Origin of the sequence: Ramlibacter monticola, from assembly GCF_016722785.1 — a bacterium.
GTDB lineage: Bacteria > Pseudomonadota > Gammaproteobacteria > Burkholderiales > Burkholderiaceae_C > Ramlibacter > Ramlibacter monticola.
Genome location: NZ_JAEQNE010000006.1, coordinates 1 through 112919 on the forward strand (window position 1 = coordinate 1; position 112919 = coordinate 112919).

Here is a 112919-nt window from a genome sequence, read left to right on the forward strand (position 1 = left end):
CTTCACCTCGGCATACACGCTAAGTGTCACGTTGGAGAACCTCACCTACGTCGGCACGGGCGACTTCACCGGCACCGGCAACGCAGCGGCCAACGTCATCACCGGCGGCGCCGGGAACGACACGTTGCGCGGCGGCACCGGCAACGACACGATCCACGGCGGCGACGGTGACGACACGATCGCCTATGCGTTTGGCGACGGCACGGATGTCCTCGACGGCGGGCTGGGACTCGATACCCTCGACATCCTCGGCACCGCTGCGGCCAACACCGTCAATGCCGTGGTCTCGGGGACGGCTCTCACCAGTGTCATGGGGCTCACGCCCGGGGGCATCGAGCGCATCACGCTCGACCTGCTCGCCGGCGTCGACTCCCTGAGCTATGGCAGCACCACGAGCGCCGTGACGGTGGACCTGGGCGCGGGCACCGCCTCGGGCTTCACGTCGATCGCCAACATCGAGAACGTGGTCGGCGGCTCCGGCAACGACACGCTGGCGGACAAGGCGGGCGTCACCAACATGCTGACCGGGGGCGGCGGCAACGACACCTACTTCGTGCACGACACAGCCGACGTGGTGATCGAAGCCGCGGGCGGTGGCACCGACGAAGTGCGCTCGTTCGCCAACACCTACGCGCTCGCCAATGCCAATGTAGAGAACCTGACCTTCGTGGGCGCCGGGAACTTCACGGGGACCGGCAACGCCTCGGCCAACACGATCACCGGCGGCGCAGGCAGCGACACGCTCTCGGGTGGCGGCGGCAACGACGTGCTGCGCGGCGGGGCCGGCAACGACGCCCTGACCGGCGGTGCCGGATTCGACGTGTTCGTCTTCGCGCCTTCCTTCGGCGCGGACACGGTCGCCGACTTCGACGCCAATCCGGCCTCCGGTGGCCAGGACGAGATCGACCTCGTGGCGCTGGGCATCACGAATTTCGCCGCCCAGGTGCACATCGACGTCGGCAGCTTCGGTGGCGATGCAGTTCTCGACACGCGGGTGACCATCGGCGCCGAGATCATCACGCTGTTCAGCGTCACCGGCGTGGGCGCCAACGTCGTGACCCAAGACGACTTCATCCTGAGTTGAGGGACGGAGGCCCCGGGCCGGCAGGCGTCGGCCCGGGGTCGGGCAGGAGCATTCAATCCGAAGGAGCAATCATGGCCGACGAACAGCAGAAGACTCCCGAGCCTTCCTCCGCCCGCGCGCAGGTGGGCAGCCAGCCTGGCAACCGCCAGCCCGAAAGGCGTTCAGTCGCCGACCCGCGCGCGGTGGCGGCCACGGTGGCCCGATGAAACCGCTGTGGAGTGAACTGCGGCCGCTGCTCGCCTGCATCGCGGCGTTCTCGCTGGTCATCAACGTGCTGTTCCTGGTGCCGGCGTTCTTCACGCTGCAGGTGTTCGACCGGGTGATCTCGGCGCACAGCCCGGAAACGCTGGTGGTGCTGCTCGCCGGCACCGGCGTGGCGCTGCTGATCCTGCTGCTGCTCGACTACGTGCGCACGCGGTTGCAGAACGTGATCGGCAACCTGGTCGACGAGCAGCTGTCGCCGCCCGTGGTCCAGGCCGTCGTGGCGCGCGCGGCCCGGGCGCCCGGCGCCACCCGCATCGACGGCGTGCGCGACGTGGCGGCGCTGCGTGCCATGTTCGCCGCCAACGGCCTGATCGCCCTCTTCGACACCCCCTGGGTGTTCGTCTACGTGGCCGTCATCTGGATGTTCCATCCGGCGCTGGGCATCGGCGCGGCGCTGGCGGCGCTCCTGATGCTCACGCTGGCCTGGCTCAACGACCGCCTCAGCCGAAGCGCGCTGGAGAACCTGCAGAAGGAAGGCCGCCGCGCCTCCCACTACGTGGAGAGTTCGCTGCGCAACGCCGAAGTGCTGCAGGCCCTGGGCATGACGCAGCGCCTGCTGGCGCGCTGGCGCGGCCAGCAGAACCGGATCGTCGGCCTGCAGACCCGCGCCAGCCGCCTCACGGTGGCCTTCACCGCGGCGACCAAGACGGTGCGCCAGGCCATCCAGATCCTGATGCTGTCCCTGGGCGCGTACCTCGTCCTGAGCCAGGAGGCCTCCGGCGGCATCATGATCGCCACCAGCATCCTGCTCGGGAAGGCGGTGCAGCCGGTCGAACAGCTGGTGGCCAGCTGGCGCGTGCTGATCGAGGCGCGCGCGGCCTACGGGCGGCTGGCGGAACTCTCGAAGGATTTCGATGCGGGCGATCCGCGCCTGACCCTGCCCGCGCCGGAGGGCCGGCTGGCCGCCGAGAGCCTCTCGTACCGTCCCGTCGGGACCGAGACCCTGGTGCTCTCGAACATCGCCTTCGCGCTGGCGCCGGGCGAAGCCCTGGCCATCGTCGGCCCGAGCGCCGCGGGCAAGTCCACCCTCGCCCGCCTGCTCACCGGCGTGTGGGCGCCCAGCAGCGGGCGGGTGCGACTCGATGGCGTCGACGTGGCCTACTGGCCTCGCGAGCAGCTCGGACCGCACATCGGCTACGTGCCGCAGGACGTGGAGCTGTTCGACGGCACGGTGGCCGACAACATCGCGCGGCTGGACAAGGTGGAATCCGAGGCCGTCGTCGACGCCGCCCAGCGCGCCAACGCGCACGAGATGATCCTGACCCTGCCACAGGGCTACGACACGCCGGTCGGCGAACAGGGATCGCGGCTGTCGCCGGGGCAGCGCCAGCGTGTCGCCCTCGCCCGCGCCCTCTACGGCAAGCCGCAGCTGGTGGTGCTGGACGAGCCGAACTCCAACCTCGACGGCGCCGGCGAGGTGGCGCTGGCGCACGCGATGGGCGCCCTGCGCGAAGCCGGGGTGACGACGGTCGTCATCACGCACCGGCCGTCGCTGATCGCGCACGTCGACAAGATCATGGTGCTGGGTTCCGGACGCATTCAGCAGTTCGGCCCGGCCAGCGAAGTGATGAAGGAAATGCAACGCCAGGCCCAGGCCGCCATGGCCAGGGCCGCCTGAACGACGGAGGGCATCATGAACACCCCGACACTCCCCGTGCCGCCCGGCGCCCGCCGCGGCCTCAGCCAGCAGCACGCCGCCGCGCGGCTCGTGCGCGCCGGTTGCTGGATCATCGTCGGCGCGGTGCTGCCCATCGGCTTGTGGATGACACAGGCCCCGCTGGCCATGGCGGTGGTGGCGCCCGCCGTGGTGAAGGTGGACCTGAATCGCCGTCCGGTGCAGCACCTCGAAGGCGGCACCGTGCGCGAGGTGCTGGTGCGCGACGGCCAACACGTGAACGCCGGCGAGCCCGTGCTGATCCTCGGGGACGTCCGGGTCGATGCCGAACGCAACCGCCTCGACTACCGAGTGCAGGTGGAACGCGCGGCCATGGCACGCCTGGAAGCCGAACAGGCGGTGGCGCCCGCGCTGCAGTTCCCCGCCGACCTGCTGCAGGCGGCCAGGCAGGACCCGCGCATCGAGCACGCGCTGGCCAAGGAAGCGGCGCTGTTCCGCGCCCAGCGCCATTCCCTCGACAGCGGCACCATCCTGATGGGCGCGCAGCGCGAGCGCGTGGAGCACGAGATCGAGGCCGTGCGCGCACAGATCGCGCAGGCGCGCCAGTCGCTGGAGCTGCAGCGCTCCGACCTGGAAAACAACCGCCGCCTCGTCGACCAGGGCTTCGTCTCCGCGAGCCGCATCTCCCAGCTCGAAGCCACCGTGATGGACTACGCGTCCAAGCTGGAGGAACGCCGCGGCGAGCTCGCCCGCGCGCAGCAGCGGCTGGTGGAGATTGACCTGAGGATCCAGACCACCCGCAACGACTACGTCAAGGTGGCCAGCGACCAGCTGAAAGCCACGACGCAGCAGTTCGGCGAGATCGAACAGGAGCGGCGCAAGTCCGACGACGCGGCGCGGCGGCAGGTCGTCGTGGCGCCCGCCGGCGGCGAGATCATCGACCTCAAGTACACCTCGCCCGGTGCCGTCGTGGCTGCCGGCGACACCATCGCCGGCATCGTGCCGCACGACACGCAACTCGTGGTGGAGGCCCGCGTGCGGCCCGAGGACATCGCCAACGTGCACCTGCAGCAGCGCGCGCGCATCAAGTTCATGGCGCTGAAGTACCGCAACACCACGATGGTGACCGGCCAGGTCACCTACGTCTCCGGCGACCGCCTCACCGACCGCCAGAACGGCCAGCCGTACTACACCGCGCTGATCCTCGCCGATGCCGGCGCGCTCGCCTCCATCGGCGACTTCAAGCTGCAGGCGGGCATGCCCGCCGAGGTCTACATCGAAGGCAGCCGCCAGACGGCGCTGCAGTACCTCGTCGAGCCGGTCGCCACCACCCTGCGACGCGCCGGCCGGCAAATGTGAACGCCGGCAGGGGCATTTCTTGCAGGAGGCCGCACATGAACATGCGCACCCTGGAACTGCTGGGCGCGGGCGCCGTCGCGCTGTGGGGCATGGCCGACGCCCTGATGAACGAGCCCGAATGGCAGCACGCCAGCGCCGCCTGCCGCCGCGACGCCCTGCCTCCGCTGGAATTCCGCTCAAACGCGGAGGCGGTGCCGCCGCCGGTTCAGCCCTTGAGGCCGATGCCGACCAGGAAGGTCTCCGAGGACTTGTCGCGGGAGGCCTTCGGCTTCAGCGGCTTGACGATCCGGAACCGCTCCTTGAACAGCTTGACGAGCTGGCTGTAGCCGCTGCCGTGGAACACCTTGCACACGAGGGCCCCCTCGGGCTTGAGGTGCGCGCCGGCGAAGTCCACGGCCAGTTCGACCAGGTGAGAGATGCGCGCGGAGTCCGAGGACGGAATGCCCGACAGGTTGGGCGCCATGTCCGAGACGACCACGTCGGCCTTGCGGCCGGCCAGCAGCTTGTCGAGCTCGGCGGCCGGTTCGGGCTCGCGGAAGTCGCCCTGCACGAAGGTGACGCCCTCGATCGGCTCCATCGGCAGGATGTCGAGCGCCAGGATCTGCCCTGCGAGCACGCCGGCGGCCGCACCCTCGGGCGCGAGCCTGCGGCGCACGTACTGGCTCCATGCGCCGGGCGTGGAACCCAGGTCCACGACGAGGTGGCCGGGCTTGATCAGGCCCAGGCTCTCGTCGATCTCCTTGAGCTTGTAGGCGGCGCGGGCGCGGTAGCCCTCTTTCTGCGCCAGCTTGACGTAGGGGTCGTTCAGGTGGTCGTTGAGCCACGCCTTGTTGACCTTCTTGCTCTTGGTTCGGACTTTCATGTATGCGTCGGATAATACGGGGATGCCAGCGATTCAACTGAGTGTGGCCGAGCGCAAGGCGCATCGGGCCGAAGCCCATCACCTCGATCCGGTGGTGATGGTCGGCAACGACGGCCTGACCGCCGCCGTCGTCAAGGAAACCAATGCGGCGCTGAACGCCCACGGGCTGATCAAGGTGCGCGTGCTCGGCGACGACCGCGAACAACGGGAAGCCATGTACCAGCAGCTGGCCGACCAGCTCAATGCCGCGCCGATCCAGCACATCGGCAAGCTGCTGGTGCTGTGGCGTCCGAAGCCGAAGAAGGCCAAGACCGAGGACGAGGACCGCAAGCCCGGCCCGCGCGAATTCAAGGTCGTCAAGAACTCCAGCCGGGGCGGCCAGCGGCCGGAGGTCAAGCGCGTGCGCGTGCTGGGCAACCAGCGCCTCACCCCCGGGGGGATGGTCAAGAAGGCGAAACCCAAGCAGAAGTCGGTCAAGAAGACCCGCGCGGAATAGCCGCCTCCGCGGGGGTGGCGGGAGCCGACACCTTCCACAGCACCACGAGCGCGCACAGCCACTGGGCGACATAGAGGGCCGACCCGAAGCTGTGCCAGACCGCCAGGTTCTGCCGCGCGACGATGCGCGGCGCCACCGCGAATTCCTGCACCAGCGCGCACAGCATCCCCAGCAGCACATAGGCCACCGCGCCGCGCGCCCAGCCCATGGTCGCGGTGCCTTCCGGGTCCCGCGCGCCCATCAGCACCACGATGCCGCACACGAGGCTCAGCCAGGACTGCGCCTCGAACAGCCGGCCGGCCAGCTGGCCGGCCAGCGCCGCCGAAGGCGCGTTGCGGAACAGCAGCGGCACGGCAAGGAACCCGATCGCGCCCAGGCTGCCCCACCAGAGGGCCGCCGCGAGCAGCGTCAGGCGCGCCTTCCAGTGCACGGTCAGAGGTAGTGGACCGCGACGATCTCGTAGCGGCGCAGGCCGCCGGGCGCCTGCACTTCGGCCGTGTCGCCCTCCTCCTTGCCGATCAGCGCGCGGGCGATCGGACTGGAGATGTTGATCAGGCCCTGCTTCAGGTCGGCCTCGTCCTCGCCCACGATCTGGTACTTGACCGTGGCGCCGCTGTCCTCGTCTTCGAGTTCGACGGTGGCGCCGAACACGATGCGGCCGCCGGCGTCCAGGCTGGACGGGTCGATGACCTGGGCCGCGGCCAGCTTGCCCTCGAGCTCGCGGATGCGGCCCTCGATGAAGCCCTGGCGGTCCTTGGCGGCGTCGTATTCCGCGTTCTCGGACAGGTCGCCCTGGGCCCGCGCCTCGGCGATGGCGGTGATCACGGCCGGGCGGTCGACCGTCTTCAGGCGGTGCAGTTCGGCCTTGAGCTTCTCCGCGCCGCGAATGGTGATGGGGATGGTGGCCATCTGGACTCCGTACAAAGCGAAACCGCCGAACGTTGCCGCCCGGCGGTTCTGTAATGACTACTGGCCCCGATTATAAAACCGGGGCCATTTTCGTGCTCAGCTCGCTTGCAACTGGGCGTGCATCTCCTGGACCGAGATGACGTCCAGGTTATCCACGGCCCGCATGCCCTCCACCGCCGCCTCGGCGCCGGCGATGGTCGTGAACGTCGTCACCCGGGCCAGCAGCGAGGAGGTGCGGATCGCGCGCGAGTCGGCGATCGCGTTGCGGCGCTCTTCCACGGTGTTGATGACCATGACGATGTCGTTGTTCTTGATCATGTCCACCACGTGCGGCCGGCCTTCCGTGACCTTGTTCACGCTCTCGCAGGGGACGCCGGCGGCGCGGATCGCCGCCGCGGTGCCCTTGGTCGCGACCAGCGGGAAGCCCATCTCGTGCAGGCAGCGGGCGACTTCCACCGCGCGCGGCTTGTCACTGTCCTTCACGGTCAGGAACACCTTGCCGGTGGGCTTGCCCTCGCCGTCGCTCGGCCTGGGCAGGCGGGTGCCCGCGCCCAGCTGGCTCTTCACGAAGGCCTCGCCGAAGGTCTTGCCCACGCCCATCACCTCGCCGGTCGACTTCATCTCCGGGCCCAGGATGGTGTCCACGCCCGGGAACTTGACGAAGGGGAACACGGCCTCCTTCACGCTGAAGTAAGGCGGCGTCACCTCCTTCGTGATGCCCTGCTGGGCGAGCGTGCGGCCCACCATGCAGCGCGCCGCCACCTTCGCCAGCTGCACGCCGGTGGCCTTGCTCACGTAGGGCACGGTGCGCGAGGCGCGCGGGTTGACCTCCAGCACGAAGATCACGTCCTGGCCGTCCTTCTCCTGGATGGCGAACTGCACGTTCATCAGGCCGACGACGTTCAGGGCCTTCGCCATGGCGGCGGTCTGGCGCTTCAGTTCGTCGATGGTCGCCTGCGACAGCGAGTACGGCGGCAGCGAGCAGGCGGAATCGCCCGAATGCACGCCGGCCTGCTCGATGTGCTCCATCACGCCGCCGATGTACACGGCGCCGCTGGCGTCCGCGATGCAGTCCACGTCGCACTCGATGGCGTCGTTCAGGAAGCGGTCCAGCAGCACCGGGGAGTCGTTCGACACCTTCACGGCCTCGCGCATGTAGCGCTCGAGGTCGCGCTGCTCGTGCACGATCTCCATCGCCCGGCCGCCCAGCACGTAGGAAGGACGCACCACCAGCGGATAACCCAGGGCCTGCGCCTTCTCCAGCGCCTCGGCCTCGGTGCGCGCCGTCGCATTGGGCGGCTGGCGCAGCTTCAGCTCGTTCAGCAGCTTCTGGAAGCGCTCGCGGTCTTCCGCCGCGTCGATCATGTCGGGCGAGGTGCCGATGATCGGCACGCCCTCGCGCTCCAGTCCCAGCGCCAGCTTCAGCGGGGTCTGGCCGCCGTACTGCACGATCACGCCGGTGGGCTTTTCCTTGTCGACGATCTCCAGCACGTCCTCCAGCGTCAGAGGCTCGAAGTACAGGCGGTCGGAGGTGTCGTAGTCGGTGGAGACCGTCTCCGGGTTGCAGTTGACCATGATGGTCTCGTAGCCGTCCTCGCGCAGGGCGAGCGCGGCATGCACGCAGCAGTAGTCGAACTCGATGCCCTGGCCGATGCGGTTGGGGCCGCCGCCCAGCACGATGATCTTCTTCCGGTTCGTCGGCTCGGCCTCGCACTCGTCCTCGTAGGTCGAGTACATGTAGGCGGTGTTGGTTGCGAATTCGGCCGCGCAGGTGTCCACGCGCTTGTAGACCGGGCGGACGTCCAGCTTCTTGCGCAGGTCGCGCACGGCCTTGTCGGTGGTCTTCAGCAGCTTGGCGAGGCGGCGGTCGGAGAAGCCCTTGCGCTTGAGCGCGCGCAGCGTGGTGGCGTCGAGCGCGGCCAGCGCCTGGTCGCCCTTCTCCTCCACCAGCTTGTCGAGGTCGAGTTCGATCTTCACGATCTCCTCGATCTGCACCAGGAACCACTTGTCGATCTTCGTGAGTTCGTAGACCTCGTCGACCGACAGGCCCATGCCGAAGGCGTCGCCCACGTACCAGATGCGCTCGGGACCGGGCTCGCCCAGTTCCTTCTCCAGCACCTCGCGGTCCACCGTCTTCTGGTTGAGGCCGTCCACGCCCACTTCCAGGCCGCGCAGGGCCTTCTGGAAGCTCTCCTGGAAGGTGCGGCCCATGGCCATCACCTCGCCCACCGACTTCATCTGGGTGGTGAGGCGGTCGTTGGCGTCCTTGAACTTCTCGAAGGCGAAGCGCGGGATCTTGGTGACCACGTAGTCGATCGAGGGCTCGAAGGAGGCCGGGGTCGCGCCGCCGGTGATCTCGTTGCGCAGTTCGTCCAGCGTGTAGCCCACGGCCAGCTTGGCCGCGACCTTGGCGATCGGGAAGCCGGTGGCCTTGGAGGCGAGCGCGGAGGACCGCGACACGCGCGGGTTCATCTCGATCACGATCATGCGGCCGTCGGCCGGGTTGATCGAGAACTGCACGTTGGAGCCGCCCGTGTCCACGCCGATCTCGCGCAGCACCGCCAGCGAGGCGTTGCGCATGATCTGGTATTCCTTGTCGGTCAGCGTCTGCGCCGGCGCCACGGTGATCGAGTCGCCCGTGTGCACGCCCATGGGGTCGAGGTTCTCGATCGAGCAGATGATGATGCAGTTGTCCTTCTTGTCCCGAACCACCTCCATCTCGAACTCCTTCCAGCCGAGGAGCGACTCCTCGATCAGCAGTTCGCTGGTGGGCGAGGCTTCCAGGCCACGCTTGCAGATCGTCTCGAATTCTTCCGGGTTGTAGGCGATGCCGCCGCCGGTGCCGCCCAGCGTGAAGCTGGGGCGGATCACGGCGGGGAAGCCGACCTGCTTCTGCACCGCCCAGGCCTCGTCGAGGCTGTGCGCGATGCCGGAACGCGCCGAGCCGAGGCCGATGCGCGTCATCGCTTCCTTGAACTTCAGGCGGTCTTCGGCCTTGTCGATGGCCTCCGGCGTGGCGCCGATCAGCTCGCACTTGTACTTGTGCAGCACGCCGTTGCGCCACAGGTCCAGCGCGCAGTTCAGAGCGGTCTGGCCGCCCATGGTGGGCAGGATCGCGTCGGGGCGCTCCTTGGCGATGATCTTCTCGACCGTCTGCCAGGTGATCGGCTCGATGTAGGTGACGTCGGCCGTGGCCGGGTCCGTCATGATCGTCGCCGGGTTGGAGTTGATCAGGATGACCTTGTAGCCCTCCTCGCGCAGCGCCTTGCAGGCCTGCACGCCGGAGTAGTCGAATTCACAGGCCTGGCCGATGATGATCGGGCCGGCGCCGATGATGAGGATGCTCTTGATGTCTTGACGCTTGGGCATGTCTTACTTCTTCTTCGCGTCCATCAGGCCGGTGAAGCGGTCGAACAGGTAACCGATGTCGTGGGGGCCGGGCGAGGCTTCCGGGTGGCCCTGGAAGCAGAACGCGGGCTTGTCGGTGCGCGCAAGGCCTTGCAGCGTGCCGTCGAACAGGGAGACGTGCGTCGCGCGCAGGTTCCCGGGCAGCGTCTTCTCGTCCACCGCGAAGCCGTGGTTCTGGCTCGTGATGCTCACGCGGCCGCTGTCGAGATCCTTCACCGGATGGTTCGCGCCGTGGTGGCCGAACTTCATCTTGAAGGTCTTCGCGCCGGAGGCCAGCGCCATGATCTGGTGGCCCAGGCAGATGCCGAAGGTGGGGTAGCCGTCCTCGATCAGCTCGCGGGCGGACGCGATCGCGTAGTCGCAGGGCTCCGGGTCGCCGGGGCCGTTGGACAGGAACACGCCGTCCGGATTGAGCTTCTTCACTTCGGCGGCGGGCGTCTTCGCCGGCACCACGGTGACCTTGCAGCCGCGCTCGGCCAGCATGCGCAGGATGTTCTTCTTCACGCCGTAGTCGAAGGCCACCACGTGGTGCTTCGGCTGCTCCTGCCGGCCGTAGCCGGTGCCCAGCTGCCACTCGGTCTGGTCCCAGCCGTAGCTCTTCGAGACCGTGACCTGCTTCGCGAGGTCGAGTCCGGCCATGGACGGCGCCTTGCGGGCCTCGGCGACCGCCTTCTCGACCAGCGCCGGCGTGATCTCCTCGCCCTGCCCCAGCCCCAGGATGCAGCCGTTCTGGGCGCCCTTGCTGCGCAGGATGCGGGTGAGCTTGCGGGTGTCGATGTTGGCGATGGCGACGGTGTTCTCGCGCTGCAGGTACTGCTGCAGCGTCATGTCCGCGCGGAAGCTGGAGGCGATCAGCGGCAGGTCGCGGATGATCAGGCCGGCGGCATGGACCTTCGTCGCCTCGACGTCCTCGGCGTTGACGCCATAGTTGCCGATGTGCGGATAGGTGAGCGTGACGATCTGCTGGCAGTAGCTCGGATCGGTCAGGATTTCCTGATAACCGGTGAGCGCCGTGTTGAACACGACTTCGCCGGTGGTGGCGCCGGTGGCACCGATCGAGTTGCCGAGAAAGACCGTGCCGTCTGCGAGCGCCAGGATGGCGGGCGGGAATGCGCCCTGAAGCGACGAAAGCACTGGGTTCTCCGGATGGTTACGGCACGCCCAGAACGCATGTCGAGAGGGGCTCTCGATGCTGCTTTTGTCGGGGGAGAGGCTGATGCGCTACGGGCGTGGGGGGTTTTGGAAAAGCCTCTGATTATAGCCCGACGAAAGGTTTCCCCCCGACCTGGGGGGTGACACCTAGCGCCCCGCGGCGCTCGCATGCAGGCAGATCGCCGCCGCCGCCGCCACGTTCAGCGACTCCTCGCCCCCCGGCTGCACGATCCGCACGAAGTGCGCCGCCCGCTCGGCCAGCGCGGCGCCGACCCCCTGCCCCTCGTGCCCGAACACCCAGGCGCAGGGCCACGGCAGAGCCGCCTTGTGCAAGTAGTCCCCCTGGTGCGAACTGGTGGCCAGCAGGGGCACCTTCAGCTTCTCCAGCGCGGCGGGGTCCAGCCCTTCGACCAGCCGCAGGCCGAAATGCGCGCCCATGCCCGCCCGCAGCACCTTGGGACTCCACAGCGCCGCCGTGCCCTTCATCGCCAGCACCTGGCCGAAGCCGAAGGCGCCCGCGCTGCGCAGGATGGTCCCGACGTTGCCGGCATCCTGCAGCCCGTCCAGGACCACGGAAGGCGCGTCGGCCTGCAGCGCCGGCTGCGCCGGCAGCGGCAGCACGAAGCCCATGCGCGCCGGCGACTCCAATCCGCTGATCGAGGCGAACAGGCCGTCCTCGATGGCCACCGCCTTGCCGCCCGCGTCGGCCCACTGGTGGCCGGCGCTGTCCCAGTACGAGGCCTGGAACACGGCATGGGTGGGATGCAGCCCGCGCTGCAGGGCGGCGCGGCACAGGTGGTCGCCTTCCAGCCAGACCCGGCCCTGCTTGCGGTAGGCGGTGCTGTCCTGCGCCAGCCGCCGCAGGTCCTTGAGCAGCGGGTTGTCGCGGGAGGAAACGAATTGCGGGCCGGCGGAGGTCACTGGGCCTGCACCGACACGGTGGCGCCCTCGACCGTCTCGATCCAGGCGGCCACCGGCGCGAAGTGGCGGCGATGGTGGACGCACGGCCCGTGCACCCGCAGCGCCTCCAGGTGCTCCGGCGTGCTGTAGCCCTTGTGCGCGGCGAAGCCGTACTGCGGGAAGGCCTCGTGCAGTTCCAGCAGCATGCGGTCGCGGGTGACCTTGGCGATGATGGAGGCGGCGGAGATCGACTTGACCTTGGCGTCGCCGTCGACGATCGCTTCGGACAGGATGTCCAGCCTGGGCAGCCGGTTGCCATCCACCAGCACCTTCACGGGCTTGAGCCGCAGGCCCTCCACCGCGCGCTGCATCGCCAGCATGGTCGCGTGGAGGATGTTCAGTTCGTCGATCTCCGGCACGCTGGCCATGCCGACCGAGCAGCACAGCGCCTTCTCGCGGATCTTGTCGTACAGCTTGTCGCGCTGCAGCGGCGTCAGCACCTTGGAGTCGTTCAGGCCCAGGATGCGCTTGCCGTCGTCGAGGATCACGGCGGCGGCCACCACGGGCCCGGCCAGCGGGCCGCGGCCGGCCTCGTCCACGCCGGCCCGCAGGCCGACCGGATCCCAGGCGAGCGGCTTCTGCTTCGGCTCAGGCCGCGAGGACTTTTTCGATGGCATCGGTGGCGAGGGTGGCGGTGTCGCGCAGCAGCCGGGCATGCAGGTCCCGGAACCTCTCCTGCACGGAGCGCATTCTGTCAGGGCTGGTCAGCCAGTCGTCCAGCGCCCCGCAGAGCTTGTCGGGTTTTGCGTTGGACTGCAGCAACTCCGGCACGACGAACTCGCCGCACAGGATGTTGGGCAGCCCCACCCAGGGCTGCAGCTGGCGCGGCTTCATCAGCGCATAGGTGAGCCAGCTGGTGCGGTAGGCGATCACCATCGGCCGCTTGAACAGGGCCGCCTCCAGGGTCGCGGTGCCGCTGGCCACCATGGCGACGTCGCAGGCCGCGAGCGCCCCGTGCGACTGGCCGGCGACGATGGTCAGGTGCCGCGGCCCCTTGCGGCCGCGCGCGATCTCGCTGATGCGCGACTGCAGCGCGGGCACGGCGGGGATCACGAACCAGGAATCCGGGTGGCGCTTCTCGAGCAGCGCCGCGGCCTTCAGGAAGCGCCGCGTCAGCGCCTCGACCTCCGAAGCCCGGCTGCCCGGAAGCAGCGCGATCACCTTGCCGTTCAGGGGCAACCCCAGGCTGCGGCGGGCCGCCATCCGGTCCGGCTCCATCGGGATCACGCTCGCCAGCGGGTGCCCCACGTAGGTGGCCGGCACCCCGTGCTTGGCCAGCAGCTCCGGCTCGAAGGGGAAGATGCACAGGACGTGGTCGCAGGCCTTCTTCAGCTTCTCCACCCGCTTGCGGCGCCAGGCCCAGATCGAGGGGCAGACGAAGTGCACCGTCTTCACGCCGTTGGCACGGAGCTGCTCCTCGAGCCCCAGGTTGAAGTCGGGTGCGTCGACGCCGATGAAGACATCGGGGCGCTCCGCCAGCAGCCGCTCGCGCAGCTGCTCGCGGATGCCGAGGATCTCGCGCAGGTGCTTCAGGACCTCCGCGTAGCCGCTCACCGAGAGCTTCTCCGCCGGCCACCAGGGCTCGAAGCCGCGCTTCTGCATTTGCGCGCCGCCGATGCCCTGCGCGGACAGCTGCGGCCAGCGCGAGCGCATGGCGTCCAGCACGTGGCCGGCCAGCAGGTCGCCGGACGCTTCCCCGGCGACCATGGCGAAACGGGGCGAGGCCATCTAGCGAGCGATCCCGCGCGTGGCGCCGGCAAGGAAGGCGCCCATGAGCGCCACGTCGGCGGACGCTTCCGGCGTGGCTTGCGCCAGCGCCGCGATCGCCTCGCGGGCGGACTCCAGCGTGCGGCCTTCGCGGTACAGCAGCTTGTGCATCTGCTTGACCGCCGCGATGCGCTCGTTGCTGAAATCGCGCCGACGCAGTCCCACGGCATTGATGCCGCGCACGGCCAGCGGGTTGCCGTCCACCAGCATGTAGGGCGGGATGTCCTGCGACACCGCGCTGGCGAAGCCCAGCATCGCATGGGCGCCGACCTTGACGAACTGGTGGATGCCCGTGAGGCCGCCGACGGTGACCCAGTCGCCCAGCTCCACGTGGCCGGCCAGCGTGGCGTTGTTGGCGAGCGTGGTGTGGCTGCCCACCACGCAGTCGTGCGCGATGTGGGTGTAGGCCATGATCCAGTTGTCGTCGCCGATGCGCGTGACGGCCTTGTCCTGCACCGTGCCGACGTGCAGCGTGACGAATTCGCGGATCGTGTTGCGATCGCCGATCACCAGCTCGGTCGGCTCCCCCTGGTACTTCTTGTCCTGGTTGGCCGCGCCGATGGAGCCGAACTGGAAGATGCGGTTGTCGCGGCCGATCGTGGTGTGGCCCTCGATCACGACGTGGGGCCCCACCGTGGTGCCGGCGGCGATCTTCACGTGCGGGCCCACCAGCGTGTAGGCGCCGATCACGACACTCTCGTCCAGCTCCGCCTGCGGATCGACGATCGCGGTGGGATGGATGTTCGCCAAGGAACGCTCCTGCGTCAGGCGACGGTGCGCATCGTGCACATGAGCTCGGCCTCGCAGGCGATCTCCTCGCCCACCCGGGCCGTGCCCTTGAACTTGTAGATGCCGGCCTTGTGGCGCAGCAGCTCGACGTCCATCACCAGCTGGTCGCCCGGCTCGACCGGGCGCTTGAAGCGCGCGCCGTCGATGCCGGCGAAATAGATCACGGAGTTCGGGTCGCGCGAGCCGGACTCGTCGGCGAAGGCCAGCAGCCCGGCCGTCTGCGCCATGGCTTCCAGCATCAGCACGCCCGGCATCACCGGCCGGTGCGGGAAGTGGCCGACGAAGAAGGGTTCGTTGATGGTCACGTTCTTCAGCGCCCGGATCGACTTGCCGGGATCGACGGCGAGCACGCGGTCCACCAGCAGGATCGGGTAGCGGTGCGGCAGTTTCTTGAGGATCTGGTGGATGTCCATCGTCATGGTTCGTTCTCTTCGGGCCGGGGGCCGAGCGCTTTCTCGAGCGCCTTGATGCGGTCGCGCAGCGTGTGCAGCTGCTTCAGGGTGGCGGCGTTCTTTTCCCAGCTCGCATTGTCGTCGATGGGAAAGATGCCCGTATAAAGGCCCGGCTTCAGGATGGAGCGCGCCACGAAGGAGCCGGACGAGATGGTCACCCGGTCGCCGATGGTGAGGTGGCCGAGGATCATGGCCGCGCCGCCGAGCATGCAGTGGCGGCCGATGTTGGCGCTGCCGGCGATGCCGACGCAGCCGGCGATCGCGGTGTGGGCGCCGATGCGGCAGTTGTGGCCGACCTGGATCAGGTTGTCCATCTTCACGCCGTCCTCGATCACCGTGTCGGCCAGCGCGCCGCGGTCGATGCAGGTGTTGGCGCCGATCTCCACGTCGTCGCCGATGCGCACGGCGCCGAGCTGCTCGATCTTCTCCCACGCGCCCTGGTTCGGCGCGAAGCCGAAGCCGTCGGCGCCGATCACCACGCCCGCGTGCAGGAGGCAGCGCGCGCCGATCGTGCAGTCCTCGCCCACGTACACGCGCGCCTTCAGCACGGTGCCGGCGCCGATGCGCGCGCCCCGCTCCACCACGCAGTGCGCGCCGATGCGGGCGCCTTCGCCGATCACGGCGTCGTCCGCGATCGCCGCGCTCGGGTGGATCGCGGGGCCTTCGGGTCGGGCCTGCGCGCGCTTCCACAGCTGCGTGACGCGCGCGAAATAGAGGTAGGGGTCGTCGACGACGATGCAGGCGCCGCGGGCCAGTGCCTGCTCGCGCAGGGCCGGCGCCACGATCACGCAGCCGGCGCGCGAGGCGTCCAGCTGCTGCCGGTATTTCGGATTGCTGAGGAAGGCCAGCTGCGCCGGCTGCGCGGCTTCGAGCGGCGCGAGGCCCTCGATGCGCAGCGACGCGTCGCCATGGAGCTCGCCGCCGAGCGCCGCGATGATCTCGCCGAGTTGCAGCGCCACGGGATCCCCCGGTCGGTCAGCGCGCCGAGTTGAGCGCCTTGATCACCTTGTCGGTGATGTCGTGCTTGGGGTTGATGTAGACGGCTTCCTGCAGGATCAGGTCGTACTTCTCCTGTTCGGCCACCTGGCGCACCACGCGGTTGGCGCGGTCCAGCACCTGCTGCAGTTCCTCGTTCTTGCGCGCGTTCAGGTCTTCCTGGAATTCGCGGCGCTTGCGCTGGAATTCGCGGTCCTGGTCGACCAGCTGCTTCTGCCGCTGGCCGCGCTGCAGTTCCGACAGCGTCGCCGCCTCGCGCTCGAACTTGTCCGAGGCGGTCTTCAGCGAGGTGCCCAGATCGTTGAGCTCCTTCTCGCGCCGCGCGAACTCCTGTTCCAGCTTCGACTGCGCGGCCTTCGCGGAGTTGGCTTCGCGGAAGATGCGATCGGTGTTCACGAACCCCACGCGGAAGTCCTCGGCCTGCACCTGGGCGGCGAGCGCCAGGGCACCCAGCAGGAACGCCACGCCGTGGCGGAAAAGATACTTCATCAGAAGGAGGTACCGATCTGGAATTGGAAACGCTGGATTCTATCGCCTGGCTGGGTACGGAACGGTTCGGCAATGGCGATGCGCAGCGGGCCGATCGGCGACAGCCAGGACAGGCCGATGCCGGCGGAAGCCCGCAGGTCCGAGGCCCGCACCGGCTGGTTCTCGGCGAACACGTTGCCCATGTCGACGAACCCGAACAGCCGCAGCGAGCGGTCGTTGCCGGCCCCCGGGAAGGGCGTGATGACCTCGGCGTTCAAAGTGACCTTGCGGGCGCCGCCGATGGAGGCGCCGGTCACGTCCTTCGGGCCCAGGGTACCCTGCTGGTAGCCGCGCACGGAGCCCAGGCCGCCCGAATAGAAGTTCTTGAACACCGGATAGGGCCGGCCCGCCAGGCCCGTGCCCCAGCCGATCTCGCCGTTGAAGGCCAGCGTGTAGAGCCGCGACAGCGGCATGAAGAGCTGGCCCTGGTAGTTGGCGCGCAGGTAGCGCGCGTCGCCGGTCACGCCCCATTCGCCCGAGAAGCGCTGGAAGCGGCCGCGGCTGGGGGTCAGCGCGCTGTCGCGGTCGTCGCGCGACCAGCCCACCGTCAGCGGGATGGTCCGGCTGATGGTGCCGAAGCGGTCGGCGTAATCCAGGTAGGCCGCCGGGATGCTGGTGCCGGGGCGGATCTCGGTGCGCTCGAAGCTGCCGCCGAAGAACACCGTGTCCACCTCGCTGAAGGGCACGCCGAATCGCATGCCCACGCCGGCCGTCACCAGCTGGTAGTTGCCGCCCTGCTCGTCGTACGGGCGCGAGGTGCGGTAGTAGGCGTCCAGCGTGCGCGAGACGCCGTTGGCCGTGAAGTACGGATCCACCGAGGTCAGCGCGAAGGTGCGGTTGAACTTGCTGGTGTTGACCTCGGCGCTCAGGTAGTTGCCGGTGCCGAAGGCGTTCTCCTGCCGGATCGAGAACGACAGCGCCAGCTTTTCGGCGCTGGAGAAGCCGGCACCGAGCTGCAGGCTGCCGGTGGGGCGCTCCGTCACGGTGACGTTCAGGTCCACCTGGTCGGGCGCGCCCGGCACGTCGCCGGTCTCGATGTTGACGTCCTTGAAGAAGCCCAGGCGGTCCACGCGGTCGCGCGAGAGCTTGATCTTGTCGGCGTCGTACCAGCTCGATTCGAACTGGCGGAACTCGCGCCGGATCACTTCGTCGCGGGTGCGGTTGTTGCCGGCGATGTTGATGCGGCGCACGTAGGCGCGGCGCGAGGGCTCCGCCACCAGCGTGAAGAACACGCGGTTGTTGGTGCGGTCGATCTCGGGGCGGGCCTCCACCTGGGCGAAGGCATAGCCGAAGTTGCCGAAGTAATCGGTGAAGCCCTTGGTGGTGGCGGTCACCTGGTCGGCGTTGTAGGGCTCGCCCGGGCGGATCGCCACCAGGGATTTGAATTCCTCTTCCTTGCCGAGGTAGTCGCCTTCCAGCTTCACCCCGGACACCACGTAGCGTTCGCCTTCCGAGATGTTGATGGTGACGCTGATGTCCTGCTTGTTCGGCGAGATCGCCACTTGGGTGGAATCGATGCGGAACTCGAGGAAGCCGCGCTGCAGGTAGTAGGAGCGCAGGGCTTCCAGGTCGGCGTTGAGCTTGGCGCGCGAATAGCGGTCCGACTTGGTGTACCAGGACAGCCACCCGCCGGTGTCCAGGTCCATCAGGCCCAGCAGCTGCTTCTCGTTGAAGCTGCGGTTGCCGATGATGTGCATCTCCTTGATGCGGGTCGGCTCGCCTTCGTTCACGCTGAACGTGAGGTTCACGCGGTTGCGCTCGATGGGAGTGACGGTGGTCACCACCTCCGCGCCGTAGAGGCTGCGGTTGATGTACTGGCGCTTGAGTTCCTGCTCGGCGCGGTCGGCCAGGGCCTGGTCGTAGGGGCGGCCCTCGGTCAGGCCGATCTCGCGCAGCGCCTTCTTCAGCGTGTCCTTGTCGAACTCCTTGGTGCCCACGAAGTCGACGTCGGCCACCGTGGGGCGCTCCTCCACGACCACGATCAGCACGTCGCCCTGCACTTCCAGGCGCACGTCCTTGAACAGGCCCAATGCGAACAGGGCCCGGATCGCGGCCGAGCCCTTGTCGTCGTTGTACTGGTCGCCGACCCGGAACGGCAGCGAGCCGAAGACCGTTCCCGGCTCCACCCGCTGCAGGCCCTCGACGCGGATGTCGCGCACCGTGAACGGATCCACCGCCCAGGAATTCGCCGCGAAGGCCAGCACGCACACGGCCGAAACGGTGCGCGCGCGGAAGCGCTTGAAATGTTTCTTCATCGAATCAGGAAAGGGCGCCGGCGAATCCGCGCGGGATCAGCGGCAGCGACTACAGCTATGTTGTTCTATCCAAAGAAGCGGGCGACGTCGTTGAACAGCGCGATCGACATCATCACCAGCAGCACCGCGACGCCACCGCGCTGCAGGCGCTCCATCCAGGCGTCGGAGACGCTCCGGCCCGTGATGGCCTCCCAAAGATAATACATCAGGTGTCCCCCGTCCAAGACGGGCAGCGGCAGCAGGTTCAGCACCCCGAGGCTGACGCTGATCAGGGCGAGGAACAGCAGGTACTGCGTGAGCCCGAGGCTCGCGGACTTGCCCGCGTAGTCGGCGATGGTGAGAGGTCCGGAAAGATTCTTTACCGAAGCTTGACCGACCACCATGCGGCCCATCATGCGCAGGGTGAGCGCCGAGACCTCCCAGGTCTTCTCCACGCCCTTCCACAGCCCGTCGACCGGGCCGCTGCGCACCGTTACCATCGCGGGCGGAGCGCCCACGTAGGCGGCGATGCGACCGAAGGGGGGCACCGTGCGGTCGGCGTTCACCACGTCCGGGGTGACCTGCAGCTGCACGCGCTGGCCCGCCCGGTCGACGTCCCAGGTGGCCGCGAGGCCGCGGCCGCCCTGCACCTGCGTGCGGATCAGGTCGCGCAGCTGCTGCGCGTCGCCCACCGGCTGCTGGCCCACCCGCAGCACCACGTCGCCCTTGCGCAGGCCGGCCCGTTCGGCGGCGCCGCCGGCCATCACCTCGCCCAGCACCGGCGGGCTCCAGGGCGAGACGATGCCGACCTTGCGCAGCAGCTGGGCGTCGGCATCGCGCACGTTCAGGGTGGACAGCGGCAGCAGCACCTCGCGCCGGCCGCCGGAGCCTTCGCGCGCCAGGGTCAGGCGCAGGTCGCGGCCGTCGAGCGCCCCGCGCGTGAGCAGCCAGCGCAGTTCCTCGAAGGACTCCATCGGTTCGACCGTGTCACCTTCGAGGGCGGCGCCTTCCACCCGTTCACCGCCGCGCAGGCCGGCCTCGGCCGCGATCGAGCCCGCGACGGGGCTGCCGAGGATCGGCTGCGGCTCCTGCACCCCGGTCCAGTTGACGATCGAATAGAGCAGCACCGCCAGCAGCAGGTTGGCGAGCGGGCCGGCGGCCACGATGGCCACCCGCGAGCGCAGCGGCTGGGTGTTGAAGGCGCGATGGCGCTCCGACGCATCGACCGGGCCCTCGCGCTCGTCCAGCATCTTCACGAAGCCGCCCAGCGGGAAGGCGCCGATCACGAACTCGGTGTCCTGCCCCGGGCGCGGCCGGCGCGCCTTCCACGTGTAAAGCGCCTTGCCGAAGCCGACCGAGAAGCGCAGCACCTTCACGCCGCAGGCGACGGCCACGCGGTAGTGGCCGTATTCGTGCACCGCGATCAGCAGGCCGAGCGCGACGATGAAGGCAATGACGGTCAGCATCGAAAGTCCCCTAGGCCGGAAGCCGGCCGATCGCCTGTTCCGCCGCGCGGCGGGCCCGGGCGTCCAGTTCCAGCAGATCCTGCAGCGAATGCGGCTTCGTGGGAAGGACGGCCGTCAGGGTTGCAAGGTTTACCGAGTGGATCTGGTCGAAGCGGATGCGCCGCTCCAGGAAGGCGGCCACGGCCACCTCGTTGGCGGCGTTGAGCACCGCCGTGGTTCCCGGCGCGGCGGCCAGGGCATCCCAGGCCAGCTGGAGGCCGGGGAAGCGCTCGCGGTGGCCGCGGCTGTCGAGCGACTCGAAGCTCATGTCGGCCAGCGCGCCGAAGTCGAGCGCCTGCGCGCCGGACTCCACCCGTTCCGGCCAGGCCAGGCCGTAGGCGATGGGCACCCGCATGTCCGGCGTGCCGAGCTGCGCCACGACCGAAGTGTCGCGGTACTGCACCATCGAGTGGATCACGCTCTGCGGGTGGATCACCACCTGCAGGCGCTGCGGCGCCAGGCCGAACAGGTAGCGGGCCTCGATCACCTCCAGCGCCTTGTTCATCATGGTGGCGGAGTCGACCGAGATCTTGCGGCCCATCACCCAGTTCGGGTGGGCGCAGGCCTGCTCCGGCGTCACCGCGCGCAGGCTCTCCGGCGCGCGGGTGCGGAAGGGCCCCCCCGAGGCGGTGAGGATGATCTTCTCGACCCGCGCCTCCCAGGTGGACGGATCCTCCGGCAGCGACTGGAAGATCGCCGAGTGCTCGCTGTCGATCGGCAGCAGGCGCGCGCCGCCCTGGCGCACCGCCTGCAGGAACAATTCGCCGCCGACCACCAGGGCCTCCTTGTTCGCCAGCAGCAGCTTCTTGCCGGCGCGGGCCGCGGCGATGCAGGACGACAGGCCGGCGGCGCCGACGATGGCGGCCATCACCGTGTCGACCGATTCGTGGGCGGCGACCGTGTCCAGTGCGGCGGCGCCCCACAGGACGCGCGTGGGCAGGCCGCTGGATTCGAGCCTGGCGGCGAGCGCGCGGCCGGCCTCCTCGCCCGCCATGACGGCGAAGGCGGGGCGGAAGCGCAGGCACTGCTGCAGCATCGGCTCGACGCGCGAACCGGCGCTGAGGGCGAAGACTTCGAAGCGCTCCGGATGGCGCGCCACCACGTCCAGCGTGTTGGCCCCGATCGAACCGGTGGAGCCGAGGACGGCAAGGCGTTGTTTCATCGTTGGGCCAGGGTGGCCAGCATCATGGCGAGGGGCAGCGTCGGCAGGAGGGCATCGACCCGATCCAGCACGCCGCCGTGGCCGGGCAGCAGCTGGCTCGAGTCCTTGATGCCCGCGCTGCGCTTGACGAGGGATTCGGCGAGGTCGCCGACCACGCTCATGGCGGCGAGGAAGATGGCGGCGAGAACGACCACGGGCCAGCCCAGGCCGGCCAGCACGGAATAGAGGCTGGGCACTTGGGCATGGGCCGCGCTGTCGGCCAGGGCCCAGGCCACGGCCAGCACCACGACGCCGAGCATGCCGCCCCACACCCCTTCCCAGCTCTTCTTCGGGCTGATGACCGGGGCCAGCTTGCGCTGCGTGAACTTGCCGCCGATGGCGCGGCCGGCGAAGTAGGCGAAGATGTCCGCCACCCACACCAGCACGAGGATCGACAGCAGGAAGTTGACGCCGATGACGCGGGCCTGCGCCATCGCCAGCCAGGCCAGCGCCAGCGCCAGCACGCCGACCGGCACGCGCAGGGCGCGCGGGATCTTCGGCCAGCCGTCGACGCCGGCACGCACCAGGGCCGCGCCGGCCAGCACCCAGGCGGCGCCGACGAACGCCCACAGCACGGCGGACGGACGCTGCGGCCACCCCAGCGCCCAGGCGCCGGCGCACAGGGCCAGCGTCACGACGCCCAGCAGGATGTTCGTGCCCGGCGACAGGCCGTTGAGGCGGCCCCATTCCCAACCGCCGGCGGCGATCAGGACGAGGGTGATGGCGAGGAAGGGCTCCGGCGTCTTCCAGAACAGGGCCGGCAGCAGGATCGCCAGCAGGACGATGGCCGTGATCACGCGCTGCTTCAGCATCGCGGCACCTCGTTCAGGCGGCCTTGCGGCTCACGCGCGGGCTGGGGTCGGCGACCTGTTCGGAGGTGCGGCCGAAGCGGCGTTCGCGCCGGCCGTAGTCGGCGATGGCGGCGTCGAGCGCGGCGTCGTCGAATTCGGGCCACAGCTTGTCGGTGAAGTACAGCTCGCTGTAGGCCGCCTGCCAGAGCAGGAAATTGCTGATGCGCTGCTCGCCGCCGGTGCGGATCAGGAGGTCCGGGTCGGGCACGTGCGCCAGCGCCATGGCACCCGCCAGGTTGTCCTCGGTGATCTCTTCGCCGCGCGCGGCGAGCCTGGCGGCGGCCTGGGCGATGTCCCAGCGGCCGCCGTAGTTGAAGCAGATGTTGAAGGTCAGGCGCGTGTTGCCCGCCGTCAGCGCCTCGGCCTGCGCGAGGCCGTTGCGCACCTTCTCGGACAGGCGCGTGCGGTCCCCCACGAAGAGGATGCGCACGCCCTCGGCCTGCAGCTGCGGCACCTCGCGCGAGAGCGCCACGGCCAGCAGCTCCATCAGGCCGGACACCTCGTCGGCGGGCCGCTTCCAGTTCTCGGAGGAGAAGGCGAACACGGTCAGCGCGCGCACGCCGAGGTCGCCGCAGCGGCGGACGCAGGCACGCAGGGCGTCGACGCCCTTCTTGTGGCCGGCCACGCGCGGCAGGAAGCGCTTGGTGGCCCAGCGGCCGTTGCCATCCATGACGATGGCGATGTGGTGCGGGATGGCGCGCTTGGCGGTCATGAAGGGAGGATGGAAGACGGACGCCTCGGCGTCAGACCTCCATGATTTCCTTTTCCTTGCCCGCCACCATCTGGTCGATCTCCGAGATGTGCTTGTCGGTGACCTTCTGCACGTCGGCCTCGGCGCGCTTCAGGTCGTCCTCGGTGGCGACCTTGTCCTTGACCAGCTTCTTGACGTGCTCGTTCGCGTCGCGGCGCAGGTTGCGCACGGCGACCTTGGCGTTCTCGCCCTCGTGGCGCACCAGCTTGGTCATCTCCTTGCGGCGCTCCTCGGACATCGGCGGCATCGGCACGCGGATCAGGTCGCCCATGGAGGCGGGGTTGAGGCCCAGGTCGCTGTCGCGGATGGCCTTCTCGATCTTGGCGCCCATGCCCTTTTCCCAGGGCTGGACGCTGATCGTGCGCGCATCCAGCAGCGACACGTTGGCCACCTGGTTGATCGGCACCGACGAACCGTAGTAGTCCACGTGCACCACGTCCAGCAGGCCGGGATTGGCGCGGCCCGTGCGGATGTGGGTGAGCGTGTTCTTGAAGTTCGCGATGGTCTGATCCATCTTGTGCTGCAGCGTCTGCTTGATTTCGGCGATCGTTGTCATGGGTCTTCCTCTCTCTCAGGCGTACACCAGCGTGCCTTCATCCTCGCCGAGGACCACGCGCTTGAGCGCCCCGTGCTTGAAGATGGAGAACACCCTGATGGGTAGCTTCTGGTCGCGGCACAGCGCGAAGGCCGTGGCGTCCATGATGCCGAGGTTGCGCACCATCGCCTCGTCGAAGCTCAGGCGCGAGTAACGCTCGGCCGAAGGATCCTTGTTGGGGTCGGCGGTGTACACGCCGTCGACCTTGGTGGCCTTGAGCACCATCTCGGCGCCGATCTCGGCGCCGCGCAGTGCCGCGGCGGTGTCGGTGGTGAAGAAGGGGTTGCCGGTGCCGGCCGCGAAGATCACGACCTTGCCTTCTTCCAGGTACTGCAGAGCCTTGGGGCGCACGTAGGGCTCCACCACCTGCTCGATGGCGATGGCGGACATCACGCGGGGCACCAGGCCCTGCTTCTGCATCGCGTCCGACAGGGCCAGCGCGTTCATCACGGTGGCCAGCATGCCCATGTAATCGGCGGTGGCGCGGTCCATGCCGACGGAGCCGCCGGCCACGCCGCGGAAGATGTTGCCGCCGCCGATCACGACGGCCACTTCCACGCCCAGGCGCACCACCTCGGCGACCTCCTCCACCATCCGCACGATGGTCGCGCGGTTGATGCCGAAGGCGTCATCCCCCATCAGGGCCTCCCCCGACAGCTTGAGCAGGATGCGCTTGTGGGCGGGGGTGGGCATGCAGTCGTTCTCCGGTTTCAGTGACAAATGGCGAATTGGGCTCGCGGCGCGGCCGCGCGATGACGAATGACTATACGGATGCCACCTGTCATTTTGTCATCAACGCGGCTGCGCCGGCACGGGGCGCAGCCGCGTCTTTGCAGGCGCTTTACGCCGCCTGCTTGGCGGCGGCCACCTGGGCGGCCACTTCGGCGGCGAAGTCGTCCGCCTTCTTCTCGATGCCCTCGCCGACCACGTACAGGGTGAAGCCCTTGATCGTGGTGTTGGCGGCCTTGAGCATCGCCTCGACGGTCTGCTTGTCGTTCTTCACGAACGGCTGGTTCAGCAGCGAGACTTCCTTCAGGTACTTCTGCACGCCGCCTTCGATACGCTTGGCAACGATTTCGGCGGATTGCACCGGCTTGCCGGCGGCCTCGGCGGCTTTGCGATCTTCCTCCGCCTTGCCGGTGGCGACCGCACGCTCCTTCGCGATCAGCTCGGCGGGCACGTCGGCGCTGGACAGCGCCACCGGCTTCATGGCGGCCACGTGCATGGCAACGTCCTTGGCGGCCACTTCGTCGCCCTCGAACTCCACCACCACGCCGATGCGGGTGCCGTGCAGGTAGCTCACCAGCTTGGTGTCGCCGGCGAAGCGCTTGAAGCGGCGGAAGCTCATGTTCTCGCCGATCTTGCCGATCAGGCCCTTGCGCACGTCTTCCAGGGTGGGGCCGAAGCTGTCCTGGCTGTACGGCAGCGCGCCCAGGGCGGCCACGTCGGCGGGGTTGTTCTTCGCGATCAGTTCGGCGGCGGCGCGGGCCATGGCCAGGAAACTGTCGTTCTTGGTGACGAAGTCGGTCTCGCAGTTGACTTCCAGCAGGGCGCCGGTGGTGCCCTCGATGGAGGCGGCGACCACGCCTTCGGCCGTGATGCGGGAGGCGGCCTTGCCGGCCTTGTTGCCCAGCTTGACGCGCAGGATCTCCTCGGCCTTTTCCATGTCGCCGTTGGCTTCGGTCAGGGCCTTCTTGCACTCCATCATGGGGGCGTCGGTCTTGGCGCGGAGTTCGCCGACCATGCTTGCGGTGATAGCAGCCATCTTGTCCTCTGTCAGTGTCTCTTCAATGGGGTCTGGTTGTGCAAAGGGGGCCCGAAAGCCCCCTCTGTCGCGGCATCAGCCGGTGCTCAGGAGGCGGCGCCTTCCTTCACTTCCACGAATTCGTCGCCGCCTTCGGCCACGGCGCGCTGCACGTCAGTCACCGCGTTGTTCTTGCCTTCCAGGATGGCGTCGGCCATGCCGCGCACGTACAGCGTGACGGCCTTGGCGGAGTCGTCGTTGCCGGGGATCACGTAGTCGATGCCCTCGGGGGAGTGGTTGGAGTCCACCACGCCGATGATCGGGATGCCCAGCTTCTGGGCTTCGGCCACGGCGATCTTGTGGAAGCCCACGTCCACCACGAACAGGGCGTCCGGCAGGGTGTTCATGTCCTGGATGCCGCCGATGTCCTTTTCCAGCTTGGTGATCTCGCGCTGGAACATCAGCTGTTCCTTCTTGGACATGGACTCGAGGCCGGCTTCCTGCTGGGCCTTCATGTCCTTCAGGCGCTTGATGGAGGTCTTGACCGTCTTGAAGTTGGTCAGCATGCCGCCCAGCCAGCGCTGGTCGACGAAGGGCACGCCGGCGCGCTGCGCCTCGGCGGACACCAGCTCGCGCGCCTGGCGCTTGGTGCCCACCATCAGGATCGTGCCGCGGTTGGAAGCGAGCTGCCGGGCGAACTTGGTCGCCTCCTGGAACATGGGCAGCGTCTTTTCCAGGTTGATGATGTGGATCTTGTTGCGATGGCCGAAGATGTACGGGGCCATCTTGGGGTTCCAGAAGCGCGTCTGGTGTCCGAAATGGACACCGGCTTCCAGCATTTCACGCATGGATACGGTCATGGGAGCTCCGAAGGTTGGGTCTAGAATCCGGCCAGAAATCGCAAGCCTGCTGGGTTGCGACACCTCGAGGGGGCGGGATTCGCGATTTGCTTCGCTGACGACGGCTCGCACACCTTGCGCGTGCCACCCAGCAAAACCGCGAGATTCTAGCACAGCCCCCTTCCCCGCGCCCCGAGACCGTCCCGCCGCCGACAGACCATGCCTCTGCCTGACCTTCACAGCACCCGCGAGCGCCTGCGCCAGGGCCGGACCGACGTCGCCGCCGAGCTCGGTGCGGCGGCAGCCGTCGCCCGCTCGGCGGCCTGCACCCACGTGTTCCTGAAGACGCGTTTCGAGGCGGCCGCCGCCGAAGCGGCCGCGGTGCCGCCCGGGGCGCCGCTGGCCGGCCTGCCGGTCTCGATCAAGGACCTGTTCGATTTCGCCGGCGACGTGACCACCGCCGGCTCCGTGGCGCTGGTCGATGCCGAGCCCGCCCGGGTCGATGCGCCGGCCGTGCAGCGGCTGCGCGCCGCCGGCGGCACCGTGGTGGGGCGCACCAACATGACCGAGTTCGCCTTCTCGGGGGTGGGCGTCAATCCGCACTACGGCACGCCGCCGAACCCCTGCGACCCGAAGACGCCGCGCATCCCGGGCGGCTCGTCCTCGGGCGGCGCGGTCTCGGTGGCCACCGGCGCCGCCTTCATCGGCCTGGGCTCCGACACCGGCGGCTCGATCCGCATCCCGGCGGCGCTGTGCGGCATCGTCGGCTTCAAGAACACCGCGCGCCTGACGCCGCTGGAAGGCGCGTATCCGCTCTCCGGCACGCTGGACACGGTCTGCGCCATGACGCGCAGCGTGCGCGATGCCGTGCTGGCGCACGAGATCCTGGCCGCGCGCACGGTGGCGCGCAGCGACGCGCCGCTCTCCGGCTACCGCTTCGCCGTCGCCACCACGCAGCTGCTGGACGACATGGATGCCACCGTGGCGCGCGCCTTCCAGCGCACGCTGAGGCGCCTGGGCGACGCCGGCGCCCGCATCGACGAGATCCCGCTGCCGCAGGTCCACGAGCTGGGGAGCATCCAGTCCGCCGGCGGCTTCGCCGCGGCCGAGAGCTACGCCTGGCACCGCCAGCTGCTGCTGCAGGAAGGCAGCCGCTACGACCCGCGCGTGCGCGTCCGCATCGAGCGCGGCGCGGGCATGAAGGCCTACGAATACATCGAGCTGCAGCGCGCCCGCGGCGCCTGGGTGCGGGAGGTCGGGCAGGCGCTGGCCGGCTACGACGCCGTGCTGTCGCCCACGGTCCCCATCGTGGCGCCGCCCATCGCCGACGTGGCGCCCGGCGCCGGGCGCGACGAAGCCTTCTTCGGCCTCAACGCCCTGCTCCTGCGCAACCCGAGCGTGGTGAACATGCTGGACGGCTGCGCCCTCTCCCTGCCCTGCCACGCGCCGGACGAACTTCCGGTGGGCCTGATGGCCTGGCATGGCGCCCTGCATGACGATGCGATCCTGAATCTCTCCGTTCAGATCGAGAATCTCCTGTCTTCCAAGGCCTGATCGGAATGAAAGTCGCCATCGTGGGCGCCGGCATCATCGGCGTGACCACAGCGTACGAGCTGGCCGCCGACGGCCATGACGTGACCGTGCTGGAACGGCACGGCGCCGCCGCGCTCGAAACCAGCTTCGCCAATGCAGGCGTCGTGGCCCCCGGCTACGTCACGCCGTGGGCCGCGCCGGGCATGCCGGGCAAGGTCGCGCGCTACCTGTTCAGCCGCCATGCGCCGGTGCGCGTGTGCTGGCCGCTGGCCGCGCACGAAGTGCGCTGGATGATGCGCTGGCGCAGCGCCTGCGACATGGACACCTACATGGCCAACCGCGCGCGGCTGCAGCGGCTGGCCTTCTACAGCCGGCACCGGCTGCAGCAGCTCACCGAGGACCTGCAGCTCGAATACGACCACAGCCGCGGCTACCTGGTGCTGCTGCGGGCCGAGCGCGATCGCAAGCTGGTGCAGCCGGGGCTGCAGCTGCTGCGCGACAGCGGCATCAAGTTCCAGGAGGTCGACGCCGCCCAGGCCCGCGAACTGGAGCCGGCCCTCAATCCCGACACGCAGTTCCTCGGCGGGGTGTACCTGCCGGACGACGAGGTGGGCAACTGCCGCCAGTTCGCGCTGCTGCTGAAGAACCAGGCGCAGGCGCTGGGCGCGCACTTCGAATTCAATTGCTCGGTGGCGCCGCTGGATCCGGCGCAGCCCACGACGCTGCGCCTGACGCAGGTGGGCGACGCCGCGCCGACCGCGACGGCGCGCTTCGATGCCGTGGTGGTGTGCGGTGGCCTCGCCTCGGCGGACCTGCTGCGCCCGGTGGGGCTGCGCGTCCCGCTGGCGGCGGTCCACGGCTACTCGATCAGCGCGCCGATCCGCGAGCCCCTCAACGCGCCGCGCAGCGGCGTGATGGACGACCGCTACAAGGTCGCGATCTCGCGCCTGGGCAACCGGGTGCGGGTGGCGGGCAGCGCCGAGATCGGCGGCCAGCCCGATCGCAAGCGGCCGGAGGCGATCCGCACCCTCTACAAGGTGCTGCAGGACTGGTTCCCGGGCGCCGCGCAGATGGCCAACACCGGGTCCGCGGTGCAGGAGTGGAAGGGCGCGCGTCCCATGCTGCCGGACGGCCCGCCGGTGCTCGGCCCCTCCGGCGTGCCGGGCGTCTGGGTCAACATCGGGCACGGCTCGAGCGGCTGGGCGCTGGCCTGCGGCAGCGCGCGGGCGCTGGCGGACCTGGTGTCGCAGCGCGCGCCGGAGGTGGATCTCGAGGGACTCGGGGTGGAGCGGCTGGCGAGCTGAAGCTTCGAACATCCAGCAACCGAACGCAGAGGGCGCCCTCTGCGTCCGGTTTCCGTCCTGCGGGGCACAATGGGCCCATGCAGCGCGTCACCCCCGACCGCCCCTGGCCCCTGTACGACGTGGCCGCGACGCGGCGGATCGAGCAGGCTGCCGCGGCCGCCCTGCCCCCCCACACCCTGATGCAACGCGCCGGCCTCGCCGTCGCGCGGCTCGCCCTCGCCATCGCGCCGCATGCGCGCACCGTGTGGGTGGCCTGCGGGCCCGGCAACAACGGCGGCGACGGCTTCGAGGCCGCGCTGCACCTGAAGCGCTGGGGCAAGGAGCCGGTGGTGACCTGGCGCGGCGACGCAGCCCGCGCCCCCGCGGACGCACTGGCCTCGCTGGCACGCGCCCGCGAGGCCCGCGTCGCGTTCGCGCCCGAGCCGCCTCCGTCTTTCGACCTCGCCCTCGACGCATTGCTCGGGATCGGCGGCACGCGCGCGCCCGAGGGCGCGCTGCTGCGCGACATCGAGCGGATGAACGCCGGCGGCGCCCCGGTGCTTTCCATCGACGTGCCCTCGGGTCTGGACGCCGGCACCGGCTCCGGCAGCGCCTTCGTGCGGGCCAGCCACACCCTCTGCCTGCTGGCCCTCAAGCCCGGCCTCTTCACGATGCAGGGCCGCGACGCGGCCGGTGTGCCCTGGTTCGACGACCTGGGGGTGGATGCCGGCACGGACCCCGCGGGCGCCACGCTGTCATCCCCGCCGGCCGCGCGCCTCCGGCCGCACGCCAGCCACAAGGGCAGCCATGGCGACGTCGCCGTGATCGGCGGCGCGCCGGGCATGGCCGGCGCGGCCTTGCTGGCGGCGCGGGCCGCCCTGCATCACGGCGCCGGCCGCGTCTTCGTGGGTTTCCTCGATCCCGATGCCCGTGCGCTCGATCCGCGGCAACCGGACCTGATGGTGCGGGCGTGGGAAGGGCTGGGACTGGACACGATGGCCGTCGCCTGCGGCTGCGGCGGCGGGGAGGCTGTGCGCATGGCCCTGCCGCGCGCGCTGGGCGCCCGCGCGCTGGTGCTGGATGCCGATGCGCTGAATGCCATTGCAGCGGACCCGCAGCTCCAGTCCCTGCTGGCCGGCCGCGGCCGCCGCGGTGTGCCCACCGTGCTGACGCCGCATCCGCTGGAAGCCGCGCGGCTGCTGGCGCGGGACACGAAGGCGGTCCAGGCCGACCGCATCGCGGCCGCGCGCGAGCTGGCGCGCAAGTTCGCCAGCGTCGTGGTGCTGAAGGGATCCGGCAGCGTGATCGCCGCGCCGGAGGGCGCCGTGCGGATCAATCCCACCGGGAATGCGCGGCTCGCGATCGCCGGCACGGGCGACGTGCTCGCGGGCTGGATCGCGGCGCGGCTCGCCTCCGGCGAAAGTGCCTTCGAGGCCGCCAGCGCCGCCGTCTACCTGCACGGTCTCGCCGCCGACCGCTGGCCGGCGGACCGGCCCCTCACGGCGTCGGGCCTGGCCTCAAGCTGATCTCAGCCCCGCCCCACGAACGGCATCTTCGTGGCCATCACCGTGTGGAACAGCACGTTCGCTTCCAGCGGCAGGTTGGCCATGTAGAGGATGGACTCGCCGACGATCTTCACGTCCATCAGCGGCTCCACGGCGATCTCGCCGTTGGCCTGCGGCACGCCCTTGGCCATGCGCGCGGCCAGGTCCGTCATCGCGTTGCCGATGTCGATCTGCCCCACCGCGATGTTGTAGCGGCGCCCGTCCAGCGAAGCGGCCTTGGTCAGGCCCGTGACCGCATGCTTGGTCGCGGTGTAGGCGATCGAGTGCGGCCGCGGCGCGTGCGCCGAGATCGAGCCGTTGTTGATGATGCGCCCGCCCATGGGGTCCTGCGCCTTCATCACGCGGAAGGCCTGCTGGATGCCGTAGAACATCCCGTTCAGGTTGGTGTCCACCACGCGCTTCCAGTCGGCGGTGGCGATGTCTTCCAGCGGCGCCGCGCCCAGGCCCATGCCCGCGTTGTTGAACAGCAGGTCGACGCGGCCGAAGGCCTTCACCGTCTCCTGGAACAGCGCCTCGACGGAGCCGGCATCGGTGACGTCGGTCGGCACCGCGAGCGCGCGCTCGGCCGCCTGCGCCACCACCTCCTTCAGCGGTTCGGGCCGGCGGCCGGCGACGGCCACCTTCCAGCCCGCGCCGAGCAGCGCTTCGGCGGCGGCGCGGCCGATGCCGGTGCCGCCGCCCGTGACGATCGCGACCCGGCCGGCCGCGCTTGCATTGCTTGCCATGGGATGTCCCCTGTCGATGGAATGGCTCAGCGGCGGCTCTTGCGGACCGTGCGCGCCTTGGCCGCCGCCTTCTTGGGGACGGACTTTACCGCGTCCAGCGGCGACTTCGCCTTCTTGCCCGCGGCCTTCTTGGCGGCGGCGCGCTTGGCCGACGCCTTGACCGGCACGCCTTCGCCGCGGCCGGCCACCACGCCCTTCTCCTTCATGGCGCGGGCCATGAATTCCTCGTCCTCGCGGACCAGGCGGAAGTCGATCTTGCGGCCGTCGAGGTCGACGCGGCTGACCTGCACGCGCAGCCGCGTGCCGATGGCATAGCGGATGCCCGTGCGCTCGCCGCGCAGTTCCTGCCGGGCCTCGTCGAACTTGAAGTATTCGCCGCCCAGCTCGGTGATGTGCACCAGGCCCTCGACGTAGAGCGCGTCCAGCGTGACGAAGATGCCGAAGCTGGTGGCGGCCGTGACCACGCCGGCGTATTCCTCGCCGAGGTGGTCGCGCATGAACTTGCACTTGAGCCAGGCCTCGACGTCGCGGCTCGCTTCGTCCGCGCGCCGCTCGTTGGCGCTGCAGTGCAGGCCGGCGGCCTCCCAGGCCTGCACCTCGCGCGAGCTGGCCGCGGGCTTCTTCGGCTTGTGCAGCGTCTTGCCCTGGCCGGCCAGGCGGCGCGCCAGCTTCTCGTGCGCCTCGCCCGGCGTGGGCAGCGCGGGCAGCTGGTAGCGCTCCTTGGCGAGGATCGCCTTGATCACCCGGTGCACCAGCAGGTCCGGGTAGCGCCGGATCGGGCTGGTGAAGTGCGTGTAGGCCTCGTAGGCGAGCCCGAAGTGGCCGCTGTTGATCGGCGTGTAGATGGCCTGCTGCATGGAGCGCAGCAGCATGGTGTGGATCTGCTGGGCGTCCGGGCGGTCCTTGGTGGCCTCGGCGATCTTCTGGAAGTCGCCCGGCTTCGGGTCGTCGCCGATGGTCATGCCCACGCCCATCGCCTTGAGGTAGCCGCGCAGGATCTCCTTCTTCTCCGGCGTCGGGCCTTCGTGCACGCGGTACACGCCCGGGTGCTCGGCCTGCTGGATGAAGTCGGCCGCGCAGACGTTGGCGGCCAGCATGGCCTCCTCGATCAGGCGGTGGGCGTCGTTGCGCACGCGCGGCACGATCTGCTCGATGCGGCCGTTCTCGTCGCAGATGATCTGCGTCTCGGTGGTCTCGAAGTCCACCGCGCCGCGCGCGTTGCGCGCCTTCAGCAGCGCGCGGAACACGTCGTGCAGGTTCAGGAAGTGCGGCACCAGGTCCTTGCGGCGCGTCGCCTCCGGCCCGCGCGTGTTGGCCAGGATCGCCGCGACCTCGGTGTAGGTCATGCGGGCGTGGCTGTACATCACGGCCGGATAGAACTGGTAGGCGTGGATGTCGCCGGTGCCGGTGATCAGCATGTCGCAGACCATGCAGAGGCGGTCCACCTCGGGGTTCAGCGAGCACAGGCCGTTGGACAGCTTCTCCGGCAGCATCGGGATCACGCGGCGCGGGAAGTACACGCTGGTGGCGCGGTCGTAGGCGTCGACGTCGATCGCGTTGCCGGTCTCCACGTAGTGGCTCACGTCGGCGATCGCGACCAGCATGCGCCAGCCCTTGCCGCGCCCCGCCTTGGCCGGCTCGCAGTAGACGGCGTCGTCGAAGTCGCGCGCGTCCTCGCCGTCGATGGTGACCAGCGGGACGTCGGTGAGGTCGACGCGCCGCTTGCGGTCGACCGCGCGCACCTTGTCCGGCAGCGAGCGGGCCTGCGCGATGCAGCCCTCGGAGAACTCGTGCGGCACGCCGTACTTGCGCACCGCGATCTCGATCTCCATGCCGGGGTCGTCGATCTCGCCCAGCACCTCCTTCACGCGTCCCACGGGCTGGCCGTAGAGGCTGGGCGGCTCGGTGAGTTCCACCACGACCACCTGGCCCGCCTTGGCGAGGCCGGTGGCGCCCTTGGGGATCAGCACGTCCTGGCCATAGCGCTTGTCTTCGGGCGCAACCAGCCACACGCCACTTTCGTGCAGCAGGCGGCCGATGATGGGGTGCGGCGGGCGCTCGATGATCTCGACGACGCGCCCTTCGGGCCGCCCCTTGCGGTCGTGCCGCACGATGCGCGCGCGCACGCGGTCGCGGTGCAGCACCGCGCGCATCTCGTTGGGAGGCAGGTAGATGTCGGCTTCGCCGTCGTCGCGGACGACGTAGCCGTGGCCGTCGCGGTGTCCCTGGATCGCGCCCTCGATCTCATCGAGGAGGCCGCTGCCGTTGTTTCGCTCTGCGTTTTTGATATACAATCTTGTTTTTCCTGAAATGCCCAGGTGGCGGAATTGGTAGACGCACTAGTTTCAGGTACTAGCGGGTAACTCCGTGGAGGTTCGAGTCCTCTCCTGGGCACCAGACAATTTCAAAAAAGCCGGCGATGCCGGCTTTTTTCGTCGGGACCCCAGGATCGACTGCGCGGACCAACTCGCAAACCATGGTCCATGATAAAGCCGGCATCGCCGGCTTTGTAGTTTTTGTGCTCAGATCGGTTCCGCCACCAGGTCGTGGCCGTCGGTGGCCACGATGCGCGCCTTCGTGAACTCGCCCACGCCCAGCCGCTTGCTGAGCTTCTGCGGCGGCAGCAGCTTCACGGTACCGTCGATCTCCGGCGCGTCCGCGTACGAGCGGCCCACGCCGCCCTTGCGGCCCAGCGCCGGCGCCGAATCCACCAGCACCTGCATGGTCGCGCCGACGCGACGCTTCAGGCGCGCGGCGGAGACCTCTTCGGCGACCGCCATGAAGCGCGCGCGGCGCTCCTCGCGCACGGCCTGCGGCAGCATGCCGGGCAGTTCGTTGGCGGCTGCACCTTCCACGGGGCTGTAGGCGAAGCAGCCGGCGCGGTCGATCTGCGCCTCGCGCAGGAAGTCCAGCAGGTGCTGGAACTCCTCCTCCGTCTCGCCGGGGAAGCCGGCGATGAAGGTGCTGCGGATCACCAGCTCCGGGCACAGCTCGCGCCAGCGCGCGATGCGCTCCAGGTTCCTCTCGCCGCTCGCGGGGCGCTTCATCCGGCGCAGCACCTCGGGGTGGCTGTGCTGGAAGGGCACGTCCAGGTAAGGCAGCACCCGACCCTGCGCCATCAGCGAGACGACCTCGTCGACGTGCGGGTACGGGTACACGTAGTGCAGCCGCACCCAGGCGCCGTGCGGCTCGGCCAGTTCGCCGAGTGCCTGCACCAGTTCCAGCATGCGGGTGCGCACCGGGCGGCCGTCGAAGAAGCCGGTGCGGTACTTGACGTCGACGCCGTAGGCGGACGTGTCCTGGCTCACCACCAGCAACTCCTTCACGCCGCCCTCGAACAGCGCCTTCGCCTCCTTCAGCACGTCGCCGATAGGGCGGCTCACGAGGTCGCCGCGCATCGAGGGAATGATGCAGAAGGTGCAGCGGTGGTTGCAGCCCTCGCTGATCTTCAGGTAGGCGTAGTGCTTCGGCGTGAGCTTGATGCCGGCGGGCGGCACCAGGTCGACGAAGGGATCGTGCGGCTTGGGCAGGTGCGCGTGCACCGCGTCCATCACTTCCTGCGTGGCGTGCGGGCCCGTGACGGCCAGCACCGAGGGATGGACGCCGGCCACCATGTTGCCGCCGTCCTCGCCCTTGCGGGCGCCGAGGCAGCCGGTGACGATCACCTTGCCGTTGGCGGCCAGGGCCTCGCCGATCGTGTCGAGGCTTTCCTTCACGGCGTCGTCGATGAAGCCGCAGGTGTTCACGATCACGAGGTCGGCGCCCTCGAAGGTCTTGGAGGTGGTGTAGCCCTCGGCGCTGAGCTGGGTCAGGATCAGCTCGGAATCGGTCAAGGCCTTCGGGCAGCCGAGGCTCACGAAGCCCACCTTGGGCACGGCAGAGGCAGGGGAAGCGGAAACGGGAAGATCCGGGGACGCGATGTCGCTCATCCCCGTATTGTCGTTGTTATCGAAAGACCTATTTCTTGATGCCGAATGCGCCGAGCATCTGCTCCGTGTTCTTCTGCACCTGCTCCTGCATCTTCTCGAACATGTTCTTCGACTGCTCGGCGTAGTTGCCCATCATGCCCTGCAGGGGGTTCTGCAGGTTCATGAACTGGGCCCACATCTCCGGCGTGAAATTCTTCGTCTGTTCGGCCACCTGGGACTGCAGGTCGGTGAAGGCCTGGACGTTCTTCTCGATGTAGCTGCCCATGAAGCCCTGCATGGCGTGGCCGTAGAAGCGGATGATGTTGGCCAGCGCCGCCTCGCTGAACATCGGGGCCCCGCCCGCTTCCTCTTCCAGGATGATCTGCAGCAGGATGCTGCGCGTGAGGTCCTCGTTGGTCTTGGCGTCGCGCACGACGAAGGCCTGGCTGTCCATCACCAGCTGCTTGACCTCGGTCAGCGTGATGTACGTCGAAGTGTCGGTGTCGTAGAGCCGCCGGTTCGGGTACTTCTTGATGATGCGCTGCGCCGGCTTGGCGCCGCTGATTTTCTTGCTCGTCACGAAACGGGGCTCCTCTGGGCGGGTCTGGCGCCCGCACTGTTGCAATGCAGCAGATTCTAGGGAGAGGATAAACCCGGGGTGCGGGGTTTAACCCTTAGCTGTTGGGCTTGTGCCGAAACTGTCGTCGGCGCCCCTACCCCGTGACGCACGACGCGCGCAGGCCGCTAGTCCTCGCGCGCGACCAGCCCGCGGTAGGCGTGCCAGCTGGCGTGCGCGATCCAGGGGAACACCACCACCAGCCCCAGCATGAGCGTGAGCAGGCCGATCCAGGTGATGACGGCGATCAGCAGCGCCCACAGCAGCATGGGACCGGGGTTGCGAAGGCAGCAGCGCACGCTGGTGATGGCGGCCGTGATCACGTCCACCGGCCGGTCCAGCAGCAGCGGCACCGTGATCACGCTCAGCGCGAACACCACCGCCGCGATCAGCGCGCCGGCGGCGGCCAGGGCGAGCAGCAGCGGCACGTGCGCGCCCGAGAAGATCAGGCTCGTGAGCAGGTTGGCGGCCTGCAGGGGCTCGCCGCGGTAGAACGCGGCGAACACGATCGCGGCGACCCGTTCCCAGAAGATCAGCGCCACCGCCAGCATGAAGCCGAACAGCGCGATGGACGACGCGTTGGCGCGCCATGCCGCGCGGGCTTCGGCCGGGTCCAGGGTGTCGCCCCGCTCCAGCTGGCGCGTGAACCCGTAGATGGCGATCGCCGCGAACGGCGCGACGAAGAGGAAGCCGCCCAGGAGCGCGGGAGCGAGGTACGCCACCTTCCACGTGGCGGCCAGCAGCAGCCAGCCCGCCACCGCGACGGCGATGCCCACCTGGAGGCTGGGACGCAGGCTGCGACGGAGGTCGCGCGCGCCCAGCCGCAGCCATTCGATGGGTGTCTCCAGCGCCACCTGCCGCACCTGCGGCTCCGCCGCGGGCTGCACGGCATGGTCTCGGTCGAACGCATGGTCCATGGCGGTCCCCTTCAGAAGGATGGGGATGCCATCGTAGACCTCATGCCGGCCGGGCGCCAGCCTCGTCCGGACCCCCGCTCACCAGCACGCCGATCTGCCGTGCGCGGTCCAGCACGTGCTTGCGATTCGCGCCGCCGAGCTTGCTCAGCAGGTTCTTGACGTGCCACTTCACCGTCTCGTCCCCGAGGCCGAGGGAAGCCGCGATCCGCTTGTTCGGCAGGCCCAGTGCGAGGCAGCGCAGGACTTCGCGTTCGCGCGGCGTCAGCAGCTGCGTCTCGATGACGCGGAACGCCGGCGCCGCGCCCGGCTCGGGACGCGGCTGCGGCGGCTCGCCCGGCGAGGGAGCGGCGGGTTCGAGGGCCGCCGGCATCAGGTTCCGCAAGTCGGGGTGGGTGTCCTGGAGGATCGCGTCCAGGCCGTACGCGGCGGCGAAGCTGGCCGCTTCGTGCAGGTCCTGCTCGGCCCCGGGACGCCCGGTGCGGTATTTCGCCAGCGCCCGCAGCAGCTGGAACATCAGGCGCTGGCGGCCCAGCCGCAGGGCCGCGGCCGCCGGCAGTCCGGCCTCGACGTGCGGCAGGGCTGCCTCGTGGTCTTTCGCCGCCAGGGCCGTGTAGGCACGCGCCAGGCACAGGACGACCCCGCGGTAGCCGCTGCCCCAGGCGTGGGCCTGCACCGCAGGCGAGGCGCAGACCTGCTCCAGCCGCGCGAGCAGGTCGGCGCAGGCGGCCGCCCGGCGGGCGTGCGAGTGGAACCGGATCTGCTCGACGAGGGACTCGACGACGTAGCGGGGCACGTCCTGCAATTCGCCCAGGAAGCACAGCCGCTGCAGCAGTCCGAGCGCCCGCGCTTCGTCGCCCTCGGCGACCGCCAGCCGCGCCGCCGTTCCGAAGCCGAGGATCACCGGCCGGAACATCTGCACCCGCTCCAGCACGTCGAGCCGGTCCGCCAGCAGCTCGTGCGCCTGCGCCCGCTCGCCCCGGTGCCAGCGCGCCGCGGCCAGCAGCGCGGCCACCGCGGTCGCGAAGGTGCTGCGCCGTCCCAGCGCCGATTCGAGCTCGCCCAGGAGCGGCTCCAGGATCGCAACGGCTTCGCCCGGATTGGCGTCCCACTGGAAGCTGTCGCCCTCGCTCGCGCGGCGGAAGAAGGACGCCAAGGTGGTGTCCGGATGCCCGCGCGGCACCTTCAGCAGCGTCCAGACGTGCCGCGACAGCTCGACCTGCCCCGCGTACAGGCTCATGAGGCTGCGGGCGAAGGTCAGGAAGAGGTCGAGGGCGATGCAGCCCTTGCCGAATTCGCCCTCCCACTCGCCCACGAGGCGGGACACCGCGGCGCCGTCGTCGCGACAGGTGGCTGCGCGCAGCAGGACCGCCGCGGCTTCGCGCCGCAGGGCAGGCTCCGCGCCGGGGCGCCGCAGCAGGCCCCGGACCAGCCGCTCGCGCTTGGCCTCGTGCCGGGCGGAGTTGGCCAGCACCGACGCCGCGGTCACGGCCAGCGAGGGACGCGCCAGCAGCTCGGATTCGGGGATCGCATCCACCCAGCGCAGCGCCCGGTCGAAGTCGCCCCGCCCCCAGATCACGGGCAGGCTCTTCTGGGCCAGGTCGTAGGCCAGTTCGTGCTGGCGCGCCGCCAGCGCGTGTTCCACCGCATGCTCCGCCATGTCCCTGGCCGCGAACCACTTCGCGGCCCGCAGGTGCAGGCGCGTGCGCTCCGACTCGTCGAGCTCCATGTCCGCGCGCCGCCGCAGGTGCCCGCGCGCGAGGCTGTGCAGGCGCACCCAGCCGCCGCTCACGAGCGGGTCGAACAAGGGTGCCATGTCGACCAGCCGGTTCAACACTGCGGGACTGTCCGGCCGCCCGGTGATCGCCGCGCACAGTTCCCCGTTCAGCAGCGGCGGGTCGCTCACGCGGATGAGGAAATCGACGTCCTCCTGCGGCAGTTCCCCGAGCACGAAGCGCTGCAGGTACTGGTCGAAGCCGCCGAAGCCCTGGTGGGCCCGCTCCAGCACCTGCTCGATGTCGGCGCTGTCCAGCGCGGCCGAGCCGATCATCTGCACCCCCAGCGGCCAGCCGCCGGTCAGCTCGAACGCGCGCAGCCCGTGCACGGGTTCGACCCGCTTGCCGAGCCGGCGCCGCAGCACCTGGGCGACTTCGGCCCGGCTGAACAGGAGGTCGCGCGCGGTGACCACGGCCAGTCCGCCATCCCCCGCCGCGTACGACACGAAGCCGGGCAGCGGGACCTGGCTGGCCAACACCAGGCTCAGGTTCGCGGGTGCGTTGAGCACCAGGTAGCGGAGGTAATCCCGCGCGGCCGCTTCGGGCGCGAGATGCACGTTGTCCAGCATCAGCAGGACCTCGCTGGACAGAAGCGCGACGCGCGCCAGCCAGTTCGTCGGACCGTCCATGGCCTGCTGCGTTCCCGACGCGAGTTCGCCCACGCGCGACTCCAGCGCCCCGCCGCCCCCGACCGCGAGCGCCGTGCGCAGTCCCTGCACGAAACGCTGCGGCCCGTCGGCCTCGTCGAGCGACAGCCACACGACGACGGCGCCGCGCTGCAAGGCCTGCCTGCGCCACTGCGTGAGCAGGGAAGTCTTGCCGTAGCCGGCGGGTGCCTGCACCAGCAGCGCATGCCGGTCGACCAGCAGGGGGGCGTCGAGGGACAGCCGTTCGCGCGTGATCAGCGCGCGCGGCGTGCGCGGCGCGGTCGCCTTGAGCGTCAGCTCGGGATCGAGCGCGGCGGGCGCGGCATAGCGGATGCGGGAGCGTGGGGTGCTCCCGGCGCGTTCGAACACCGGCGGGCGGGTGTCAGCTCGGGCAAGCTCGGCCTGCATCGGGCCCAGCATGCCATGGATGCGGCGCCGCGGCAAAGCCCGAATTCCACTGCCGAGCGGCGCATCGTTGGCGTCACGGCCCGCCCCCCCGCCTTCATTCGTGCGCAGCGGCGCTTCGGGCCACCCAGCCCGCTTGACGTCCTGCCCGCGCGCCCCCACCGATGGGGGGCGCATCGTTCCGGGCAAGAGGACACAGTGCCCGCATGTTTCGGGAATCCTCGTCCCCGGCTTCGGGAAGTGTGCGCCCCCGCCCGGAGGGGAAGCCGTCGATGGAGATCCGCGTCGCGGCCGTCGACGACGATCCGGCGCAGTTGAGCCTCCTCGCCAGCACCATGCGCGCGATGGGCCATGGCTGCCACACCTTTACCAGCGGCAAGGCCCTGCTGCGCGCGATGCGCACCGAGACCTTCGACCTGCTCCTGGTCGACTGGCAGATGCCGGACATGAGCGGGCCGGACCTGGTGATGTGGATCCGCGAAAAGGTCTCGACCACCCTGCCCGTGATGTTCGTAACCGTGCGCGACGAGGAATGCGACATCGTGCGCGGCCTGAACTGCGGTGCCGACGACTACATGTGCAAGCCCGTCCGGGTGGGCGAACTGATGGCCCGCACGCGCGCGCTGCTGCGGCGCGGACGCAGCGGCCAGCAGGAACAGTCGGACGTGCGGCGCTTCGGCGACGTGGAATTCGACACCAGGACGCGCGCGGTGACGATGAAGGGTAGCCCCATCGACCTGCGCGGGCGCGAGTACGACCTGGCGCTCTTCCTGTTCAAGAACGTCGGGCAGCCGCTGTCCCGGCGCCACCTCACCGAGGCGCTGTGGGGTTTCGGCGTGGAGCTCAACTCGCGGACGCTGGACACGCTGGTTTCGATGGTGCGCGGCAAGATGAAGCTGCGGCCCGAGAACGGGTTCAAGCTGGGTGCCGTGTACAACGTTGGCTACCGGCTGGACGTCCTCGGCGACGGCAGCGCAGGCGCGGCCACGAAATGACGCAGTTGGGTCGGATCGCCGCCGCGGCCTGGTTTCTCGCGGCCACGACGCTCTCGCTCGCCCCCGCTCAGCCCTAGGTCCTTGGTCCAATGTGCGCCCGGACCGTGCGGCGTAACGTAACGATACCTGCGCCGCCTCTCCCCGACAGAATCCGCCGGCAAGAACGATCCTGGAGGCCGTCATGCGATGCCCGCCCTTGCATTCCCTGCCCTGGCGTTCGTGTGCCGCGCGCCTCGGGCGCATGACGCTCCTTGCGGCCTTTCTGCTGGGCACCGCACCTCTCGTTTCAGCGCAAGGCAAACCGTCTCCTTCGACGGGGCGCCAGCTCAGTCTCGAAAACCAGGCCCGGCAGGGCGACTTCGACCAGATGGTGGAGCGGCGCCTCATCCGCGTGCTGGTGCCGCCCGGCAGGACCCTGTTCTTCATCGACAAGGGACAGGAGCGCGGGATCACGGCGGAGAACCTGCGCGATTTCGAGCGCCACCTGAACCGCAAGTACGGCAAGCAACTCGGAAAGAGGCCCCTGACCGTCGTCCTGGTCCCGACGACGCAAGACAAGCTCCTGGCCGGCGTGAGCCAGGGCGTGGGGGACATTGCCGCCGGGAACATCACTGTGACGGACGAGCGCCGCAAGGTCCTCGACTTCGTGGCGCCCAAGGAAGGCGTGAAGGTGCGCGAACTGATCGCCACCGGTCCCAAGGCCCCGGAGATCAAGTCGCTGGACGATCTCTCGGGCAAGACCTTGCACGTCCGGCCGTCGACGAGTTTCGCGGAAAGCGTGGCGGCGCTCAACCAGCGGTTCCAGGCTGCGGGCAAGGCGCCGGCCAAGGTGATCCCGCTGCCCGACGCGCTGGCAGACGAGGACAAGCTGGAGATGCTGAATGCCGGCGTGCTCGACGTGGTCGTGGTCGACGACTGGCTGGGGCGGGTCTGGGCGCAGGTCCTGCCGAAGGTCAGGCTGCGCGACGACCTGGTCCTGCGCCAGGAGGGCGCGATCGGCTGGGGCATCCGGAAGAACAGTCCCAAGCTGGAGGCGGAGATCGTCGACTTCTTCGCGAACTACGCCAAGAAGCAGGGGACGCTGGACGCGCGCGTGGCCCAGTACTTCAGGCGCGTCAAGCAGATCCGCAACAACTCCAGCGGGGCCGAGGCCAAGCGCTTCGAGGACACCCTTGCGCTGTTCAGCAAGTACGGCACCCGGTACAAGTTCGACCCGCTCATGCTCGCGGCGCAGGGCTACCAGGAATCGCAGCTGCGGCAGGAAGCGCGCAGCCACGTCGGCGCGATCGGCGTGATGCAGGTGATGCCTGCCACCGGCAAGGAGCTGAACGTCGGCGACATCACGACGCTCGAGCCGAACATCCATGCCGGGGCCAAGTACATGGACCAGTTGATGACGCGTCACTTCCCGGACGCGAAATTCAGCGAGGCGGACCGCTCCCTTTTTGCCTTCGCCGCCTACAACGCGGGGCCGGGCAACATCGGCAAGATGCGCAAGGAGGCGGCGAAGCGCGGACTCGACCAGGACAAGTGGTTCAACAACGTCGAGGTCGTGACGGCGGAGAAGATCGGGATCGAGACCACCACGTACGTCCGCAACATCTACAAGTACTACGTGGCTTACCGGCTGCTCGAAGATGCGCGCTCCGCGCCGGTTGCGGGCAATGCATCCGGCGCGAAGAAGTAGCGTTCGCCTTCGCTCAGTTCAGGTCGCCGTCCTTCCAGGCCTTCAGGCCGGACACCGCCGCGCCCGCCTGCAGGCCAGCCTTGGTCAGGGCGAAGAACCTGCCGCCCTGCACGTTGCCGGCGCCTGCCCCGACGTTGGCGGCGCTGGTCCCCGTGCCCGCGCCCGCGGCTGCGCTGGCCGAGGCCTCCCAGCCCTTGTCGATGAAGTCGGCCAGCGCCTTCGGGCTGTCGAAGACGAAGAGATACCGCGTGTCCGACGCGCCGAGCTGGAAGCCCGCGCTCGCCTGCGCGACGTTCATGAACGTGTCCTTGCCGGTCTTGGCGTCGTGCGCGACGCCCTTGCCGCCGGCCCCGCCGAGGCCGAAGCTGAGGCCGTACGTCGTGAACACGGCGTAGCCGGGCGCCTTCGACACGGCGGCCTTGAGATTGGGATCGGCCTTGTAGAAGTCCTGCAGCGCCTGCGTGGCCTTGGCCTTGACCTCGGACTGCTTGGCGCCCTTGTCGCCCTGGGCGTGGGCAGTGGCGCCCACGGCGGCGAGGGTGGGGACTGCGATGAGGAACTTGCGTCGTTGCATGAGAACCCTCCGTATGGAAGTTGCGGCGAAACCATTGATCCTCGCGCGGCGCCCGTCGGCGCCGTATTGGACGAAGGTCCCATGCTCGAGCCGACCCTAGACCTTCGTCCCGCGCTGCGCCGCGGCGGCCGCCGCGGCCCGTAGCTTGTCCTTCTTGCTCGGTCTCTTTCCCTTCACCCCGCCGGTGCCGGCCGGGGCCTCGGACGGCGGCGGGGCCGCCTCCACCGGCTCGAAGCCCGCCACCCGCTCCCGCGGCAGCAGCAGCCCGTTCCGCTTCTCGATCAACTGGAAATGCGCCTCCGTGGCGGCGCTCGCGAAGCTCACGGCCAGCCCGCTGGCGCCCGCGCGGCCCGTGCGGCCGATGCGATGCACGTAGTCGTCCGCCGAGCGCGGCAGGTCGTAGTTGACCACCACCTCCAGCCCGCGGATGTCGATGCCGCGGGCCGCGAGATCGGTGGTCACCAGCACGTCCCAGCGGCCGTCCCTGAATTCCTCCAGCACGCCGGTGCGGTGCGACTGGCTCTTCTCCCCGTGCAGCGCCGCGGCGCGGATGCCGCGCTCGTGCAGCTTGCGCGCGACGTGCTCGGTGGCGTAACGCGTGGCCACGAACACCAGCACGCGCCGCCAGCCCTCCTGCTTCACCAGCTGGCGCAGCAGCTCGGTGCGGCGCGGCGCGTCCACCGCGATCACGCGCTGGACGATCGCGGGTTCCGCCCGCGCCTCGGCGGCGGCCTCGATGCGCACGGCGTCGCGCAGCAAGCCGTCGGCCAGCGCCTGCACCTCGGGCGGAAAGGTTGCCGAGAACAGCAGGTTCTGACGGTCCGCCGGGAGTGCCGCGAACACGCGTTCGCGTTCGGCGGAAAAGCCCAGGTCCAGCAGGCGGTCGGCCTCGTCGAGTACCAGCGCCTCGACGGTGTCCAGCCTCACCGCATTGCGATCCAGCAGGTCCAGCAAGCGTCCCGGCGTGGCCACCACGACGTCGCAGCCACCCCGCAGCGCCATCATCTGCGGATTGGGCGAAACCCCGCCGTGCAGCACCGCCACCTTGAGCGGACGGGGGCAGGACGTGCCCAGGCGGCGGAAGGTCTGGCCGACCTGCTGCGCCAGTTCGCGCGTGGGCACCAGCACCAGCGCCCGCACTCGCCGATAGGCATGCTGCCGGCCCGCGATGACCCGCTGCAGCAAGGGCAGCGCGAACGCCGCGGTCTTGCCGGAGCCGGTCGGCGCCAGGCCGAGCAGGTCCTGCCCGCGCAGCAGGGGCGGGATGGCCTCGGCCTGGATCGCCGTGGGGGTGGTGTAGCCCACCTCGGCGCACGCCTGCAGCAGGGGTGGGGAGAGCCCCAAGGACGCAAAGGTTGCGACGGTCATGGCGACCGGTGCAGCCTCGGGCCGGAGAGCGCGCTCACGCTGTCGGCGACGGCGGCATCGACGTCGGGCCACCGGCCCGCCAGCTGCGCGGCGACGAGCGCCTTTTCCAGTGCACGCAGTTCGCGGACGCTGGGCGCCACCTTGATCTGGGCGATGGCGGCCGCCGGATTGCCGGCGCGCAGCAGCGCCATGATCTTGCCGGGCCATGCAGAGGATTGACTCACGGATTTCTTCGCGGAGAGGGTGAAGGGTGCATTGTCCGCCGGAGCACTGTGGAATGATCGGGCCATGCCCCAAGAACCCCGGACCAGTTTCGATACGCTTTCCCTGCCGCCCGCCACGCTGGACAACCTGCACCGTCTCGGCTACCTGGAGATGACGGCGATCCAGGCCGCCAGCCTGCCGATCGCCCTTTCGGGCCGGGACCTGATCGCGCAGGCCAAGACGGGCAGCGGGAAGACCGCTGCCTTCGCGCTGGCCTTGCTGGCCAGGCTCGATGCGCGCCGCTTCGCGGTGCAGGCACTGGTGCTGTGCCCCACGCGCGAGCTGGCGGACCAGGTCACCACCGAGGTCCGCCGCCTCGCCCGCGCCGAGGACAACGTCAAGGTCGTCACGCTCGCGGGCGGCGTCCCGCTGCGGGGCCAGACCACCAGCCTCGGGTACGGAGCGCACATCGTGGTCGGCACGCCGGGTCGCATCCTCGATCACCTCGATCGCGGCAACCTGCAGCTCGAAGCCCTGAACACCCTCGTGCTCGACGAGGCGGACCGCATGCTCGACATGGGGTTCATCGACGACATCGCGAAGGTGGCGCGACGCTGCCCGGCGCAGCGCCAGACCCTGCTGTTCTCGGCGACGTATCCGGAAGGCATCGCCACGCTCGCGGCGCAGTACCTGCGCGAACCCGTCACGGTGAAGGTCGAGGCGCAGCACGGCGGCGAGCAGATCGAGCAGCGCTGGTACGAGGTGACCGAATCCCAGCGCCTGGCGACGGTGGCGCGCCTGCTGGATCACTTCCGTCCGGCGAGCACGCTCGCCTTCTGCAACACCCGGGCGCGTTGCCGCGAGCTGGTGGAACTGCTGCAGGCGCAGGGCTACAGCGCGCTCGCGCTGCACGGCGAACTGGAGCAGCGGGACCGCGACCAGGTGCTGGTGCGCTTCGCGAACGGCAGTTGCTCGGTGCTGGTCGCCACCGACGTGGCCGCGCGGGGGCTCGACGTCGCGGGCCTCGCCGCCGTCATCAACGTCGACATGCCTCCCGATCCGGAACTGCACGTGCACCGGATCGGCCGCACGGGCCGTGCCGGCGAGACCGGCCTGGCGCTCAGCCTCGCCAGCCTCGACGAGATGGGGGCCGTCGGCCGCATCGAGCAGTTGCAGGGGCGGGAATCGGTCTGGCACGGCCTCGCCGAGCTCACGGCGGCCCCCGGCGGCCGCCTGCTGCCGGCCATGGCGACCGTCCACATCCAGGCCGGCCGGAAGGAGAAGATCCGCCCGGGCGACGTGCTGGGCGCGCTCACGGCCGACCTTGGCTACACCCGCGAGCAGGTGGGCAGGATCGACATCAACGAGTTCGCCACTTACGTCGCGGTGGAGCGCGGCATCGCGCGCGACGTGGCGGCGCGCCTGAACGAAGGACGCATCAAGGGGCGCAGCGTCAAGGCGCGGCTGTTGAAGGACTGAGGCCCCGGCGAAACGGTGCGCCGGCGAGCTGAACCGACTCGACGGCCTCCTGTTCCGACTCTGCCGCAGCCGTTGGACCAACGTCCAATTCCTGCGGTGCGGCACGCTCGCCATGATCTCGCGCTGCGGGGTTTGCATGACGTGGGCGCAACTCATTCCCCTGGCCATCACCCTGAGCATGGCCGGCCTGCTGCTGTCGGTGGCGCTGGAGACCCGGTTCGGCGACCTCCTGCACCTTCTGCGTCGCCCTTCCCTGCTGCTGCGCTCCGTGCTGGCGATGAACGTGGTCATGCCCCTGTTCGCGGTTGCGCTGGGCCTCGCTTTCGTCCAGCAGTTGGAGCATGCCGTGGTGGTGTCGCTGATGGCCATGTCCCTGGGGCCGGTGCCGCCCATCCTGCCCGGCAAGGAGCTGAAGGCCGGCGGGCCGCGCGCGTACACGATGGGGCTGGTGTTCGTGTCGGCGGCGCTGTCCATCGTGCTGGTGCCGGCCATGATCGCGCTGCTGGGCCACGTGCTCGACAAGCCGGTGCAGATCTCCATGGGCTCCATCGCGCGCATCGTCGCCACCTGGATGCTGTTGCCGCTGCTGCTCGGCGCCTTGGTACGCCATGCGGCGCCGGCGCTGGCGCAGCACGTGGTGCGCCCGCTGGCGATCGCCTCGGGCGCGCTGCTGGCGCTCGCCTGCATCCCCGTGCTGCTGCAGGTGTGGCCGAAGATGCTGTCCTTGCTCGGCCATTTCACGCTGGTGGCGATCATCGTCTTTACGCTGGCCGGCCTGGCGATAGGCCACCTGCTCGGCGGCCCGGACCCGGACGAGCGCACGGTACTGGCGCTGTCCACCTGCACGCGGCACCCCGCGGTGGCGATCGCGGTGCTGCACGCGGAGCCGGACCGGGCGTCGGTCCTTGCGGCCGTCCTGCTGGTCCTCCTCGTGGGCGGCATCGCCACCGGGCCCTATGTGAAGTGGCGCGCGGGGAGCCACGCGCCGGCGGGGAGCCGGCACGCGTGACGAACTTCCTGCGCGGCTGGCTGCGGCTCTGGCTGCTGTTCGTGTTCGCTTCGGGACCGGCGGCGGCGCTGGCGCAAGCGGATCCGCTGCCCTCCTGGAACGACGGCGCGGTGAAGCAGGGCATCGTCGGCTTCCTCCGGGCTGCGACGATGGCGGACGGCAGCTATTTCCCCCCACCTCTTCTCGGCGTCTGAAACGCAGCCCTCCCGAAGGAAAGGAGTCCCCATGGCCACGACTTCCAGGAAGCCCAACATCCTCGTCATCTGGGGCGACGACATCGGCATCTCCAACCTGAGTTGCTACTCCCACGGCCTGATGGGCTATCGCACGCCGAACATCGACCGCATCGCGCGCGAAGGGATGATGTTCACCGACAGCTACGGCGAGCAGAGCTGCACCGCCGGGCGCTCGTCGTTCATCACCGGGCAGAGCGTGTACCGCACGGGTCTGTCGAAGGTGGGCATTCCGGGCGCGCCAAAGGGCATGTCCGAGAAGATCGTCACGATCGCCGCGCTGCTGAAGGCGCAGGGCTACGCCACCGGCCAGTTCGGCAAGAACCACCTCGGGGACCGCAACGAGCACCTGCCGACCAACCATGGCTTCGACGAGTTCTACGGCAACCTCTATCACCTGAACGCCGAGGAGGAGCCCGAGCAGGCGGACTACCCGCAAGCCGCGGGCTTCAAGGCGCAGTTCGGTCCGCGCGGCGTGATGCGCTCGTGGGCGACCGACAAGGACGATGCGGCCGAGCAGCCGCGCTGGGGCCGCGTCGGCAAGCAGAAGATCGAGGACACCGGCCCGCTCACGCGGGAGCGCATGCTGACGTGCGACGACGACTTCGCCGCCGCCGCGCAGGACTTCATCCGGCGCCAGGAGAAGGCCGGCAAGCCCTGGTTCGTGTGGCTGAACACCACGCACATGCACTTCGTCACCCACACCAAGACGTCCAGCCTGGGCCAGGCGGGCATCTGGCAATCGCCCTACCACGACACGATGATCGACCACGACCGCAACGTCGGCCAGATGCTGGACCTGCTGGACGAACTGGGCATCGCGGAGAACACCTTCGTCCAGTACTCCACGGACAACGGGCCGCACCGCAACTCCTGGCCCGACGCCGGAACCACGCCCTTCCGCAGCGAGAAGAACACGAATTGGGAAGGCGCCTTCCGCATTCCCCTGCTGGTGCGCTGGCCCGGCAGGATCGCCCCCGGCTCCGTGGCCAATGGCATCGTGCAGCACCACGACTGGCTGCCCACCTTCCTGGCGCTGGCCGGCGAGCCCGACATCGTCGAGAAGGTCAAGGGCGGCTACCCGGCGATCGGCCGCACCTACAAGAACCATATCGACGGATTCAACCTGCTGCCCTACCTGACAGGCGAAGCGAAGGAGAGCCCGCGCAAGCTGTTCTTCTACTTCAGCGACGACGGCGACATGCTCGCCCTGCGCTACGAAAACTGGAAGATGGTCTTCATGGAGCAGCGCACGCAGGGCACCATGGCGGTCTGGGTGGACCCGTTCGTGCGGCTGCGGGGCGTGAAACTCTACAACCTGCGTACCGACCCGTACGAGTATGCCGACATCACCTCGAACAGCTACTGGGACTGGGTGATCCAGCGGGCCTACATCGTGTACGGGGCCCAGGCGGTGGCCGCGAAGTTCGCCTCGACCTTCAAGGACTTTCCGCCGGTGCAGACCCCCAACACGTTCACCATCGACGATGCGCTGAAGATGATGGCGGAGCCGCCGGCAGGCGCGGGCTGACGCCGCCGAAGGTCCGACGTGCGCAACATCCTGCTCTGGGCCTGCGTCGCCGCCGCTCCGTGCTGGGCCCAGCCCAGCACGGAGGAGATGAACGCCGCCAACAACCCGCCGCATCCGGCGGTGGGAGTGAACCTGCAGGACGCCTGCACCGGCCGCTTCTACGGCCGGGCGACGGCGACGGCCTGCCGAAGTTCCAGCTGTTCTTCGGCCTGAACATGCATTTCCCCCTGTGATGCGAGACGGAGCCTGCCGATGAACGCAGTGATGGGAGCCGATGCCGGCGCGGCGGCGGATGCCGCGGACATGGTGTGGATCCCGGGCGGCACCTTCCGCATGGGATCGGACCGGCACTACCCGGAAGAGAAGCCCGCGCACTTCGTGCAGGTCGGCGGATTCTGGATCGACCGCACGCCCGTCACCAACGCGCAGTTCCGTGCCTTCGTCGAGGCCACGGCCTACGTCACCTTTGCCGAAATCGCCCCCGATGCCGCCGACTATCCGGGCGCGCTGCCGGAGATGCTGCAGCCCGGCTCGCTGCTGTTCATGCAGCCGCCCGGCCCGGTGGACCTGCACAACTTCGCGAACTGGTGGCAGTTCTGCTTCGGCGCCGACTGGCGCCATCCGCAGGGCCCCGGCAGCAGGATCGAAGGCCTGCACGACCATCCGGTGGTGCACGTCGCGTGGCGCGACGTCGCCGCGTACGCGGCCTGGGCCGGCAAGGAGCTGCCGACCGAGGCCGAATGGGAGTTCGCGGCGCGCGGCGGCCTGGAGGACGCCGAGTTCGCCTGGGGCCCGGAGTTCATGCCGCAGGGCCGCCACATGGCCAACACGTGGCAGGGCAGCTTCCCGCACCAGAACCTCGCCACCGACGGCTTCGAGCGCACCTCGCCCGTCGACGCGTTTCCCCCCAATGGGCACGGCCTGCTGGACATGATCGGCAACGTCTGGGAGTGGACGCAGGACTGGTACGCCGCCGCCCACGCCGACAGCGCGCAGCGCCCGTGCTGCGCGCCCGTAAACCCGCGCGGCGGCAGCGAGCAGGGCAGCTTCGATCCCTGCCAGCCGGAAGTGCGCATCGCGCGCAAGGTGCTCAAGGGCGGCTCGCACCTGTGCGCGCCCAACTACTGCCGGCGCTACCGGCCGGCGGCACGGCATGCGCAGCCGGTGGACACGTCGACCAGCCACGTGGGCTTCCGCTGCGTGAAGCGGGCGCCGGGGTGATCCATGCGTGAATGGCTGGCGTGGCTGACGGAGCCGGCCATCGTGCTGCCCGATGGCATCGCGGTGATCCGCACCTTCCTCAGCTACTTCCTCGAACGCGACCTCGAGGACGTGCGCGAGCGCCAGCGCGCGAACGCCTGAGAGGCCGAAGGAGCACTGCATGGACGACCCCACCGTGGACGAGCGGGAATCCCTGGAGCGCCCGGCGCGGGTGGCGGAAACGGCGCCGCCGCCGGAGCCCGACATCCAGCCGCCGCCGACGGATCCGTCGACCGTGCTGTCGCGGCATCGGACGCACCTGTCGACGCACCGCACCTCGCTGTCGGAGCACCGCACGGCCCTGTCGGAGCACCGCACCGACCTCTCGACCTACCGGACGACCCTGTCGCGGCGCCGCACGGACATGTCGATGCGCCGCACCGGCATGTCCTTCCAGCGCACGCGCATGAGTGCCGACCGGACGCTGATGTCGGTGCTGCGCACTTCCTTGTCGCTGATCAGCTTCGGCTTCACGATCTACCAGGTGTTCGACAAGCTCGCCCACAACGAAGTCATACGCAACGTCAACGCGCCGCGCAATTTCGGCACGGCACTCGTGTCGCTGGGCATCCTGATGCTGGCGATCGGCATCGTCTACCACGTGCAGTTCATGCTGGGGCTGCGCCGCATCCGCTCCGAGATGAAGGCCGCAGGCCTGGTCCACGGCGAGAGCGGCTTTCCGCCTTCGTTCACGCTGGTGACGGCGCTGATCCTGCTGCTGGTCGGCCTGTTCGCGATCGTCAGCATGGTCTTCCACATCGGGCCGTTCGGCTGAGGCCGCACGCGCCTTCGACTGCCGATCCCGCTCTTCAATCCAGACCCCTCGGCCTCGATCGCGGGCCGGGCGGTCACGTGTCGTCGACGGCTTCGTGCCTCGCGGCTGACACCACCCCCATGACTTCCATCAGCATTTCCAGTTCCACGGGTTTCACGAAGTGGCGGTCGAATCCGGCCTCCTTCGACTTCCGCCGGTCTTCGGCCTGGCCCCAGCCGCTCACCGCGATCAGCAGGATCCCGCTGCCACCCGGCGCCTGGCGGATGCGCCTGGCGACTTCATGGCCGTCCAGGCTCGGCAAGCCGATGTCCAGGATGACCACGCCCGGGCGGAACGACGCCGCGGCGCTGACCGCTGCCAGTCCATCGTGCACCATGAGGGTCTCGTAGCCGAGGATTCCGAGGAACTGCGCCATCGTCGCCGCGCCGTCCACGTTGTCGTCCACCACCAGCACGCGAACGCCCTTGTCGCCCGAGGCATGCAGCCTGGGCCCGCCCCCGCCCGGTTCGGCGGGCGGCCGCATGTCCGACATCGGCAGGCGCACCGTGAATTTCGAGCCGGTGCCCGGCCCATCGCTGGCGGCTTCGACCTGGCCGCCATGCATCTCGACGAGCTGCCGCACGAGCGCCAGGCCGATGCCGAGGCCGCCCTGCGAGCGTTCCAGCGACCGGTCCACCTGCGTGAACATGTCGAACACGCGCGGCAGCAACTGCACCGGGATGCCCACGCCCGAATCCTCCACCGTGATGACCGCGAAGCCATCCTGCCGCCCCGCCGTCACCGTGATGCGGCCCCCGTCGGGGGTGTATTTCGCCGCGTTGTTCAGGAGGTTCGCGATGATCTGGCACAGGCGGGTGGGGTCCGCCGCCACGAACAGCGTGCGCGGCGGGGGCACGACGAGCGTCAGTTCGTGCTTGCCCGCCCGGATCATCGGCTGGCTCGTTTCCAGCGCATCCTGCACGGCCGTCACCACGTCGGCCTGTTCGATGCGCAGTTCCACCTTGCCCTGGCTGATGCGGCTCACGTCCAGCAGGTCGTCCACCAGGTGGACCAGCTGCGCGAGCTGCCGCTCGATGATGTTCCGGGCCGATTCCTTGACCTGCGCTTCCGGCGAAAGCGCCATGATGTGCAGCGCATTGCGGATCGGCGCAAGCGGGTTGCGCAGTTCGTGCGCCAGCGTGGCCAGGAACTCGTCCTTCCTGCGGTCGGCCTCCTTCAGCGCCGCCGCCGTCTGCGCCAGCGCGCGGTCCGCGAGCACTCTTTCGGTGACGTCGCGGATCACGTACAGGAAGCCCGTGGTCTGCCCGTCGCCATCGCGCAGCGCCGAGATCGTCGTCTCGACATGCGTCTGGGCGCCGTCGGCATTCCGGTGCACGAGGTTGCCCCGGAAGACGCCGTGCACACGCAGGGATTCAGCGGCAGCTTCACGCGCACCCTCGCCCTCGGGCCAGACTTCGGTGAACACCTCGCCCTTCAGGCGTCCCAGGGTCGCCGACGCGTCCTTGCCGTACTGCTTCTCCGCAGCCGGATTCATGAAGACGACGTGCTCGTCGGCATCGAAGGCGAGCACGGCGTCCTGCATCTGCGCGAGCACGTCCTGGCGCAGCCTGTTGGCCACCGCGTTGGACGAGTCGAGCGTGTAGATGTCGCTGCCCACGACCAGCGCGTCGACGTCGCCCTGCCGGATGGCCCACAGGGTCTCCTCCGCCTCGTCGAGGCGGATGCGCAGTTCTTCCAGCTCCGCGCGCATCACGTCCGGATCCTCGGAGCCGGTCGGCATCGGTTCCTCGGGCTGGGTTTTCGCCATGCTAGGACCCCAGGTTCAGGCCGTCGAGCAGGCGGGCCGGGTTCGACATGTCGCCGATGAAGCGGCGCACCGGCAGGGGCCAGACGCGCAGCAGGGTCGGCGCCGCGATGACCTCGTCGCTGGCCGCGCGCTCCACGTGGTCGGCAATGCTCAGGATCTCGAGCTCGTAGCGGCCCGGCATGTGCGCTTCGCAGAAGGCGCGCGTGTTGACGACGGCGCGCGCGGACAGCGGGGCCGCCGAACTCACCCACAGGCGCAGCATGCAGGCGCAATCCTTCCGTTTGGGACGAACGGGTTCGACGGCCTTGCCCACGCTCATTCCTTGGCCGCCGCGAGCGGCAGCAGGTTCAGGCCCACCAGCACGCGTTCCTTGTTGGACAGGTCGCCGATGATCTTGCGGATCGGCGTCGGAAACTTGCGCACCAGCGTCGGCACCGCCAGGATCTGGTCGCCGGCCGCCAGCTTCGGGTTGACCAGCAGGTCGATGACCTCGATGGTGTAGCGGCCGGCCAGGTGGTTCTCGCAGATCAGCTTGAGGTTGGCGAGCGCGGCCTCGGACTTGGCCGTCTTCCCCGCGACGTAAAGCCGCAGCTGCCACTCGGCAACGGAGGGGGCGGCCTTCTTCCTGGATGACGTGGCCGTGCTCATCGCGCGCCCCTCGCGGACTTCGATCCGTTCCCGTCCGGGCCGCGCGCGGTCTTCTGCCTGCCGCTGGCCGCGGCGATCTCGCGCGAGCGCGACGCGAGGCCTTCCGCCTCGAACTTCTCGCGCGCGATGGCGAACTCGACCTCGCCGGCGCGCTCCTCCGCCTCGGCGGTCAGGGCCGCGATCTGCGCGTCGAGGGCCCGCCGCCGGTTCGCCAGGTCGCGCATGCGCCGCTCGTGGTCGCTGCCACGCAGCTGGCTCGCCGCGAGCTCCTGCGCTTCCTGCGCGATGCGCGCGGTGCCCGTCAAAACGCGGTCGCCCGAGAGGTAGACATCGATGAGGTCGACGCCGTTGTCGCTGAAGACGAACTCGCGCACCTGGTTGGAGTGGTACATGCCTCTCGACTTGAGCACCTGCAGGGTCCGCGTGCGTTCGCCGTTGTAGGCCAGGTTGGTCAGCAGCAGCCAGCTGTCCATGAGCGACGACACGCCGACTTCGGAACTCGCGATCGCGGTCGCCACATCGACCGTGAGGGAGGTGAACATCGCGGTGACGCCCTCCTGCTTCAGGAAGTCGATCAGGCGCATCAGCGTGAGCTTGAGCCCCACGTCCTCGCGCTGGTTGCTCAGGTTGCTGATCGGATCCACGACGACCACGGAAGGCTTGAACTCGCGCACCAGGTCGTACATCAGCACCAGGTGCTGCTCCAGCCCGTGCAGCGTGGGCCGCGACGCGTGGATCTGCAGCAGCCCGTTCCTGACCCACCGGCCCAGGTCGAGGCCGATCGATCGCATGTTGCGCAGCAGTTGGCCTTCGGACTCTTCGTACGCGAAGAACAGGGCCCGCTCGCCGCGGGAGCAGGCGGCGTGGGCGAAGCTCGCTGCCACGCTGCTCTTGCCGGTGCCCGGCGCGCCGGATACCAGGACGCTGCTGCCCTTGTAGAAGCCCTTGCCACTGAGCATCTCGTCCAGGCCCGGGATCCCGGTGCCCACCCGCTTCTCCGTCACCTTGTGGTCCAGGCGGAGCGAGGTGACGGGCAGCACCGATAACCCGTGCGCGCCGATGAGGAAGGGGTATTCGTTCGTGCCGTGCGACGAGCCCCGGTACTTCACGATGCGCAAGCGCCGCGTGGACACCTGGTCGACGATGCGATGGTCGAGGAGGATGACGCAGTCGGCCACGTATTCCTCGAGCCCGTAACGCGTGAGGGTCCCGTCGCCGCGCTCGGCGGTGATCACGGCGGTCACCCCTTTTTCCTTCAGCCAGTGGAAGAGCCTGCGCAGTTCGGCGCGCAGGATCGCCTGGTTGGGCAGGCCGGCGAAGAGCGCCTCGATGGTGTCGAGGACCACTCGCTTCGCGCCGATCGAATCGATGGCGTAGGCCAGGCGGATGAACAGCCCCTCGAGGTCGTACTCGCCCGTCTCCTGGATCTCGCTGCGCTCGACCCTCACGTAGTCGAGCACCACCTTGCGCTGGCGCTGCAGCCTGTCCAGGTCGAACCCCAGCGACCGCATGTTGTCGGTGAGTTCCTGCGTGCTCTCCTCGAAGGTCATGATGACGCCCGGCTCGCCATGAACCACGGCGCCGCGCACGATGAACTCGGCAGCCAGCAGGGTCTTGCCGCAGCCGGCCGCGCCACAGACAAGGGTGGGACGACCCGCGGGCAACCCCCCTTCGGTGATCTCGTCCAGGCCGCTGATGCCGGTGAGCGTCTTCCTCAGTTGCTCGGGAGGGGGCACGCTTCTTGCCGATCGTTTCTGAGCCATCTCGGGGGTGGGCAGTTTCCTGAATTACTCTAACGCTCAATGGAGCCGGGCGCACACCAAGCCGATGAAGGCGGGGCGCTGGGACTTGCGCAGGATGCCCCATCCGGCTGAGGCTCGGCGCCAGACAATGCCTCATCCTTGGCCCGGACGGAACCGGATGCGCCAGACGGAAAAACCGGAAATGGCCCCTGTCCCGGAGTCTTCCCCGATTCGCCCTCACGGCCGAGCCGAGCGCGAACACTCCTCGGCACCGTGTGCGCCGCCGCACAGACGCCGGCCGCCCGACCGCGCACCCTCGGCTCATGCTCACCCCTGACGACATCACGGACGCCGGCTTCTACTGGTACCTCGATGCGATGGGCTCGGCACCCCAGGTGATCGAGGTCGTGGGTCAGGACGTGCTCATGGTGCGCTTCTGTGGACGCGAGGACGAGGATGCGCTCGCCGAGCTGGCGGGGACCCTGGTCGGGCCGCTGCGGCCGCCCGGGGCCTGGCAGGCCCTCAACGAAGTCGAGAACAAGGCCGTCCAGGCCGCACTTTCCAGGCTGGGAGGCAGGGTGCCCGGGGCCGTGAAGGAAGACGGCGAAGGCCATCCCTGCTGATTTGAAGTCCCTGCACGAAGGACGGCTGATGAACACCAACACACTGGATACGGCCCGCGCGAACCTGAACGAGGCGCTGCGCGAGGAAGGTGAAGCCCTGGCGAGCGCGGGCGAGGCCGTGAAGACCAGCGGCGCCGCGAGCCTGGAGGCAGAGAAGGCCATGCGCTCGGCCCTGGCGGCGCATGCACGTTCCAACGCGGCTGCCGGCGAAGTGCGCGCGCTGAACGCCGACGCCGAGCGCGTCGACGCGGCTGCCCGGGCCGCCGCGGCCACCTCCGTGCCGACGGATGCAGCCCCACAGCCGGGGAGCTGGAGGCCACGCTACCGGCCGGCGTGACTCCCGCAGCGTTCGCCCTCGACGAGCCGGTCCTGTAGGAGAAAGCCGCCGGCCGTGCGTTCAGTGCGTTGCCGCACAGACCGGCCCCGGAACCCTCCGTACCCTGCCTCGCACGCCCGACGTAGGGGCGAGGAAGTCTTGCGTCATGCCCAACCGAGGAGAGATGAATGCCCAAGGGACAACAGCGCGGCAACAAGGAAGCCAAGAAGCCGAAGAAGGCACCGGCGCCGGCGCCCATCCCGGCGGGAACCGCCTCCGTGGCCCCCACGGCGAAAGCCGGGCCGCCTCGCTGGCTGAAGAAGTAGCGCGCCTGGCGGTCCCCCGGATCGGGGGCGAGTGAAGGCGCGGACGCATCCCAGGCTGCGCCCGCAGCGCGCGCGGGCCGGAAACGCGCAGCCATGGGCCGTGGTGGATGCCGCATACGGCGATGCGCCCCTGCGCGCGGAGCTGCTCACCACCGACCAGATGGAGCGGCACGGCAGGTTGCTGGCCGAGGCGCACGACTGGGAACTCTCGCGCGCGCCCGACCGGCTGCTGCCGCGCCTGGCCGACAACCGCCGCACGCTCGCGGCGGTCTGCGCCCTGCTCTGCGAGGACCCCCAGCGCCGGGGCACGCCCGCCGGCGATTGGCTGGTCGACAACGATTACCTGCTGCAGGAAGAGACGCGCCGCGCCGCGCGCTTGCTGCCCACGGGCTACAGCCGTGAGCTGCCGCGCCTGCGCACCGGCCGGGGCGCCGGACTGCCGCGGGTCTACGACCTCGCCGTGCAGTCCGTGTCGCACGGCGACGGGCGGCTGGAGCTCGCCTCGCTGACGGGCTTCGTCGCGGCCTACCAGTCGGTGCGTCCGCTGCTGCTGGGCGAGCTCTGGGCTTTCCCCATCATGCTGCGGCTGGCGCTGATCGAGAACCTGCGCCGCGTGGCGGTGCAGGTGGCCGCCAGCCGCAGCGAACGCAACCTGGCCGGCCAATGGTCGGACCGCATGTTCGAGGTGGCGGAGCGCGACCCCAAGGGGCTGATCCTGGTGGTGGCCGACATGGCACGCTCGGAACCGCCGATGACCGCGCCGTTCGTGGCCGAACTGGTGCGGCGCCTGCACGGCCACACCGCGGCCCTGGCGCTGCCCCTCACCTGGCTGGAACAGCGGCTGGCGGAGAACCACCAGAACGCCGAGCAGCTCGTGCAGCTGGAGGCGCAGCACCAGGCCGCCGAACAGGTCTCGGTGAGCAACAGCATCGGCAGCCTGCGCCTGCTCGCCGCCACCGACTGGCGCGAGTTCGTGGAGACGCTGTCCACCGTGGAGCGCACGCTGCGCGGCGACCCGATCGGCGTCTATGCCCGCATGGACTTCGCCACCCGTGACGCCTACCGCCACGCGGTCGAGCGCATCGCGCGCCACAGCGAGGCCAGCGAGGGCGAGGTGGCCGAGGCGGCGCTCGCGCTGGCCGTGGAAGCCGCCGCGCGCGTCACGTCCGACGACCAGCGGCAGGCGCACGTCGGCTACTACCTGGTCGGCCCGGGCCACACGGCCACCGAGTCGCAGGTCGGCATGCAACCGGACTTCCCGGAGCGCCTGCGGCGCGAATTCGCGCGCCACCCCCTGGCCTGGTATGCCGGCAGCATCGTGTCCGCCAGCTTCGTGCTGCCCGCCCTGGTGCTGTGGTGGGCGGGGGGCGCTGCCCTGCCATGGATGCGCGAGCGCCCGGGCGGCTGGCCGCTCGCCGCGGTGCTGGGGATCGTGCTGGCGCTCGCGGCCAGCCAGCTGGCCGTCGCGCTGGTGAACTGGCTGGTCTCCCTGACGGCGCGGCCGCAGGCGCTGCCGCGCATGGATTTCTCCCACGGCATCCCGCCGGCCTCGCGCACCCTGGTCGTCGTGCCCACCATGCTGGCCAGCGAGGATGGCGTCGCCGCCCTGGTCGAAGCGCTGGAAGTCCGCTTCCTCGCCAACCGCGATCCGCAACTGCGCTTCGCCTTGTTGACCGACTTCCAGGACGCGCGGTCCGAGCAAATGCCCGCCGACGAGGCCCTGCTGCACGCCGCCCGCGCGGGCATCGAGGCCCTGAACGAGCGCTATCCGGATCCTTCGGGGCCGGCCTGCGGCAGCCGCTTCTTCCTGTTCCACCGCGCGCGCCAGTGGAACCCGCGCGAGAACACCTGGATGGGCTACGAGCGCAAGCGCGGCAAGCTCGCCGACCTCAATGCGCTGCTGCGCGAGGGCGACACGGGGCGCTTCGCCGCCGTGGTCGGCGACCTGTGGCTGCTTTCCGGCGTGCGCTACGTCATCACGCTGGACACCGACACGCAGCTGCCGCGCGACGCCGGCTGGAAGTTCGTTGCCACCATGGCGCATCCGCTGAACCGCCCGCGCATCGCCGGCGCCGACGAGGCGCGCCGCGTGGTGGAGGGCTACGGCATCCTGCAGCCGCGCGTGGGCGTCAGCCTGGTGGCCGCCAATCGCTCGTGGTACGGGCGCCTGTACGGCGGCGACTCGGGGGTGGACCCGTACACGCGCGCGGTGAGCGACGTCTACCAGGACGTGTTCGGCGAAGGCTCGTTCATCGGCAAGGGCATCTACGACGTCGCGGCCTTCGAGCACGTGATGGCCGGGCGCATGCCCGAAAACCTGATCCTCAGCCACGACCTGCTGGAAGGCTGCTACGCGCGCAGCGGCCTGCTGAGCGACGTGGAACTGGTGGAGGATTCGCCCTCGCGCTACGACGCGGACGTGCGGCGGCGCCATCGCTGGATGCGCGGCGACTGGCAGATCGCCGGCTGGCTGCTGCCGCGGGTGCGCCTGCCGGTGACGGACCCCGGCGCCGCGGCGCCAGTGCGCCTGGTGTCGGTGCGCAATCCGCTGTCGGCCCTGTCACGCTGGAAGATCCTCGACAACCTGCGGCGCAGCCTGGCGCCCGGCGCGCTCACCGCTTCCTTCGTGCTGGGATGGACCGTGCTGCAAGCGCCCTGGCTGTGGACGCTGGCCGGCGTGGCGGTGCTGCTCCTGCCCTCCCTGCTGGCGCTCGTCGCCGATCTCGTGCGCAAACCCGCGGACCTGCCCTGGCCGCAACACCTGGCGTCGATCGCGCCCGCGGCGCGGCGCGGTGCGGGTCAGGCGCTCATTGCGCTGGCCTGCCTGCCGTATGAAGCGTGGATCAGCCTCGACGCGGTGCTGCGGACGGTGTGGCGGATGAGGCTGTCGGGCCGCCGCCTGCTCGAGTGGCAACCCGCGGTCGACGCCGAACGCCCCCGCCCGGGCGGGGCTGCCCGCGACCTGCTGGCGACCGTGCGGCGCATGGGGATCGCACCCGCCTGCGCGCTCGCCGTCGCCGCAGCGCTCGAGGCCTTGCGTCCCGACGCCCTGCACGCTGCCAGCGCGGTGCTGGCACTGTGGCTGCTCGCGCCGGTGCTGGCGTGGTGGATCAGCCAGCCGGTGGCCGCCGCGCGCAACGTGCTCGATGCCACGGAAGCGGCCGAACTGCGGCGGCTGGCCCGCCGCACCTGGGCCTTCTTCGAAAGTTTCGTCACCGCCGACGACAACTTCCTGCCCCCCGACAACATGCAGGAGGTGCCCGAGGAGCGCGTGGCGCACCGCACCTCGCCCACCAACATCGGGCTGTCGCTGCTCGCCAACCTGGCTGCCCGCGACTTCGGCTACCTCACCGAGCAACAGCTCGTGGAACGCACCACCGCCACCTTCGACACGATGGACCGGCTCCAGCGTTTCCAGGGGCACTTCCTCAACTGGTACGACACGCGGTCACTCCAACCGCTGCGGCCGGCCTACGTCTCGAGCGTCGACAGCGGCAACCTCTCGGGGCACCTGCTCACCCTGCGCTCGGGCCTGCTGATGCTGGCCGACGCAGCGCCCGAGTGGCAGCCGCTGTTCGACGGCTTGCGCGATACGTTCGAGCTCGCGTGCGAGGCTGCCGGGGGCGCGCTTCCCGGCGCCGCCGCGGTGCGCTTCGCCGCCTTGCTCGACGAGCGGAAGGCGCCGCAGGGCGAGCCCGGACCGCGGGCCTTCGACGCCCTGCACGACTGCGCCGTCGACATGCTGGTCGAGTCCGGCCCGGAGCCCGTGGAAGCCGACCGCTGGGTGCGCGCGCTGGTCCACCAATGCGCTGCCGCGCGGGCCGCGCTGCTGCAGCTGGAGCCGGCCGCGCCCCGCGTCGCCGGCGGCGCCTGGGACGCGACGGCGCTGCTCGCACGGCGCACCGCCTTGCAGGCGCTGGCGCAGCGCGCGGGCGCGCTGGCCTCGGCGGATCCCGCCTTCCTCTACGACACGAGCTGCCATCTGCTGGCCATCGGCTACAACGTCGACGACCGCCGCCACGATGCGGGCTATTACGACCTGCTGGCTTCCGAGGCGCGGCTGGCCGTGTTCGTGGCGATCGCGCAGGCGCAGCTGCCGCAACAGAGCTGGTTCGCGCTCGGGCGCCAGTCCGCGGCGGTGGGGGGCGCGGCTGTGCTGCTGTCGTGGAGCGGCTCGATGTTCGAGTACCTGATGCCGATGCTGGTGATGCCGACCTATGGCAACACGCTGCTGGCGCGGGCGATGCAGGGCGCCGTGCAGCGCCAGATCCAGTACGGCCGCCAGCGCGGCGTGCCCTGGGGCATGTCGGAGTCCGGGTACAACCTCACCGATGCGCACCTGAACTACCAGTACCGCGCCTTCGGCGTGCCGGGGCTGGGGCTGCAGCGCGGCCTCGGCGAGGACCTGGTGGTGGCGCCGTACGCCACGGTCATGGCGCTGATGGTCGACCCTGCCGCCGCGGTGCAGAACCTTCGCCGGCTCGCCGGCGAAGGCGCCGCCGGCCGCTTCGGCTTCTACGAAGCGGTGGACTACACCCCCGCGCGCCTGCGGCACGGCGAGACCCATGCCGTCGTGCGTTCCCACATGGCCCACCACCAGGGCATGAGCCTGCTGGCGCTGGCGCACGTGCTGCTGGATGCGCCGATGCAGCGGCGTTTCGCCGCCGAGGTGCGGCTGCGCGCGACCCTGCTGCTGCTGCAGGAGCGCATCCCCCGGGGCATCGCGCTTCACCGCGAAGCCCCGGACGCGGCGGAAGATCGCGCCAGCATCGCCGGCGCCGCCATCCCGATGCGCGTCGTCACCACGCCGGACACGCCGACGCCCGAGGTGCAGCTGCTGTCGAACGGCCGCTACCACGTGATGCTCACCCATGCCGGCGGCGGCTACAGCCGCTGGAAGGACCTCGCGCTCACCCGCTGGCACGAGGACGGCACCACCGACGCCTGCGGCAGCTTCTGCTACCTGCGCGACCTGGACACGGGCACCGTCTGGTCCGCCGCCCACCAGCCCACGCGCGAGCCGGCGGAACAGGACGAAGCGATCTTCACCGAAGGCCGCGCGGAATTCCGCCGCCGCGCCCAGGGCATCGAGGCCTACACCGAGGTCGTGGTCTCGCCCGAGGACGACATCGAGCTGCGCCGCCTGCGGCTGACCAACCTGGGGGATACCCGGCGCACCATCGAGGTCACCAGCTACACGGAACCGGTGCTCGCGACCGCCGCGTCCGACGCCCAGCACCCCGCCTTCAGCAAGCTGTTCCTGCAGACCGAAATCGTGGCTGACCCGCCTGCGCTGCTGTGCACGCGCCGGCCCCGCTCCGCCGAAGAGGCCTCGCCTTCCATGTTCCACCTGGTCGCGGTGCATGGCGCGCCCAGCGGCGAGGCTTCGCACGAGAGCGACCGGGCACGCTTCATCGGCCGCGGCCGCAGCCTGCAGGCGCCGGCGGCGCTGGGCGCGGTGCAGCCGCTCTCCGGCAGCAGCGGCGCGGTGCTCGACCCGGTGCTGGCCACCCGCCGCGTCGTTACGCTGGAGCCGGAGCAGAGCGCGGTGATCGACCTCGTCTGGGGCGCGGCGGACAGCCGCGAGGCCTGCCTTGCGCTGGTCCACAAGTACATCGACCGCCGGCTCGCGGACCGCGTGTTCGAGCTGGCGTGGACGCACAGCCAGGTGAGCCTGCGGCAGCTCAACGTGAGCGAGGGGGAGGCCCAGCTCTACGCCCGGCTGGCCAACGGCGTGGTCCATGCCGATGCGCCGTTGCGGGCGGCGCCGGGCGTGCTGCTGCGCAACCGGCGGCCGCAGTCGGGCCTGTGGGGCTACGCGATCTCCGGCGACCTGCCGATCGTGCTGCTGCAGGTGGGCGATGCCGCCAACATCGCGCTGGTGCACCAGCTGGTGCACGCGCACGCGTGGTGGCGCCTCAAGGGCCTGCAGGTGGACCTGGTGATCTGGAACGAGGAGCGCGACGTGTACCGCCAGCGGCTGCAGGAGCAGATCCTGGGGCTGATCGCGGGCAGCATCGAGTCGCACGAGGTCGACCGGCCCGGCGGCATCTTCGTGCGCCAGGCGGAGCAGATCGCGGTGGAAGACCGCGTGCTGCTGCAGGCCGTGGCGCGCGTCGTCCTCAGCGACCGCCTCGGTTCGCTGGCCGACCAGGTCGGCCGCAAGCGCGTGCAGCAGCGGCGCGTAGGCCCCCTCGAGACGACCCGCGCGCCCGCCGTCGTGCCGCGCGGCAGCGCGCCGCCGCGCCCGCGGCTGCTGTTCGACAACGGCCTCGGCGGCTTCGCGCCCGACGGCCGCGAGTACGTGATCGCCGCGCCGGCGGGCGAGCGGCCTCCCGCCCCGTGGGTCAACGTCATCGCGAATCCGCGCTTCGGCACCGTCGTCTCCGATGGCGGCAGCAGCTACACCTGGTGCGAGAACGCGCACGAGCTGCGGCTGACGCCGTGGCACAACGACGCGGTGACCGACGACTGCGGCGAGGTGCTGTACCTGCGCGACGAGGAGACGGGGCAGGTCTGGAATCCGACCTCCCTGCCGCTGGCGGACGACGGCGCTGCGCCGTTCGTGACGCGGCACGGCTTCGGCTACAGCGTGTTCGAGCACGACGCCAACGGCATCCACAGCGAACTCACCGTGTTCGTCGCCACCGACGCGGCGGTGAAGTTCTCGCGGCTGGTGCTGCGCAACGACGGCGGGCGGGCCTGCCGGCTCTCGGTGACCGCGTACGTGGAGTGGGTGCTGGGGGACATGCGCGCGAAGACGGGGGTCCACATCCAGACCGAGGTGGCCGGCAGCGGCGCCGTGATGGCGCGCAACCGCTACAGCAACCAGTTCGGCGACTGGCTGGGTTTCCTGGATGTCGACGAGGCCGACCGGCTGGCCGGCACGATGACCTGCGACCGCGGCGAATTCATCGGGCGCAACGGCTCGTTGCGCCGGCCCGACGCGCTGCGCCGCGCGCACCTGTCCGGCCGCAGCGGCGCGGCGATGGACCCGTGCGCCGCGATCCAGGTGCCGGTGCGGCTGGACCCCGGCGAGTCGCGCGAAGTGAGCTTCCGGCTCGGCATGGGCCGCAGCCTCGACGAAGTGCAGCAGCTGGTGCGGCGCTTCCGCGGCCGCGCCGCCGTGCAGCAGGCGCTGGCGGACGTGCACGCGTACTGGAAGCACCTGCTGGGCTCGGTGCAGGTCCGCACGCCGGACCCGGCGCTCGACCTGCTGGCCAACGGCTGGCTCGTCTACCAGACGCTCGCCTGCCGCATGATGGCGCGCAGCGGCCACTACCAGTCGGGCGGTGCCTTCGGCTTCCGCGACCAGCTGCAGGACGCGATGGCGCTGGTGCACTCCCGACCGCAGCTGCTGCGCGAGCATCTCGTGGCGTGCGCGGGGCGCCAGTTCCAGGAAGGCGACGTGCAGCACTGGTGGCACCCGCCCGGGGGCCAGGGCGTCCGCACCCACATCGCCGACGACTACCTGTGGCTGCCGCTGGCGCTGTGCCGGTACGTGGAGGCCACCAACGACACCGGCGTGCTGGACGAAAGCGTGCCCTTCCTCGAGGGCCGGGCGCTGCCCCCCGAGCAGGAGTCCTGGTACGACCTGCCGGCGCGCTCCGGCCGCAGTGCCAGCGTGTATGCGCACGCGGCGCTCGCCCTGGAACATGGCCTGCGATTCGGGGAGCTCGGGCTGCCCCTGATGGGCGGCGGCGACTGGAACGACGGCATGAACCGGGTCGGCCACGGCGGACGGGGCGAAAGCGTGTGGCTGGGGTTCTTCCTCTGCGAGGTGCTGCGCCAGTTCGCGCCGCTCGCGCGCCGCCGCGGGGACGACTCCCTGGCCCGGCGCTGCGACTCCGAGCGGCTGGCGCTGCGCGCGCGGCTGGAGGCCTCGGCCTGGGACGGCCAGTGGTATCGCCGCGCGTGGTTCGACGATGGCACCCCGCTCGGCTCCCGCGACAGCGCGGAATGCAGCATCGACGCGATCGCGCAGAGCTGGTCGGTGCTGGACGGCACGACGGACACGCCGCGCACGCGCGAAGCAATGACCTCGCTGGCGGCGCGGCTGGTGCGGCCCGAGGCCATGCTGGTGCAGCTGCTGGATCCGCCGTTCGACCGCAAGGGGCCGGACCCGGGCTACATCGCCGGCTACCTGCCGGGTGTGCGCGAGAACGGTGGACAGTACACGCATGCCGCGGTATGGGCGGCGATGGCGTTCGCGGCGCTCGGCGACGCGCATCGCGCGTGGCAGCTGATGGACATCATCAACCCCCTGCACCACGGTCGCACGCCGCAGGAAGTGGCCGTGTACCAGGTGGAGCCGTACGTGGTGGCGGCCGACGTCTACAGCATGCCCCCGCACACCGGCCGCGGCGGCTGGACCTGGTATACCGGCTCCGCGGGGTGGATGTACCGCCTCGTCCTCGAATCGCTGCTCGGGCTGCGGCTGCGCATCGACGACGAGGGCGCATGGCTGGCGATCGTGCCCTGCGTGCCGGAACACTGGACCTCGTTCGGGGTGGACTACCGCTTCCGCGATACCGTCTACCGCATCGAGATCGTGCTCACCGGCGAAGCGGACGCGCCGACGGCAATCGAGCTGGACGGCCGCCAGCAGGCCGGCGATGCGCTGGCGCTCGTCGACGACCGGAAGGACCACGCGGTGCGCGTGCGCACGGCACGGGTCCGGACAGGCACTGCGGCGACCGCCATGGTGGAGTGAGCGGCCCCGGTCCAGGGCGTCCGGGCGCCGGCCCCACAGGGCCGGCCGCCTCCCTATACTGGACCGGCATGGACAGCCCGCCGGATCCCCGGAAGAACCTCCTCCTCGCCGCCCTGCCGGCCGAGGAGTGGGCGCGCTGGCAACCCGAGCTCGAACCGGTGACGATGCCGCTGGGGCAGGTGCTTTCCGAGTCCGGCAGGGCGATGACGCACGTGTACTTCCCCACCACGTGCATCGTTTCGCTGCTGTACGTGATGGAAGACGGCGCGTCGGCGGAGATCGCGGTGATCGGCAACGAAGGCCTGGTCGGGATTTCCCTGTTCATGGGGGGCGAGACCACGCCGAGCCGGTGCGTCGTGCAGAGCGCCGGCGAAGGTTTCCGCATGAGCGGCCAGGCCCTGAAGCAGGAATTCAGCCGCTCGGGGCCGGTGATGCACCTGCTGCTGCGCTACACGCAGGCCCTGATCACGCAGATGGTGCAGACGGCGGCCTGCAATCGCCATCACTCGCTGGACCAGCAGTTGTGCCGCTGGTTGCTGCTCAGCCTCGACCGCCTGGCGGGGAACGACCTGGTGATGACGCAGGAACTGATCGCCAACATGCTCGGCGTGCGCCGCGAAGGGGTGACCGGGGCGGCGCTCGATCTACAGCGTGCCGGGCTGATCCGCTACCACCGCGGCCGCATCACGGTGCTGGACCGCCCAGGCCTCGAGCAGCGCACGTGCGAGTGCTATGCCGTCGTGCGCAGGGAATACGAGCGACTGCTGTCGGCGCCTCTCGTGCCGTAGCCGGCGCAGGGCACGGTCATTCGTCCAGGCGTCGCGCCGGCCCCGCCATCACGTCCGCTGGCGCGGCGGCCTTGTTCGCCGCGATGGCCTCGTGCAGCCGCTGCCGGGCGACCATCCTGGCCATCGTGGCGCGGTGCTGGAGCAGTGCCGGCACCGAACGCCCGGAAGCCCGGTAGGCGTGCCACGCGGCGTACAGGCACCGCTCCGCCTCGCTGGCCGTCTCGTCGGCATCCTTCCATGCCTGCAGTGCGTCGCTCGTGCGCGGGGGCGGCGCGTCGCCGGCAGGCGTGCCGGTGCGCGGTTCAGGCTGCATGGTGGCGCGGCAGGCGCACCGGGAATGGTGTCCCAGGGGGCCCCGCGGGAGTGGAGGGCAGATGGCCGATGACAGTCGGCGATGCGGAGAAGGTGGAGCGCTGCATGAGGTACTTCGTTGGAGAGGTGCGCATGCAGACTGATCGGGTGAACCCCATCGGCCAGGGCACAACGGAAGCCGACATCAGGATTCAGGCAGTCTAAGCGGATTCCGTAGGCAGTGCGCGTATGGTTACCCGGCGCCCAAGCACTGGAAGTTCAGAACCGGAATTCTTTCCGGCCACCGCTCTGGCGGCGGCTCCCGTCGACATTCCCTGGCACACCGTGGACGTAGATCAGGCGCAGCCGCGAGCGGTGGCACCAGGGCCGCAACTCGCGCGTTCCACTCAAACTCTTTCAATCGTCGAGACTTGCTCCGTCAAGCAGCGCCTCTACGGCGAAACGGACGGCATGGTGATCTCCTCCTACGGACGAACGACGATGTCATTCCGTACCGAAGTGACGCCCTTGGTGCCGCGAGCCAGCGCGGCCGCACGGTCCTTCTCGGCCTGGGTCTTGACGAAGCCGCTGAGAATCACTTCGCCCTTGAGCGTCTCGACACTGATAGCCGTGCCCGGCACGCCCGAATCGGTGGCGAATTGGCCTTTGACATCGCCCGTGATCGTGGTGTCAGTCATGTACGAACCCATCGATTGCTGTCCACCGGTGACGCTGCAGCCGGCAACGGCCAGGGTCAGTGCGAGGATGGACGCGTATCCCACGCCTGGGATGGTTCGATTCAGCATGTGAATATCCTTTCGATGCGGGATGCCGGTTCAAGGCGGGCTGCAAGCATAGTCCAAGCCTTCCCGTGCCGCATCGAGTCACCATCGGGCATCGACGTGAAACTGCGCGGGAACTGCCTGTGGCCGGCGGCGGGACCTGGCCGGAACCGTGAGTCCGAACGCTGGCTCCGAAACTGACCGCCACCGTCCGGCTCCGGCATTCACCCGCGTGTGGCGGGTCGCGGAAGGAAAGAAAAGGCCTGCAACCCGGTGGGCGGGTTTGCAGGCCTCGATCATTGATGCCCTGCCGCGTCGTCTGCGCCATGGCCCAGACCATGTCCGGCCTCCCCTGCTTCATGCCCGGCAGCGTCGTCCGCGCCGTGGCCCATTCCATGGCCCGCAGTGGCGTTGCCGGTGCCGCTCCCCGGACCCGAGTTTGCCGACGGACCCGAGTTTGCGGAGGGACCCGAATTGCCCGACGGACCCGAATTCCCCGACGAGCCGGAGCTTGCCGAAGAACTTGCGCTCCCGGACGATCCTGAACTGCCCGACGACCCGGAGCTCCCCGACGAGCCCGAACTGCCCGAAGAACCCGAACTGCCACCACCACCACCACCACCACCACCACCTCCACCACCACCTCCACCACCGCCACCGCCACCGCCACCGCCACCGCCATGCGCGAGAGCGGATGCGGCGAACAGGCACAGTGTCAAGGTCACGATTCCATTCGCTGCGATCTTTCTGAAGCTGATCATGTCGATCTCCTGTAAGGACCGGGACTTGCCCGGTCCGAAAGTGGTCTACCCCTGGCCGATTTCCCTTTGGCTTTGACAGACGTGGGAATATTTCCCACGTCTGCGGCGGAGAGTACGCGGGAAACTTTCCCACGTCCAATATTTTTGTGTGACAATTTCCCACGCACCGGCCAGACCGGCACGCCACAAACAAATCACCTGCCCCATCGGTATGCCCGAGAGTCCTTCGTCCCATGCCGCGCCGCCTCGCGCGCTGATCCAGGCGCTGCGGCATGCATTGCGTCCGCTCGTGAAGGTCATGCTCGCGCGCGGCATGACCTTCCCCTACGCCAGCGAACTCCTGAAGTCGCTGTTCGTGGAAGTGGCGGACCGAGACTTTCGCCTGGACGGCAAGGTGCCGACCGACAGCCGGGTCAGCCTCGTGTCCGGGGTGCATCGCAAGGAAGTCAGTCGCCTGCGCGAGGTGCTGGAATCGGGTGAAGAGTCCGTGCCGGAGGTGATCTCCCTCGGCGCGCAGGTGGTGGCGCAATGGATGGGGGCCGCTCCCTACGTGGACGAAGGCGGGCACCCCCGGCCCCTGGCCCGTTTCGCGAGCGAAGGCGCGGAGCTGTCCTTCGAGGCGCTGGTCGCGCGGGTGAACCGGGACATCCGGCCGCGTGTCGTGCTCGACGAGTGGCTGCGCCTTGGCGTCGTGGAGATCGACGAGGACGGCCGCATCCGCCTGCACGCAGGCGCCTTCGTCCCCAGCAAGGGCTTCGACGAGATGAGCTTCTATTTCGGCCACAACGTGCATGACCATGCGGCGGCTGCAGCGCACAACCTGCTCGGTGGCGAGCCGCCTTTCATGGAGCGAAGCGTGCATTACGACGGGCTGAGCGCGGACGCTGTCGCGCAGCTCGCCCGCCAGGCGTCCACGCTGGGCATGGAGGCGCTGGTGGCCGTCAACAAGAACGCGCTGTCGCTGACGAAGCGCGGCGGGACGACCTCGCTTCCGCGTCAACGCATGACCTTCGGCGTGTACTTCTACGCCGAGGCGTCGGACGAAGCCGCGGCGGAAGCTCCACCCGCGGTCTCGAAAGCGGTTGCGGCCAAGCCGCCGGGCCGGCCGAGTCGCAAGAAGGCATAGCAATGGCCCATCCCAGGCCCCATCGCCTTGCTGGCGCCCTGTGCGCCGCCCTCCTGTGTGCGGGCCTGGCCCTGCCGGCGACGGCGCAGGACATCTGCAGGTCGGGCGCCTCGAAGGTCAATCCGGCTGCGGTCTCGGCCACGGGCGGGGCGGGCACCGGCGGCGCCGGCGGCATCGGGGGGACCGGCGGAGGCAGCGGTGCGGGAGGCGGCCGCGGCGGCATCGGCGGAACGGGAGTCACGGCAAGCGCGGGCACCCCCGGCGGCGGTATCGGAGGAACCGGCATCGTCGGCTTGATCACCGGCTTCGCCAGCATCTGCGTGAATGGGCTGGAGGTGCACTTCGATCGCGACACGCCCGTCTCCGACAACGGACATCCGAGTTCCGCGAGCCAGCTCGCCGTCGGCCAGGTGGTCGCCGTCCGAGCCACCGGCCAGGGCAAGGAACTGCGCGCCGAATCGATCGCTGTGATGCACGCCGTGGTGGGCCCCGTCGAGGCGATCAGGGACGAGGGCCGATCGATCCGGGTGCTTGGCGAAGACGTGATCGTGCTGACGCCCGTCGCCCTGCACCCCGGCGAGTGGGTGCGGGTCAGCGGGCACCGACAGGCCGATGGCGTGCTCGCGGCGACGAGCGTCGCGCCCTTGCCCCCCGCCGCACCCCGCCAGGCGCAGGTTTCCGGGCGCGTGACTGCGATCACCGCGGACGCGATGCAGGTCAACGGCACGCGGGTCCAGCTTCCAGCGGGCACGGCACCGCGCGGACTCGCGCTCGGCCAGCATGTGCGCGTGGCTGGTCCATGGGACGGAAGCAGCCTCCTCGCGGAAAGCGTGGCGATCAACCCGGCGCGCGACGAGATCGGGCTCGTGCGCGACGTGGTGCTCGAAGGGTATGTGCAGGAACTGGATGCAGGTTCCATCAGCCTGGGGCAGGACAGCCTGCAACTGGACGCCGGTGCGCAAGTGCTGGGCGGCAGTGCAGCCAGGCTGACACTCAACCAGTTCGTCCGCGTGACGGGACGCATGGATCCCGAACGGCGGATCGTGATCGACCGGGTCGTGATCGAAGCGGGTGGCCCGGGTGGCGCGGTGGGAAGTTCGGCTTCCGGACACGGGTCGAGCGGATCGAGCGGGTCGAGCGGCTCCCATGGCTCCAGTGGGTCCAGTGGCCAGGGTGGGTCCAGTGGCCCCGGTGGGTCGAGTTCAGGGGGCGGCAGTGCGTCCGGAAGCACAGGCCCATCCGGCAGTTCCGGAAGCAGTGGAGGCGGCGGCGGCGGCGGTGGCGGTGGCGGTGGCGGTGGCGGTGGCGGTGGCGGTGGCGGTGGCGGCGGCGGCGGCGGTGGGGGCGGCGGTGGTGGCGGCGGCGGCGGCGGTGGTGGTGGTGGTGGTGGCGGCGGAGGAGGCAAGTAACTTGGCCCGCCTTTCATGCAGGCCGCGTTCGCAACGCGCGAATCCGTCGCCGCCGACGCCCGAACTCACGTTTTCGGCCAGATCGCGGTCATTCGTCGTCGCTGCGTGCGTCAGCCCCAACGACCGGTATCGAAGGTGTTGCTGACTCTGCCCAGTGCCGCGGCGAACTGGGACTCGCGAGAGGCCGCTTGCACGCGGCTTGAACTGGCACTCCCGACCCCTGGGCCGACACCTGGCTTGTGGTTTTTGCGGTGGTTCGCGACCTGACCTCGCACCAGAGCTGTACGGCCAGACTCGGACGTTGAAGTCGACAAGGTCTTCATCGAACAACGATAGCGGCGGCAGGCCCAGTCTCCGGTGTGCAGGCGGGACGCTGCCGACACCGCCAGTCGTGGCTCATTCGGTGCCCGCTTCCTGGTGGGCCTGCGTGGCAGCCTGAATCGCCGTCAGCGCGATCGTGAAAACGATGTCGTCGACGAGCGCGCCGCGCGAGAGGTCGTTCACCGGCTTGCGCAAGCCCTGCAGCATCGGTCCGACCGACACCACGTTGGCGCTGCGCTGCACGGCCTTGTAGGTCGTGTTGCCGGTATTGAGATCCGGGAACACGAAGACCGTGGCTTGGCCTGCCACGGCGCTGTCCGGCGCCTTCTGCGCGCCGACTTCGGCCACGCTCGCCGCGTCGTACTGCAGCGGGCCGTCGAGCACGAGATCAGGGAAGCGGCTGTGCGCGAACTCGGCGGCCTGGCGCACTTTCTCGACGTCCTCGCCGGCGCCGGAGCTGCCGGTCGAGTACGAAATCATCGCCACCTTGGGCTCGACCCCGAAGGCACGTGCGGAATCCGCGCTCTGCCTGGCGATCTCGGCGAGCTGCTCGGCCGTCGGGTCGGGATTGATCGCGCAGTCGGCGTACACCAGCACCTGATCGGGCATCAGCATGAAGAAGCAAGAGGAGACGATCGACGAGCCCGGCGTGGTCTTGATGAGCTGCAGCGCCGGACGCACCGTATTCGCCGTCGTATGGACCGCTCCGGACACGAGCCCATCGACATGTCCCACGGCCAGCATCATCGTGCCCAGCACCACCGTGTCTTCGAGCTGGCTCACGGCCTGGAGGGCCGTGAGCCCCTTGCTCTTGCGCAGCCCCACCATCGGCGCGACGTAGTCGCGGCGGATCAAATCCGGATCCAGGATTTCCAGCTCGGGCGGCAGCGACACGCCCTGCGCGGCGGCCACGGCTTCGATCTTCGTGCGCTTGCCGAGCAGCACGCAGCGTGCGATGCCCTTGTGCTGGCAGATGATCGCCGCCTTGACCGTTCGGGGCTCCTCGCCCTCCGGCAGCACGATGCGCTTGTTCGCCGCACGCGCCTTCTGGATCAGCTGGTGGCGGAATGCAGGCGGCGAAAGCCGGGTAGACACGGGTACTGCGATGCCCGCCGTCATGGCCTTCTGATCGAGCGCCTCGGCAACGCTTTCGAGCACCATGTTCATACGCTCCAGGTCATCGAGGGGTACCGCCGAAGACAGGCGGCTGACTCGGGTGGCGGTTCGGTAGGAATCGCCCTGGGTGCGCAGGATCGGCAGGTCGCCGTTGAGCGCCAGCGCACCGAGCTTCAGGATGTTGCCGTTGATCCAGCTGTCGTGCGTGAGCAGCAAACCCGCGAGCTTCACGCCGCTCGATTCGGCAAGCGCGGTCGCGAGCATCAGGTCGTCACGGTCGCCCGCGCAGATGATCAGCGCACCGGGGATCAGGCGCGGGATCACTTCGGCCACCCCCCGCGCCCCCAGCACCGTGTCGCGCACCCTCCGGGTGGCGAGTTCGCCTTCGACGACGATCTCGGCGTTCATGTGACGGGCAATGTCCAGAGTACGCGGTGCCTGCAGATCCGGGTCGTGCGGGACGAAGCCCCAGACTGGGGTGCCGGCGAACTCGCTCACCGCCGCCTCGCGATCGAAATCGCCCATCACCTTGTTGAAGACGACGCCCCTAACACGCAAGCCGCTGTTGCCGACCAGCGCGGCCATCTTGCGCGCCTGCGAAACGCCGTGCGCGTCTTCGCCGCTCGCGACGAGCACTACCGAGGCCTGCATGCTGCGAACGATGTCGGCGCACAGTCGCGGGATGAAAGGCCGTGCCGGATCGGCCTGCAGCCCCTCGATGACCAGCACGTCGGCGTCGCCGGCGGCCCCGAGTGTCAGGCCCACGACCTCTTCGAGCAGGTCGGCGGACTCGCCTGCGGTGAAGCGTCCCTCGACGTACTCCATCGACAGCGGCTCGGGCGCGTCGAGCTGGCAAATGTTGCGCAGGAAGTGCGCCGAGGGATTCGGGACCACCTCGGCGATCGGCTTAACGAAGCGGACGTTCAGCGCGAGTTGCTGAAACCCGCGCACGATGCCGAGTGCAACCGAGGTGAGGCCGACCGACTGACGGCAAGGAGCGACGAAGAAGACCTGCATGTCCGATTCTCCCGAACTGAGGGATGGGCGAGCCTGGATCGAGTCGTCCAAAGGTCAACTTGCGATCCTGCTTCCGCACTTTAGTCCGGTGCCGGGAAGCTGCCCGTGGCCGGTGTCGGCTCCTGGCCGGGACCGTGAGTCGGCAGTATCGCCATGAAGCGGACGTTGGGGGCGATCGGGTCGCCCGATTGCAGCCTCCAGCAATGCCCAAAGGTCGGTCGAGCCGGCGATGCGCGGATGGGTCAGTGCGATCGCCAACTACTCCGAGCCTGTGGCGCTGGGCGCCGTGATGCGCTCGCTTGGCGTTGGACGTGTCTAAAGTTCACGCTGACCGATCCGACGGTCTACCTCATCGAGGCATGCAAACCTCGCTAGGATCGTCGTCCCATGTGGACCGAAATCACCGAGGCGGTTCGCGCCCAGCTGGACAACCAGGTCGTCGCCGGTGCCATCGCGCTCGGGCTGGTTGGCGTGGTCGCCGCGTTGCTGCGCAACCTGCCCGGCGCGCTGTGGGGTCAACTCAAGCGCGCGGTCATCGTCACGGCCACGCTCGACAGCCGCAACGACCTGTTCGGCGCCTTCGTCGCCTGGATGGACGAGCAGCGCTTCGGACAGCGCAGCCGCTTCTTCACGGTCGTACAGGCGCCCGCATCGGTCGCCGAGGACGAGGCCGACGCCGACGATGCGCCCCGGCTGCAATACAGCCCGGCGCCAGGGTTCCACTTCTTCTGGTACCGCGGTCGACCGATGTGGATGCAGCGCGAGATCGCGACGAACATGCAGGTGATCGAGACGGTCCGGATCGGCGCGCTGCTGGCCCGCCGGCGCGTGCTCGAGGAATTGCTCGAGGCCGTCGTTCGCCACGCAGGCGATCGGCGCGCGAACCGGCTCACGCTGTACACGGTTGACCGCTGGGGTGACGAATGGCGGCTGGCCGACAGCAAGCCGCGGCGCAGCCTCGACTCGGTCGTGCTCGAGGACGGCGTGGCCCGGCTACTCCACGACGACATTCACGAGTTCTTCGGTCGTCGCGAGTGGTATGCGGGGATGGGCATCCCCTGGCGGCGCGGCTACCTGCTGTACGGCCCGCCGGGCACCGGCAAGACCAGTGTCGCCATGGCGCTGGCCGGCGAGTTGCGCCTGAAGCTGTGCACGCTGTCGCTGACTAACCCCAAGCTGACCGACAACGTGCTGGCCAGCCTGCTGCAGGAGACACCACCGCGCTCGCTGATCCTGATCGAGGACATCGACGCCTTCTTCGTCGCGCGCGATAAGCAAGACAGCCGGATCCAGTTCAGCTTCTCGGGTCTGCTGAACGCGCTCGACGGCGTCGGTGCCCAGGAGGGCCGCATCGTCGTGCTGACCACGAACCACCGCGAGCGGCTCGATCCGGCGCTGATCCGCCCGGGTCGCATCGACTTGGCGATCGAGCTCGGCAATGCGACGCGTAGCCAGCTGCAGAGCCTGATCGGACGCTTCTTCCCTGACCAGGATGCTGCGGTGGCGCGCCTGGCGCAGGACTACCCCGCACGCGCCTTGTCGCCCGCCCAGATCCAGCAGACCCTGATCGGAGCCGACAGCCTCGAGGAGGCGGCCAGCGGGCTGCGCACCGCCTGGGCAGTTGCGTCGAGCCCGGCGCGAGACTCTTGAAGGTGCGGCCGCGCGGGCCCGCGCCGCACCAGCGGTGGCCCGCGGCGCGAGCGGTGGTCGCGGCGCCGGAGTGGCGGCCCTGATGATGGGACTGAAACGCCAAGTTCACCCAGGCAAGGTCTTCGATCTGCAGATCCCGCTGGCCGACGTCGCCGAAGGCTAGAAGGCGATGGACGAGCGGCGGGCCATCAAGGCGCTGTTACGGGTTTAGTGAGGCAGAAAGCCGCCGGAGGCCAGTTGCCCCTCTTGGTCGGGAGGGTGAGTCGGCAGCATCGCCATGAAGTCGACGTGGCGTGCCGCGACCCGCCACACGCGGGTGACGCCAGAGCCTGGCGATGCCGGTCAGCTTCGAAGCGAGCGTTCGGACTCACGGTCCCGGCCACAAGGAGTCGCCGGGCCTTGCGCCGATAAGCTGCCCTTCGAAAACGCGATCGACCCAGCAGCGACATCCACGATTTCGGATTGATCGCCGCACAGCGGTCGTTTTCTGCGTGAACTCCAGTGGCGAGACTACGAGGTGCGAAGGCGCAGTCGCGCAATGCCGATAAAGTTCGAGCAAATCTGTTTTATGCCTGCGAGGTAGGTGAAGCGCATCTAAGACGGCCGTTGGCGTGAAGGAACTTGAAGCACGCCGGTTCGCTCGCGCTGCCGGCGATTTGCAATCACTTTTTCGACCCGACCGGTCGGCTCCGGCCCCTTGGCTTTGCCGCGCTGACTCGATTCGACCTGGGTGACTCGCGACGGCCGTGTTCGCGGCCAATTGCCTCGAGGCCGGCAAGCGCGTATGTGTGCAGATGGCTGATGATGGCTTCCCGAGGCATCCGACGAACTTCGTCCAGCGGCCCGGGCGCGCCCCGTGCTGCGACCAGCAGCATCGAGCACGGCGCCAACACGCTGATTACGCAGCGGACCAGTGCAGGGTCGTCGACGGGAATCGTCGTGATGTCACTGAGGATCTGCTTGATGATCGCCAATTTGGGTGGCACCTCGGCCTCAAACAGAACGGGGAAGTGCGCCGAAGGCGCAAAGATTTCCTTGCCAAGCACGTTGATGTGCCACCCTGGCTGGCGCTTCGTCGCAGGTCGTACCAGGCCGTAAATCAGCGCGCGCAGCTTCGCCGTGGCGGGCAACTCACTTTCGGCAAGCTCGCGTAATTCGGACAGTTTGCCGAGGCGCCGGTGGGCCTCTATCAACACGGCTCGATAGAGCCCTTCACGACCGCCGAAGTGGTAGTTGATCAGGGTCAAGCCCACCTCGGCCCGGTCTGCGATCGCCTTCGCGGTGGTCTGCGCGTAGCCATCAGCGGCGAAGAGTTCACCTGCGGCTTCCAGGATGCGCTCGCGGGTCGCTTGCCCATCGGTACGGAGGTTGCTTCGGGCCTCGGCCATCGCGTCGTGGATTGAAGGAAGTTGTGCGAGCAGGGAGATTACATTGACGCTAGATTGAATCAGATTCAAACTTCCCGGCCTTCCGAGCAGGAGTTCAGTACGTCCTCAAGCCCGCAGTCGGCATCGTGCTGAACCTTGAGTATGCGCAGGGCAAGTCCGGGAACAACGGCCTCATTCTGAGGACGGAATACGCCTTCTGGCTTCAGCGATCCAGTCACGGTTCAACAACAGGATGGCACTGTGCAAACACACTGGTTCTACACCGTTTGGCCGTTCATTGGAGTGGGGGGAGCGATCGTGATGGTCGCGATCCTTCTGCTGACCGACACGTTCCGTGGCGACACCACGGTGTCGCGCTGGCGTGATCCGATGTGGCTGGCATGGCTCGCCGTGCCGTTCTACTGGATACATCAGTTCGAGGAGTACAGCCTGCCGGTGATCGGCTTCGACTACTCGATCCAGGAAATGATCTGCCAGAAAATCGGCTTTCCGCCGTATCCCGACTGCCCCATTCCCTTGGCTTTCTACCCGGTGGTGAACATCGCTCTCATGTGGTTCGGCGCGCCGCTAGCAGCGTACCTCTTTAGACGCAACGTGCTCATCGGGCTCAGCTTCTGGGGATTGCTCTTCGCCAACGGACTTGTGCACAGCGCTGGGGGCGTCGCGGCGGGCGCTTACAACACCGGCTTGTGGAGCGCCGCCTTATTGTTTGTTCCGTTCTCCCTCTGGGTCATTTACGTCTGCGCGATTCGCGGACCGTACAGTGGCAAGGTCGTGGGCGTGGCGTATGCCGCTGGAGCCCTGACCCATGTCTTGCTGTTCGTGGGCTACGGGCTTTTCAAGGCCGGAGTGATCGGCACCGCGGGCCTGCTGGTCTATGCCGCCGTGATCGGTTTCACGCCGATCATTTTGGCGGCCATTGCGAGCCGGTTCTTCACGCCTGAGTTGCTGCGGCCGGTTCGGCGCCGTAGTTCGGCAGCCGCCGCTTGACTGAAGCGTCAGCCATGAACGACTGGTTTTGAAAGGCATGTACGGCTGCAACGGGTCGCTTGCTGTCGGTAACCGCCGGCGAGCCTATTCGCGCTGCCTGGTGCACAGCGGTCATTGAACCCGGCGACATGCGCTGCCCCGAATGGCGGCTGTACGAGGTACTGCGGCCGTTGGACTTTGGCTGGCTGGGCGACCTCCAGCGGCCTGAGGGATAATCGAAGGCTTTCTCCTTCCAATAACCCCTCAACGGAGCCGTCATGGGCAACAAGATCGTCACCGAAGCGGATCGCCGCGCCACCCCGAGACCCGCCGCCCCCGCCGGCGTCACCAACACCGTCGGCCGTGGCCAGAAGATCAGCCTCGAGCGCGGCTCGCACACCCGCAGCAAGAAGAACCCCGGCAAGCGCCCCCGCAAGGGCGGCTAAACCCCGAGGGTGACTGCGCATCGCCGCCCCTGGGGCGGCGTTTTGCATTCAGGCGCAATGCTGAGACTCAACGAACTTCGGTTGCCGCTCGACCACGCCGAGGACGCCTTGCGCCCGGCGATCGTGGCGCGCCTGGGCGTCCCGGACGCCGACCTGCTGGCGTTCACCGTCTCCCGGCGCGCCTACGACGCGCGCAAGAAGAACGCGATCGTGCTGATCTACACGATCGACTGCGAACTGCGCGACGAACCGGCGGTGCTGGCCACGAAACAGGGCGACCCGCATCTGCGGCCCGCCCCGGATACCCGCTACCGCTTCGTCGGACATGCGCCCGCCGATTTCCTGGCGCAGCAGGCCCCGCGCCCGCTGGTGGTCGGGTTCGGACCCTGCGGCATCTTTGCGGCCCTGATTCTGGCGCAGATGGGCCTGCGGCCGATCGTCCTGGAACGCGGCAAGGAAGTACGCCAGCGTACCCAGGACACCTGGGGCCTGTGGCGCAAGGGCGTGCTGAACCCCGAATCGAACGTGCAGTTCGGCGAAGGCGGGGCCGGCACCTTCAGCGACGGCAAGCTCTGGAGCCAGATCAGCGACCCGCGCCACCTGACCCGCAAGGTGCTGGCCGAGTTCGTCAAGGCTGGCGCGCCGGAAGAAATCCTGTTCGTCAGCAAGCCCCACATTGGCACCTTCCGGCTGGTGAGCATGGTCGAGAAGATGCGGGCCGACATCGTGGCGCTGGGCGGCGAGGTCCGCTTCGGCGAGCAGGTGACCGACGTTCATATCGAGCGGCAGGGCGAGGCGGCCCAACTGCGCGGCGTGACGCTGGCGTCCGGCGAACAGCTGCGCGCCGATCACCTCGTGCTGGCACTGGGACACAGCGCGCGTGACACCTTCACCATGCTGCATGAGCGCGGGGTCTTCATGGAAGCCAAGCCGTTCTCGGTCGGCTTCCGCATCGAACACCCGCAGAGCGTGATCGATCGCGCGCGCTTCGGCCGGAACGCCGGCAATCCCATCCTGGGCGCGGCCGACTACAAGCTGGTGCACCACGCCAGTAACGGCCGCAGCGTGTACAGCTTCTGCATGTGCCCCGGCGGCACGGTAGTGGCCGCGACCTCCGAGCCGCAACGCGTGGTCACCAACGGCATGAGCCAGTATTCGCGCAACGAGCGCAACGCCAATGCCGGCATCGTGGTGGGCATCTCCCCGCAGGACTACCGGCAGGACGGCAAGGCCGAAGGCACGGTGAACCCACTGGACGGCATGGCGTTCCAGCGCTTCTGGGAGTCTCGGGCCTACGAACTGGGTGAAGGCGGCTACATGGCGCCGGGGCAGCTGGTGGGTGACTTCATCAAGCGCCAGCGCAGCCGCGAGCTGGGCAACGTGCTGCCGTCCTATCGGCCGGGCGTGCGCCTGACCGACCTGGCGCAGCCGGGGCGCGGCAGCCTGCCCGTGGACGCGCTCGACGCCATCCGCGAGGCCCTGCCCGCGTTCGAGCGGCAGATCGCCGGTTTCTCCATGCCGGACGCGGTGCTGACCGGCGTGGAGACGCGCACTTCGTCGCCGCTGCGCATCACCCGCAACCGCCAGCACGAAAGCCTGAATGTCCGCGGCCTGTATCCGGCCGGCGAAGGCGCGGGCTATGCCGGAGGCATCATGTCCGCCGGCGTCGATGGCATCGAGGTGGCCGAATCGGTGGCGCGGGTCATGCTGGGGTTGGCTGCCTAGCCGTTCGGTTACGGTGTTGATGCCGGCGCCGTGAACTTTTGGACAGCCCCTGAGCTGACAGGCCCGAAGGGCTTCTCTTTGGCCAAGATTCTTCTGCGGCCCTTCGCTGCCCGGTCCCCGTAGATACGGTCCTTCCGCGGCACCGGGCGGGACAGAGGCAAGATGTATGGGAACGACACGTCGACCTCGTGCCACTTGCCCCCCAGGGACCGGAAGTCATGATCCGGGGTCGAGGCGACGCCTCGCCATTCGGCAAAATGCCGCGCTGGCGTGGGGTGGCGGGTTTCGCGCCACATCAAACCCACTGGGGCGCATATCAAACCGCCCCGCCCCGGACCCTTCCCCGGCGAATCCAGCCGGTGCCATTTCAATGATTCAGTGGACTAGTGCACGGGTGTTTCCGCTGCAACCGGGGCACCCGCTTGGGCCGTCGCCAGGGCGACGGCGACGGCTGCGGGGTTCATGCTGTCGACCATCGCGCTCGGGATCAAGATCGTCGTGCCGCGCTCCTTCGTGGTCTCGTAGACGATGTTCATCGCCCGCAGCTGCAAGGCACCCGGCTGGCCGGCGTAGACGCGGGCCGCCTCGACGAACCGCGCCGCGATCTCGGCTTCGGCCGAGCCCAGGATGATCCGGGCCTGCTTCTCGCGTTCGGCCTGCGCCTGGCGCGACATCGAGTCCTGCAACGCCACGGGGATCGCGACGTCGCGGATTTCGACCGATCGCACTGTCACGCCCCACTCGACGGTCTTGGCGCCGATTTCTTCCCCGAGCTGGCGGTCGGCCGCGCGCCGGTCCGATAGCAGAGCGGCCAGCATCGACGCCCCGATCATCTCGCGCAGCGACGTCTGAGCCACGCGGTCGATCGCCTGCCGGTAGTCCGTGATGGCCAGCGCTGCCTTCTGCGCGTCGTGCACGTGCCAGAAAATGATCGCGTCAACATTCACGGGCACCGTATCGCGCGTCAGCGCCTGCTCCGCGTTGAACGCGGTGGTCTGGATGCGCTCGTCGATCACGGCCACTACCGTGTCAACGACGGGGATGATGGCAAACAGGCCAGGTCCGCGGACCCCTTGCAGCTTGCCCGCGCGCAGCACGACGAACTTCTGCCAGGTGTTGGCCATCTTGAGCGAGGCGGCGACGACCGCCGCGACCACCCACAAGGCCATGGCCGCCTGCAGCCAGCCGAGGAAGGCGAGTCCCGCGCCTGCCAGCGCAATCGCCGCGACAACGAAGATGGTGATGGGGTTCATCGGGGCCTTCAGGTGGTCCTCCACAGCATGGGGAATTCACGCTCCCGTGTCCGTGCGTTTCCGGACACAAGGGCCGGGCCCGGCTGATGGCGCGCCCGGACGATGGGCGCCATGGCTCACGCCCGGCACCTCAAGCGGAAGAGTGACCCGGAACTGGCTCCCCCGGCCCTTCCCCGCGCTGGTCGCGACGACGGCGCCGCCATGCTCGAGGACCAGTTCCTGCACGACGGCGAGCCCGATGCCGAAGCCGCCCCGGTCGAAGGCCACGGCATGGGCGTCCTGCACGAAGATCTTGAACAGGTGCGGCAGCGCCTCCGGGGTGATGCCGATGCCGTTGTCGGAGATGGCGACCACCACATTCGGCCCCTGGACGCTGACGTCCAACGCGAGCTCGCCGCCCTCGGGCGTGTACTTGGAGGCATTCTCCAGCAGGTTGCCAAAGACCTGCACCAGCCGCACCGGATCGGCAAACACCGGCACCGCACCCGCCGGCATCGCACTGCTGAACTTCTGGTGGCGCCCTTCCGCCAGCGGGAGGAAGGACTCGACGGCCAGCGCCAGTAGTCGAACCAGGTCGACGCTCACCCGCTCAAGCCGGAATTTTCCGGTGCTCACGCGTGCGCCGTCCAGAAGGTCACTGATCAGGCGTGCGATGTGATTCACCTGCCCGGTGATGGTGGCCTGCAGCTTGGCCAGCATCTCGGGGTCGTCGTGCGCACGATCCAGCATGCGCGCTGCCAGCCGCAGCGGCAGGAGCGGATTGCGCAGTTCATGGGCCACGGTGGCGAAGAAGGCCACGTACTGGCGGTAGGCTTGCTTCGCCTCCTCCTCCAGCTCCTGCGAGTGCAGGGCCGCCACCACGAGTCGTTCGTTGGCCTCTCGCAGATTGTCGAAGGTCTCAGGCCGATCCAGCCGCGCCATGGCATCCTCGGGGGCGGCCGGGCTGCTCACGCGCTCTAGGGCGGTGCGCGCCGCGTCCGCGATTTCATGGGCGCGCTCGGCGGCCACCACGAGCTCTTGATTGGTCTCGTGCAGGACTCCGCCGCCTGCTGCGCTCAGGTCTCGTTCGACACTGGCGAGCTTCTGTCGCAGCGTCACCAGTTCGGTTCGCAAGGCCGCCGCCTCGACGGCCAGCACTTCCAGCGGGCTGGGGCCCCGGGTGGAGCTCCTACGGGAAGAATCGCTCTTCATGGTCGCACCTCGGCAAGAAAGGACATTGGGATTCATGAGCTCTTCTTCGGATTCGGGCTTCCCCAGCTGGGATCGGTGGGCTCTCCTGCGTCTCTCTTGCGCAGGGTGGCTCGGCCACCCAGCAAGCCTTCGTGTTGGTGCAGCATGCCTCCCAGCCGGATGCCGTTGCCGTGCCCTCGGCCGCCCCTTCCACCAGGAAGGACGAGGCGAGGATGCTCTTGCCGGCACCCGACGGGCCGGCCACCAGGAGCGAGTAACCGCGCGGCAGACCGCCCCCCAGCATGGCGTCCAGCCCCTCGACACCCATGCGCACGCGCTGCCGCGACGGATGCGGGGCCGCCCGCAGTTGCGGCCGGTCCACCGCGGGCAGCGAGAACACGTGGATGCCGGCGCTGTCGATGCGGAACGAGTGCAGGCCAGCCAGGGTCGCTTGCCCTCGCATCCTGGCGATCTCCAGTTTGCGCACCACCGAGTTGCGCTGCTCGCTCTGGCGCAGCCAGATCAGGCCGTCGGCCACCGTGAAACACCGGGTTGTTGTCGTTGCCCTGGAGCCCCGGTCCCTTCGACTCGACTTCAGCCAGGATGCGATGCAGCACCTTGCCGAGGTCGCCCGAGGCCGCCTCCTCCGCGAGGTTGATGAAATGGATGGCGTGTCGCAGCTTGCCCGCGTCGAAGAAATCGAACTCCTGCTGGTAGCGCAGCATCTTCAACGGCGGCTCACCCAGGACGGTAAAGTAGCGGGCCGGACGCTCCGCACTGGCCAATGCGAACATGATCTGGTGCGCCAGCGTCGTCTTGCCGGAACCCGGGGGGCCCGCTATGACGTTGAAGGAGAACTCGGGGAGGCCGCCTCCCAGCACGTTGTCGAGGCCGGGCACTCCGGTGAGGAGGCGGTGGATGATCGCTCGGTCGTTGGCGGCATTCATGGCTGGGATTCCTTGGCGGCGTCGCCGCGCGGGGGCGCGCGTTGCTGCGGAGCCAGCAGTCGGGTGGTCAACGACTCACCGAGAAGGCTGGCCAGCAGGACGCGGAAGTTCGCCAGCAGTTCCGGGCTGGCGGCAGCGGCGGTCGCACCGTCCTGTGCGGCCAGCGCGGTGTGCAATGGGTCGAGCCCGCCTGGCTGCAACAGTCCATCGCGGGCGGGGGCGAGCCACGGCCGGGTGGTCAGCGTCAGATGGACGCTGCGCTGGTACGGCGCGGCTACACCGCGCCGGCCGAGAACCGGCGCGAGCAGCGCGTCGATTTCCGCCCAAGCCGCGACTGCAGCATCCGCCGCGGCGCATGGATCATTCTCGCTGTCGTGCGAGCGTCGTGGAGCATCGATTTGCAGCCTCCCACCGAAAGCCCCGGCAAGGAATCGCTCGAGACTATTGGACCATTGTGTGCTCAAGGTCTCCCGACCGCGGCGCAGGCGGGTAACTTGTTGTGGCACCGGTCGGGACACCCCACAACATAGTGGATCGACGCGCGTCTCAGCGACATTGGCAGGAGGGGCGGCGCTGCAGCACTTCACGGGGCGGCGCGAACGCGACATCGAGGACCAGGGACGTCCGCTGACGCCTTGTCGCTGACCAGGGGCAAACGAGCGACGAGCTGATCGCCGTTGCTCCCCCCTGGCGCCGGCGACTTGCACAGGGGCCAAGGAACCTGCGAGCGTGCAGCGCTATGGGTCGAGTCTGTCGTCGTCGATCCAGGCTCGGAGCAGCGTATAGGCCACTGCGAGCACGACAGGACCGACGAAAACGCCCACCAGGCCGAATGCCAGCAGCCCACCAACCACGCCAGCAAAGATCAGCAACAGCGGCAAGTCAGCGCCACGCTTGATGAGCACCGGCCGAAGGAAGTTGTCCATGATCACAACGACCATGGACCAGACGAGCAGGAACGTGCCCCACGTCGTCTCGCCGCTCCAATAAAGCCAGATCACCGCGGGAACCAGCACCGGCGACGGGCCGATCTGCGCAATGCACAAGAAGGCAACCACCGCCGTGAGCAGTCCGGCAAACTTGATTCCAGCCATACCCAGCCCGATCCCGCTGAGTGCAGCCTGCACGACCGCCGTCACGACCACCCCGAGCGCGACGCCGCGGATCGCCTGGCCGGCAAGCCGCACGGCGTTCTCGCCGCGGTTCCCCGCCAGGCGGCGGCCGAAGCCCAGAACGACCAGCGCGGCGGCTTCGCCGCTCGCGTACATCAACGCCGTGAGAATCAGCGTCAGCAGGAACTGCATGAACAGGACTCCTGCATTGCCGGCCTCCGAGGCCAACCATTGCGTCAACCTTCCCGCATAAGGCATCGCTCGCGACAGCAGCCCCTCGACACCTGACGCTGCGGCCTGCTCCCAGGCCAGCGTCAGTTTCGACCCGATGAAGGGCAGACGGGCGATCCAGTCCGGGGGCGTCGGCATGCGGAAGCTGGCCATCGATTTCAGCCACGTGAGGAGTTCGTCTGCGTTCAGGACCACCGTGCCGATCGCGAGCGCCAGCGGTACTACGAACACGAGCAGCAACACCGCGGTCATTGCGGCAATGGCAAGCCACCGGCGCTTCCACAACCGAGCCTGGAACCACAACAGCACGGGCCACGTGGCGACGACGATCGTCGTCGCCCAAATCGCGGCGGCAACGAACGGCCGCAGGATCCAGAGCGACGCCACGATCAACCCGCCCAGAAAGATAGCGCCGAGAAGCGTTCGGGTCAGCTCGCGTTGACGTTCCGCCATGGGGCACCCCGAAGTGGTTCCGCTCGTCTGAACAGCATTCCCGATTCTCAAGTGGACTGCGGGCGGCTTGCAAACGGACCAGCCCGGGGCCGGCGGGCATCGCTTGCAAGGAACTCCAGCCGCGATGCGCAACCCGGGCGCACCGAGGTTTTCGATCGTACCCGGGCAGCGCGAGCTGAGGAAGATGGAGTCGCGTTCATCGAGGCGTCTCGGCGAGGACGTCCGCAGACGACATCTAGCCAGCTAGTGATATCGCCGCCGCCGGCGGGTTGGCGCGCCCTCGGCCATCGCTGAGTCGCCGGTCGTGGCCCAGCGACGGCATTTTGGTTCGAGTCCAATCGCGCCTACCAAATCCGAGGCCCGAAAAGTCCAGTGAATGCTGGGTTTTTCGGGCCTTTTCTTCTTGGTCGTGCTTGGATGTCGCCGGGGGTCAGATTCTGATGTCGCTTGACACTCGTAGCCAACTCACCGCAGGTGCCGAAGTGCCCGCCCCTTCTTCTCTGCGGTCGCAAGCTCCTTGGCGGTCAGCACGAAATCCGCGTTCCCTCCCAGACGCGCCACGGCCAAGTCGATGAATGCGCGCACCCGCGTCGGCTGGGCCGCGCGACTGCCGTAGTAGACGAATACGCTCGAATGGTCCACCACGTGGTCGGTCAGCAGGGGCACCAGGCGGCCAGCACGTATGTGCGACGCAGCAGCCACCGCTGTCAACATGCCGATCACGTTTCCCGCGAGCACCGCTTCGGTTTCCAGCGCCTCGTCGTTGACACACAGTGCGGGTGCGACTTGATGCTCCACCACGCTGTCGCCTTGCCTGACACGCCAGGGGACCACGCGACCTGTACCCGGGCTGCGGAAGGCGCTGCAGCGGTGGGATGCGAGGCTGTGGAGCGTCTCGGGAGCGCCGTACCGGGCCAGATACCCCGGTGCGGCGCAGATGATCAGCTGCAGCGGGAACAGCTTGCGGGCGACGACTCCCTCGGCAGGTGAAGCTCCGATCCGGAAACCGACGTCCACGCGATCCTCGACCCAGTTGCCCAGCCGGTCCTCCAGCTGGACGTCGGGCTGCACTTCCGGGTAGAGGCCGCAGAACTCGTGCAAGACCGGCCACAGCGCCGGAGCGAGCACTGAGCGCGGCGCCACGATGCGCAGCGGCCCGGCAATCTCGTCCTTGGCTCGTCGAGTGACTGCTAGCGCCCGCTGCAGTCCCGCCAGGGCGGGCAGCGCCGACTCCAGGAACTGGCGACCTTCGTCCGTGAGCGCCATGCTGCGCGTCGTACGGTGGAACAGGCGCACGCCCAAGTGCTCTTCCAGCTGCGCGAGCGCCTGGCTGGCCGCCTGCGGCGTCATCCCTTGCGCGTCCGCTGCCTTGCGCAGGCTCCCGAGCTCCGCCGTCTTCGCGAAGATCGTGATCGACCGCATTTCATTGATGGGCATGGCGTCGATTATCAACTCGCCGCTTGCGAATCCTTCAAGGCGTTCGTGGCTAGTTCCCGGAGGGGGCAAGGCCTAAATTCGAGGCATGAACCAACTTCCAACACGTCAACTTGGTACCCGCGGACCTGTCGTATCTGCCCTCGGCTTCGGCTGCATGGGTCTGAACTACGGGTACGGAACCCAGCTGGAAAAGCCGCAAGCGATCGCCATGATCCGGGCGGCTTTCGAGCGTGGAGTGACGTTCTTCGACACCGCCGAAACCTATGGGCCTTTCACGAATGAAGAACTCGTCGGCGAGGCACTCGCGCCGATGCGGGACCAGGTCGTCATTGCCACCAAGTTCGGATTCAAGGAAGGCGACGCCACGAAGGGCCAGGACAGTCGGCCCGAGCGCATCCGGGCCGTCTGCGATGCCTCGCTCAAGCGCTTGCGCACGGACCGCATCGACCTTTTCTACCAGCACCGAGTGGACACCGATGTCCCGATGGAGGACGTGGCCGGTACGGTGCGGGACCTCATCGCGGAAGGCAAGGTACTGCACTTCGGGTTGTCCGAAGCGGGCGTGACCTCGATCCGACGTGCGCATGCGGTGCAACCCGTCGCGGCACTTCAGAGCGAATACTCCATGTGGTGGCGCGAGCCCGAGCGCGAAATCCTGCCGACCCTCGAAGAACTCGGCATCGGATTCGTCCCGTTCGCGCCGCTAGGCAAAGGCTTCCTCACCGGGAAGATGTCCGCCGACAGCTCCTTTGCCAAGAACGATTTCCGCAGCATCGTCCCGCGCTTCACGCCGGAGGCGCTCAAGGCCAATCAAGGTTTCGTCGACCTGCTTGCCCGCGTGGCGGCCGCGCGCCAGGCGACTCCAGCGCAAGTGGCACTCGCGTGGCTGCTGGCACAACGCCCCTGGATCGTGCCGATCCCGGGCACGACCAAGCTGCACCGGCTGGAAGAGAACCTCGGCGGAGCCACTCTCGCCCTGAGTGAGAACGAGCTCCGGCAGATTGCCGACGGCCTGGCAAACACCAAGGCAGTTGGCGAACGCTACCCCGCGCACCTGGCCGCACGGGCCGGCCGTTGAACCAGGATCCCATACATGCAAACCACCACCCTGAACAACGGCGTCGTCATGCCTCTTGCCGGCTTCGGCGTCTTCCAGATCCCGGACCCCACGCAGTGCGAGCAGGCCGTCGTGGACGCGATCGCCGTCGGCTACCGCCTCATCGACACCGCGGCCTCGTACCTGAACGAAGAAGCCGTCGGGCGCGGTATCCGCCGCAGCGGCGCCCCACGCGGCGAACTGTTCGTGACCACCAAGCTGTGGGTGCAGGACACAGGCCACGAGCGCACCCGCCAGGCCTTGGACAAGGCGCTGGCGCGGCTTCAGCTCGACTACCTCGACCTGTACCTGATCCACCAACCGTTCGGCGACGTGCACGGCTCCTGGCGCGCGATGGAAGAGGCCCTGAAGGCTGGAAAGGTCCGCGCCATCGGCGTGAGCAACTTCCATCCCGACCGCCTGATGGACATGATCATCCAGAACGAGGTCGTGCCCGCCGTGAACCAGGTCGAGGTGAACCCGTTCCTTCAGCAGGAGGAGAGCGTCAAGTTCATGCGCGAGAACGGCGTGCAGCCCGAGGCTTGGGCGCCGTTTGCTGAAGGCCGCAACAACCTGTTCGGCAACCAGACGCTCACGGACATCGCCCGCAAGCATGACAGGTCCGTGGGACAGGTGGTCCTGCGCTGGGTGGTCCAGCGGGGAATCGTGGCGCTGGCCAAGTCAGTTCGCAAGGAGCGCATGCAGGAGAACCTGCGCGTATTCGACTTCGCGCTGGACGAGTCCGACATGGCCCGCATGGCGCAGCTGGAGACGGGACAAAGCAGTTTCTTCTCGCACCGCGATCCGGCCATGGTCAAGTGGATCAGCGAGCGACGGCTGGACATCTGATCTGGCGCCTGCGATGAAGAGCCCGATTGCCGCTTGGTTTGCCGCCTGCGAAAGCCATCGCCCTGGCATTTCCCTCGCGAGTCAGCACGACGAATAAGAAAAGGCCTGAAAACTCCAGCATTCACTGGACTCTTCAGGCCTTCGTGTTGGTAGGCGCGATTGGACTCGAACCAACGACCCCCACCATGTCAAGGTGGTGCTCTAACCAGCTGAGCTACGCGCCTGTCGTTGAGCCCGCTATTGTAGCAGAGGAATTCAGGGCCCCCTTCCGCGCGACGATGCGGCCGCGCGACACGACCAGTTCGCGGGTCGGACGGCTCACCACGGCCTCCTGCACGTTCGCCGCATCGACCAGCACGAAGTCCGCCCGGCACCCTGGCGCGAGACCGTAGCCCGCAAAGCCGCAGACCCGCGCGCCCGCGCTCGTGACGGTCTCCAGCGCAAGCGCCAGTTCGTCGTCGCGGCGCAGGTTGTTGCGCAAGCCGATCAGCATCGCGCGTTCCAGCATGTCGGGACGGCCATAGGGAGTCCAGGTGTCGCGGATGCCATCGTTGCCGCCGGCGACTTGCACGCCGGCCTCGCGGCAGGCCAGCAGCGGCGGCACCGGCCGCGAGGCGGTGCCCGTCGTGATGACCGCGACCTCCAGCCGCGCCATGCGCTCCAGCAGTTGCCCGCGGCGGACCGCGTCCACGTCACCGAGGCAGAAGCAATGGCTGATCGCCACGCGACCCGCCAGCCCGAGGCCGGCGACGCGGTCCAGCAGCGCATCCAGCGTGGCCGCCCCCTCTTCTCCCCCTTCGTGCAGGTGCATGTCGAGCGGCTTGCCGTGCCGCTGCGCCAGTCCGGCCAGCCGATCCAGCGAGGCCGCGCGATCGCCATCGACCTCCTGCGGGTCCAGGCCTCCCAGCACGTCCGCCCCCAGCCGCAGCGCCTCGTCCAGCAGCTCCGCCGTCCCCGGCCGCCTCAGCAGGCCGGACTGCGGGAAGGCCACGACCTGGAGTTCCATCACCCCGCGCAAGGCCTCGCGCGTGGCGAGCACGCCGTGCAGGTGGCGCAGTCCCGCATCGGTATCCACGTCCACGTGCGTGCGCACGCGCGTGGTGCCCTGCGCAAGGTAGGCGCGGGCGAGCGCCAGCGACTGCGCGCCCGCATCGTGGCCGCTCTCCGCGCGGAAGCGCCGCTCGTTGTCGATGCGATCCTGCAGGCGCGGGCCGACCTCGTTGACGTACCAGGGCAGGCCCCACAGCGTCTTGTCCAGGTGCGCATGCGACTCGACGAGGCCGGGCAGCAGCAGCGCGCCCCCACCCTCTTCCACCGGGACCGCGGGATCCGCGCCAAGGTCCCTGCCGATCGCGGCGATCGCGCCTCCGCGGACCAACACGTCCACGGCCGGTTCGCCCAGCGGCCGCACGTTGCGCAGCAGCAGGTCGTCCATGTCAGCGCCGGCGCGCCGACTCCACGCCGCCCACGTCGCGCACGATCGAGAGCACCTTGCCGAGCCGCTGCGAATCCGCCACTTCGACGGTGAACGTCATCCACGCCGTGCCCTTGACCGACTGTGTCTGCACGCCGATGACGTTCATCTTCTCCTTGGCGAACACTTCGGAGATGTCGCGCAGCAGTCCCTGCCGGTCGTTCGCGACGATGGCGATGTCCACCGGGTACACCAGCGGCTCGCCGCCCTTGGGCCGGCCCCATTCCACCTCGATCACGCGCTCCGGGTCGCGGCCCGCGAGCTCGCGGAAGTTCGCGCAGTCCCGGCGGTGGATGCTCACGCCCTTGCCGCGCGTGACGAAGCCGCTGATCGCGTCCGGCGGCGCCGGCTTGCAGCACTTGGCCAGCTGCGTCATGAGCGAATCCACGCCCACCACCAGCACGCCGCCCTTGTTCGACTTCGCCGCCGTCGGCTTCGACTTCTTCGCCAGCAGGACTTCGTCCTCGCTCGGCGCGGGCTCGGGCGGATGCAGCAGCGTCTCGATGGTGCGCAGCGAGAATTCGTCCTTGCCGACCACCGCGAACAGGTCTTCCGCGGACTTGAAGCCGAGGCGGCCCGCGAGGTCTTCCAGCTTGAGCGCCGTCTTGCCTTCGCGCTGCAGCAGCCGCTCCACCAGCTCGCGCCCGCGCGCCACCGTCTCGTGGCGCTGCTGTTCGTTGAACCAGGCGCGCACCTTGGTCCTGCCCCGGTTGCTGGCCAGGAAGCCCAGTTCCGGATTGAGCCAGTCGCGCGAGGGGCCGCCCTCCTTGGCCGCGACGATCTCCACGGTCTGGCCGTTGGCCAGGGGCGTGTTCAGCGGCACCATCACGCCGTCGATGCGCGCTCCGCGGCAGCGATGGCCCAGGCTGGTGTGCACCGTGTAGGCGAAGTCCACCGGGGTCGAACCCTTGGGCAGCTCCACGATCGAGGCCTGCGGCGTCAGCACGTAGATGCGGTCCTCGAACAGGCCCGCCTCGGAGCCGGAGAGGTCGCGCTCCCACGCCAGCAGTTGCCGCAGCACCGCGATCTTGCTGTCGTATTCGCTCGAGGCGCTGACGCCCGCATAGCCCTTTTGACCCGCTTCCTTGTACGCCCAGTGCGCGGCCACGCCGTGCTCCGCGTGCTCGTGCATGGCCTGGGTGCGGATCTGGATCTCGATGGGCCGGCCGGCGGGATCGCGCACGATGGTGTGCAGCGACTGGTAGCCGTTGGGCTTGGGCTTGGCGATGTAGTCGTCGAATTCCTCGAGGACCGGCGTGAGGCGCGAATGCACCCAGTCGAGCGCCGCGTAGCAGTCCTTCACGTCCGGAACGATCACGCGCAGCGCGCGCACGTCGAGCACCTGGTCGAAGCCGAGCGACTTGCCCCGCATCTTCTTGACGATGCTGTAGATGTGCTTGGGCCGGCCGTACACCAGCGCATGGATGCCCTGGGCGCGCAGCTCCGACTCGAGCCGGCGGCGCATGTGGTCCACGTAGTCTTCGCGCTCGACGCGCTTCTCGTCCAGCCAGCGGGCGACCTGCTTGTAGGTGTCCGGCTCGAGGAAGCGGAAGGCCAGGTCCTCCATCTCCCACTTCAACTGCCAGATGCCCAGGCGGTTGGCCAGCGGCGCGAACACCTGCAGCGCCTCGCGCGCGACCGCCGGCGGCGTCGGCTGCTTGGTCGCGGCGTAGTAGCGCAGGGTCTGCAGGCGCGACGCCAGCCGCAGCAGGATCACCCGCAGGTCGCGCGAGAACCCGAGCAGCATCTTGCGCACGTTCTCGGTCTGCACCCGCGGGTCTTCCAGGAAGTGCTCGGCGCCCCGGGCCTGCTGCTGGATCCGCACCAGCTTGGTGGTCTCCACCGCCAGCGCGGCGTAACTCTCGCCGAAGGCCTTGGCGATCACCTCCTGCGGCTTGTTCAGGTGGGGGCTGGCGTAGACCAGGTAGCTCGCGGCCTGCATGGCCTCCGAGCCGCCCATGGACTTGAGGATGGCGGCCACCGCGTCGGCATGTGCCAGCGTGTTCTCGCCGGTGTCCAGCACCTCGCCGGCGATCAGCGGCTCGGCGAAGGCGCGCGCACGCTGCAGGGCGTTGACCTGGTGGGGCAGCGCCTGCTCGGCCGCGGTGACGAGTTCGGGCAGCGCCCGGCTTTCAACCTGTTCCGCCGTGTGGCTTTTCATTGGAAGCGGATTCGGAGTCCAGGAGGAAGGAGGCCACGGCCTCCACCTGGTTGTCGGTGATGAGCGTCGGCGCATGGCCGACACCTTCGAATTCGAGCAGCCGCGGCTGCGGGCCGCGGCGCGTCATTTCCAGCGCGGTCTCGCGCGCCAGCAGGTCGGACTCGGCGCCGCGCAGCAGCAGCGTGCGGGCCTGCACGGCGTCGTAGAGCTGCCACAGGGCCGCCTGGCCGTTCTTCGCATCGGCCTCGGTGACCGTGCGGAAGGGCAGCGCGATGGCCGGGTCGTAGTGGAGCGTGAAGCCGCCGCCGGCCAGCGGCTTGACCATGGGTTGCGACAGCGCCAGCCACTGCGCGCTCGTGTGCGGGCCGAAGCCGCGCGAGATCTGCCACATCGCCTCGGCGGCCTGCTCCACCGAGTCGAAACGGCCGGTGTTGCCGAGATAGGTGCCGATGCGCTGCAAGGCGGTCCACTGGATCACCGGGCCGACGTCGTTCAGCACCAGGCGGCGCAGCGGCACGGGCAGCGGCAGCCGCGGCGCGCCGGCCAGCGTCAGGCCGATCAGGCCGCCCATGCTGGTGCCGACCCAGTCCAGGGCCTGGATCGGCGCAGCGGCATGCAGCTGGCCGACCAGCTGCAGCATGTCGGCGGCGTATTGGGGGATCGCATAGCCCTTCGGATCGGCCAGCCAGTCGCTGCGGCCCCGACCGACCACGTCCGGGCAGGCGACGCGCAGCGGATGCGGGCTGCGTGCGACCAGTGCGCGCGCCAGCGTGTCGAAGTCGCGTCCCTGCCGCGACAGCCCGTGCGCGCACACCACGACGTGGGCCGCCCCGGTATCCCCCCATAGCCAATAGGCCATGCGGTGGCTGCCGCCGGCATCCGGGCAGGTCACGTAGTCGAGGCGGGGGTCGGTCATGGTTTTTCGCGTTCGGGCCGGAAGCGATTACGCTCTCGCATTCGGCTTAAACCCAGATTATCCCGGAGAGGAGAGAACCCCATGCTGAAAGGCAAGACCGCCCTCGTCACAGGCTCCACCAGCGGCATCGGCCTTGGCATCGCCAAGGCGCTGGCCCGCCAGGGCGCCAACATCGTGCTGAATGGCTTCGGCGACGCCGAGGGCCCGAAGGCGGAAGTCGCCGCGCTGGGCGTGAAGGTCGGCTACCACGGCGCCGACATGAGCAAGCCCGCCGAGATCGAGGCGATGATGCACTACGTGGCCGAGACCTTCGGCCGCACCGACGTACTGGTCAACAATGCCGGCATCCAGCACGTGGCGAAGGTCGAGGACTTTCCGCCCGAGCGCTGGGACGCCGTGATCGCCATCAACCTGACGAGCGCCTTCCACACCACGCGCCTCGCCCTGCCCGCGATGAAGAAGGCCAACTGGGGGCGCATCATCAACGTCGCCTCGGTGCACGGCCTCGTGGCCTCGGCGGAGAAGGCCGCCTACGTCGCCGCCAAGCACGGCATCGTGGGCCTGACCAAGGTCACGGCGCTGGAAACCGCCACCACCGGCATCACCTGCAACGCGATCTGCCCCGGCTGGGTGCTGACGCCGCTGGTGCAGAAGCAGGTCGACGCCAAGGCTGCGGCGCTGGGCGTGAGCAACGAGGAGTCGAAGAAGCAACTGCTGGCCGAGAAGGAGCCCTCGCTGCAGTTCACGACCCCCGAGGAACTGGGCGAGCTGGCCGTTTTCTTCTGCTCCGACGCGGGCAAGAACGTGCGGGGGGTGGCGTGGAACATGGATGGGGGCTGGGTCGCGCAGTAAAAACCTGACAGCCGAACGCAGAGGGCGCAAAGGATGCGCAAAGGACGCAGAAGAAAACCATCCTTGGTGGAAGTTCTTCTGCGTCCTTTGCGGATCTTTGCGCCCTCTGCGTTCGGTATCGGGTTTTCTCACTCCCCCAGCCTCAACGCATACGGGTGCGTCAACTCGAAGCGGCCGTCCGCCAGGTCGTAGTCCCAGCGCTCCACCTGGCAGGTCCGCGGCTCGCCGGGTGCCGGCGGTTCCCAGCGGACCACGTTGACCGAATTCGGCGTGTTGTGCCGCACCCGGTGCGACAGGGCCGTGCCGGCCTGCACGCAGTACATCGTGCGCGACGCCGCCTTCACCCGCGCGCAGACATCGCTCACGTAGGGCAGGTGGATGTGCCCGCCCAGCACCAGGTCCGCGCCGGCGCGCGACCAGGCCTGGACCGCTTCCTCGCCGCCGTGCAGCCGGTCCTTCTCGTCCTGGGTCCGCATCACGCAGGCGGGCTGGTGCGTCACCACCACGCGCAGCTGCTCGCGCCGGGCGCCGCGCAGGCGCTCGCACACGCGCCGGATCTGCCGCGGCGAGACCACGCCGTCCTTGTGGCGCTCCGGCCGGGTCGTGTTGACCCCGATCACCAGCACGTCCGCGAACTCCAGCTCGGGTTCCAGGTTGTGCCCGAACGCCCGCGCATAGCCGCGGTACGGCGCGAACAGGCGGGCGGCGAGGTTGTACAGGGGGATGTCGTGGTTGCCCGGCAGGGTCAGCAGATGGTCGACGCGCAGCGAATCGCAGAACGCGCGGGCGGCCGCGAACTGCGCGCGTCGCGCCCGCTGCGTGATGTCGCCGCTCAGGATGGCCGCCACGGGCTTCACCTCGCGCACCAGCGCCTGCAAGGCGGCGACCACGGGGCCTTCCTCGGTGCCGAAATGCGTGTCCGACAGGTGCAGGATGACGGTCATCGGGCGGGCAGTCGCTGCTGCGGCGGCGGCAGCATCACCCGCAGCGGCCGCGGGGCCACGGTGAAGCGCAGCGGCAGTTCCATCCATTGCACCTCGCCATCCGTGGCCACCTTGAGCCGGCGCACGTGGCGCGTGCCGACGGCCAGCGTACGCAGGGTGAAGCTGCGGATCTCGCGGTCGGCGGCCAGTTGGCCGGCGGCGGCAGCCGCGAGCATGCGCAGCTTGGCCCAGGTGCCCATCGCGGGCAGCAGCAGGCAGGCGAGGCGCCCCTCCCCCGTCTGCGCCACCACATCCGGCTCCACGCCGATGCGCTCCAGCTGCAGCTGGTTGTTGCAGACGAAGACGCTGGCGGCGCGCAGCTGGATGAGCCGGCCATCGAGTTCGGCATCGAGCACGAGCTGCAGGCGCCACTCCAGCAGGCTCTTCAGTGCCACCAGCATGGCGATCCAGCGCCGGCGCCCCAGCTTCTGCTTGGCCGCTTCGCGGTCGGCCAGCAGCTTCGGATAGAGCCCCACCGACGCGTTGACCAGGAAGGTCCGCTGGTTGACCCAGCCGACCTGCACCGGCTCGGGCCGGCCGGCGAGCAGCGCCCGCGCCGCTTCGGCCGGTTCGAGCGGCAAGCCGAGCTGGCGGGCGAACAGATTGAAAGTGCCTTGCGCTATGACCCCCAGGGGGCAGTCGTGGGCCATAGCCGCCTGCGCCGCGCAGTTCATGGTGCCGTCGCCGCCGGCCGCGACCAGGATGCCGCCGTGCTCGCGCGCGAGCCGGCCACCGTCGAGGCAGGCCTGCAGGATCTGGCCCGGCGCGACGGGCACGAAGCGGAAGGGCCGGCCGGCACGCTCCAGTTCGGCGGCGATCGCCGCGCGGACTTCGTCCTTTTCGGTGGCCCCCGAGCCCTGGTTCATGACGATGAACAGCTCGGCGTCCACCTCCACGTCAGGGGGCTGGCGCAGGGCGGGCTCGTCTTGGGCGGACAGGACGGCATCCATCCGCCGCAGCTTAGCCGCGTCCGCACGGCCGCACTGTCGGACTGAACCGGGCGCCGGCATCCGTCGACGCCGGGCCGGACCGCCGATCAGCGCAGCTGGACCGAGCCGGACACCATCACCGTCACGGCGCTCTTGCCCGGCTCCACCGGCACGGACTGGTCGGCGGCACCGGCGCGCGCTTCCGGGGCGGCGGCCATCCGCATGCGCGGCACGAAGCCCGGCTCGTTGGTATTCACCGCCACCTCGCGCAGCGTGTAGCCGGCGAAGCCGAAGCCGCGCGCCAGGTCGGCGGCCTTGGCCTTGAAGCGCTCGATCGCCTGCGTCTGCGCCTCGCCTTCGACCCGGGCCCGCTGCTCGCGGCTGAGCCCGAAGCTGATGCCGCCGAGCGTCATGGTGCTGATGCGGCCGGCGCTCTGGCTGATGCGCGGGAAGTCGCGGCCCTCCAGGATCAGTTCGGCCGTGCCGGTCCAGCCGCCGATGCGGCCGTCCCGGTTGTGGCGCGGGTAGAGCGCGAAGTTGCCGGTGCGCACGTCCAGCTGCCCGGGCTGGGCGCTGCGCTTGGCTTCCGCCAGGGCCGCGTCCAGCGCCGTCTTGAGCTGGGCCTGGACCGCCGCCGGGTCCAGCCCGTCGCGCGAGGTGGTCAGCGTCATCTGCAGCAGGTCCTGCTGGACTTCGACGGTGCCGCTCGCCTGCAGCTGCAGGACGTTCTGGGGCGGCGGCAGGGTCTGGGCGGAGGCGCCCAGCGCCGCAAGGCACAGGGCACCGGTCGCCAACAGGCGCGGCGTTCGGGTCATCGGGTCTCCGGGGTCAGTGGCGGCGCGAAGTGGGCCGCGCATATTCACTCAATTGTCGGCGCAGCTCCGCGCGCTCGCTGGCGCTCAGCTGGCGGGGCGGCGGAGGACTCTGCTGCTCCTGGCGGAAGAAGTCCTGCACGGCCTGGCGCAGGCCGTGGTCGCGCGCCGCGCTGCGCTCCGGCGAGCCCGCCGGCGGCGCGTCCGCGGCGGCTACCGCCAGGGAAGCGGCCAGGCCCACTGAGGCAAAAACGGCGGCGAAGATAGTCATATCCCTATTGAACGCTGCCGTTGCCGCCCTGTTCACGTACGGCTTGTCAAGCGCCCGATGCTGGGGCAACATCTGTAACACGGTGAAAGGTGAGCTGAAAAAACGCGGAAAACGGCTCGGCTGACCCGTACCATCGGCGCTGTTACAAATTGGCCTCGGGAGAACCATGACGCAAGCTGCAGCACGGACTGACAAGATCCTCGTCGTCGACGATGACGCTCGCATCCGCGACCTGCTCCGCCGCTACCTCACCCAGGAAGGCTTCGAGGTCATCCTGGCGGAAGACGGCAAGGCGCTGAACCGGCTGATGCTGCGGGAAACCGCGGACCTGATCGTGCTGGACCTGATGATGCCCGGCGAGGACGGCCTGTCCATCTGCCGCCGCCTGCGCGCGGCCAACGATCGCACGCCGATCATCATGCTCACCGCCAAGGGCGAAGACGTGGACCGCATCGTCGGCCTGGAAGTCGGCGCCGACGACTACCTTGGCAAGCCCTTCAACCCGCGCGAGCTGCTGGCCCGCGTGCACGCGGTGCTGCGCCGCCGCCCCGCGCAGGAAGCGCCCGGCGCCCCGTCCTCCGACAACGAGGTGGTGACCTTCGGCCCCTTCGCCTTCGACCTGGGCGCGCGCACGCTGCGCAAGAACGGCGAGGAACTGCCCTTGACCACCGGCGAGTTCGCCATGCTGAAGGCGCTGGTGCGCCACCCCCGCCAGCCGCTGTCGCGCGAGAAGCTCGCGCAGCTCGCCCGCGGCCGCGAATTCGAACCCTTCGACCGCAGCCTCGACGTGCAGGTCTCGCGCCTGCGCAAGCTGATCGAAGCCGACCCGGCCTCGCCGCGCTACATCCAGACGGTATGGGGCGTGGGCTACGTGTTCGTGCCGGACGGCGCGGGCTGATCCCGCGCCACGGGCCGTGCATGACAAATGACACGGCTTCGCCCGCAATGACGAATGACAACGGAGCCCGCGGGCCCCACAATGCCCTGCTGAGCAGGGTTATTCATATGTCGTTCGTCATTCGTCCTACCCCATGATCCGCGCCGTCATGACACAACCCGAGCCCACCAGTCCCGCCCCGCTGGAAACCGCGCCAGCCCCGCTGGAGTTGCGGCCGCGCCTCGGGCTCTCCCTGTTCTGGCGCACGTTCTTCCTGCTGTCGCTGCTGCTGATCGGCTCCATCGTCGCCTGGCTGCAGACCTTCCGCGCGCTCGAATTCGAGCCGCGGGCGGTGCAGACCGCGCAGCAGATCGCCTCGCTGGTGAACCTCAGCCGCGCCGCCCTGGTGCACGCGGACCCGATCGCCCGCGTCTCGCTGATCAAGACCCTGGCCGACCAGGAAGGCGTGCGCATCCTGCCGCGCGAGCCCAAGGACAAGTTCGCGCCGCTGTCGGCCAGCGCCATGGACCGCCGCATCCTGGACGAGCTGGCCGGCCGCCTCGGCAGCGGAACCGTCATGGCCAGCAGCGTCAACGGCGAGGAAGGCCTGTGGGTCGGCTTCAAGATCGACAGGGACGACTACTGGATGCTGATGGACCGCACGCGCTTCTCGCAGGTGGGCGGCCGCACCTGGCTGGTGTGGCTGATCACGGCGGCGGCGCTGTCGCTGGCCGGCGCGGCGGTGATCGCCCGCCTGATCAACAGGCCGCTGAAGCAGCTGTCCTTCGCCGCCAGCCGCGTGCGCGACGGCGACTTCGACGCCAGCCGCCTCGACGAGAAGGCCGTGACCAGCGAGATCCGCGAGGTGAACATCGGCTTCAACCGCATGGCGCAGCAGCTCGCGAAGATCGAGCAGGACCGGGCCGTCATGCTGGCCGGCATCTCGCACGACCTGCGCACGCCGCTGGCGCGCCTGCGGCTGGAAACCGAGATGAGCGTGGTCGACCCGGACGCGCGCGAGCACATGGCCGCCGACATCGACCAGCTCGACGCGATCATCGACAAGTTCCTCGACTACGCCCGCCCCGACCACGCGGAGCTCAAGCCCGTGATGCTGAACGACGTGATCGAGGCCTGCATGTACGCCATCGAGGACCACGGGGACATCCGTGTGAATCTCGACATGTCCAAGAATCTGCAGGTGCTCGCCGACGAGGTCGAACTGGCGCGCGTCGTGTCCAACCTGCTGGAAAACGCGCGGCGCTACGGCAAGACGCCCGAGACCGGCATCGCGGTGGTGGACATCGCCGCGAAGGCGCGCAACGAATGGGTGCTGCTGAAGGTGCGCGATCACGGCATGGGCGTGTCGCCGGAGGCGCTGCCCAATCTCGTCAAGCCCTTCTTCCGCGGCGACGCCGCGCGCACGGCGGCCACCGGCGCCGGCCTGGGTCTGGCCATCGTCGACAAGACGGTGCAGCGCATGGGCGGGATCTTCGCGCTGTCGAACACCACTTCCGGCGGACTCGCCGCGCACATCAAGCTGCAGCGGCCCAGGATGATGCCTTCGGTGCCGGGGACCGGCAACGGCGACTCGGAGTGGAGCCGGACGCGCGAGGCGGTCTGAGCGCCCCTACCGCGCCAGCAGCACCACCGCCCGGGCCTCGATGCTCTGGCCCATGCCCACGGGGCCGAGCTTCTCCGCCGTCTTCGCCTTCACGTTGACCTGACCTGGCGCGATGCCCAGCGCCTCGGCGATGCGCGAGCGCATCGCCTCGATGTGCGGCGCCAGCTTCGGCGCCTGCGCCACCACGGTACTGTCCACGTTGGCGAGACTCCAGCCCGCTTCGCGCACCCGCCGCGCGGCCTCCCGCAGCAGCACGATCGAATCGGCGCCGCGGAAGCGTTCGTCGGTATCGGGGAAATGCTTACCGATGTCCCCCAGGCCCGCCGCGCCGATCAGGGCGTCGGTGATCGCGTGCAGCAGCACGTCGGCGTCCGAATGGCCGAGCAGGCCACGCTCGTAGGGGATCTCCACGCCGCCCAGCAGGAGGCGGCGGCCGGGCACCAGGGCGTGCGTGTCCCAGCCTTCACCGACGCGCAGTTGCACGGTCACAGGCGACCGAAGGGCGCCTGCGCCCCCTCGGGGGGCAGCGACGACACGTAGTCCGGAGCGTGGGGGCTCATCTCGCGCGACCGCGCAGGACGGCCTCGGCCATCGCGAAGTCCTCGGGATAGGTCACCTTGAAGTTCTGCGCGCCGGCTTCCACCAGCAGCGGCTTCAGGCCCATCTGCTCGATGGCGCTCGATTCGTCGGTGATCTCGCCGCCGGAGGCTTCCAGCGCCTGCCGCAGCATGCCCAGGCGGAACATCTGCGGCGTCTGCGCCTGCCACTTGTCGGTGCGCGTCACGGTCGACGCGACGCGGCCCTCCTCGCCGATCTTCAGCGTGTCGGGCAGCGGATGGGCCAGCAGCCCGCCCACTGCGTCCCCGCTGCAGCGGTCGATCAGCCGGTTGACCAGGTCGGGCGTGATGAGGCAGCGCACGGCGTCGTGCACCAGGACCCAGTCGTTGTCGACGGCGCCGGCGCGGCGCAGCTCGCGCAGTCCGTTTTCCACGCTCTGCGCGCGCGTGGCGCCGCCGCAGGGCACCACCAGGGCCGAGGTGGTGGGATTGCGTTCGAAGAAGCCGTCGCCGGGCGCGACCACGACCAGCGTGCGCGCGATGCGCTTCACGCCGGCGAAGGCCGACAGCGTGTGCCAGATCATGGGCTGGCCGGCAACACGTTCGTATTGCTTCGGGCCGGACGTGCCGGCGCGGCTGCCGTTGCCGGCGCAGGGAATCAGGGCGAAGTACCGGGAGCTGGATGCCGTTGCGTTCATATCCGTCCCCTTCATTCTACGGAGGGCGTCGTTCCCCCTACAATCGTCGCACACCCCACCCTCTCCAGGCGCGGGGTGTTTTGCATTTTTGTTCGCGCTTTCCGCCTTTCGTTCAATGGACCTGCCCAAGCTCTCCCCCGGAAAACGGATGGCGCTGCCGCGCCCCGTCGGCTCGGCCGACGCGCTGCTGCTCGCGCGCGTGGCCCGGCGCGAATTGCTGGACGGCAAGCTCACCGCGATCGTCACCGCCGACGCGAACGACGCGCAGCGCCTGCTGGACGAGATGGCGTTCTTCGCGCCGGAACTCCGCTGCGCCCTCTTCCCCGACTGGGAAACGCTTCCTTACGACCAGTTCTCGCCGCACCAGGACCTGATCAGCGAGCGGCTCGCGACGCTGTGGCGCATCCTTCAGCGCGAAGCCGACGTGGTGCTGGTGCCCGCCAGCACGGCCCTATACCGCCTCGCGCCGCCCAGCTTCCTGGCCGGCTACACCTTCCACTTCCGCGTGCAGCAGAAGCTGGACGAGGCGAAGCTGAAGGCGCAGCTCACCCTCGCCGGCTACAACCACGTCACGCAGGTCGTGAGCCCCGGCGAATACGCGGTGCGCGGCGGCCTGATCGACCTGTTCCCCATGGGTTCGCCGGTGCCGTACCGCGTCGACCTGTTCGACGACGAGGTCGACTCGATCCGCACCTTCGACCCGGACTCGCAGCGCAGCCTCTACCCGGTGCCCGAAGTGCGCCTGCTGCCCGGTCGCGAATTCCCGATGGACGAGGACGCACGGGCGCGCTTCCGCAGCCGCTGGCGCGAGCTGCTGGAAGGCGATCCCACCAAGAGCCGCATCTACAAGGACATGGGCAACGGCGTCGCGACCGCCGGCATCGAGTACTACCTGCCCCTGTTTTTCGAGGCGCCCGCCACCGTGTTCGACTACCTCGGCGAGCAGTCGGTGGTGGTGCTGCACGGCGACCTGGAGCCTTCCTTCCTGCGCTTCTGGCAGGACACCCGGGACCGCTACCGCCTCGTGCAGGGCGACCCGGAACGGCCGGTGCTGCCGCCCGATGCGCTGTTCCTCTCCAGCGAGCAGTTCTACACCCGCGCGAACGCGCATGCGCAGCTCGCGCTCAAGGCGATCCCGCAGGAGGAAGGCTATGCCGAATTCCGGCGCCTGCCGGAGATGGCGGTGGTGCGCGGCGCCGAGGAGCCGCTCAAGAACTTCAAGTACCACGCGCAGCACAGCCCGCACCGCGTGCTGGTGCTCGCCGAGAGCGCCGGCCGGCGCGAGAGCCTGCTCGATTTCCTGCGCGCCAGCCACCTGAACCTGCCGGCCTTCGACTCGCTGGCCGAATTCCAGGCCAGCGACGAGAAGCTGGGCATCGCGACCGCGGCCCTCGCCAGCGGCTTCGCCTGGGCCGAGGAGGCGATCGACTTCGTCACCGAGACGGAGCTGTTCGCCAGCGCGCCCACGGCGCGGCGGCGGAAGAAGCAGGAACAGGTCAGCGACGTCGAGGCGCTGATCAAGGACCTGTCGGAGCTGAACGTCGGCGACCCGGTCGTGCACTCGCAGCATGGCATCGGCCGCTACAAGGGGCTCGTGAACCTGGACCTGGGCCAGGGAAGCACCGAGTTCCTGCACCTCGAGTACGCGGCCGCGGCCACGCTCTACGTGCCGGTGAGCCAGCTGCACCTGATCAGCCGCTATACCGGCGTCGGCGCCGAGGAAGCGCCGCTGCACAAGCTGGGTTCGGGCCAGTGGGAAAAGGCCAGGCGCAAGGCGGCCGAACAGGTGCGCGACACGGCGGCCGAACTGCTCAATCTCTACGCCCGGCGCGCGGCGCGCCAGGGGCACGCCTTCCGCTTCTCGCCGCAGGACTACGAGACCTTCGCCGACGACTTCGGCTTCGAGGAGACGCCGGACCAGAAGGCGGCGATCCACGCGGTGATCCAGGACATGGTCTCGCCGCGGCCGATGGACCGGCTGGTTTGCGGCGACGTCGGCTTCGGCAAGACCGAGGTGGCGCTGCGCGCGGCCTTCGTCGCCGTGACCGGGGGCAAGCAGGTCGCCTTCCTGGCGCCCACCACCCTCCTCGCCGAACAGCATTTCCAGACGCTGGTCGACCGCTTCGGCAAGTGGCCGGTGAAGGTGGCGGAGATGAGCCGCTTCCGCTCGACCAAGGAGATCAACACGGCGGTCAAGGGGCTGGAGGACGGGAGTGTCGACATCGTGGTCGGCACGCACAAGCTGCTGTCGCAATCCACGAAGTTCAAGAACCTCGGCCTGCTGATCATCGACGAGGAGCACCGCTTCGGCGTGCGCCACAAGGAGGCGATCAAGGCGATGCGGGCGGAAGTCGACGTGCTCACGCTCACCGCCACGCCGATCCCGCGCACGCTGGGCATGGCGCTGGAAGGCCTGCGCGACCTGTCGGTGATCGCCACCGCGCCGCAGCGGCGCCTCGCGATCAAGACTTTCGTGCGCAACGAGGGCAACGGCGTGATCCGCGAGGCCGTGCTGCGCGAGCTCAAGCGCGGCGGCCAGGTCTACTTCCTGCATAACGAGGTCGAGACGATCCAGAACCGGCGCGAGGCGCTGGAGCGGCTGCTGCCCGAGGCGCGCATCGCCGTGGCCCACGGCCAGATGCCGGAGCGCGAGCTGGAACGCGTGATGCGCGACTTCGTGCAGCAGCGCTACAACGTGCTGCTGTGCTCCACCATCATCGAGACCGGCATCGACGTGCCGACGGCCAACACCATCGTGATCGCGCGCGCCGACAAGTTCGGCCTGGCGCAGCTGCACCAGCTGCGCGGCCGGGTCGGCCGCAGCCACCACCAGGCCTATGCCTACCTGATGGTGCCGGACGTGGACAGCCTCACCAAGCAGGCGGAGCAGCGGCTGGAGGCGATCCAGCAGATGGAGGAACTGGGCTCCGGCTTCTATCTCGCGATGCACGACCTGGAGATCCGCGGCGCCGGCGAGGTGCTGGGCGAGAACCAGAGCGGCAACATGCTGGAGGTCGGCTTCCAGCTTTACAACGAGATGCTGGGCGAGGCGGTGAAGTCCCTCAAGGCCGGCAAGGAGCCGGACCTGCTGGCGCCGCTGTCGGTCACCACCGAGATCAACCTGCACGCGCCGGCGCTGCTGCCGGACGACTACTGCGGCGACGTGCACCTGCGCCTGTCCTTCTACAAGAAGCTGGCGACCGCGAAGACCGTGGACCAGATCGACCGCCTGCTGGAGGAGATCGTCGACCGCTTCGGCAAGCTGCCGCCGCAGGCGCAGACGCTGATCGACGTGCACCGGCTGCGCGTGCTGGCGCGGCCCTACGGGGTGGTCAAGGTCGATGCGGCGCCCACCGTCATCCACATCACCTTCCGGCCGAATCCGCCGATCGAGCCGCTCTCGATCATCCAGCTGGTGCAGAAGAACAGGCACATCAAGCTGGCCGGCAACGACAAGCTGCGCATCGAGAAGTCGCTGGTGGACGTGAAGGAGCGGGCGCAGATGGTGCGCGACGTGCTGCGTTCGCTGGGGCAGCCGAAGGTGGCGGAGCCGGCCTGACCCGCCTTCGGCCATGGCGCTCGAACTCGCCCTCGCCCTCCTCGCGCTGGCCCTGGCCCTCGCCTTCCGCCCCTGGCGCATCCTCGCCCGCGCGCCTGCGCTCCTCGGCCCGCTGCTCGCGACGCTCGTCGTGCTGCCCTGGCTGTGGGCCCTGCCCGCGCTGCAGCGCTCGCCGCTGCCGCTGCACTGGTCGGGCGCGGTGCTGGTGCTGCTGATGCTCGGCTGGCCGCTGGCGGTGCCGGTGCTGCTGGCGACGGGCTTGCTGGCCTGGGTGCTGTCGCCGCTGCAAGCGCAGCAAGCCTTGTCGCTCAGCGTTTGGATAGGAGTCGTGCCGGCCAGCCTGGCCGTGCTCCTCGGCGCGCTGCTGCGGCGGCTGCCGGACCATCCCTTCGTGTACATCCTCGGGCGCGGCTTCCTGGGGGCGGTGGCCTGCCTGTTCGCCTCGCACCTGCTCGCGCAGGCCTTCGGCCAGCCCCTGCCGGGCGTGGCCGGCGACCTGGGCCGGGTCGCCCGCTGGCTCATGGCCTGGGGCGACGCCTTCGTCACCGGCATGCTCACGGCCATCTTCGTGGCGTTCAAACCGCAATGGCTGCTGACCTGGTCGGACCGGCGCTACCTGCGCCGGTAGCTACACTGGGCCATGGCCGCGAAGGACGAATTCGCCAACTACTGCGGTGAGCTGCTCTCCGGCCTGGGCGCGGTTCGCGTCAAGCGCATGTTCGGCGGGCACGGCATCTACGTCGACGACCTGTTCGTCGCCATCGTCGTGGGCGAAACCCTCTACCTGAAGGCGGACGCCGAGACGACGCCGCGCTTCGAGGCGGCCGGCTGCGCGCCCTTCGCGTACGAAGCCAAGGGGCGGCGGGTTTCGATGGCGTACCGCGCCGCGCCCGCGGAGGCGATGGATTCCCCGGCCCTGATGCGGCCCTGGGCGGCGCTGGCGCTGCAGGCGGCGCTGCGGGCGCGGAAATGACGGACGGCAAATGCCGGACAATCCCGCCATGGCTACCCGAGAAATCTCCCCCGGCCTCACGGTCCAGGGCTTCACTCCGCCCCTGCGCCTCGCCGACTACAAGCTGATCGCCTTCGACATGGATTCCACGCTGATCAACATCGAATGCGTGGACGAGATCGCGGAGGTCGTCGGCAAGGGACCGGCCGTGGCCGCGATCACCGAGGCCGCCATGCGGGGCGAGATCAGCGACTTCAGGGAAAGCCTGGCGCGCCGCCTGGCCCTGCTGGCCGGCACGCCAGTCTCGGCCCTGCAGCGCGTGTACGAGCACCGCCTGCGCCTGAACCCCGGCGCGCTGGAACTGCTGGCCTACGCGCGCTGGGACGGCCTGAAGATCCTGCTGGTTTCGGGCGGCTTCACCTATTTCACCGACCGCCTGAAGCCGCGGCTGGGACTGGACTACGCTTTTTCCAACCAGTTGGAGATCGAGGACGGCGTCCTCACGGGCCGTGTCACCGGCCGCGTGATCGATGGCGCGGCCAAGCGCGATGCCGTGGCCCAGGCCTGCGTCGACATCGGCTGCGCGCCCGAACAGGTGATCGCGGTGGGCGACGGCGCCAACGACCTGCCGATGATGCAGCTCGCCGGCCTGTCCGTCGCCTACCGGGCCAAGCCGAAGGTGCGCGAATACGCCAACGTGAGCATCGACACGGGCGGCCTGAACCGCCTGCTCGAAGTCACGGTGCCCTCGGTCGCCTACGCCTGATCAGGCCGGCACGCTGGGCAGTCCGGCCAGCGCCATCGCGAGTTCCTTCTCGTCGTAGTGTTCGTCGGTCAGCTCGCCGGCGAAGTACTTCTGGTAGGCCGCCATGTCGAAGTGGCCGTGGCCGCAGAGGTTGAACAGGATCGTGTCGGCCTTGCCCTCGCGCTTGCAGCGCAGCGCCTCGGCGATCGCGCCCTTCACCGCATGGTTGGCCTCCGGCGCCGGCACGATGCCCTCGTTGCGCGCGAACAGCACGCCGGCCTCGAAGCACTCGACCTGGTTGTAGGCCACCGCCTCGAGCAGGCCCAGCTGCTTGCAGTGCGACACCAGCGGCGCCATGCCGTGGTAGCGCAGGCCCCCGGCATGGAAGCCGGGCGGCGTGAACTGGCTGCCCAGCGTGTGCATCTTGGTGAGCGGCGTCATGCGGCCGGTGTCGCCGAAGTCGTAGGCGTACCTGCCCCGCGTGAGGGACGGACAGGCCGCCGGTTCCACCGCCACGATGCGCGGCTTGCGGCCGCCGCGCAGGCCGTGCCCGATGAAGGGGAAGGCGATGCCGGCGAAGTTGGACCCGCCGCCGGTGCAGCCCACGATCACGTCCGGCCACTCGTCGGCCATCTGCAGCTGCTCCATGGCCTCGAGCCCGATGATGGTCTGGTGCAGCAGCACGTGATTGAGCACCGAGCCCAGCGCGTACTTGGTGTCTTCGCGCTGCACCGCGAGTTCGACCGCCTCCGAGATGGCGATCCCCAGGCTGCCGGGATGATCCGGCGTCTTCGCGAGCACCGACCGGCCGAATTCCGTTTCGCTGGACGGCGACGCCACGCAGCGCGCGCCGTACGTTTCCATCACGGCCCGGCGGTACGGCTTCTGGTCGTAGGACACGCGCACCTGGAAGACTTCCACCTGAAGGCCGAAGAGCGCCCCGGCGTAGGCCAGCGACGTGCCCCACTGGCCGGCGCCGGTTTCGGTGACCAGCCGCTTCACGCCGGCCTTCTGGTTGTAGAAGGCCTGCGCCACCGCGGTGTTCGGCTTGTGGCTGCCGGCCGGACTCACGCCCTCGTACTTGTAGAAGATCTTGGCGGGCGTGCCGAGCGCGCGTTCCAGGCGATGCGCGCGGTACAGCGGCGCCGGACGCCAGGCGCGGTAGACGTCGCGCACCGGCTCGGGGATCTCGATCTCCCGCTGGGTGCTGACCTCCTGCAGGATGAGTTCCATGGGGAACAGCGGCGCGAGGTCGTCGGGGCCCACGGGCTGCAGCGTCCCCGGATGCAGCACCGCGGGTGCGGGACTGGGCAGGTCGGCCTGGATGTTGTACCAAAACTTCGGCATCCGGCTTTCATCCAGCAAGTACTTCGTCTGAAGACTCATGGCGTGCTCCTCGGGATTGGAAGGGAGGCAGGGAACTGGCGCGGCCAGTATGATGGGGCGCAAACTTGCAGCCACCCGGCATTTTCCCGGTCCTTCGGCTCGCAGGAAGTTTGCGCTGGATCAATTCACTGCGGATCACGCCCAGGCTCGCGCCCACCATGACCGTTCCGCAAGAGTTCGCCCCCGGGCTCGCGATCCGCGGGTTCACGCCGCCGCTGCGCCTTTCCGACTTCCGGTTGCTCGCGCTCGCCATGGATTCGACCCTGGTCGACCTCGATGTCGTCGACGAGATCGCCGACGCGGTAGGCATGAAGGCCGAAGTGGCCGCCCTCTCGGATGCCGCGCTGCGCGGCGAGATCGCCGACGCCAGGGAAAGCCTGCGCCGGCGCGTCGCCCTGCTGAAGGGGGCCACCGTCGCCGACCTGGAAGCGATCTACGTCCAGCGCCTGCAACTCGCCCCGGGCGCGGAGAAGCTGGTGCAGGCCTGCAAGGCGGCCGGCCTGAAGGTGCTGCTGGTCTCGGGCGGCTTCAGCTTCTTCACCGAGCGAATCCGCGACCGGCTGGGCATCGACTTCACGCGCTCCAACGTGCTGGAGGTGCGCTCGGGCCCCAACTGCGGCGAGCTCACCGGCCGGATGGTGGGCCCGCCGTGGGGCGACGGCGCGGAGAAGCGCACGATGCTGCTGGAGACCTGCCAGCAACTCGGCATCCCGCCCAGCCAGGCGATCGCGATGGGCGGCGACGCCGACGACCTTCCCATGATGGGAGAGGCGGGCTTGCCGGTGGCGTACCGCGCGAAGCCGCAGGTGCGGGAGCAGGCGATGGTGGCGATCGACCAGGGCGGGGTGGATCGGCTGCTGGAAGTGTTCGCGTAAAGGGCGCGCCTCCGTCCCGGCCCTCGCCGGAGCGGAGGGAGGATGTCCGATCAGGCCCGCTGGACGACCGGGCGACCCGCCTCCACCACGAAGCGCGCGAGCGTGAGCACGCCGCTGTCCTTGCGCCGCACGTCGTCCACGCCGCGCAGCGTCACCTGCAGCCGCTCCGGCGTGAACTCCGCGATGCCGTAGCCGCGGTGGTCCGCCTCTGCATAGACGAAGTGCGGGTTCTCCTCCAGCCGCACCGCCACCGTTTCCGGCCGGCTCGCGCGCGAGGTGATGCTGGTGCCGCAGAACTCCACGCCGACGCTGGTGCTCCCGGGCCGCTCGTAATCCGCCTTCACGTGGCCCACCCAGTTCTCATGCACGTCGCCCCCCAGCAGCACGGGATTCGGCGCGGCCGTGGCCTGCAAGGCTTCCACGAGGCGGCGGCGCGCGGCGGGATAGCCGTCCCACCCGTCGTTCCACAACAGCCGCCCCGGCCCCGGCGCGAAGTCGCGCATCCCGAACAGCGTGGATTGCCCGAGCACCGTCCAGGCCGCGCCGCCCCGCGCCAGTTGCGCCGCCAGCCAGGCCTCCTGCTGGGCGCCCAGCATCGTGCGCTCAGGCTCTCCCCAGGCCGCGCACTGCAGGGGATTGACCACGCCCGACCCGGCCTGCCCGCCCGGCGTGCACGCCTGCGGGCTCTTGTACTGGCGCGTGTCCAGCAGCAGCAGCGTGGCGAGCCGGCCGAAGCGCTGCTGGCCGTAGATGCGCAGCCCCTGCCCCGACGCGAGGCCCTGCAGGGCACGCGTGAGCACGCTGGCGCGCACCGGCGTGTGCTCGTACCAGGCCTGGTAGGCCGCGGCGCGGCGGCGCGGGAAGTCGCCGACCGGCGGCCCGCCGACGCCGGCCTGCTCGCCCGCGTAGTCGTTCTGCACCTCGTGGTCGTCCCAGGTGTACAGCCACGGGCAGGCGTGGTGCATGGCCTGCAGGTCCGGGTCGCTTCGATGTAGGGCATAGCGCGCCCGGTAGTCGTCCAGCGACAGCACCCAGCCGCTGCCCGTCGAACGCACGGGGTTGGCGGCCATCGGGTACTCGTAGATGTAGTCGCCCAGGAACACCACCGCATCGGGCGCGTCGGCGCGCATGTGGCGCCAGGCGCCGTACCAGCCATGCTCCCAGCGCTGGCAGGAGGCATAGGCGAGGCGCAGGCGCCCGGCCGGCGCATCGTCGGCGGGAAAGGTGCGCGTGCGGCCCACCGGGCTCACCCACGGGCCCGCCGTGAAGCGATAGAAGTACCAGCGGTCCGGCGCCAGCCCCTGCGCCTCCACGTGCGCCGCGTGCGCGAGCTCCGGCAGCGCCTGCGCCTGCCCCGACTGCACGACGCGCGCGAAGCGCTCGTCGTCCGCGATCTCCCAGCGCAGGGTTACGGGCTCGCCGACCAGCGCGGCGCCCGCGAGCCGCGTCCACAGCACCACGGAGGTCGCGGCGGGCGAGCCGCTCGCGACGCCGAGGGTGAAGGGATCGTCCGGCAGGCGCGGCTGGCTCCAGGCGCTGCGCGGCAGCCAGGTCGTACCGGCGACGGCCGTCGCCAGCTGCAGCAGCCGGCGCCGCTCCATCACGTGGCAGCGCGCGGCGCGGCGGCGGGCCACCCGCGGATCAGGCCCAGGGCGCTGGCGCGCCAGAGCAGGAAGCCCACGATGCTCAGGTTCAGCAGGTTCCAGGCGATGCCGTTGAGGAAGGCGGCCCGGTAGGAGCCGGTGAGGTCGAACACCGCGCCCGACATCCAGCCGCCCAGCGCCATGCCCATGAGCGTGGCCATCAGCACCGTGCCGACGCGCGCGCCGACCTCCTCCGGCGCGAAGTACTCGCGCACGATCAGCGGATAGCACGGCACGATCCCGCCCTGGAACAGCCCGAACAGGGCCGACACGACGTACAGCGACGTGAGGCCGTCGGAAGGCAGGAACAGCAGCAGCGCGACGCCCTGCAGCAGCGACCCGAGCAGCAGCGTGCGCAGCCCGCCGACGCGGTCGGCGATCCAGCCCGAGACGAGCCGGCTCACCACGCCCATGGCCAGCATCAGCGACAGCATCTCCGCGCCGCGCGCCGCGCCGAAGCCGAGGTCGCCGCAATAGGCCACGATGTGCACCTGCGGCATCGACATCGCGACGCAGCAGGCCACGCCGGCCACGCACAGCAGCCCCAGCAGCACCTGGGGCGCCATGCCGAGCGGACGCGCCGGGGCCGTGGCGCCCGCCGACGCCGACGGCGCGGCCGGCACGGGCTGCGGCGGCGGCCGCCGCCGCAGCACCAGGGCCAGCGGCAGCATGGTGGCGAGGCAGAACACGCCCATGCCCACGTAGGTCTGGCGCCAGCCCACCGTGTCGATGAAGTGCTGCATCACCGGCGGCCACACGGTGCCGGCGGTGTAGTTGCCGCTCATGCAGATCGCCAGCGCGATGCCGCGGCGGCGATCGAACCAGCGCGTGGTGTCCGCCACCAGCGGGGCGAAGCTGGCGGAGGTTCCCAGCAGGCCCACCAGCAGCCCCTGCGCCGCGCCGAACAGGACCACCCCGGGCGCGAGGCCGGCCGCGATGTAGCCGAGGCCCAGGCCCACGCCCCCGAGCATCACGACCCGCATCACGCCGAAGCGGTCCGCCAGCCGGCCCATGAGGATTCCCCCCAAACCGAAACCGATCATGGTGAGCGTGTAGGGGATCGCCGCATCGCCGCGCGCGATGCCGAAGTCCTGCTGAATGCGGGGCAACACCACCGTGATGGAGTACATGCCCGAGCCGCCGATCGTCATCAGCAGGAGGGACATCGTCAGGCGAAGCCACGCGTAGGGCGATTCGATGGGGTCGCGGCCGCTGGTCATGGCCCCCGATTGGATACCATCCACGCTCTGGCGCAACGGGGACCGTCGTCAGGGCTTTCCAGGGTTCCGGATCGCCCGCCCCCTGCGCCGTCCGAGGAGGTCTGGTTTTGAGGCAGTACAAGCAGTTGGCCACCCGCGCAATCCTGGCGGGGGCCGTGGCCCTGGGCGGGGAGGCCGCGCTGGCCGCGCAGGTGGTGGTGGGACAGGTCGCTCCCCTTTCCGGCCTCGAGGCCGCCCAGGGGCGGGCCTATGCGGCGGGCATGCAGCTCTATTTCAACCAGTTGAACAAGGGGGGCGGCGTCAACGGCCACACCTTCGCCCTGGTGAAGCGGGACGACAACGGCCGCCCCGAGGACACCGTCGGCCACACCCGGGCCCTGCTGGCCGAGGACAAGCCGATGGTGCTGGCGGGCTACTTCGGCAGCCGCAACATCGCGGAAGTGCTCGCGGCCGGCCTGCTGGAGAAGGAGCACATCGCGCTGGTGGGCTACCGGACCACCGAGCTGCGAGCGCAGAACCCGCAGCTGTTCAACGTGCGCGCGACCCTGCGCGACGAGCTGCAGAAGCTCACCGAGCACCTGGCCACCATCGGCATCACGCGCCTGGGCCTGTACTACGAGGACGGGCCCGGCGCCAAGGCCTTGTTGGAAGCGGTCGACGAGGCCGCGGGCAAGGCCCGCGCCACGATCGCGCACAAGGCCGCCTACCCGGCCGGCACGGCGCGCGCCAAGCAGGCCGTGGACCTGTTCATCAAGAATCCGCCGCAGGCCATCCTGCTGGTCGCCAGCGGCGCCGCCGCGGCCGCCTTCATCGAGCAGTACCGCTCCGCCGGCGGCGCCGCGCAGCTGTTCGCGCATTCGGGCGCCGACATCGAGCAGCTCGCCAAGCGCCTGTCCGAGGAGCAGATGCAGGGCGTGGCGATCGCGCAGGTCACGCCCAACCCGTACAAGATCTCCACCCGCATCGGCAAGGAGTTCAACGACATCCTGGCCCGCTCCCCGGCCCCGGACGTGCCCGTGAGCTATTCGATGATCGAGGGATTCATCACCGCCAAGGTGATCGCCGAGGCGGTGCGGCGCCAGGGCGCCCGGCCCACCCGCGAGGGCATGCAGAACGCGCTGGACGCGATGGAGAGCTACGATGCGGGCGGGTACCTGGTCGGCTTCAGGCCGAACCAGCACAACGGCTCGCGTTTCGTCGAACTGTCGATCGTGAGCGGCGCCGGCAGGATCCGCCAGTAAGCGGACGACTACAGAGGCCCCTCCCCGGGGCCGACGGCGTGCTGGACCAGCTGGTGAGTATCATGGTCCGGCTTCGAGGAGCCACACATGCCGGAGAGCGCGTCCCGTCCCCGCCACTTCTCCATGGTGCGGGAATTCCACCTGGCCGACTTCTTTACCCTCGGCAACGCGGCCTGCGGCGTGGGCGCCATCCTGCTGGCCATGCTGTTCATGGCCGGTGGCGAGCGCGTGCACTTCCTGTTGGCCGCGGCGCTGGCGCCGGCCGCCTTCATCTGCGACGTCCTCGACGGCCGCATCGCGCGGGCCCGGCACCAGCATTCGGCCCTGGGCCGGGAGCTCGACTCGCTCTCGGACGTGATCTCCTTCGGCATGGCGCCGGCGGCGCTGGGCTTCGCCGCGGGGCTGCAGGGCGGCTGGGATGCCGCCGCCCTGATCTACTTCGTCTGCTGCGGCGTGAGCCGGCTGGCCCGCTTCAACGTGACCGCCGAGGAACTCGCGACCGACGCCTCCGGCAAGGTGAAGTACTTCGAAGGCACGCCGATCCCGACCAGCGTGGTGCTCACCGGCATCCTGGCGCTGGCCGGGTGGCAGGGGCGGCTGGGCGACGGCATCTGGGGCGGCGTGGCCGACCTCGGCCCCTGGGACCTGCACCCGATCGCCCTGCTCTTCGTGCTCTCCGGCAGCCTCATGATCAGCAAGACGCTGCGGATCCCGAAGTTCTGAATCAGCGCTTGCGGTTCTTCTGCCAGATGGCCAGCAGGATCAGCCCGTAGGCCACCACCCGCACCCCGAAGATGCCGGGGTTGTCCTCGGCCGCGGGCGACATGAGCGCCAGCGCCACCCGGCCGGCGGTCTCCAGCCAGAAGGACAGCGCGAACCAGAGGAAGAAGCGGTCGCCGGTCTGGCGCCAGAAGCGGAAGAAGAACAGGCCGGCCACCAGCCAGCCGGCCGCGATCGCGCCCATGAGCATCTGCTCCATGCTCAGTCCTCCTCCCAGATGAGGCCGAACAGCAGCAGCAGCACCGCCACCAGCGCCGCCACGAGGCGCGGCATGCGCAGGTCGATCTCCACCGGCCAGACCACCCGGTCGAGGACCAGCAGCACGTTGTTGACGCTCAGCGCCGCGAAGCACAGCGCGCTCCAGAACAGGAGCCGCGCCCCGCTGGCACGCCAGCTGCGCCACAGCAGCACCAGGCAGGTGATCGAGGTGAGCGCGCAAAGGGAATAGATGACCGTCGCCATGACCCTATTCCTTCCGGAAACGGAACGCATCGGCGAACTGCTGCGCGCGCCGGTCGATGCGGGAGTGGATGAGGCGCGTGACGGCCACGAGGTCCTGCGCATAGGCCTCCGCCAGGCGATCGAAGAGGCCGCCGAGGTCGTCGGCCGGCGCATAGCGGATGGTGCCGTCCGCACCCGAGTCGACCGCGACGCCGCTGTCGCGCAGCAGCCCGATCAGCTCCGCGCCCCGCTGCTCCGGCACGTAGAGCCGGCGCGCCAGCTGCCCCGCGCCCCAGGGCTGGGCGGGGTCGGCGCGCAGCAGCAGCACCGCCTCGAGGTAAGGCACCGACGGGATGCTGGTGAGGATGAACCGGCGCAACTCCGCCGGCAGCTCGCTGGAGATCATTGTTCTGAACTGCAGGCGGCCCGTCGCGCTGGTTTTCCCCCTTGCACCTCGGGCATGCGCCTGTACATTGGCCGTGAATGTAGCGCCTGTCGTCGGCCGATGCTGCTCATCAGGGACGTTTGACGAGCGTTGGAGCCCTCCGGGGCTCATTTTTTTCG

Annotated in this window: 101 protein-coding genes, 2 tRNA genes and 1 pseudogene; 43 read left to right on the plus strand and 61 right to left on the minus strand. The window is 69.4% G+C overall.

The features are described 5' to 3' along the window. The 4 genes from JJ685_RS20750 to JJ685_RS20760 form a co-directional block, all read left to right on the plus strand. Positions 1 to 1084, plus strand: a 1084-nt coding sequence (locus JJ685_RS20750; protein ID WP_201676257.1) for a calcium-binding protein, incomplete at its 5' end; no start/stop codon positions are given. 71 nt (positions 1085 to 1155) lie between these two features. Further along, complete coding sequence (locus JJ685_RS30135) at positions 1156 to 1290, plus strand: hypothetical protein (protein WP_269117430.1); 135 nt, start codon at positions 1156 to 1158, stop codon at positions 1288 to 1290. Then, the gene (locus JJ685_RS20755; protein ID WP_201676258.1) at positions 1287 to 2966 is read left to right on the plus strand and encodes a type I secretion system permease/ATPase; all 1680 of its coding nucleotides are present in this window, start codon (positions 1287 to 1289) and stop codon (positions 2964 to 2966) included. The genes JJ685_RS30135 and JJ685_RS20755 overlap by 4 nt, the downstream gene beginning before the upstream one ends. 15 nt (positions 2967 to 2981) lie before the next feature. Continuing rightward, positions 2982 to 4322 carry an HlyD family type I secretion periplasmic adaptor subunit gene (locus JJ685_RS20760; RefSeq protein WP_201676259.1) on the plus strand — a complete coding sequence of 447 codons (1341 nt, stop codon included), beginning with the start codon at positions 2982 to 2984 and terminating at the stop codon, positions 4320 to 4322. Positions 4323 to 4527: 205 nt separating this feature from the next. On the opposite strand, the gene JJ685_RS20765 is transcribed toward JJ685_RS20760, so the two are convergent. Then, positions 4528 to 5184, minus strand: coding sequence for an RlmE family RNA methyltransferase (locus tag JJ685_RS20765; RefSeq protein WP_201676260.1), 657 nt, complete (start codon positions 5182 to 5184; stop codon positions 4528 to 4530). Positions 5185 to 5206: 22 nt separating this feature from the next. Here JJ685_RS20765 and JJ685_RS20770 point away from each other — a divergent pair, with 22 nt between their 5' ends. Further along, positions 5207 to 5680: a YhbY family RNA-binding protein gene (locus JJ685_RS20770; RefSeq protein ID WP_201676261.1), complete on the plus strand. Its 474-nt coding sequence runs from the start codon at positions 5207 to 5209 to the stop codon at positions 5678 to 5680. Here the strand turns inward: JJ685_RS20770 and JJ685_RS20775 are convergent. The 20 genes from JJ685_RS20775 to rpsB all read right to left on the minus strand — a co-directional run bounded on the left by JJ685_RS20775 (position 5658) and on the right by rpsB (position 26382). Beyond that, entirely contained in the window at positions 5658 to 6110 is a 453-nt protein-coding gene (locus tag JJ685_RS20775) for a DUF4149 domain-containing protein (RefSeq protein WP_201676262.1), read from the minus strand. The two genes, JJ685_RS20770 and JJ685_RS20775, sit on opposite strands and share 23 nt — an antisense overlap. Positions 6111 to 6112: 2 nt before the next feature. After that, positions 6113 to 6589: a transcription elongation factor GreA gene (gene greA, locus JJ685_RS20780; RefSeq protein WP_201676263.1), complete on the minus strand. Its 477-nt coding sequence runs from the start codon at positions 6587 to 6589 to the stop codon at positions 6113 to 6115. 96 nt (positions 6590 to 6685) lie between these two features. After that, the gene (gene carB / locus JJ685_RS20785; protein WP_201676264.1) at positions 6686 to 9958 is read right to left on the minus strand and encodes a carbamoyl-phosphate synthase large subunit; all 3273 of its coding nucleotides are present in this window, start codon (positions 9956 to 9958) and stop codon (positions 6686 to 6688) included. A 3-nt stretch (positions 9959 to 9961) separates the two neighbouring features. After that, the gene (gene carA, locus JJ685_RS20790; protein ID WP_201676265.1) at positions 9962 to 11131 is read right to left on the minus strand and encodes a glutamine-hydrolyzing carbamoyl-phosphate synthase small subunit; all 1170 of its coding nucleotides are present in this window, start codon (positions 11129 to 11131) and stop codon (positions 9962 to 9964) included. Between the two features lie 165 nt (positions 11132 to 11296). After that, the gene (locus tag JJ685_RS20795) at positions 11297 to 12070 is read right to left on the minus strand and encodes a TrmH family RNA methyltransferase (RefSeq protein WP_201676266.1); all 774 of its coding nucleotides are present in this window, start codon (positions 12068 to 12070) and stop codon (positions 11297 to 11299) included. Then, positions 12067 to 12726, minus strand: a complete 660-nt coding sequence (gene rnhB, locus JJ685_RS20800; protein ID WP_201676267.1) for a ribonuclease HII — start codon at positions 12724 to 12726, stop codon at positions 12067 to 12069. Before rnhB ends, JJ685_RS20795 begins: the two co-directional genes overlap by 4 nt. After that, positions 12698 to 13837 carry a lipid-A-disaccharide synthase gene (gene lpxB / locus JJ685_RS20805; protein WP_236599165.1) on the minus strand — a complete coding sequence of 380 codons (1140 nt, stop codon included), beginning with the start codon at positions 13835 to 13837 and terminating at the stop codon, positions 12698 to 12700. Before lpxB ends, rnhB begins: the two co-directional genes overlap by 29 nt. Further along, a complete protein-coding gene (gene lpxA / locus JJ685_RS20810; protein WP_201676268.1) occupies positions 13838 to 14626 on the minus strand; it encodes an acyl-ACP--UDP-N-acetylglucosamine O-acyltransferase in 789 nt (262 codons plus the stop codon). Positions 14627 to 14640: 14 nt separating this feature from the next. Beyond that, entirely contained in the window at positions 14641 to 15078 is a 438-nt protein-coding gene (gene fabZ / locus JJ685_RS20815; RefSeq protein WP_201676589.1) for a 3-hydroxyacyl-ACP dehydratase FabZ, read from the minus strand. Positions 15079 to 15080: 2 nt separating this feature from the next. Beyond that, positions 15081 to 16076: a UDP-3-O-(3-hydroxymyristoyl)glucosamine N-acyltransferase gene (lpxD, locus tag JJ685_RS20820; RefSeq protein ID WP_201676269.1), complete on the minus strand. Its 996-nt coding sequence runs from the start codon at positions 16074 to 16076 to the stop codon at positions 15081 to 15083. 16 nt (positions 16077 to 16092) lie between these two features. Continuing rightward, positions 16093 to 16602, minus strand: coding sequence for an OmpH family outer membrane protein (locus JJ685_RS20825; RefSeq protein ID WP_201676270.1), 510 nt, complete (start codon positions 16600 to 16602; stop codon positions 16093 to 16095). Continuing rightward, a complete protein-coding gene (gene bamA, locus JJ685_RS20830) occupies positions 16602 to 18896 on the minus strand; it encodes an outer membrane protein assembly factor BamA (RefSeq protein ID WP_201676271.1) in 2295 nt (764 codons plus the stop codon). The genes JJ685_RS20825 and bamA overlap by 1 nt, the downstream gene beginning before the upstream one ends. 65 nt (positions 18897 to 18961) lie before the next feature. Further along, complete coding sequence (gene rseP / locus JJ685_RS20835; RefSeq protein WP_201676272.1) at positions 18962 to 20341, minus strand: RIP metalloprotease RseP; 1380 nt, start codon at positions 20339 to 20341, stop codon at positions 18962 to 18964. Between the two features lie 10 nt (positions 20342 to 20351). Then, complete coding sequence (gene ispC, locus JJ685_RS20840) at positions 20352 to 21542, minus strand: 1-deoxy-D-xylulose-5-phosphate reductoisomerase (protein WP_201676273.1); 1191 nt, start codon at positions 21540 to 21542, stop codon at positions 20352 to 20354. Further along, positions 21539 to 22393, minus strand: coding sequence for a phosphatidate cytidylyltransferase (locus tag JJ685_RS20845; RefSeq protein ID WP_201676274.1), 855 nt, complete (start codon positions 22391 to 22393; stop codon positions 21539 to 21541). The genes ispC and JJ685_RS20845 overlap by 4 nt, the downstream gene beginning before the upstream one ends. A gap of 13 nt (positions 22394 to 22406) precedes the next feature. Beyond that, on the minus strand, positions 22407 to 23144 hold the full coding sequence (uppS, locus tag JJ685_RS20850; protein WP_201676275.1) for a polyprenyl diphosphate synthase: 738 nt from the start codon (positions 23142 to 23144) through the stop codon (positions 22407 to 22409). Positions 23145 to 23175: 31 nt separating this feature from the next. Next, complete coding sequence (gene frr / locus JJ685_RS20855) at positions 23176 to 23739, minus strand: ribosome recycling factor (RefSeq protein WP_201676276.1); 564 nt, start codon at positions 23737 to 23739, stop codon at positions 23176 to 23178. 15 nt (positions 23740 to 23754) lie between these two features. After that, positions 23755 to 24471, minus strand: a complete 717-nt coding sequence (pyrH, locus tag JJ685_RS20860) for a UMP kinase (protein WP_201676277.1) — start codon at positions 24469 to 24471, stop codon at positions 23755 to 23757. A gap of 148 nt (positions 24472 to 24619) precedes the next feature. Further along, complete coding sequence (gene tsf, locus JJ685_RS20865) at positions 24620 to 25543, minus strand: translation elongation factor Ts (RefSeq protein WP_201676278.1); 924 nt, start codon at positions 25541 to 25543, stop codon at positions 24620 to 24622. 86 nt (positions 25544 to 25629) lie between these two features. Then, positions 25630 to 26382 (minus strand): 30S ribosomal protein S2, encoded by a 753-nt coding sequence (gene rpsB, locus JJ685_RS20870; RefSeq protein WP_201676279.1) that lies wholly within the window; start codon positions 26380 to 26382, stop codon positions 25630 to 25632. Between the two features lie 198 nt (positions 26383 to 26580). Here rpsB and JJ685_RS20875 point away from each other — a divergent pair, with 198 nt between their 5' ends. The 3 genes from JJ685_RS20875 to JJ685_RS20885 all read left to right on the plus strand — a co-directional run bounded on the left by JJ685_RS20875 (position 26581) and on the right by JJ685_RS20885 (position 30703). Further along, positions 26581 to 27915, plus strand: a complete 1335-nt coding sequence (locus tag JJ685_RS20875) for an amidase (protein ID WP_201676280.1) — start codon at positions 26581 to 26583, stop codon at positions 27913 to 27915. A gap of 5 nt (positions 27916 to 27920) precedes the next feature. Further along, positions 27921 to 29198, plus strand: coding sequence for a D-amino acid dehydrogenase (locus JJ685_RS20880; protein ID WP_201676281.1), 1278 nt, complete (start codon positions 27921 to 27923; stop codon positions 29196 to 29198). A 77-nt stretch (positions 29199 to 29275) separates the two neighbouring features. Next, positions 29276 to 30703, plus strand: coding sequence for an NAD(P)H-hydrate dehydratase (locus JJ685_RS20885; protein ID WP_201676282.1), 1428 nt, complete (start codon positions 29276 to 29278; stop codon positions 30701 to 30703). A gap of 2 nt (positions 30704 to 30705) precedes the next feature. Here the strand turns inward: JJ685_RS20885 and JJ685_RS20890 are convergent, their stop codons facing one another. Continuing rightward, a complete protein-coding gene (locus JJ685_RS20890) occupies positions 30706 to 31467 on the minus strand; it encodes an SDR family oxidoreductase (RefSeq protein WP_201676283.1) in 762 nt (253 codons plus the stop codon). Positions 31468 to 31493: 26 nt separating this feature from the next. Continuing rightward, positions 31494 to 33761 carry a ribonuclease R gene (rnr, locus tag JJ685_RS20895; protein ID WP_201676284.1) on the minus strand — a complete coding sequence of 756 codons (2268 nt, stop codon included), beginning with the start codon at positions 33759 to 33761 and terminating at the stop codon, positions 31494 to 31496. A gap of 18 nt (positions 33762 to 33779) precedes the next feature. Here rnr and JJ685_RS20900 point away from each other — a divergent pair. Further along, a tRNA-Leu gene (locus JJ685_RS20900) sits at positions 33780 to 33864 on the plus strand. Positions 33865 to 33989: 125 nt separating this feature from the next. On the opposite strand, the gene rimO is transcribed toward JJ685_RS20900, so the two are convergent. From rimO to JJ685_RS20920, 4 genes are all read right to left on the minus strand, one after another. Further along, positions 33990 to 35396 (minus strand): 30S ribosomal protein S12 methylthiotransferase RimO, encoded by a 1407-nt coding sequence (gene rimO, locus JJ685_RS20905; protein ID WP_201676285.1) that lies wholly within the window; start codon positions 35394 to 35396, stop codon positions 33990 to 33992. Between the two features lie 28 nt (positions 35397 to 35424). Then, positions 35425 to 35955, minus strand: a complete 531-nt coding sequence (phaR, locus tag JJ685_RS20910) for a polyhydroxyalkanoate synthesis repressor PhaR (RefSeq protein ID WP_201676286.1) — start codon at positions 35953 to 35955, stop codon at positions 35425 to 35427. Between the two features lie 164 nt (positions 35956 to 36119). Continuing rightward, the gene (locus JJ685_RS20915) at positions 36120 to 36908 is read right to left on the minus strand and encodes a DUF2189 domain-containing protein (protein ID WP_201676287.1); all 789 of its coding nucleotides are present in this window, start codon (positions 36906 to 36908) and stop codon (positions 36120 to 36122) included. A gap of 40 nt (positions 36909 to 36948) precedes the next feature. Beyond that, positions 36949 to 39747: a LuxR C-terminal-related transcriptional regulator gene (locus JJ685_RS20920; RefSeq protein WP_201676288.1), complete on the minus strand. Its 2799-nt coding sequence runs from the start codon at positions 39745 to 39747 to the stop codon at positions 36949 to 36951. A gap of 257 nt (positions 39748 to 40004) precedes the next feature. Here JJ685_RS20920 and JJ685_RS20925 point away from each other — a divergent pair, with 257 nt between their 5' ends. Then, entirely contained in the window at positions 40005 to 40727 is a 723-nt protein-coding gene (locus tag JJ685_RS20925) for a response regulator transcription factor (RefSeq protein ID WP_236599167.1), read from the plus strand. Between the two features lie 241 nt (positions 40728 to 40968). After that, on the plus strand, positions 40969 to 42414 hold the full coding sequence (locus JJ685_RS20930; protein WP_236599168.1) for an MltF family protein: 1446 nt from the start codon (positions 40969 to 40971) through the stop codon (positions 42412 to 42414). Between the two features lie 13 nt (positions 42415 to 42427). Here the strand turns inward: JJ685_RS20930 and JJ685_RS20935 are convergent, their stop codons facing one another. The 3 genes from JJ685_RS20935 to JJ685_RS20945 form a co-directional block, all read right to left on the minus strand. Then, the gene (locus JJ685_RS20935) at positions 42428 to 42988 is read right to left on the minus strand and encodes a YSC84-related protein (protein WP_201676290.1); all 561 of its coding nucleotides are present in this window, start codon (positions 42986 to 42988) and stop codon (positions 42428 to 42430) included. Positions 42989 to 43084: 96 nt separating this feature from the next. Further along, positions 43085 to 44356 (minus strand): DEAD/DEAH box helicase, encoded by a 1272-nt coding sequence (locus JJ685_RS20940; protein ID WP_201676291.1) that lies wholly within the window; start codon positions 44354 to 44356, stop codon positions 43085 to 43087. Continuing rightward, positions 44353 to 44580, minus strand: a complete 228-nt coding sequence (locus JJ685_RS20945) for a hypothetical protein (protein WP_201676292.1) — start codon at positions 44578 to 44580, stop codon at positions 44353 to 44355. Before JJ685_RS20945 ends, JJ685_RS20940 begins: the two co-directional genes overlap by 4 nt. Positions 44581 to 44644: 64 nt before the next feature. Between JJ685_RS20945 and dbpA the strand changes: the two genes are divergently transcribed. From dbpA to JJ685_RS20985, 8 genes are all read left to right on the plus strand, one after another. Then, a complete protein-coding gene (dbpA, locus tag JJ685_RS20950) occupies positions 44645 to 46039 on the plus strand; it encodes an ATP-dependent RNA helicase DbpA (RefSeq protein WP_201676293.1) in 1395 nt (464 codons plus the stop codon). 136 nt (positions 46040 to 46175) lie between these two features. Then, on the plus strand, positions 46176 to 47048 hold the full coding sequence (locus JJ685_RS20955; protein WP_201676294.1) for a hypothetical protein: 873 nt from the start codon (positions 46176 to 46178) through the stop codon (positions 47046 to 47048). After that, positions 47045 to 47242: a hypothetical protein gene (locus tag JJ685_RS20960; protein WP_201676295.1), complete on the plus strand. Its 198-nt coding sequence runs from the start codon at positions 47045 to 47047 to the stop codon at positions 47240 to 47242. The genes JJ685_RS20955 and JJ685_RS20960 overlap by 4 nt, the downstream gene beginning before the upstream one ends. 31 nt (positions 47243 to 47273) lie before the next feature. After that, complete coding sequence (locus tag JJ685_RS20965) at positions 47274 to 48812, plus strand: arylsulfatase (RefSeq protein ID WP_201676296.1); 1539 nt, start codon at positions 47274 to 47276, stop codon at positions 48810 to 48812. Between the two features lie 18 nt (positions 48813 to 48830). Continuing rightward, positions 48831 to 49025 carry a hypothetical protein gene (locus tag JJ685_RS20970; RefSeq protein WP_201676297.1) on the plus strand — a complete coding sequence of 65 codons (195 nt, stop codon included), beginning with the start codon at positions 48831 to 48833 and terminating at the stop codon, positions 49023 to 49025. Positions 49026 to 49064: 39 nt separating this feature from the next. Continuing rightward, positions 49065 to 50033 (plus strand): formylglycine-generating enzyme family protein, encoded by a 969-nt coding sequence (locus tag JJ685_RS20975; RefSeq protein ID WP_201676298.1) that lies wholly within the window; start codon positions 49065 to 49067, stop codon positions 50031 to 50033. A gap of 3 nt (positions 50034 to 50036) precedes the next feature. Beyond that, positions 50037 to 50174: a hypothetical protein gene (locus tag JJ685_RS20980; protein ID WP_201676299.1), complete on the plus strand. Its 138-nt coding sequence runs from the start codon at positions 50037 to 50039 to the stop codon at positions 50172 to 50174. A gap of 19 nt (positions 50175 to 50193) precedes the next feature. Further along, entirely contained in the window at positions 50194 to 50847 is a 654-nt protein-coding gene (locus JJ685_RS20985) for a YidH family protein (protein WP_201676300.1), read from the plus strand. 73 nt (positions 50848 to 50920) lie between these two features. Here JJ685_RS20985 and JJ685_RS20990 read toward each other — a convergent pair whose 3' ends face one another. The 4 genes from JJ685_RS20990 to kaiC are packed head-to-tail and all read right to left on the minus strand — an operon-like array spanning position 50921 to position 55038. Beyond that, positions 50921 to 52654: a hybrid sensor histidine kinase/response regulator gene (locus JJ685_RS20990; protein ID WP_201676301.1), complete on the minus strand. Its 1734-nt coding sequence runs from the start codon at positions 52652 to 52654 to the stop codon at positions 50921 to 50923. Between the two features lies 1 nt (position 52655). After that, complete coding sequence (locus JJ685_RS20995) at positions 52656 to 52916, minus strand: circadian clock KaiB family protein (protein ID WP_201676302.1); 261 nt, start codon at positions 52914 to 52916, stop codon at positions 52656 to 52658. A 53-nt stretch (positions 52917 to 52969) separates the two neighbouring features. After that, complete coding sequence (locus tag JJ685_RS21000; protein ID WP_201676303.1) at positions 52970 to 53302, minus strand: circadian clock KaiB family protein; 333 nt, start codon at positions 53300 to 53302, stop codon at positions 52970 to 52972. Next, positions 53299 to 55038 (minus strand): circadian clock protein KaiC, encoded by a 1740-nt coding sequence (kaiC, locus tag JJ685_RS21005; RefSeq protein ID WP_330901812.1) that lies wholly within the window; start codon positions 55036 to 55038, stop codon positions 53299 to 53301. The genes JJ685_RS21000 and kaiC overlap by 4 nt, the downstream gene beginning before the upstream one ends. 329 nt (positions 55039 to 55367) lie before the next feature. Here kaiC and JJ685_RS21010 point away from each other — a divergent pair, with 329 nt between their 5' ends. The 5 genes from JJ685_RS21010 to JJ685_RS21030 all read left to right on the plus strand — a co-directional run bounded on the left by JJ685_RS21010 (position 55368) and on the right by JJ685_RS21030 (position 65810). After that, positions 55368 to 55667, plus strand: a complete 300-nt coding sequence (locus JJ685_RS21010; protein WP_201676305.1) for a hypothetical protein — start codon at positions 55368 to 55370, stop codon at positions 55665 to 55667. 28 nt (positions 55668 to 55695) lie between these two features. Further along, on the plus strand, positions 55696 to 56004 hold the full coding sequence (locus tag JJ685_RS21015; protein WP_201676306.1) for a hypothetical protein: 309 nt from the start codon (positions 55696 to 55698) through the stop codon (positions 56002 to 56004). A 167-nt stretch (positions 56005 to 56171) separates the two neighbouring features. Then, positions 56172 to 56309 carry a hypothetical protein gene (locus tag JJ685_RS21020; protein ID WP_201676307.1) on the plus strand — a complete coding sequence of 46 codons (138 nt, stop codon included), beginning with the start codon at positions 56172 to 56174 and terminating at the stop codon, positions 56307 to 56309. 100 nt (positions 56310 to 56409) lie between these two features. After that, entirely contained in the window at positions 56410 to 65022 is an 8613-nt protein-coding gene (locus JJ685_RS30305; RefSeq protein ID WP_201676308.1) for a GH36-type glycosyl hydrolase domain-containing protein, read from the plus strand. 68 nt (positions 65023 to 65090) lie between these two features. After that, the gene (locus tag JJ685_RS21030; RefSeq protein WP_201676309.1) at positions 65091 to 65810 is read left to right on the plus strand and encodes a Crp/Fnr family transcriptional regulator; all 720 of its coding nucleotides are present in this window, start codon (positions 65091 to 65093) and stop codon (positions 65808 to 65810) included. Between the two features lie 16 nt (positions 65811 to 65826). Here the strand turns inward: JJ685_RS21030 and JJ685_RS21035 are convergent, their stop codons facing one another. Together JJ685_RS21035 and JJ685_RS21040 are read right to left on the minus strand one after the other, a co-directional pair. Further along, positions 65827 to 66123, minus strand: a complete 297-nt coding sequence (locus JJ685_RS21035; RefSeq protein ID WP_201676310.1) for a hypothetical protein — start codon at positions 66121 to 66123, stop codon at positions 65827 to 65829. 463 nt (positions 66124 to 66586) lie between these two features. Further along, positions 66587 to 66907: a BON domain-containing protein gene (locus tag JJ685_RS21040; protein ID WP_201676311.1), complete on the minus strand. Its 321-nt coding sequence runs from the start codon at positions 66905 to 66907 to the stop codon at positions 66587 to 66589. A 948-nt stretch (positions 66908 to 67855) separates the two neighbouring features. On the opposite strand from JJ685_RS21040, the gene JJ685_RS21045 reads away from it, so the two are divergent. Together JJ685_RS21045 and JJ685_RS21050 are read left to right on the plus strand one after the other, a co-directional pair. Further along, on the plus strand, positions 67856 to 68770 hold the full coding sequence (locus tag JJ685_RS21045; RefSeq protein ID WP_269117431.1) for a DUF6502 family protein: 915 nt from the start codon (positions 67856 to 67858) through the stop codon (positions 68768 to 68770). Between the two features lie 2 nt (positions 68771 to 68772). Beyond that, positions 68773 to 70179, plus strand: coding sequence for a DUF5666 domain-containing protein (locus JJ685_RS21050; RefSeq protein WP_201676313.1), 1407 nt, complete (start codon positions 68773 to 68775; stop codon positions 70177 to 70179). Between the two features lie 396 nt (positions 70180 to 70575). On the opposite strand, the gene pta is transcribed toward JJ685_RS21050, so the two are convergent. Next, positions 70576 to 72633, minus strand: a complete 2058-nt coding sequence (gene pta, locus JJ685_RS21055; RefSeq protein WP_201676314.1) for a phosphate acetyltransferase — start codon at positions 72631 to 72633, stop codon at positions 70576 to 70578. 187 nt (positions 72634 to 72820) lie between these two features. Here pta and JJ685_RS30465 point away from each other — a divergent pair, with 187 nt between their 5' ends. After that, positions 72821 to 72952 carry a hypothetical protein gene (locus tag JJ685_RS30465; RefSeq protein ID WP_408015486.1) on the plus strand — a complete coding sequence of 44 codons (132 nt, stop codon included), beginning with the start codon at positions 72821 to 72823 and terminating at the stop codon, positions 72950 to 72952. 68 nt (positions 72953 to 73020) lie between these two features. Continuing rightward, positions 73021 to 74283 carry an AAA family ATPase gene (locus JJ685_RS21065; protein WP_201676316.1) on the plus strand — a complete coding sequence of 421 codons (1263 nt, stop codon included), beginning with the start codon at positions 73021 to 73023 and terminating at the stop codon, positions 74281 to 74283. Between the two features lie 662 nt (positions 74284 to 74945). On the opposite strand, the gene JJ685_RS21070 is transcribed toward JJ685_RS21065, so the two are convergent. Further along, entirely contained in the window at positions 74946 to 75740 is a 795-nt protein-coding gene (locus tag JJ685_RS21070) for a TetR/AcrR family transcriptional regulator (protein WP_236599169.1), read from the minus strand. A gap of 231 nt (positions 75741 to 75971) precedes the next feature. Here JJ685_RS21070 and JJ685_RS21075 point away from each other — a divergent pair, with 231 nt between their 5' ends. The 3 genes from JJ685_RS21075 to JJ685_RS21085 all read left to right on the plus strand — a co-directional run bounded on the left by JJ685_RS21075 (position 75972) and on the right by JJ685_RS21085 (position 78811). Beyond that, positions 75972 to 76661, plus strand: coding sequence for an HXXEE domain-containing protein (locus JJ685_RS21075; protein ID WP_236599190.1), 690 nt, complete (start codon positions 75972 to 75974; stop codon positions 76659 to 76661). Positions 76662 to 76918: 257 nt separating this feature from the next. Continuing rightward, positions 76919 to 77086 carry a hypothetical protein gene (locus tag JJ685_RS21080; protein WP_201676318.1) on the plus strand — a complete coding sequence of 56 codons (168 nt, stop codon included), beginning with the start codon at positions 76919 to 76921 and terminating at the stop codon, positions 77084 to 77086. A 57-nt stretch (positions 77087 to 77143) separates the two neighbouring features. Further along, positions 77144 to 78811, plus strand: a complete 1668-nt coding sequence (locus tag JJ685_RS21085) for an NAD(P)/FAD-dependent oxidoreductase (protein WP_201676319.1) — start codon at positions 77144 to 77146, stop codon at positions 78809 to 78811. 383 nt (positions 78812 to 79194) lie between these two features. On the opposite strand, the gene JJ685_RS21090 is transcribed toward JJ685_RS21085, so the two are convergent. The 7 genes and pseudogenes from JJ685_RS21090 to JJ685_RS21115 all read right to left on the minus strand — a co-directional run bounded on the left by JJ685_RS21090 (position 79195) and on the right by JJ685_RS21115 (position 85414). Then, on the minus strand, positions 79195 to 80064 hold the full coding sequence (locus tag JJ685_RS21090; RefSeq protein ID WP_201676320.1) for a slipin family protein: 870 nt from the start codon (positions 80062 to 80064) through the stop codon (positions 79195 to 79197). Between the two features lie 36 nt (positions 80065 to 80100). Beyond that, entirely contained in the window at positions 80101 to 81291 is a 1191-nt protein-coding gene (locus JJ685_RS21095; protein ID WP_201676321.1) for a sensor histidine kinase, read from the minus strand. Continuing rightward, positions 81233 to 81772, minus strand: coding sequence for an ATPase domain-containing protein (locus JJ685_RS30470; RefSeq protein ID WP_408015487.1), 540 nt, complete (start codon positions 81770 to 81772; stop codon positions 81233 to 81235). Before JJ685_RS30470 ends, JJ685_RS21095 begins: the two co-directional genes overlap by 59 nt. A 163-nt stretch (positions 81773 to 81935) precedes the next feature. Further along, positions 81936 to 82181: pseudogene (locus JJ685_RS30475) on the minus strand (RAD55 family ATPase); the annotation flags it as partial. Then, positions 82178 to 82645, minus strand: coding sequence for a hypothetical protein (locus tag JJ685_RS21105; protein ID WP_201676323.1), 468 nt, complete (start codon positions 82643 to 82645; stop codon positions 82178 to 82180). The pseudogene JJ685_RS30475 and the gene JJ685_RS21105, both read right to left, overlap by 4 nt. A gap of 273 nt (positions 82646 to 82918) precedes the next feature. Next, positions 82919 to 83977 carry an AI-2E family transporter YdiK gene (gene ydiK / locus JJ685_RS21110; RefSeq protein WP_201676324.1) on the minus strand — a complete coding sequence of 353 codons (1059 nt, stop codon included), beginning with the start codon at positions 83975 to 83977 and terminating at the stop codon, positions 82919 to 82921. Positions 83978 to 84442: 465 nt separating this feature from the next. Beyond that, on the minus strand, positions 84443 to 85414 hold the full coding sequence (locus tag JJ685_RS21115) for a LysR family transcriptional regulator (RefSeq protein WP_201676325.1): 972 nt from the start codon (positions 85412 to 85414) through the stop codon (positions 84443 to 84445). Positions 85415 to 85499: 85 nt separating this feature from the next. Between JJ685_RS21115 and JJ685_RS21120 the strand changes: the two genes are divergently transcribed. After that, a complete protein-coding gene (locus JJ685_RS21120) occupies positions 85500 to 86492 on the plus strand; it encodes an aldo/keto reductase (RefSeq protein ID WP_201676326.1) in 993 nt (330 codons plus the stop codon). Positions 86493 to 86507: 15 nt separating this feature from the next. Continuing rightward, entirely contained in the window at positions 86508 to 87359 is an 852-nt protein-coding gene (locus JJ685_RS21125) for an aldo/keto reductase (RefSeq protein ID WP_201676327.1), read from the plus strand. Between the two features lie 147 nt (positions 87360 to 87506). Here the strand turns inward: JJ685_RS21125 and JJ685_RS21130 are convergent. The 4 genes from JJ685_RS21130 to JJ685_RS21145 form a co-directional block, all read right to left on the minus strand. Beyond that, a tRNA-Val gene (locus tag JJ685_RS21130) sits at positions 87507 to 87583 on the minus strand. Further along, the gene (locus tag JJ685_RS21135; protein ID WP_201676328.1) at positions 87574 to 88794 is read right to left on the minus strand and encodes an amidohydrolase family protein; all 1221 of its coding nucleotides are present in this window, start codon (positions 88792 to 88794) and stop codon (positions 87574 to 87576) included. Before JJ685_RS21135 ends, JJ685_RS21130 begins: the two co-directional genes overlap by 10 nt. A 1-nt stretch (position 88795) precedes the next feature. Then, complete coding sequence (locus tag JJ685_RS21140) at positions 88796 to 90994, minus strand: RelA/SpoT family protein (protein ID WP_201676329.1); 2199 nt, start codon at positions 90992 to 90994, stop codon at positions 88796 to 88798. Beyond that, complete coding sequence (locus JJ685_RS21145; RefSeq protein ID WP_201676330.1) at positions 90966 to 91910, minus strand: alpha/beta fold hydrolase; 945 nt, start codon at positions 91908 to 91910, stop codon at positions 90966 to 90968. The genes JJ685_RS21140 and JJ685_RS21145 overlap by 29 nt, the downstream gene beginning before the upstream one ends. 81 nt (positions 91911 to 91991) lie before the next feature. Here JJ685_RS21145 and JJ685_RS21150 point away from each other — a divergent pair, with 81 nt between their 5' ends. Further along, on the plus strand, positions 91992 to 92762 hold the full coding sequence (locus tag JJ685_RS21150; protein ID WP_201676331.1) for a 3-hydroxybutyrate dehydrogenase: 771 nt from the start codon (positions 91992 to 91994) through the stop codon (positions 92760 to 92762). 128 nt (positions 92763 to 92890) lie between these two features. On the opposite strand, the gene JJ685_RS21155 is transcribed toward JJ685_RS21150, so the two are convergent. The 4 genes from JJ685_RS21155 to JJ685_RS21170 form a co-directional block, all read right to left on the minus strand. Continuing rightward, a complete protein-coding gene (locus JJ685_RS21155; RefSeq protein WP_201676332.1) occupies positions 92891 to 93706 on the minus strand; it encodes a metallophosphoesterase family protein in 816 nt (271 codons plus the stop codon). Next, complete coding sequence (locus tag JJ685_RS21160; protein WP_201676333.1) at positions 93703 to 94695, minus strand: diacylglycerol/lipid kinase family protein; 993 nt, start codon at positions 94693 to 94695, stop codon at positions 93703 to 93705. Before JJ685_RS21160 ends, JJ685_RS21155 begins: the two co-directional genes overlap by 4 nt. Positions 94696 to 94781: 86 nt before the next feature. Then, positions 94782 to 95489, minus strand: a complete 708-nt coding sequence (locus JJ685_RS21165; protein ID WP_201676334.1) for an SIMPL domain-containing protein — start codon at positions 95487 to 95489, stop codon at positions 94782 to 94784. 13 nt (positions 95490 to 95502) lie between these two features. Next, positions 95503 to 95757 carry a hypothetical protein gene (locus JJ685_RS21170; protein WP_201676335.1) on the minus strand — a complete coding sequence of 85 codons (255 nt, stop codon included), beginning with the start codon at positions 95755 to 95757 and terminating at the stop codon, positions 95503 to 95505. Positions 95758 to 95923: 166 nt separating this feature from the next. Between JJ685_RS21170 and ompR the strand changes: the two genes are divergently transcribed. Both ompR and JJ685_RS21180 read left to right on the plus strand, forming a co-directional pair. After that, positions 95924 to 96655, plus strand: a complete 732-nt coding sequence (gene ompR, locus JJ685_RS21175; RefSeq protein ID WP_201676336.1) for an osmolarity response regulator transcription factor OmpR — start codon at positions 95924 to 95926, stop codon at positions 96653 to 96655. Positions 96656 to 96803: 148 nt separating this feature from the next. Continuing rightward, a complete protein-coding gene (locus JJ685_RS21180) occupies positions 96804 to 98258 on the plus strand; it encodes a sensor histidine kinase (protein WP_201676337.1) in 1455 nt (484 codons plus the stop codon). 6 nt (positions 98259 to 98264) lie between these two features. On the opposite strand, the gene ispF is transcribed toward JJ685_RS21180, so the two are convergent. Both ispF and ispD read right to left on the minus strand, forming a co-directional pair. Further along, positions 98265 to 98741, minus strand: coding sequence for a 2-C-methyl-D-erythritol 2,4-cyclodiphosphate synthase (gene ispF / locus JJ685_RS21185; RefSeq protein WP_201676338.1), 477 nt, complete (start codon positions 98739 to 98741; stop codon positions 98265 to 98267). Between the two features lie 73 nt (positions 98742 to 98814). Beyond that, on the minus strand, positions 98815 to 99513 hold the full coding sequence (gene ispD, locus JJ685_RS21190) for a 2-C-methyl-D-erythritol 4-phosphate cytidylyltransferase (protein WP_236599170.1): 699 nt from the start codon (positions 99511 to 99513) through the stop codon (positions 98815 to 98817). Positions 99514 to 99628: 115 nt separating this feature from the next. Here ispD and mfd point away from each other — a divergent pair, with 115 nt between their 5' ends. From mfd to serB (JJ685_RS21210), 4 genes are read left to right on the plus strand one after another with little or no spacing between them, the layout of a single operon-like run. Then, a complete protein-coding gene (gene mfd, locus JJ685_RS21195) occupies positions 99629 to 103072 on the plus strand; it encodes a transcription-repair coupling factor (protein WP_201676340.1) in 3444 nt (1147 codons plus the stop codon). 13 nt (positions 103073 to 103085) lie between these two features. After that, entirely contained in the window at positions 103086 to 103700 is a 615-nt protein-coding gene (locus tag JJ685_RS21200) for a hypothetical protein (RefSeq protein ID WP_201676341.1), read from the plus strand. Positions 103701 to 103712: 12 nt separating this feature from the next. Further along, positions 103713 to 104045, plus strand: coding sequence for a TfoX/Sxy family protein (locus JJ685_RS21205; RefSeq protein WP_201676342.1), 333 nt, complete (start codon positions 103713 to 103715; stop codon positions 104043 to 104045). A 28-nt stretch (positions 104046 to 104073) separates the two neighbouring features. Further along, positions 104074 to 104790 (plus strand): phosphoserine phosphatase SerB, encoded by a 717-nt coding sequence (gene serB, locus JJ685_RS21210; protein ID WP_201676343.1) that lies wholly within the window; start codon positions 104074 to 104076, stop codon positions 104788 to 104790. Here the strand turns inward: serB (JJ685_RS21210) and JJ685_RS21215 are convergent, their stop codons facing one another. After that, positions 104791 to 106155 carry a TrpB-like pyridoxal phosphate-dependent enzyme gene (locus tag JJ685_RS21215; RefSeq protein ID WP_201676344.1) on the minus strand — a complete coding sequence of 455 codons (1365 nt, stop codon included), beginning with the start codon at positions 106153 to 106155 and terminating at the stop codon, positions 104791 to 104793. 158 nt (positions 106156 to 106313) lie between these two features. Here JJ685_RS21215 and serB (JJ685_RS21220) point away from each other — a divergent pair, with 158 nt between their 5' ends. After that, entirely contained in the window at positions 106314 to 107030 is a 717-nt protein-coding gene (gene serB, locus JJ685_RS21220; protein ID WP_201676345.1) for a phosphoserine phosphatase SerB, read from the plus strand. Between the two features lie 50 nt (positions 107031 to 107080). Here the strand turns inward: serB (JJ685_RS21220) and JJ685_RS21225 are convergent, their stop codons facing one another. Together JJ685_RS21225 and JJ685_RS21230 are read right to left on the minus strand one after the other, a co-directional pair. Then, entirely contained in the window at positions 107081 to 108664 is a 1584-nt protein-coding gene (locus JJ685_RS21225) for an alkaline phosphatase D family protein (RefSeq protein ID WP_330901813.1), read from the minus strand. Continuing rightward, a complete protein-coding gene (locus JJ685_RS21230; protein ID WP_201676346.1) occupies positions 108631 to 109893 on the minus strand; it encodes an MFS transporter in 1263 nt (420 codons plus the stop codon). The genes JJ685_RS21225 and JJ685_RS21230 overlap by 34 nt, the downstream gene beginning before the upstream one ends. 107 nt (positions 109894 to 110000) lie before the next feature. Between JJ685_RS21230 and JJ685_RS21235 the strand changes: the two genes are divergently transcribed. Beyond that, complete coding sequence (locus tag JJ685_RS21235) at positions 110001 to 111134, plus strand: ABC transporter substrate-binding protein (RefSeq protein WP_201676347.1); 1134 nt, start codon at positions 110001 to 110003, stop codon at positions 111132 to 111134. A gap of 87 nt (positions 111135 to 111221) precedes the next feature. After that, a complete protein-coding gene (locus tag JJ685_RS21240) occupies positions 111222 to 111857 on the plus strand; it encodes a CDP-alcohol phosphatidyltransferase family protein (protein WP_201676348.1) in 636 nt (211 codons plus the stop codon). Between the two features lies 1 nt (position 111858). Here JJ685_RS21240 and JJ685_RS21245 read toward each other — a convergent pair whose 3' ends face one another. From JJ685_RS21245 to JJ685_RS21255, 3 genes are read right to left on the minus strand one after another with little or no spacing between them, the layout of a single operon-like run. After that, a complete protein-coding gene (locus tag JJ685_RS21245) occupies positions 111859 to 112113 on the minus strand; it encodes a DUF5985 family protein (protein ID WP_201676349.1) in 255 nt (84 codons plus the stop codon). 2 nt (positions 112114 to 112115) lie between these two features. Continuing rightward, on the minus strand, positions 112116 to 112376 hold the full coding sequence (locus JJ685_RS21250) for a DUF5985 family protein (RefSeq protein WP_201676350.1): 261 nt from the start codon (positions 112374 to 112376) through the stop codon (positions 112116 to 112118). Between the two features lie 4 nt (positions 112377 to 112380). After that, positions 112381 to 112761 (minus strand): hypothetical protein, encoded by a 381-nt coding sequence (locus JJ685_RS21255; RefSeq protein ID WP_201676351.1) that lies wholly within the window; start codon positions 112759 to 112761, stop codon positions 112381 to 112383. Between the last annotated feature and the right edge of the window lie 158 nt (positions 112762 to 112919).

Bases quoted from the DNA above. Each gene is read 5' to 3' on its own strand.
- JJ685_RS20890 (WP_201676283.1), bottom strand. From the start codon at position 31,467: ATGGCAAGCAATGCAAGCGCGGCCGGCCGGGTCGCGATCGTCACGGGC.
- JJ685_RS21145 (WP_201676330.1), bottom strand. From the start codon at position 91,910: ATGACCGACCCCCGCCTCGACTACGTGACCTGCCCGGATGCCGGCGGC.
- JJ685_RS20845 (WP_201676274.1), bottom strand. From the start codon at position 22,393: ATGCTGAAGCAGCGCGTGATCACGGCCATCGTCCTGCTGGCGATCCTG.
- JJ685_RS21120 (WP_201676326.1), top strand. From the start codon at position 85,500: ATGAACCAACTTCCAACACGTCAACTTGGTACCCGCGGACCTGTCGTA.
- JJ685_RS20915 (WP_201676287.1), bottom strand. From the start codon at position 36,908: ATGGACCATGCGTTCGACCGAGACCATGCCGTGCAGCCCGCGGCGGAG.
- JJ685_RS21180 (WP_201676337.1), top strand. From the start codon at position 96,804: ATGACACAACCCGAGCCCACCAGTCCCGCCCCGCTGGAAACCGCGCCA.
- JJ685_RS21080 (WP_201676318.1), top strand. From the start codon at position 76,919: ATGGGCAACAAGATCGTCACCGAAGCGGATCGCCGCGCCACCCCGAGA.
- rpsB (WP_201676279.1), bottom strand. From the start codon at position 26,382: ATGACCGTATCCATGCGTGAAATGCTGGAAGCCGGTGTCCATTTCGGA.
- JJ685_RS21000 (WP_201676303.1), bottom strand. From the start codon at position 53,302: ATGAGCACGGCCACGTCATCCAGGAAGAAGGCCGCCCCCTCCGTTGCC.
- rimO (WP_201676285.1), bottom strand. From the start codon at position 35,396: ATGAGCGACATCGCGTCCCCGGATCTTCCCGTTTCCGCTTCCCCTGCC.
- JJ685_RS20875 (WP_201676280.1), top strand. From the start codon at position 26,581: ATGCCTCTGCCTGACCTTCACAGCACCCGCGAGCGCCTGCGCCAGGGC.
- ispC (WP_201676273.1), bottom strand. From the start codon at position 21,542: ATGAAACAACGCCTTGCCGTCCTCGGCTCCACCGGTTCGATCGGGGCC.
- JJ685_RS20980 (WP_201676299.1), top strand. From the start codon at position 50,037: ATGCGTGAATGGCTGGCGTGGCTGACGGAGCCGGCCATCGTGCTGCCC.
- JJ685_RS21150 (WP_201676331.1), top strand. From the start codon at position 91,992: ATGCTGAAAGGCAAGACCGCCCTCGTCACAGGCTCCACCAGCGGCATC.
- JJ685_RS21040 (WP_201676311.1), bottom strand. From the start codon at position 66,907: ATGCTGAATCGAACCATCCCAGGCGTGGGATACGCGTCCATCCTCGCA.
- JJ685_RS20770 (WP_201676261.1), top strand. From the start codon at position 5,207: ATGCCAGCGATTCAACTGAGTGTGGCCGAGCGCAAGGCGCATCGGGCC.
- tsf (WP_201676278.1), bottom strand. From the start codon at position 25,543: ATGGCTGCTATCACCGCAAGCATGGTCGGCGAACTCCGCGCCAAGACC.
- JJ685_RS21140 (WP_201676329.1), bottom strand. From the start codon at position 90,994: ATGAAAAGCCACACGGCGGAACAGGTTGAAAGCCGGGCGCTGCCCGAA.
- JJ685_RS21170 (WP_201676335.1), bottom strand. From the start codon at position 95,757: ATGACTATCTTCGCCGCCGTTTTTGCCTCAGTGGGCCTGGCCGCTTCC.
- JJ685_RS20975 (WP_201676298.1), top strand. From the start codon at position 49,065: ATGAACGCAGTGATGGGAGCCGATGCCGGCGCGGCGGCGGATGCCGCG.
- JJ685_RS21250 (WP_201676350.1), bottom strand. From the start codon at position 112,376: ATGGCGACGGTCATCTATTCCCTTTGCGCGCTCACCTCGATCACCTGC.
- JJ685_RS20930 (WP_236599168.1), top strand. From the start codon at position 40,969: ATGACGCTCCTTGCGGCCTTTCTGCTGGGCACCGCACCTCTCGTTTCA.
- JJ685_RS21075 (WP_236599190.1), top strand. From the start codon at position 75,972: ATGGTCGCGATCCTTCTGCTGACCGACACGTTCCGTGGCGACACCACG.
- JJ685_RS21125 (WP_201676327.1), top strand. From the start codon at position 86,508: ATGCAAACCACCACCCTGAACAACGGCGTCGTCATGCCTCTTGCCGGC.
- dbpA (WP_201676293.1), top strand. From the start codon at position 44,645: ATGCCCCAAGAACCCCGGACCAGTTTCGATACGCTTTCCCTGCCGCCC.
- lpxB (WP_236599165.1), bottom strand. From the start codon at position 13,837: ATGGCCTCGCCCCGTTTCGCCATGGTCGCCGGGGAAGCGTCCGGCGAC.
- JJ685_RS21095 (WP_201676321.1), bottom strand. From the start codon at position 81,291: ATGAATCCCAATGTCCTTTCTTGCCGAGGTGCGACCATGAAGAGCGAT.
- pta (WP_201676314.1), bottom strand. From the start codon at position 72,633: ATGCAGGTCTTCTTCGTCGCTCCTTGCCGTCAGTCGGTCGGCCTCACC.
- JJ685_RS21050 (WP_201676313.1), top strand. From the start codon at position 68,773: ATGGCCCATCCCAGGCCCCATCGCCTTGCTGGCGCCCTGTGCGCCGCC.
- mfd (WP_201676340.1), top strand. From the start codon at position 99,629: ATGGACCTGCCCAAGCTCTCCCCCGGAAAACGGATGGCGCTGCCGCGC.
- JJ685_RS20880 (WP_201676281.1), top strand. From the start codon at position 27,921: ATGAAAGTCGCCATCGTGGGCGCCGGCATCATCGGCGTGACCACAGCG.
- JJ685_RS20935 (WP_201676290.1), bottom strand. From the start codon at position 42,988: ATGCAACGACGCAAGTTCCTCATCGCAGTCCCCACCCTCGCCGCCGTG.
- JJ685_RS21160 (WP_201676333.1), bottom strand. From the start codon at position 94,695: ATGGATGCCGTCCTGTCCGCCCAAGACGAGCCCGCCCTGCGCCAGCCC.
- JJ685_RS21115 (WP_201676325.1), bottom strand. From the start codon at position 85,414: ATGCCCATCAATGAAATGCGGTCGATCACGATCTTCGCGAAGACGGCG.
- JJ685_RS21215 (WP_201676344.1), bottom strand. From the start codon at position 106,155: ATGAGTCTTCAGACGAAGTACTTGCTGGATGAAAGCCGGATGCCGAAG.
- JJ685_RS21035 (WP_201676310.1), bottom strand. From the start codon at position 66,123: ATGCAGCCTGAACCGCGCACCGGCACGCCTGCCGGCGACGCGCCGCCC.
- JJ685_RS20760 (WP_201676259.1), top strand. From the start codon at position 2,982: ATGAACACCCCGACACTCCCCGTGCCGCCCGGCGCCCGCCGCGGCCTC.
- ompR (WP_201676336.1), top strand. From the start codon at position 95,924: ATGACGCAAGCTGCAGCACGGACTGACAAGATCCTCGTCGTCGACGAT.
- ispD (WP_236599170.1), bottom strand. From the start codon at position 99,513: ATGAACGCAACGGCATCCAGCTCCCGGTACTTCGCCCTGATTCCCTGC.
- rseP (WP_201676272.1), bottom strand. From the start codon at position 20,341: ATGCTGACCGTCATTGCCTTCATCGTCGCGCTCGGCCTGCTGATCGCG.
- JJ685_RS21205 (WP_201676342.1), top strand. From the start codon at position 103,713: ATGGCCGCGAAGGACGAATTCGCCAACTACTGCGGTGAGCTGCTCTCC.
- rnhB (WP_201676267.1), bottom strand. From the start codon at position 12,726: ATGCCATCGAAAAAGTCCTCGCGGCCTGAGCCGAAGCAGAAGCCGCTC.
- JJ685_RS20940 (WP_201676291.1), bottom strand. From the start codon at position 44,356: ATGACCGTCGCAACCTTTGCGTCCTTGGGGCTCTCCCCACCCCTGCTG.
- carB (WP_201676264.1), bottom strand. From the start codon at position 9,958: ATGCCCAAGCGTCAAGACATCAAGAGCATCCTCATCATCGGCGCCGGC.
- JJ685_RS21015 (WP_201676306.1), top strand. From the start codon at position 55,696: ATGAACACCAACACACTGGATACGGCCCGCGCGAACCTGAACGAGGCG.
- JJ685_RS21090 (WP_201676320.1), bottom strand. From the start codon at position 80,064: ATGAACCCCATCACCATCTTCGTTGTCGCGGCGATTGCGCTGGCAGGC.
- bamA (WP_201676271.1), bottom strand. From the start codon at position 18,896: ATGAAGAAACATTTCAAGCGCTTCCGCGCGCGCACCGTTTCGGCCGTG.
- JJ685_RS30135 (WP_269117430.1), top strand. From the start codon at position 1,156: ATGGCCGACGAACAGCAGAAGACTCCCGAGCCTTCCTCCGCCCGCGCG.
- JJ685_RS21065 (WP_201676316.1), top strand. From the start codon at position 73,021: ATGTGGACCGAAATCACCGAGGCGGTTCGCGCCCAGCTGGACAACCAG.
- JJ685_RS21240 (WP_201676348.1), top strand. From the start codon at position 111,222: ATGCCGGAGAGCGCGTCCCGTCCCCGCCACTTCTCCATGGTGCGGGAA.
- JJ685_RS21135 (WP_201676328.1), bottom strand. From the start codon at position 88,794: ATGGACGACCTGCTGCTGCGCAACGTGCGGCCGCTGGGCGAACCGGCC.
- JJ685_RS21255 (WP_201676351.1), bottom strand. From the start codon at position 112,761: ATGATCTCCAGCGAGCTGCCGGCGGAGTTGCGCCGGTTCATCCTCACC.
- JJ685_RS20920 (WP_201676288.1), bottom strand. From the start codon at position 39,747: ATGCTGGGCCCGATGCAGGCCGAGCTTGCCCGAGCTGACACCCGCCCG.
- JJ685_RS20885 (WP_201676282.1), top strand. From the start codon at position 29,276: ATGCAGCGCGTCACCCCCGACCGCCCCTGGCCCCTGTACGACGTGGCC.
- JJ685_RS20825 (WP_201676270.1), bottom strand. From the start codon at position 16,602: ATGAAGTATCTTTTCCGCCACGGCGTGGCGTTCCTGCTGGGTGCCCTG.
- JJ685_RS21245 (WP_201676349.1), bottom strand. From the start codon at position 112,113: ATGGAGCAGATGCTCATGGGCGCGATCGCGGCCGGCTGGCTGGTGGCC.
- JJ685_RS21200 (WP_201676341.1), top strand. From the start codon at position 103,086: ATGGCGCTCGAACTCGCCCTCGCCCTCCTCGCGCTGGCCCTGGCCCTC.
- JJ685_RS20925 (WP_236599167.1), top strand. From the start codon at position 40,005: ATGGAGATCCGCGTCGCGGCCGTCGACGACGATCCGGCGCAGTTGAGC.
- JJ685_RS21230 (WP_201676346.1), bottom strand. From the start codon at position 109,893: ATGACCAGCGGCCGCGACCCCATCGAATCGCCCTACGCGTGGCTTCGC.
- JJ685_RS20985 (WP_201676300.1), top strand. From the start codon at position 50,194: ATGGACGACCCCACCGTGGACGAGCGGGAATCCCTGGAGCGCCCGGCG.
- frr (WP_201676276.1), bottom strand. From the start codon at position 23,739: ATGACAACGATCGCCGAAATCAAGCAGACGCTGCAGCACAAGATGGAT.
- JJ685_RS21165 (WP_201676334.1), bottom strand. From the start codon at position 95,489: ATGACCCGAACGCCGCGCCTGTTGGCGACCGGTGCCCTGTGCCTTGCG.
- JJ685_RS21030 (WP_201676309.1), top strand. From the start codon at position 65,091: ATGGACAGCCCGCCGGATCCCCGGAAGAACCTCCTCCTCGCCGCCCTG.
- JJ685_RS21020 (WP_201676307.1), top strand. From the start codon at position 56,172: ATGCCCAAGGGACAACAGCGCGGCAACAAGGAAGCCAAGAAGCCGAAG.
- ydiK (WP_201676324.1), bottom strand. From the start codon at position 83,977: ATGGCGGAACGTCAACGCGAGCTGACCCGAACGCTTCTCGGCGCTATC.
- JJ685_RS21155 (WP_201676332.1), bottom strand. From the start codon at position 93,706: ATGACCGTCATCCTGCACCTGTCGGACACGCATTTCGGCACCGAGGAA.
- JJ685_RS20965 (WP_201676296.1), top strand. From the start codon at position 47,274: ATGGCCACGACTTCCAGGAAGCCCAACATCCTCGTCATCTGGGGCGAC.
- serB (WP_201676345.1), top strand. From the start codon at position 106,314: ATGACCGTTCCGCAAGAGTTCGCCCCCGGGCTCGCGATCCGCGGGTTC.
- pyrH (WP_201676277.1), bottom strand. From the start codon at position 24,471: ATGCCCACCCCCGCCCACAAGCGCATCCTGCTCAAGCTGTCGGGGGAG.
- JJ685_RS20990 (WP_201676301.1), bottom strand. From the start codon at position 52,654: ATGGCGAAAACCCAGCCCGAGGAACCGATGCCGACCGGCTCCGAGGAT.
- JJ685_RS20995 (WP_201676302.1), bottom strand. From the start codon at position 52,916: ATGCTGCGCCTGTGGGTGAGTTCGGCGGCCCCGCTGTCCGCGCGCGCC.
- JJ685_RS20765 (WP_201676260.1), bottom strand. From the start codon at position 5,184: ATGAAAGTCCGAACCAAGAGCAAGAAGGTCAACAAGGCGTGGCTCAAC.
- JJ685_RS20755 (WP_201676258.1), top strand. From the start codon at position 1,287: ATGAAACCGCTGTGGAGTGAACTGCGGCCGCTGCTCGCCTGCATCGCG.
- serB (WP_201676343.1), top strand. From the start codon at position 104,074: ATGGCTACCCGAGAAATCTCCCCCGGCCTCACGGTCCAGGGCTTCACT.
- JJ685_RS20955 (WP_201676294.1), top strand. From the start codon at position 46,176: ATGACGTGGGCGCAACTCATTCCCCTGGCCATCACCCTGAGCATGGCC.
- fabZ (WP_201676589.1), bottom strand. From the start codon at position 15,078: ATGGACATCCACCAGATCCTCAAGAAACTGCCGCACCGCTACCCGATC.
- uppS (WP_201676275.1), bottom strand. From the start codon at position 23,144: ATGACCGCCAAGCGCGCCATCCCGCACCACATCGCCATCGTCATGGAT.
- JJ685_RS21085 (WP_201676319.1), top strand. From the start codon at position 77,144: ATGCTGAGACTCAACGAACTTCGGTTGCCGCTCGACCACGCCGAGGAC.
- JJ685_RS21010 (WP_201676305.1), top strand. From the start codon at position 55,368: ATGCTCACCCCTGACGACATCACGGACGCCGGCTTCTACTGGTACCTC.
- greA (WP_201676263.1), bottom strand. From the start codon at position 6,589: ATGGCCACCATCCCCATCACCATTCGCGGCGCGGAGAAGCTCAAGGCC.
- JJ685_RS21045 (WP_269117431.1), top strand. From the start codon at position 67,856: ATGCCCGAGAGTCCTTCGTCCCATGCCGCGCCGCCTCGCGCGCTGATC.